The sequence below is a fragment of the Steroidobacter agaridevorans genome, from assembly GCF_009932555.1.
Taxonomy (GTDB): Bacteria; Pseudomonadota; Gammaproteobacteria; order Steroidobacterales; family Steroidobacteraceae; genus Steroidobacter; species Steroidobacter agaridevorans.
Genome location: NZ_BLJO01000005.1, coordinates 509,704 through 625,046 on the forward strand (window position 1 = coordinate 509,704; position 115,343 = coordinate 625,046).

Sequence of the window (115,343 nt, forward strand, 5' to 3'; positions counted from 1 at the left end):
CTCGCCTGCGACCGGAGCAGACTTTGAAATCAGTGTCAGCGCCTCGGCGCCATTGAGCTCAGCGGGCTTGGCAGGTTCGGGCTTCGCGGCGTCCTTCTTTGCCTCGGGCTTGGTGTCCGAGCGCTGCATGGCCTGCCACTCGCCAGTGGCCAGCAAGGTCAGCTCGCCGAACTCCGTCATGCTGCCAGTTGCGATCGGCGCCTCGGCTGCAGGCTGTGGCGAGACAGGCGGGCTGACTGCTTCGATGACGTGCCGCTGAGGTAATAAATCTGCAGGCAGCTCGAGCGACTGCGTCGGAGAACTATCCGGCTTGGCCGCCTCAGAGAGATCCTTGCCGGCCAGCGCGGCGTTGGCCAGATCCTGGGCCAACGTGCCGAGCGGCTGAGTGCTGCCGAGGTCGACCTTTTGCTTGCCGGTCGCCGATGTGACATCCGCGGTCGTCGGCCATTTCAATGCAGCGAGGCCTGCCATCGTGCCTTCGGGCAACGTTTCCAGCGGCTGCGTGGCCTCCGACTTCTGTGCCGCCGGCTCAACCGGCTTCGACGTCTCCACTGCCGCAACGGTCGCGGGCGGCCGCGTAATTGGAGAGGTCGCCGGCGGCCTGGTCACAGGCGACGCCGATTTGTTTGGAGTCGGAGCAATCGGTTGCAGCGCCGCCATGCGCGCCGCTTTCAGAGCAGCTTGTTTCGCCGCATCGGGCTGAGCAGCAGTCGAAGCCGACGACGCAGCGGCAGGCTTCTTCACGCTTGACGGGCCATTCGACGCGCGCGGCGGCGGAGGCGCTTCTGCCGCCAGCATTTCTGGCGAGAGCAACTCTTCCGAATCGTCGGCAACACCGCGCGCCCGCTCGGTCATCGGCGACTCGGAGCCGAGCGCCTTCACCTGCTGCGATTCGAACACCTCGAGCACATCGCCGAGCGACTTGCTCGCCGCGACTTTCGCTTCCACCTCGGCCTCGCGCTTGGCGCGCTCCTGCTCCTGTTCGAGCCGCCACTTGGGCAGCTCATCCGGCTCCCGCTCGGTAACCTTGGTTTCCAGCGAATCCGGATCGGAAAGATCGACCACCGTGATCGGCTTGCGCTTGGCCGCATTCATCTCGGCTTCGGTGGGCAACGCCGGCGGCACCGTGAGCGCCGCATCGATTTCCGGCGCCGGCAGATCCTTCGCGACCAGCGACTGCCGGCCGATCAAATCGTAATAGAGCTGCAGATACTTCTGCAGCGACCGCACGTAAACGTAATGCTCCAGCGCGTGCTTGCGCGCGCCTTGCGCCATGTGAGTTCGTTTCTCCGGCGCGAGCTGCATGACGCGAGTGATGCCTTTGATGAAGGCCGCCGGACTGCCCGGCTCGATCGCCACACCATGCTGGCCGATCAGCTCGCCCTGCGCGCCGATGCCTGTCGCCACCACCGGCACGCCGCACAACATCGCCATTGCGACATTCATCCGCGACTGGTCGTTCACCGAGCTGGAGCAAACGACATCGCAGGCGTTATACAAAGCGTTGATGTCGGAATACTCGCCCAGCAGATGCACGCGAGTCGACAGCGCACCGCCGCCGATCAGCGCCATCAGCGGCCCATTGCCCTTCTGCACGCCATGACCTGCGAGCACCAGAGCGACGTTTGGATTGGTCTTGATCAGCTCGCCGACCGCACGAATCAACGTCGTGTGGTCGTACTCGGCCTGGAACGGAGCGGCCATGCCGACGACGAACGTTTCGCCGGGCAAACTCAGCTCCTCACGCAGCTTGCGTCGAGCAGCGAAGTCCGGCTTGAAGCGCGTGGCATCCACACCCGGCGGAATGGTTTCATGACCGCCGTCGGGGAAGCCGGCGCGGCGATGCTGAGAGGCGCCCGACTCGGACGCGTACACGACGCGGTCGGCGCGCGTAGAAAACTTAGCAGCGTATTTCAGCTTCTGTCGATCGATGAAGCCCGGGTTCTTGGCGAGCGGCGCCGTATCCGACACGCTCCACACCAGGCGCGGCTTCCAATCGCAGCGCTTGCGGAGCAGCGTCGATATCACTTGCGCCGTGTGACCCCAGGCCTGGATCACATCGGGACGGAAGTGACGCGTCGACTGCACCAGCTCCTGGAAAGCTTTCGGCGAGAAACGTTTGCGCGACAGCGCCAGGTCGAACGTGGGCACGCCATTCTGACGCAGCACCGCCGAAGGCACGGCGCCCGGCGACAGGCATGCGACCTGCGCCTTCACCCGCTGACGCGGCAGGCGCGTCAGTAGCGGCATGAAAAGCGATGGCTGCACGGAGCTCGCGACGCCGCCGGCGCTCACGAGATGCAGTACGCGTATTTGTCGAAGATTGGCGTCAGACACGACCAAACCGTCGCTCGGATTCCCGTTACGGAGTGAATGAGCAAATCGTAACAGCAGTCCGATTCAACACGCGCGAGGCAGAGTGTGAAATTGTTAAACCCGCCACAGTTCGTGTGACAGCGCGCGGGTGACAAGAATTGGCAGATAGTAGCCAGTATTTGGCAGGGCGAGAGCCGCATCACAAACACGGCTCCGGATGAGCCGGTTACGGGCGTTTTTACTGCAGGCTTCTGACCGGAATCCCGCCAGCCGGGCTACGGCGGCACGGCCCACAAATAAATCGCCGCGTAGGCTCGCAGCGGCCGCCATGCTTCGGCCAGTTTGAGCAGTTCCGCCGGTGTTTCCACCTTCGCGGCCCGGATCAGACCGATATCCGATGCAGGAAAAGCATCCCGGTCTCTCCCCAAGCGGATTGCCAGATACGCGCGCGTCCACGGACCGAAGCCCGGCAATGTTTGTAATGCCGTGTCCACTTGCGCCCACGGCTGCGAGAAGTCCACTCGCCCATCGACGATGGCCTGCGCGAAGGACTGCAGCGCTGCGGCCCGCTTGCCGGGCATGCCCATGTTGGAAACATCCGCCGCGACCACACACTCCGGCGTCATCGAGCCACATCGTTCCACCAGCCGCCGCATCAGCGTGCCGGCGGCCGCGACCGTCACTTGCTGACCAAGGATGGTTCGTATGCAAAGCTCGAACGGCGACCACGCGCCCAACGGCCGCATGCCAGGCAGATTCGCCAGACGTTGTTTCAGCGGCTTGGAGCGATGCAGACGCTCATGAATCAGCTCATGGTCATGCTCGACATCGAACAACCTCGCCGCGGCCGCCAATGTTTCATCCGCATCGACCCGCCCGTTCGCAGACACGACCAGCCGCGACTGATTGGCGTCGTATTCGACAATGATGGTCCGCTTGCCCATGAGACGCTGATAGCGACCACCCTCGACGGACTCGAAACCGGGCGTGAGACGGTGCGAGTAATAGTCGAGCAACACCTGCCATGGGAACGGCGTGCGGACTTGAATGTCACCAATGTGCATCGGGCGACCGTAGCCGTCAGACCGGCCGGGCTCTATCCGTTTCCTGCGCCGGCTCTTGTTGACTGGTGACGCCGCCGATCAGCACCAGGCGCATCGCTTCTTCCACCGACAGCTCGGTCTCGCGCAGCTCATCCTTGTGCAGGTACAGGGTGTAGCCGCCGATCTGATAACTCATGGGGAAGTACACGGCGACCAGCTCCTCGCCGTTCGCGCCGAACAGCTTCGGGTTCAGCTGTTCCTCGGTAACGAAGCCGATCATCTGGGCGCTGCCGAAGCGCCAGAGCACGACACGCTTCAGGTCGCGCGCCTTGCCGCCGGCGGGCAGGAATCGGCTGAAATCCTTGAACGCGCCGAAGATGGTCTTGACGATGGGGATGCGCGCCAGGATCGATTCGCCGTAGCGGAACAGGCGCTGCACGATATAGGCGTCGACCAGCAGGCCGACGATCAGGATCAACAGGAAGGCGACCAGCAGCCCGAGCCCCGGCCAATAGCGATCTTCGGGCAACCAGGCTTGCAGCGGCCCGCCCAGCACCGACTCGGCGGTCTTCGCCAGCCAGAATACGACATAGACGGTGAGCGCCACCGGCAGCACCGCCGCCAGGCCTTTCAGGAACGTATTCCACAGTCGCCGCATCGTCGATCCGTCAGTCCACCGCCGCAGGAATGCGAAGTATGCGGCGTACCCGTACGGAAGAACATCGCGGAGCCCGAGTTTGCAGCGCCCTACCGGGCACACACTGCTAAAATTCGGCCGCCCGAAATCGCCTGGCCTGACCTCTCGTCGAATGCTCAAACCTTCAATCGCGCTGGTCGCGCTCGTCGCCGTTGCTTTTCACCCGCTCGCGCTGGCGCGCGACTCGCAACTGCCGCCTGCCGTTCTGCGCGTCATGAATCGCGTCGGCATCCCGGCCAAGAACGTCAGCATCTACGTGCGCGACGCCAACACCAACGCGGTGGTGCTCGAGGTGAACGACAACCAGCCCCGCAGCCCGGCCTCGGTCATCAAGGTGCTGACCACGTACGTTGCGCTGGACTCGCTCGGCCCTGGCTACACCTGGAAAACGCGCGCCTATACCACCGGCACCCTGGCGAATGGCGTGCTGAACGGCGACCTGTTCGTGGCCGGCGGCGGCGATCCGTACATGACTTCCGAGCATTGGTGGCGTTTCGTGCAAAGCCTGCGCGAAGCCGGGCTCGCCAAGATCACTGGCGACTTCGTCATCGACCACAGCTACTTCGCGCCGGCCGAAGGCAACCGTGCCGACTTCGATTCGCAACCGTTCCGCAGCTACAACGTGCTGCCGGATGCGCTGATGGTGAATTTCCAAACGTCGCGCTTCACGCTCATCGCCAGCGAGCAGCGCGGCCGGCCGCTGATCCTGGTCAATCCGCTGCCCTACAACCTCGATGTGCAGAATCGGGTCCGGCTGACCGGCGGCAAGTGCTTCACCTCCGGCATCACGTTCACGACGCCCGATCCCATCGACAATCCGAACACCGTGGTCGTCGGCGGAGTGTTGCCCGCATCGTGCGGCAGCTTCTCGATCGGCCGCGCGATCATGACTGCGCCCGACTATGCATACGGCACGTTCCGCACCTTGTGGAATCAATCCGGCGGCGCGATGGACGGCGGGATGCGGCTGGAAACATTGCCCGCCAATGCCAAGCCGCTGCATGAGCACGACTCGATGTCGCTCGCCGAAGTCATCCGGCTGGTGAACAAATATTCCAACAACGTCATGGCGCGTCATCTGATGCTGACGCTCGGCGCGGAGAAATACGGTCCGCCGGCGACGGTGGAAAGGGGCCGCGACGCGATCCGCCTGTGGCTGCAGAACCGTGGCATCGCGATGCCGGGGTTCGTGATCGACAACGGTTCAGGTTTGTCGCGCGCCGAGCGAGTGACTGCGCGCGGTCTCGGCGAAATGCTGGACATGGCATGGCACAGCCCGTTCATGCCTGAATTCGCAGCCTCGCTGCCGCTGTCCGCGACGGATGGAACCTTGCGCAATCGTTTCAATTCGCCGGGCATGCAGGGACGCATCCGTTTGAAGACCGGCCATCTCGACAATGTCAGCGCGCTCGCCGGTTTCGTGAACGCCGCTTCCGGAAAAACTTACGTCGTCGTGATCATCGTGAACTCGCCCGGCGCTCAAGGCGGCTCCGGCGAAGCCGTTCATGCAGAATTGATACGCTGGGTGTTTGGACAGTAGCGCGCACGCATCATGGAACCGCCGCTGCAAACAAACGTTTTGCACACGCTAGTTGCGAAAAAGGAGTGTGTGCATGAATCGCCTAATTATCGCGGCGACCCTGTTTGCATTGGGCTCGGGTGCGGCGTACGCGCAGTCGCCCGATAACGACGAAGGTTTGTATCTCGGCGGCGGCGTTGGCCAATTCAATATCGAGATCGACGGTCTCGACGGCGTCGATGAAGCCCTGAGCAGTCTGGATGACAACGACACCGCATGGCAGGCGTTCGTCGGCTGGCGCTTGAATCCGTATATTTCGCTGCAGGCGGCATATATCGATTTCGGCGGACCCGAAGACGAATTCGACACCAGCACAGGCGACCACGGCAGGTTCAGAGCAGAGCTGTCGGGCTTCGCTCCCGCCATCATCGGCACGTTGCCATTGGGACCCGTGGAGTTATCGGCCAAGCTGGGATACTACTTCTACGACCTGGAGCTCACCGGCGATATCGATGAGTTCGATTTCGACTCCGACGATAGCGGCGAAGACGTGATGTACGGCGTCGGCGTCGGCATGACGTTCTTCGAACGGCTGCATGCCAAGCTCGAGTACGAGAAGATCGATCTGGAAGACGTGGACGATGCGAATGCGTTCTGGCTGACGGGACAGTGGCGGTTTTAAGGGAAGGTCTAGAGCGACCGGAGCACCAGAACCATGGGAAGCCCGCCGGTGATGACTCACCGGCGGGTTTTTTATTTCCGTGTCAGCGCGCCATCGCGGCCAGGCGCACCGGCATGCGCTTCGCGCCCCAGTTCCCTGCCGCGCCATCGAACACGCCGGGCAGCCGCGTGCCACAGTGCAAACATTTGCCCGCTGCATCCAGCTGCCATTCGCCCAGTTCATACCAGTCGCGCTCGATCACACGTTTGCCGCAGCCGACGCAATAGGTGCTCGACCCGGCCGAATCATGCACGTTGCCGGTGTAGACATAGTGCAATCCATTCGCGCGCGCGATGTTTCTTGCACGGGTCAAGGTTGCGGGCGGTGTATGCGCCTTGTCCATCATCTTCCAATCGGGGTGGAACGCGGTGAAGTGCAACGGCACGTCGGGGCCCAGCTTGTCCATGATCCAGCGGGTCATCTGATCCAGCTCGGCGTCCGAATCGTTCTCGTCGGGAATCAGCAGCGTGGTGATTTCGAACCACACTGACGTTTCGCGCTTCAGATACTCGAGCGTTTCCAGCACGGCGCCCAGCTCGGCGCCACAGATTTTTTTGTAAAAGCGCTCGGTGAATCCTTTGAGATCGACGTTGGCCGCATCCATGTGCTTGTAGAACTCGACACGCGGCGCCGCATTGATGTAGCCAGCGGTGACCGCGACGCTCTTCACGCCGGCCTCTCGGCAAGCATCGGCCACATCCATCGCATACTCCATGAACACGACCGGATCGTTATAGGTGAACGCGACGCTGGCGCACTTCAACCGTTGCGCGGCGGCGGCCAGCATCTCGGGCGTGGCTCGATCGGCGAGCGTATCCATCTCGCGCGATTTGCTCATATCCCAGTTCTGACAGAACTTGCACGCCAGGTTGCAGCCGGCGGTGCCGAAAGAGAGCACCGACGTGCCGGGCAGGAAATGATTCAGCGGTTTCTTTTCGATGGGATCGACACAGAAGCCGCTGGAGCGGCCGTAAGTGAACAGCTTCACTTCGCCCGCCTCGACACCGCGGACGAAACACAGCCCGCGCTGCCCCTCGTGCATGCGGCATTCACGTGGACACACGTCGCACTGGACGCGGCCGTCATCTAAAGCATGCCAATGTGTAGTTGGCCATTGCGCAGTGGAGTAGTCTTTCATCGCTGTCGGGACCGGCGTATACGTCTGGTTCGTTCAGTCATCATGCGCCCTTCGGAACACCTGGGAAACGCGGTGAGCACGAGAATTCGACCTCCCGCCGTGGCCGGCCTGTTTTATCCAGGCGATGCGGCCGAGCTGCGCGATGCGGTATCGGAGTATTTATCACAGGCGCCGACCGTCGCCGGTCCGGTACCCAAAGCTCTGATCGTGCCGCATGCGGGCTATATCTATTCCGGCCCCATCGCCGGAGCCGCGTACTCACAGGTCGTACATCGGCGTAAGCAAATTCGTCGCATCGTGCTCATCGGCCCCAGCCATCGCGTCTACCTGCGCGGTATGGCCGTGCCGTCGGCCGAGGGCTTTCAATCGCCGCTAGGTATGGTGCCGGTGGATCGCGAACTCAAGGCGCGTGTGCTCGAACATGAACAGGTCGTCGAATCCGATGCGCCGCACGCGAACGAGCACAGCCTGGAAGTTCAGCTGCCGTTCCTGCAGGCGGTGTTCGACGATTTCACGCTGCTGCCCGTCGCGTTGGGCTCCGCCTCACCGCCGGCCGTGGCGGCCGTCCTCGCCGATGTTTGGGGCGACGAAGAAACATTGGTGCTGGTCAGCTCCGACCTCAGCCATTACTTGCCTTACGACGAAGCTCGCGCGGTGGATGACGAAACCATCACGGCGATCTTGCGCAACGATGCAACGCTCACGGGCGAGCAAGCCTGCGGTTGCATAGGGATCAACGGACTGACGTTTCTCGCCCGACAGCGTAGCGCGCGCATCGAGGAGATCGCCCGCTGCAATTCCGGCGACACCGCGGGCGATCGCAAACGAGTCGTGGGCTACGGAGCGTTCGCGCTACACGAGTCTGCTCGATGACACTGAGCCCCGCACAACGTTCCGAGCTGCTGTCGCTGGCACGAACGTCGATCGAGGCATCGCTGCCCACGGGCGAGCGGGCGCCCTATGATCAGCCGCCGCTGCATACGGATTTGCTTCGTCCCGGCGCGTCGTTTGTCACATTGCGCGTCGGTGAGGATCTGCGCGGCTGTTGCGGGACTATCGAAGCGACGCGTCCGTTGCACGTCGATGTCTGGAACAACGCATATGCCTCCGCGTTCGCCGATCCGCGATTCCCGGCGCTCACAGCGCAGGAATGGACCAGCACGGGCATCGAGATTTCGGTGCTGACCGAGCCCGAACGCTGTGAAGTGCGCAGCGAGGCGGAGCTGTTGGAAGTCCTGCGTCCTGGACTGGACGGCGTGATTCTTCAGGCAGGCGCGAGGCGCACCACGTTTCTGCCGGCGGTGTGGGAGCAGTTGCCCGATTCCCGGCAGTTCGTTCGTCATCTGAAACTGAAAGCCGGCTGGCCAGCGGATTACTGGCCGTCCGACATGCAGGTGTGGCTCTACACCACCGAAAGCTTCGGTTAGCGCCTATTCGAGTGCCCCATTCAATTGTTCATGCAGGGCATCGATAGCCGCGGACAGCATTTCGGGACGACGCTCGAGCTCATGCCGTAGCGCGTGCACGGTACGGATGACCATGAACAACTTCAACAGCCGCTGCGTACCGGCTTCGGTCGAGGGGAGGATGCCGGACTCGATCACGCCACGCCGATAGCCTTGCATGAAGGCGCGAGTCGTCAGGAGCTGCCATTGCGCGAGCTCAGGCTCCAACCGTTCGCGCAGCTCCGGCCGATGCGCGATCGCGTGATCCAAAGCAACGGTCCGGGCGTACTGGAACGACACCAGCACACTCGCCACGTCATGCAGCGGCGAGTCTTTCTGGCGCCGTTCTTCCAATGACAACATGGTGTCGCCTTCGAAGCCGGTGAGCAGGAAATCGTCCGCTGCGAGCATCACCTTGGCCAGATGCAAGTTGCCATGGATCCGAGTCCGCAGACCGTCGATGGGCGCGGCGGTCAGCTCGCGGATGTGAGCAAACAAGCGCTCGCGTGCGTGGACCAGTTGTTCCGCACGGGCGCGCGCGCCTTCGGAAAGCGTTGGCAACCGCCGATGGAGCGCATTGAGCGCAGCCTCGGTATCGAACTGCACGGCGCTGTACCAGCGCGACAGATCCTGCGAGCGGATCGGTTCCGGTGCGAACGTCACATCCTCCGAGCGCGCCAGAATCGCATGCATCTCACCGATGCGCCGGCCCAGCGTCTGCATCTGCGTCGTGAACAGGGCGTGCGGCGCTTCCGGCGCGCTCGAATCCTGCGACGAGATCAAACTGACGTGCCGCTCGAGATGGTTGAGCGTGTAATTCCACACATCGCCCTGGTTGCGCACATAAGAGAACAGCGATACCAGCAGCGTGGGCGTCTGATCCTCCCACACGATGTGACCGAGCATCGGCGCGACGGACTTGAAACCCGCATCGGTCAGCAGCCGCGACATCTCGAAATCGGGATTCGGTCCGGGCTCGGCGCTGCGATAGGCCTTCATGAACAGCGCTTCGTCGATGACGATGTTGGTATTGGTCGGCTCGGTGCCGACGTGGCGGACATTCTGCAGGTCCGGCTCGGGCAGCGTCGGCAACGGCCCGCGGGCTTCGAAGCGCAGCTCGCCGCCGGCGAACGGAATGGACTCGCCTTGCGCCATGTATTGGATCAGACCGAGACAGAAGATCGGATCGGCGAACGCGTCGATCATCACGCCGGCGCGCGCGTGTTGGCGAACTTTGGCCAGCGTCCACTCCGCGGTCTTGAGCACAGCGTCGACGCCATCCTCCCAACCGATCGTGAGCGGCATGATGTAGCGGCGCCGCCCGATCACGCCGTCGACATCGACAAAGCTGATCAAGTACACGCGCTGCTCGTATCGCCACAACGCGCGCGGCCCGAGATGGACCGATGCGATCTCACTGCGATGATGCGAGAACCAGCCGCGCGCAGCGATGAACTCCGGCAGCACTTCGCTTTCCAGCTGCTGCAGCGTGCGACGCATGAGTCCGCCACTGGCGGACTGGGTCACTTCCGCAAGGAACGTGGCCAATCCCTCCGTCAACACGAGCACAGGCAGTTCGGTCGCAGGCAGACGCTCGACATGCCAGCTCGGCGGCGGCGCCGAATCGCTCAGCTGTAGCCAGAAGAACCCGTGCGCCGGCAGCGTGAGGAAATAAGGCAGGTCGCCGATCGGCGGGAACGCATTCCGACCGAGCATCTCCACCGGCACGCGACCTTTGTATTTCGACAGGTCCAGCTCCACCGCCTGCGCCGTCTGCGACAGGTTCGCGACGCACAGAATCATTTCATGGCCGCAGCTGCGCACGTACGCGATGATCTTGCGATTCTGCGGCCGCACGAATTCCAGCGAGCCCCGGCCAAAACATTGGAACTGCCGCCGCACGGCCAGCATGCGCCGGGTCCAGTTCAACAGCGACGATGGATCGCGGCTCTGCGCTTCCACGTTCACTGCCTGGTAACCATAGATCGGATCCATGATCACCGGCAGATAGAGTCGCTGCGGGTCGGCGCGCGAAAAGCCGGCGTTGCGGTCGATGCTCCATTGCATGGGCGTGCGCACACCGTTGCGATCGCCGATGTAGATGTTGTCGCCCATGCCGATCTCGTCGCCGTAATAGATGATCGGCGAGCCCGGCATGGACAGCAGCAGGCTGTTCATGAGCTTGATGCGATCGACATCGTTGCCGAGCAGAGTGGCGAGACGGCGGCGAATGCCGACGTTCACACGCATGCGCGGCTCGTTCGCGTACATCTTGTACATGTAGTCGCGCTCGCGATCGGTGACCATCTCCAGGGTCAGCTCATCGTGATTGCGCAGGAAGATGGCCCACTGACAGTTGTCCGGGATGTCCGGCGTCTGGCGGATGATCTCGGCGATCGGATAGCGATCCTCGAGCGCCACCGCCATGAAGATGCGCGGCATGAGCGGGAAGTTGTATGCCACGTGGCATTCGTCGCCGTCGCCGAAGTATTCGCGCACATCCTCCGGCCATTGATTGGCCTCGGCCAGGAACATGCGGCCGGTGTAGCTCTCGTCCATCGCGGCCCGCATGCGCTTCAACACCGCGTGCGTCTCGGGCAGGTTCTCGTTGTTGGTGCCTTCGCGCACGCACAGGTAGGGAATCGCGTCGAGCCGCATGCCGTCGACGCCCATGTCCATCCAGAAGCGCATGACCCGGATCACCGCCTCGACCACTTCGGGATTGTTGTGGTTCAAGTCGGGCTGATGGGAGAAGAAGCGGTGCCAGTAGTACTGGCGCGCCACCGGGTCCCAGGCCCAGTTCGACGATTCGGTATCGGTGAAGATGATGCGGGTGCCGGCGAGCTTCTTGTCGTCGTCGCTCCATACGTAGAACTCGCGCTCGCGCGATCCCGGCGCCGCAAGCCGGGCCGCCTGAAACCACGGGTGCTGGTCGGACGTGTGATTGATGACCAGCTCGGTGATGACCTTCAGGTCGCGACGGTGCGCTTCCTGGATGAACTGGCGGAAGTCCTCGAGCGTGCCGTAATCGGGATGGACGTTGGTGTAGTCGGCGATGTCATAGCCGTCGTCGCGCAATGGCGACGGATAGAACGGCAACAGCCAGATGGTGTTGACGCCCAGCTCCTGGATGTAGTCGAGCTTCTGCGCCAGGCCGGCGAAATCGCCGATGCCGTCGCCATTGGCGTCCTGGAACGCCTTGACGTGCATCTGGTAGATGATCGCGTCCTTGTACCAAAGCGGGTCGTCGCTCATATCTTGCAGATTTCAGTTGATTCGACTCAAACGCACCGGGCGGGTTGTCGGGTTCCGTCTGACGTGCGGGTGAACAGGATCACAAAGCCGGCCAGCCAGCCTCAAGATCGCCCCGCTCCCGCCGATTCCAGCCATGGGCGAGCTTCGCCCGAATCAAGCTCGCCGCGAACTAAGAAAAGCACGTATGCCGAGTACATTGGACCGTCTTCTCGCGCCCGGCATCCGGCTGATGCAGGTGGCTCGCCTGCCCGTCAAGTTCGCCATCATCAGCGCCGCGTTCATGGTGCCGCTGTGCGTCGCGGTTTACGGCGTGGTCAGCTATTCCAAGAGCAACATCGAGTTCGCACAGCAGGAGCAGCTGGGCAGCGCTTTTCTGCCTTCCATGAACAAGTTCATGGCCTCGCTTTCCGCCCGTCGCGCCGGTGGCGGCAGCAGCGCCGGCGCCGACGCGCTCGAGCAGGCGCGCGCCTTGAACGTTTCGCAAGACAACGTCTTGGACATCGACCAGGACCTGCTGAGCCTGCAGGCCAGCTGGAAGGGCGAGAATGTCGAAGCCGTCGCCGAGCAGGCGCTCACCCTGTACGGATTGATCAGCGACAACTCCAAGCTGACGCTCGATCCGGACCTGGATTCGTATTACGCCATGGCCATCGTCATGGACTATGCGCCGAAGCTGGCGGAAACCGCCGCCCGCCTCGACGCCATGGCGCTCAAGATCAAAGCGGCGGGCGCCGTCTCCAGCGATGACGATGTGGCAATTCAGTTCATCGCCGCGCGCGCTTCGACTTATCGCGATTCGCTGGCGCTGGCTATCGAGCGTGCGACCGGCGCAAATCCGTCGCTGAAGTCGAAGCTCGACGGCCGCAAGCTCGAACAGGCGTACGCCGAGTTCAAGTCGCACGCCGACACGCTACGCAAAGGCGACCTGAGCGCGGCGCAGGCTGGCGTCGGCAATGCGCTCAGTGAAGAAACATTGGCAGTGTCGACTGCGACTGCCGCTGTCTTGGATGAGTTGCTCGCGATCCGCATCGACGGCTTCGAGCAGCGTCGCAACGTGCTGCTGGTGATTACCTTGATCGGCCTGTCGCTGGCCGTGTACCTGATCTCGAGTTTCTACTGGTCCAACCTGCGCGGCTTCGAAGCGCTGATGACCCGGATGCGCAAGCTCGCGCAGGGCGACCTGACGACGACCTATCCGGCGCGCGGCACTGACGAGATCGCGCAGCTGCTCAACGCCTTCAACGGCAGTCGCGAGCAATTGCAGACCCTGGTGCTGCGAATTCGCGAAGTCACCAGCGAGATCGACACCGCCGGCCAGCAGATCGCCAGCTCCAACGACGAGCTCGCGCAGCGCGAAGCTTCCCAATCGTCGGCTGTGCGCATCACTGCCGAGCGCGCCCAGCACGTTCAGGGCAACGTTCAGCGCAACCTCGACAACGCCTTGCACGGCGAGCGCGTGTCCAACGACGCACGCGGCGTCGCGTCTCGCGGCAATCAAGCGGTCGGCCAGGTGGTGCAGACCATGCAGGCCATCACCAGCTCGTCGAAAAAGATCGGCGACATCATCGGCGTGATCGATGACATCGCGTTCCAAACCAATCTGCTCGCACTGAACGCGGCGGTGGAAGCTGCTCGTGCCGGCGAGCAAGGTCGCGGCTTTGCCGTGGTGGCAAGTGAAGTTCGCAGCCTGGCGCAGCGTTCGGCCACGGCCGCGAACGAGATCAAGAAATTGATCGGCGCGTCGCTCGAAGACGTGCAGAAGGGCGCCGCGCTAGTCAATGGCGCCGGCGACACGATGAAAGAAATCCTCGCGTCGGTGGAGAGCGTGTCGCACATCATGCAGGAGATCGCGACCGCCAGCCGCACACAAAGCGATGACATCGCACAGTTGCATCGGTCCATCGATCGCATCGACGGCGACACTCAGCAGAACGCCGCCCGTGTCGAAGAAACCGCCGCTATTGCTCAGTCGCTGCGCAGCCAGGTGGAAACATTGCTGGATGCGGTGGGCATGTTCACGCTGAGCAAGGATGTCGCCCGCCAAAGCACCGCGGCCGCTCCGCACCCGGTCGTCGCTGCGAGCACGGAATCGGAAGAAGAATCGCTGCGCTCCGCGGCTTAAATCTGCACAGCGGAGCAAAGAGCGGCAAATCACCCGGCGCGAATTGACAGCATCGCACCCCTCGCCGCATATGGTCGTTCTCTGAACCAGGTTCATTGCGGGGGACCGACATGGCGGACGGCGACCAGCCGCGCGCGACCTTTCACACCATGGTAGAGGGCACGCAGGAAGATTGGTCCCGCATCAACCGGGCCATGAAGCCTTTCATCCAGGCCCTGCCCGATCGAGTGCTCGCCCATCTAAAATTGCTAGCTGGAGACTTCGGCGGCTTCGCCGTCGATCGCCTCGAACATTGCTTGCAGACCGCGACCCGCGCGCATCGTGACGGGCGCGATGAAGAGTATGTCGTGTGCGCGCTGTTACACGACATCGGCGACACGCTCGGCCCTCGCAATCACGCCGAAGTCGCGGCCGCCATCCTCAAGCCATTCGTCTCCGAGCAGAACTTCTGGATGGTAGAGAAGCACGCAATTTTTCAGGGCTATTACTTCTTCCATTACCTGGGGCTGGATCGGAACCTGAGGGATCAGTTCCGGCAGCATCCCTGGTACGACTACACCGAGGAATTCTGTCGCCTTTACGACGGCCCGGCGTTCGATCCCGCCTATTCGAGCCTGCCGCTGGAAGCCTTCGAACCCATGGTCCGGCGAGTCTTCGCCAACGTCCGCAACTCCATCTACGTGCCCGGGAAACCGGCCACCTGAGGATGCATCCAAGCATGCCTGCGGTTGCGAATACCTCAGGCAAATAAAGGGCGAGTCGCCAGCTTCCGCCCGCGAGGATTGCATGACCAACCGAGCCCTGCTGCAGATCCTGTTTGCGGCCATCCTGCTGTCTCTGCTCGCCTACACCGTGTGGGCCAGCAATCAACAGCCTGTCTGGCAATGGCAGGGCTGGCGCGGGCCGGACCGCCATTGGACCATCGCGACGCTCATCGACGCGTATTACGGCTTCCTCACTTTCTTCGTCTGGGTGTGCTTCAAGGAACGCGGGTGGTTGTCCCGCGTATTGTGGTTCGTGGCCATCATGGCCTTGGGCAACATGGCAATGGCGAGTTACGTGCTCTGGCAATTGCAGAAGCTGCCACCTGGCGCACCGGCCAGTGACATCCTGACTGCTCGCAGCGAGCCGACGAGATGAACGCGCTGCTGCTCGTGGCGCTCGGCGCGCTGCTGGTCTTCCTGATCATGACGGCGTTGTGGCTGCTGGGCATTCGCAACCGGAACTTCAGCTACGTCGACATCGGCTGGTCGGGCAATTTCGCGCTGCTCGCACTGCTGTACGCGGCGCTCGCACCGGGTTGGGACACGCGCAAATGGGTCATCGCCGCGATGTATGCGCTGTGGTCGATTCGGCTCGCGGGTCATCTGGCCAAACGCATCGTCGGGGAGCCCGAGGAGGGCCGTTACGTCGAGCTGCGGCAGCGCTGGGCGGCCAATCTCAACGCGAAGTTCTTCGGCTTTTTTCAGCTGCAGGCAGTACTGAACGTGATCCTCGCCCTGCCGCTGCTGATCGCCTGTCTGAATCCCGAGCCGAGCCTGCACGTGCTCGAAGCCGCCGGTGTCGCGATCTGGCTGGTGGGCCTGATCGGCGAAAGCATCGCGGACGGCCAGCTCGCCGCGTTCAAGCGCGATGCATCCAACCACGGTCGTGTCTGCGATGTAGGGCTGTGGCGCTACTCGCGTCACCCGAATTATTTCTTCGAGTGGACGATCTGGATCGGCTATGCCGTGTTCGCACTGGCCTCGCCGTGGGGCTGGCTGGCGCTGGCGATGCCGGCGTTGATGCTGCATTTCCTGATCAACGTGACCGGCGTCAGAGCGACCGAGGAGCAGGCGCTGCGCTCCAAGGGCGAGCGCTATCGTGAATATCAGCAGCGCACGTCGATGTTTGTTCCGCTACCTGCTTCGCGGAAGAAGCAGCAAAGGAATATCGATTAACGGTGGTTTGCTGGAACTGATGCGGCCACTGTAGACAACATTCATACGCATACCACTGAGCTATCAACAGCTACCGAGTTTCCCATGACAGCAACCGTTATCACTCCGCGTCCCGCCGATCCGGCGGTCTCACTGCCCTTCCGCCTCCTTGCGCGCAATCTGCTGCCCGATTCGATCGTGCGCCATGGCATTCGCAGGTTGCTCGCCGAGCGGCTGCGTGAAGAGAAGCGCACCAGTGAAGAGGCGCAGCAGCGTCATCTGATGCGTTTCATCGCGCAGCTCAAGGCCAGCCCGATCGCGATCAACACGCGCGAAGCCAACGAGCAGCACTACGAGCTGCCGTGCGAGTTCTTCGAGATGGTGATGGGCAAGCACATGAAATATTCGTCCTGCTACTTCCAGCCGGGCGTCTCTTCGCTGGACGAGGCCGAGGCGGAAATGCTGGCGCTCACGTGCCGTCGCGCGCGCATCGCCGATGGCGAGGAAATCCTCGAGCTGGGCTGCGGCTGGGGCTCGCTCACGTTATGGATGGCCGAACGCTATCCGAATGCTCGCATCACCGGCGTGTCGAACTCACGCACTCAGAAACAGTTCATCGAAGCTCGCGCTGCGAGCCGTGGCCTGAAGAACATCCAGATCGTCACCTGTGACATGAACGATCTAGCGCTGGATCACGAGCGCTTCGACCGCGTCGTGTCGGTCGAGATGTTCGAGCACATGCGCAATTACGAACAGCTGCTGGCGCGCATCGGCTCGTGGTTGAAGCCGGCGGGCACGTTGTTCGTACACATTTTCACTCATCGCGATTACGCCTATCCGTTCGACGTGCGCGACGAGAACGACTGGATGGCCCGCTATTTCTTTACCGGCGGCATCATGCCCAGCGATCACCTGCTGAGCTATTTCCAGCGCGACCTGCGGCTGTCGGACCATTGGCGCGTTGACGGAATCCATTACAGCCGCACGGCCGAGTGCTGGCTGCAGAACATGGATGCCAATCGCGCGCGCATCGAGCCGATCCTGTCGGCCACGTACGGCGCGGAAAACATGCGGCGTTGGTGGGTGTATTGGCGTGTGTTTTTCATGGCCTGCGCCGAACTGTGGGGCTATCGCGGCGGCAGCGAATGGTTCGTTTCGCATTACCTGTTTACCAAGTAGCCCCGACGTCGTAGCCTGTCCGCAGCGGGAGAACGATGTCGAGTCGACGAGTCGGTGGGGTGGGTCATGAGGATCAGGCAATCGGCGAGAACCGTGCTGCGAGCGGTGACGATGAGCGTCCTGCTCGGCCTCACGGGCTCGATTGCCGCGAATCCCGCGCCCTCACCGCCGCGTCCGGAATCGCAGCAGGAATTCTGGGCACGTTACGACAAGAGGGACTGGGCGGCCGCCCTCGACGAAGCACGCCGCCTGGTCGAACGGGCGCGCGCGAATTCACGCGAGCCAATGCAACTCGCCGATGCGTTGACGCTCCTGGGCAACGCCCAACTGAGCAGCGGCGATCGTGTCAATGCCGAAGCCTCGTATCGCGAGGCTCTGCAGATCACTGAATCGCAAGGTGCTGGCGCCGGGCTGGCCGCAGTGGATCCGCTGCGCGGCTTGGGCTACTCGCTGGCGTTGCTCGAACGCCATGACGAAGCGGTTCCCTATCTGGAACGCGCGGTGCTCATCATCCGGCGCTCCTCCGGCTTGTTCGATCCGAGCCAGCAGAGCTTGTTGCGTCAACTCGCGACCAGCCTGACGCGCACCGGCCGCGCCGTCGATGGCCAGAAGCAGATGCTTTATCTGCAGCGTGTCGGCGAACGCACTTACGGCGAGCGCGATCCACGCATGTCGCCGGTGTTGTGCGTGGTCGGCGACTGGTATGTCGACCTCGGCAATTTCCTGCTCGGCCGCGATCGATATCGCGACGCTCTGGAGATCGTCGAGCGCAAGCTCGGCAAGGACGATCCGGCGCTGGTCCTGCCCTTGCGCGCTCTGGCGCGCAGTTACATCCAGGAGGTTTATTTCCTCACGCAAGGTTTTCAGCCGCTGGAAAACCGCAACCAGATGGATACGTTGTCGCCGCTGGAATCCAAGGGCATCAATCCCAAGTACATCAGCAGCGATGGCGAGCGGGCCTTGCAGCGCGCGCTGGCCATTCTCGAGTCGCATCCCGACACACCGCCCGCCGTGTTGACGGACACGCTGATCCAGCTCGGCGACTGGTATCAGGTGAAGCATCAGCCCGAGAAGGCGCTGCCCTACTATCGGCGCGCCGCTGCACTGGTGGCGAACGATAAAGCGGCCGCGGCCGAAGTGGCGGTGGCGCCGTTGAGCTTCCCAGTGCGCGTTTACTATCCAATGCCGCCGCTGGCCATGCGCAATCGTCAGCTGGCGGCGCCGGAGATCGAGGAAAAATTCGTGTCGGTGGAATTCACCGTGACCGGCTCGGGCGATGTGCAGGATGCCAAGGTGATCGAACAGAACGGCACGCAACGCCAGGCTTCACAAGCGCTCGAAGCGATCCGTGCGGCCCGCTATCGGCCGAAGTTCGTCAATGGCGAGCCGGTCGAGACTCAGGGCGTCGTCAACCGCGAAGTGTTCAAGATCCGCAAGCAGGACGACGACGAAAGCAAATCTTAGGACATCACCGGCGCCAGCCCGACGGCCTCGGGCTTGGGTTCATCTTTCTCGGCGTCATCGTTCTTTTCAACTTCCGGCTCCTGCGGGGGCGCCGTCTCTTCCTTGGTTGGCGTCGCTGCCGGATCTTTCGCCGGTTCCGTTGCAGCGGGCGCCGTTGGAATAGCGGCGGGCACAACGACTTTCTTTTCCGATGCTGGCGGCGTTGTCGGCGCGGTCGTAACCGCCGGCGCCGCACCCGGCGCGGTCGGCGTGCCCGGCGGCGCGACTGGCGTATCGGCGGTCGCCGATTCCGGCAACAGTCCGCGCATCACGGCCTGCTCACGGAACTCGACGGCCAGCTTTGCTCCCGCATCTCGCATCGCCAGCGCGGTCGCTACCGACAACGGCGCTTCGCTCGACAAGCCCTGCGAAGGCGACGTGCCGTAACCGGTGAATCCCCACGAATCGGCGAGCTTGCCGTCGGGCAAATAAACGTTCACGCGATACTTGATGCTCACGGCATAGAACGGCGAGCCGGCGTCGCGGGGCGTGACGAATGCATATTCCTCGATGCTCGGCTCCAGAATCGCGGCGACACCGCCCGGCACCTGCGTGCCGGCATTGACGCTCTCCACCGGGATCACGCGTTCGAACATCGCATTCATCAATCGCGTGATGCCGTCGGCCTGCGCCTTGCCGAGCTCGACATGCCACTTGGTGCTCCAGCGCTCTTCCTTGTGCACGTAAGTCGAGAACTCGGTGGGCACGAACAACGCGACGCCGATCGGAATCTTCACCACCAGCGGCGGCGGAATGTTGGTGCTCGCGATCAGCTTCACCGGGCCGCAGCCCGCCAGCAGCACCATCGCGGCGCTCAGGCCGCACGCGGCCGCAGCCGTGAGTTGCCGCCGGCGTGCTTGCAGCCATGAGCTCGAGCGAGACAGCAGGCGATGATCTTTCACGATGACCTCAAGGCGCTGGGCCAGCAACTAAGGCCTGGGAGACCGACTCGCCAGTCGGGCCAGGGGTCGCGTTGTCGCCGATCCGAAATCGGGGACCGCCACGCTGCGGGTCATCCAGGCCGACGAACGAGCCGCCATTGCGTTGACAAAGGATGCGCATCAGCGTCGCGAAGCGGATGCTCGTGTACTGCGGCGCATCCGGCCGCACCGGGAAGCCGATGGCGTGAATGCGCACGCGGCGCTCGCCGGTCGCATCCTCACGGTTGATGATATCCACGCCCTTCACCACCGAGTCGATGGATGAGCCGGTGAACTCATCGCCAAATACGTACAGGCTGATCTTCTTGTCTTTGGAGTGATAGGTGCGGATCGCTTCGACGATGCCTTCGATGGGGCTGGAGTTGGAGAACACGTTCCAGGTGCGCAGCCGATCGATCACCGTGCGCCGTTGATTCGGCGTGTCAGGGATCCACTTGCCTCGGTAGCCGCTAAACATGTACGTGCCTTCGTCGCTCATCACCTGGAAGCCCTTCACCGTCGGATAGGTGTTCAGGGTCTCTTCCACCTTCTGCAACATCATCGGCCACACGTAATTGAACATGGAGCCCGAGGTATCGATGATGAAGATGATGTATTCGCTGTCTACCGGGATTCCTCCGATAGCATCGTCTTTCTTGCGGCGGAAACCGGCGCCGAGCAGGCGCTTCATTTCGTCGGTCAGCGTCTGCTGCGCCGAGGCCAGCCGGCCTTCCAGCTGATTGGCCACATCGGCTTCCTGCTTGGAGGCGTTGTACTGGCCCTTGATGTCGCTCAGGTCGCCCTGCAGACGCGCGATCCGGCGCTTCTCATCCGACAACTGCTCCTGCTTCGCTTTCAAATCGCGATTCAGGATATCGGCCTGGCCTTCGATCTCGATCAGCTCGTCCTGCAAGCTGAGCAGTTCTTCCTGCAGATCCTGCTCGGACTGCTCGATGCTGGGCGTGCGGATATTGCTCAACACCAGCAGCAACACCACCGAGCCCAGGCCGCAGGTGATGCAGTCCAGGAAGGAAATGCTGAAGATTTCCGTCTCGCGGCGCGGTCGTTTGCTCATGGCCAATCCTTCGACGGGCTCATGAAGGAGCCGCCGGTATCGCGCGCCGCCAGCCAGAACGCGGCGGGCGCCATTGGATCGCCTTCCATCGGCATCAAAATGACATTGAACGGCACGTCGCGCGGATACTTCGCGAAAGCGCGCTCGAACAATTTGAGTCGCGCGTCGCCGTCGATGGTCTTGCGGATCAACGGCGCGGCCGCGGCCTGCGTCGGCAGCCCATCCGTGACCATGATGACGTTATCCGGTTTCGGGTTGAGCGCGTTCATCGCGAGAAATGCATTCTCGATACTGGTGCCGTCGGCCGGCACGGTCTTGCGCAGTTTCTCCAGCGCCTCGGTCATCGAGTTCGGATCGTTGGCCTTGAGCCACTTGCCTTCCGAGCCTTGCACCAGCGCATAGGTCTTGGTGTTGAACGCGTAGATCTGGAACTGTCCTTCCAGCGGCATTTGCGCGGCGAGCCACTCCACCGTCGACACCGTTCGGCGCCACTTCTGCGACATCAGCTTCTTGGATTCGGGCATGTTGCGCATACGCAGGACGTTGACGACGGTCTCGTCCAGCATGCTCGCGGACACATCGACGAACAGCAGGATGCGGTCGCCCCCGACCTTCAACCCCGTCAAATACTGGCGATCGCCCTGCCCGACGAAGCCGCGCACACGCGTGCCGGTCGCGCTCGGATCTTTGCTGGCGCCTTCCAGACGGCGGTTGCCCTCTTCGAGCGATTTCAGATCGGCCTTGAGCCGCTCGATGGCCTCGCGACGCGACAATGTTTCTTTGCTCGAGTCGGCCAGCTCGACCTTGAGCCGCTCGGTCTCTTCGAGCACGCGGGTGCCCATGCCTTCGGTGCGCACCGACTCCTTGTCGGTCTCGATCATCGAGTTCCGCAGCACCACCAGCTTCTGGTAACCCTCCAGCACCTGCTCTTCGAGCTTGGAGACTTCGGCGCGCTGAGTCTGGTCCACGGTTTGCGCGCGCAGGCCGCCTTGCGCGTTGATCAACGTATAGACGAGCACGACCGACCCGAATGCACACGTGATGCAATCGAGGAACGACATGCTGAAGACTTCAGTCTTGCGGCGCGCCATCGTCGTCTACCAGTTGAATCAATTCCAGCGTGATGCCCGGCGAGCCGAGCCGCAGCCGGTCGCCGACCGTGAGCGCGGTTCGCCCGGACACTTTTTCGTCGTTGACGAACGAGCCGTAGGTACTGTGATCTTCGACCATGACGGCGCCATTACGCCGCACGACCGTGCAGTGAGCGCGCGAGATGCCCGGCAACGCGCTCGGCAATGTCAAAGCACGCGGACGGCCCTCGACTGCCCAACCAATCGTCAGCGGCTGTGCGGTGATGCTCCAGGCGCGACCTTGAAATAAAACGTGTGTCGGCCGCAGTTGCGGCGGCGTCGCTTCGACGTCCGACGCTTGCACCTCGTCGGTGTCGGCACGCGGCACAGGCAATTGATAAATCAGCGCGAGAGCATCCGGCCCGCGTCGAACGCTAGCCTCATGCTGAAGCGCGCCCCACGCAGCGGCCGCAGGCGGCAGCACTTGAATCGTGCAATCACGCAGCGTCCGCAGCCGATCGAGCAGACCCGGCAGCGCCGCGACCCGCTGCGACACTCGCAACTCGATGGGCATGCCGGCGACGCGTGCGTTCTGCACCAGACGTAACAATTCGAGATAGTGAGGCTCGGCGGCGGCGATGAGCTGCGCCCGTTCCATCTCCAGCTGCAACTCGCGGTCGCCGAATTGGAACGACAGCGTGATCGTTTCCGCTTGCTGCAACTCGCCCAGCCACGCCGGCAACTGATCGACCAGCCGCTGCTCGCTGGCCGCTTCATGCAGCGGATCGAAGCGGGTTTTGCGGACGAAGTTCTCGGCGATGAACTGGGCGAGCGTCTGGTGGATGCCCAGCAAGCCGTGGCGCAAGGCGATCTCGTAACGGCTGCGCTTCAGGCCGGGATATTCGCCGCCTGAGTATTCGAGCACGGTGAGCAGCGCCTGATGCAACTCGAGATCGAGATGCAGCACTCGCGCCGGCGCGGGCTCGAGGCTACATGCAGCGAGCGCGGCGTCGACCAGGCCCGCGACACGCACGCCGGTTTCGTTGATCACCCCGAGCAACAAACCCAATTGCTCGCGGCTGTAACCTGCAGGCACCGCGAGCAGCACACCCTCGTTGTCCTGTTTGAAGCGCCCGAGCAAACTTTCGGCTTGCGCGAAGGCGACGTCCGCAGTCGTGCCCGCGACGCGCGATGGACGCGTCAGCGGCTGCGTGCTCAGGCCACGCCAGAAGTTCGTATTCGCAAGCAACGGCTTTACTCGCAGCCGTTGCAGCGCATCCAGGCCAGTGACCGTCGTTTGATCTTCCAGCAGCGCGACGCCCGGTGCGTCGGCAATGACGTCCACGTTGTCGCCGTGTTTTCGCGCGACGACCAGTGCGGCGTCGATGAGCTCCAGTGCTAGCACTACCTCACCTGCATGTGCCGGATCAGATGCTGGTCGATCCAATGATCGGTGTCGTGCACGAACTGCTCCTGCGCCTGTTGCAGCTGGTGCAGGAAGAACATCAGGATCAGGGTCAGCAGCAGCGCGACGAACGTGGCGTTGAACGCGATACCCAGGCCCGAAGTCACGCCGCTGATATCGCCGGTGACCGCCTTATGGGCTTGCAACAGCGCGTCGCCGATGTGACGCACGGTGCCGATGAAGCCGATGGCCGGGATGGCCCAGGCGATGTAACGGATCATCGCCAGACCCGAGTCGAGTCGATCCGCTTCGGAGTCGCATACCGCCTTCGAGGTTTCGGCGGAGTCGCGGATGCTGCGCGTGGAGGCGAACCGATCGAGCGTGCGTTGTAACGCGCGGACCACCAGCGAGCCCTTCTCCTCCGCAGGCACGGCCTCGAGCTGCCGCGAATAATCCTTGGCGTCTTCGGGCAAGACCTTGATGCCCTCGGGCACGTGGATCAGCTCGCGCTCGAGCAGCTTGCGCTCGCGACGGATCAGGACGGCCTTGTAACCGAGGATGAGCAGCGCCCAGATGAAGTGGATGATCTCGATTTCCTGCTCGGGAGCGTTGATGGTCAGGTAGAACGAGCGCTCCGGCACGTAGTCTTTGTCGGCCTTCATGCGGGCCTGCTCGGTGGCCACGAGCTCGTCACCGTTGGGAATGATCCATGACACGTACAGCGCGTGCACGACCACGATGGTCGCGATCAGGGCGACCAGCGTCACGACGAATTCGCTCGGATACGTGACCGTGCGGGAGGAGCGGGGAGCCGGTGCGGCGGCGGTAACCATGTGGGATTCCTGTCGAATCAAATATCGATGGGGAACGACACGTCGAAATCGGCGCGGACCTGCTCAGACGGCACGAAGCGCTCGGGCGAGCTGCCCTTGCCGGGCTTGGATTTCGGGGCCGGCGGCGGCGCTTCGTCGTCTTCCTCCGTCTTAGTACCCTGCTGAACCTGAGTTTGTTCGTCGTCTTTCGGTGCCGCGGATTCGCCCGGAGGCGCAGTGGCCGCCGACGCCGCCGGCTTGGCAGGCGCGGGTTCGGCGGCGCCGGCCACCGTAGCGACCGTGCCAGTTGCGCAACATGCAGCCAAAAGGGTCAGCAGTCGTAACGGTTTCATATGTTGCCCCTCACCTACTCCGCGCCCGTCTACTCTGCATAACGGGCGACACGAAAGCCCACGTCGTTGGCCTGGCTTTCACCGAAACTCCGCGCCGACAGCCGCAGCTCCGTCACGCTCGCCTGTTTCCAGCTGGAACCGCGGATCACGTGCTGCTTGCCGTCGGCGGGACCGGTCGGATCGACCGCGACCGCGCCGCTGTCCGAACTGACAGTGTAGTAGTCATGTACCCATTCGGCGACGTTGCCGCCCACGTCGAACAGACCCAAGGGATTGGCTGGGAATTTGCTGGTCGGCGCGGCGGCGGCGTAGCCGTCGTCGTAATCTGGAATGACATCCTGAACGATCAATCGTGCCGTCACATCCGCGTAATTTCCCGAGCGTGGCGTCACTGGCAGCGCATTGCCCCAGGGATAGCGCCGGAACTTGCCGCCGCCTTCGAAACGCGCCATCCATTCCCACTCGGCGTCGGTAGGCAACCGATAGCCCGTCGTCAGCGGCTGCACGGCGACCATGCGGCCATCCTTGTTCTGGTACGCCGGCGGCAGCCCATCCTGTTGCGACAGCCAGTTGCAGTACAAAGCCGCGTCGTTCCAGGTCACGTTCACGGCCGGCTGATTGTCCAGATCGAGCGTGTGCTGGCCGATGATGCCGGAGCGATGGTCGGCTTTGAACTTGCGGAACTGGCCGTTGGTGACTTCACTCACTCCCATGTAGAACGGCCGCTTGAACTGCACGTCACGCTGCGCTTCGTTGGCGCGGCGGCCGGGCTCGCGGCGCGGGCTGCCCATGGTGAAAGAACCCACCGGCATCAGCTTCAACGACAGCTCCGCCTTGCTGCGGATGTTGGTCGGCGTCGCGGCCATCCTGGTCTGCTCGGGCGTGAGCAGCGTGGTCTCGATCTTCTGCGACACACCGGGCCGCGGCGTGATGCTGGTCTTGTAGGTGACGAAACCGGTCTTGCGGATCTCGATGTCGTGCGTGGTCGCGACCAGCCGCAATTTCTGATTGGCGGCGCCGGCGGCTTTGCCATCGACGAACACTTGCGCGTCCGCCGGCTGCACCGCCAGGGTCACTTCGCCGAACACGCCGGAGAGCGGCACGGATAGCGTGCGATCCTCGCCAGCCGTGAGTGAAACCTCACGCGTCGCGGCTTCGTAGCCCGGCATCGTCAACACGACGTTGTGTGCAATGTCGGGCCGCAATTCCAGCGAGACGGGCGTTTGTCCGCGATAGACGCCGCCGACCGAAACACTCGCCCCCGAAGGCTCGGAACGCAGCGCCAGCTTGCCATCGGGCAGGCCGAGACGGACCGGGCCGAGATTCATCGCTTCGTTCGCCTTCACCTGCACGTCGGTGGTCCAGGATTTGAAGCCGGCCATGCGCAGCTCGACCGGATGATTACCGGCGAGAATCTGCGTCGTCAGCGGCGTCACGCCACGCTCTTCGCCATCGACAACCAGCATCGCGCCGGCGGGCTCGGAGCTCACGGTGACTTCGGCCCACGCCGGCACCAGCTTCGGCGTGAATGTCTGACTCTTGCCTTCGCCGACGACGTCCAGCTCGCCGGAGAAAGGTTGATAGCGCGCGGCGGCGATGGCGATCGTGTGCTTGCCGGGCGCAATCGTGAATTCGCCCGGCGCATTGCCGAGCTCTTTGCCGTCGACGGTGACGCGCGCTTGCGCAGGCACGTCGACCTTCACCTTGCCGGGCAGCTTTTGCAGCTTGAGCGCGAATGTTTGATTCGGCTCCTTGGTGACCTTGGCTTGCAATTGCGCCGGCGAAAAGCCTTCCTGCGTCGCCTTGATCAAATAATCGCCCGGCCGCACCAGTACGCGACCGGCGAAACGCACCGCCGGCAGCGTGCCCTGGATGTCGACTTGCGCGTCGGCAGGATCGGTGCGCACGCTCACCGAGGTCGCGGTGAAAATAAACCAGAGCACGGCCGCCACGAGCGCCGCGGCCACGCCGGCGACGATTTTCTTGAGATCGAGCCTGACCTTCGGCCCGGCCTTGACCGGATCGCTCGGGCGGAACTGCAACGGATCGATGCGCTCGGCATCGCCTTCGCCGCCTTGCAGGCGGGCGGACGGCTCGATGATGGGCGGCGCCGTGATATTGCCGCTGCTGCCGTCGTCGACTTCGACGATGCGCTGATCGTCACGTTGCGCGAGCAGCCGCAAACGAGCCGCGCCGAAGTTGATCACATCGCCGCTGCGCAGCCACGTGGAGTTCTGCACCGGTACGCCGTTGTGGAGCACTTCGACGCCATCGGCGGGCTGCACGAACAGCTGATCTTCGTGCAATCCCAGATACGCTTCCGCGCCTTCGGGCCGGCCGGCCATGACGATGGCGCTGCCCTGCCCGCCTACCGCGATAGGAAAATCCGTGGCCGTGAATCGGCGCTCGCCCAAGGCCTCGCGAACGATGAGCTCGCTCAAATCTTATCCTCGCAGCGAATCACGACCGGCTCCGGCGCTGCTCCCGGCATCACGCTGATTTCTCGCCGCACGTCGCGATAGCCGGGTCGCGTGCCGACCACGGTATAGCTGCCTGGGACGAGATCCAGGGAGCGTTGTTCGAACGCTCCGAGGACGCCAACGCGATAGATGGTCACTTGAGTAACGTTGTCCGAACGCAGGGCGACCGGTACCGGCACGTCGGCACGCGCCAGCCATTCGCCCAGTGTCTTGATCTGCTTGCTCAGGATCGGGCCGGGATTGGCGATGCCCGCCGCCCGCGACAATGTTTCTTTCGCCACGACCCGCACCGACTGACTGAACAGACGCTCGGGTTGCGTGAGATACATTTCCAGCTGCTCGTTCAACGCGGCGCGCGGCGACGTGCGAGCGGCGCCGTCGTTCGCCGCGGCCACGGTCGAATCGAGCTCGAGCACGCTGCGATAGACCTTGAGCGCCTCGGCCCACTTCTCTTGCGACTCGAGCTGCTGGGCTTCCTGCAACTTCACGCCGATCACGCCGGTGCGCTGCTCTTGTTCGATCTGCCGCAACGCCTGCGGAATCTCCGGTGCGTCGGGACGAATGCGGCGCGCAGCTTCGAATGCTTCACGTGCTTGCGAGTAATTTGTGGCCGCGAGGGCGCTGTAACCTCTCGCCATCGCGCTTGCGAATGCATCGGCGGCCTGTCGCGAAGTGATGCGCGCAATGCCTTCACTCGCGCGCGTTGCTTCCGCATCGAGGGCCAGTGCTTTCTGGAAGTTTTCGAGAGCCGGTGTCGCGTTGCCTTCCTTCTCCTGACCTTCCGCCTTGGTGAGCAGGGCCAGAACCTGATCCAACGTACCCGCGCGCTTCAGACCACGCGAGGCGACCTGATTGTTCGGCTCGATCTTCAGCGCCAGCTCGAACGCAGCTTTGGCGTCTTCGGAACGACCCTCCTGCAACGCTGCGGCGCCAGCCTTCAATTGCTCGGCCAGTACCTGCGGGGCGCGCTTCTCGACGATATCGAGCAGCGGCGTAATCTCGTTGAGCTTCTGCTCGGCGGCGGTGTAGTCGCGGGCGGTTGCGTCTTGATCGGCCGCTGCCAGTAAGGAGTTCGCGCGCCCGAATTCTTCACCGCCCCACTGAGCGGCGGCACGCGCATTGAGCTTCTGCAGACGCTCGTCGATGGCGGTGCGCAGTTCTTCGGCTGCCTGCTTCGCTTTCGCCAGAGCCGCGAAATCGAGCTCCTTTTTCTCGGCCGCCTTCTCGTCGACTTTGGGAGCGACGGCCGCGGCGACCGGCGCCTTCTGAGCGGGCGGCTCGCGCTCCATCACTTTGGGTAACACGAAGAACACCACGCCGATGGCAACCAGCCCGAGCGCCACCAGCGACGCACCCAAGCCGCGTCGGAAACCTTGACGACGCAGATCGTCCTCATTGACGCGCGGGCCAGTCGTGCGCTGCCACTCGCTACGCAACGGCTCGCCCTGCCCTGGCGGCGGACGCAAACCGGGCGGCTCGATTTTCACCGAAGCAGGCTTGATGGGTGCAGGCTCGTTCATATCGCTCATCATCGCAGGCGGCGGCAGACTCGCAAGCGCCGCGCGCAATTCTCTTTCGACACTTCCCATGTCCGCAGGCCGGTCCTCCGCCCGTCGCGCGAGCAGTCTGCCGATCAGCTGCGCAAGGGCCGGCGGCACGTCGGCCGGCGGTGGCGCAGGCTCTCGCGTTACGTCTCTCGCCGCCGCCGCGTCCGGATAAAACGGCGGATAGCCTGACAATAACTCGTAGAGCAGCGCGCCAAAACCATACATATCGTCCGCGACACTCACCGGCGCACCGGCGAGCTGCTGCGGGCTGGCACTGAATGGCGAGCCCCGCGTGAGCGCGCCGAAATCCGCCAGCAACGGCGTGCCGTCCGCACTCAACAGCACATTCGCGGGCTTCACATCCCGATGGACGATGCCCGCCGCATGCGCTGTCGCCAGTGCCGACGCGATCGGAATCGTCGCTCTCAGGATCTCGCCACAACTGCGACCGCGCAGCTGAGTCAGATCGCCACCCGCGGCGTAGTCCATCGCGATCCAGGCGTACTGCGCCGACCGCTGCAGCCCTTCGACTCGCAGAATATTCGGATGGTCGAGCGCCGCGACGCGCGCGTACTCGTCGTGCAAAGCCGCGCAGGTTGCAATGTCCTGCGCCAACTCGGACGACAGAATCTTGACCGCGACCGGGTCGCGGCGTTCACGTTCTTGCGCGAGCCAGACTTCGCCGCTGCCCCCGGCACTCAACCGACGCACCAGGACGAGACTGCGAGACAGTTCCTGCCCGCGCTCCAGCATGACGAATGTGTGCTTGGATCGGGCGGTTGGCGAGTTATCCGCCGCCGGTCTCGGCCTTGGGAGCAGCCGCCTTCGAAGCAGTTTCCTCCGGTACTGGGGTCACGGGCACCGGCGCGCCGGTTTCGTTTTCGTAGAGCTCTTTGAGCAAGCGCCGCCATTCGGTGTACTGCTCTTCGGCCGTGCCTTTGAGCTGCAGCGTGCGGCCTTCCACTTCGACCACCATGGGTTGCACTTCGGCCTGGAACGATTCACCCAACTGCTTCAACGAGTCGGAGTGCAGTTTCACTTCCGCCCCCTTGTCGAAGCCGCTCTTCACGGCATATGCGCCGCCGAAGATCGCACCGGTGGCAGCGGCCTGCCCGGCATATGTATTCGCTTCCGCACCGACTACGAGGCCGCCGACGATCGCCGCTGCGCCGAGCAGCTTGCGCGTGATCGCCGAGCGCTTCGCTTCGTCCTTCGCTTCCAGCTCGGAGTAGCTGTAGCGGCGCCAGTTCGTGTACGGCTCGGACATGTTTTCCGAGAACAGCGAGTAGTGCTCGTTGATCGTGTCGAGCAGGGCGTAATCGCGCTCCCGGATCCGATCCATCCGCTGCAGCATCGGATCGTCTTCGGACGGCAGGCGCACGACCTGCTTCATGCCCTTCTTGTCCTCGGTCATGTAGTTGCTGAAGGCATACGGCGCGAGATCGGACGCGAAGCGCAGCTCGGATACACGACGCACGTTTTCCAGATCGGCGGCGGTCATCTGCTGGCGGAACACGAGCATGTCGTTGGCCAGCGTGTTGTACATGTTCTGGAAAGGATCGCGCGGCTTGCCGGTTTGATCCTTATACGAACGTGTGTCGGCGAGCTGGTTGTACTCGCGCTTGAACCATTGCCGGCCGGTCGCGTCGACCACGGTGATTTCGGCGCGCAGCACCTGCCCGGTCGACTCGATGATCTTGCCGGAGACATAAACGTCGAGCGCCTCGGCGTCTTGCGGCATCACGCGCACCTGGCCCCACTGGCCGGTGCCTTCGAGCGTGTTACGCAACTGCATGGGCAGGAAGCGCGCTTCGGCTTTGCGCACTTCGGGGAAGATGTGCTCTTCCTCCATCTTCTTTTCGTCCTTGGGCAGGTTCTCTTCGAACAGCCGCACACCGACGTCGAGCAGCTGCGCTTCGGGTATCTCGGTCGCGGCCTGTATGGCCTTCACCCGCTGCTGCGGGCGGGTCTCGTGAGTGACACATCCAGCCGCGCCCAGGGCGGCCACCGACAGGAAGATTAGAGCAAGCGTGCGCTTCATAACTTTCAACCTGAGCCGTTCTTGTCGCTGCCTGACCTGCCCCATTGACCTGATTCGTTCCGCCAGTTTTTCGTTTTTGCTTCAGCTCATCGAGGAAGGGGGCCCTCAGGTCCCCTTCTTATAATTCCGATACTCCTGCCAGAGTTTCTCGCGCAGCTCCGGATCGGTTTCGTTCATTGCGGCTTCGCGCAACTGACGGGCGACGATGTCGTCGTCGCTGCCATCCGGAATGCCCGCGGGCACCGTGTTCGGACCGCTGCCGCCGCTGGCGCCGCCGCCAACGCCGCCACCACCGCCCTGGCTGCCACCCTGACCCTGGCCTTGCCCTTGTCCCTGACCCTGGCCCTGGCCCTGGCCTTGTCCCTGACCTTGACCATTGCGACCCTGGCCACCGCCATTGCCGCCTTGACCTTCGCCGCCGCCGGCTCCTTCGCCGTCGCCACCGGCGCCTTGAGCGCCAGCGCCCTGACCGTCGCTGCCGTCACCGTTGCCTTGTCCACCGCCGCCGCCGCGGCCGTTGCCGCGCTGCCCGGCGATGTCGGCCTGCTCTCTGCGCATGCGGCCGTCGAAGATGCTGAACGATTCGTCGAACTTGCGATCGATCTGCGCGGTGCGTTCGCCGCCGGTCATCGGACCGCCGCCGCCACCGCCATCTCCGCCGCCGCCCTGTGAACCTTGAGCACCGCCGCCTTGACCTTGGGCGCCGCCACCGCCAGCGGCTCCGCCCCCGGCCGACGGATAACCGCCGCCGCCACCCGCAGAGCCGCCACCCATGGCGCCAGCGCCACCTGCGGCGCCTCCGCCGCCAGCAGAACCGCCGCCTTGCATTCCACCGCCACCCGCAGCGCCGCCGGCAGATCCACCGCCCTGCGCGCCGCCGCCACCTTGCATGCCGCCGCCGTTTGCTCCGGCGCCGCCAGCCGCACCGCCGCCGCCCTGCATGCCACCGGCATTTGCTCCGGCACCACCAGCTGCGCCGCCGCCTTGCATACCGCCACTGGCTCCGCCACCGCCGGCTGCACCGCCGCCAGCCGCGCCGCCTGCCGAGCCACCGCCACCGGCCGATCCGCCGGCCGCGCCACCGCCGCCGCTGGATCCTTTGAAGATGCTTTCGTTCTGGGAGCCGCCGCCGGATGTGCCGCCGCTCGAAGAATCTTGCGAGCCGGCTGAACCGCCGCCGCCTTGAGCGCCGCCGCCCTGGGCTCCGCCGCTGCTTCCACCGCCGCCAGTGCTCGGCAAGCCGCCGCTCTGGTCTCCACCGGCACCGCCGGTGCTAGGCGAAGGCACACCGACCGAGGGCAAACCAGCGCCCGGCAGTGAAGTACCGACAGTTACATTCGGACTGGAAGAACCGCCGCCGCTTTGGCCGCCGCTCGAACCCGAGGAGCCGCCCGCAGCGCCACCGGATTGACCGCCCGCTCCACCGGCTGAGCCATCGGATCCACCTTGCGATCCACCGCCCTGACTGCCACCGCCTTGCGATCCGCCAGAGCTGCCGCCTGACGAACCACCGGCGTTCGCGCCACCGCCACTCTGTCCGCCGGACTGGCCGCCGCCACCCATGGAGCCGCCCTGACTGCCCTGCGAAGAAGACGAAGAGGGCATGCCCGACGCGCCGCCACCGCCGCTCGCGCCACCGGACGAGGGCATTCCGCCACTCGAACGGCTGCCGCCGCTCGATCCGCCGCTGGGCATGCTGCTGGATGAACCGCCGGAAGATCCGCCGCCACCGCTAGAGCCGGACGATCCGCCGGAGGAGCCAGAGGAGCCGCCGCTCGGCATGCTGCTCGAAGGCATCGATGAGGAAGATTGCTGTTGTGGGCAACCGCCCATGAGGAAGGCGGAGACGGAGCCGACGAGCACACATTGCACGGCCAGCGTCAGCCGACGCTTGCTCGTCGCTGGCAGCTCTGGCGCGGTGGCCGGAATCCGAGTGGGTTGACTCTGCATGTCCTCTCCTTCCTTTCCCCAGGCGCACATGAGGACGCATGACGCCAAAAGGAACTGTGCGACCGATCAGCTGAACGCGCGCTGACCCGAGTCGGTCGAGGTCAGCCCACGTTCGATGGATGTGCCGCCTCCAAGTTCAATGCACGAAAAACGAGTTCGGGCCACGCGCCGCTCAATTCGGCGACACTGCCACCGTCTCCTCGTCTCCCGTACCCATCAAAAACGACTTCAGCTGCCCCGCGAGCCGATCGCAGGCGGTGCTCTGCACCGGCGCGATCAGCGGAATCGGAGCGATGGCGCCGATCATTACCGACGTGCCCTTCACATCGGTGGTGAGACTGCCGGCGCTGATGCCCTGGCGCAGATCCCAGACCGTCGCTTCATAATCCGAGGACTTCTCCCACCAGCCCAGGCCCAGACAGCCGGCGCCACCGGGACCGGCCGCGCAGGCGATGCTGCCGCCGCCGTCAGTCTTTTGCGTCACGCCGTCGACCCACACGATGTAACGCACGCCCATCTCAGCGACCCGTTCGGACACGCCGGGACGTGCGAGAAACGCGCTGAATCCCTGCGCGTTGGCGGGCGCAGTGCTGGGTTCGAGCCAGGGATACAACGCGTCGACGAAATAATGATCCGCGTAAATCTGGAAGGGGCCCTTGCTCAGGTTGCTGCGAGGTTCGAATTGCTTGCCCGCGCGTTGCCTCTCGGCAACGCTGGCGGAGACCGATTCGCCGACCAGCTCGCGCTCCAGACAATCGAGAAATTTGTCTTCCGTGCCCGTGCCTTCCAGATGCGGCTTGGCGAGCAGCACGATCGCCTCTTGCGAACTGATTTGCGTGGGCGCCTCACGCAGCTCCTCGATCTTCGCGGTCATGCAGCCGCTGGTCAGAAGCGTCGTGCCCAGCGCCGCGATGGCCATCGCGAGACGCGGCGAGACAGTGACACCAGAGTTCATTGATCTTCTCCAGGAAGTTCAGGTCGAGGATCAATCCGTCCTGAAGCGTTCGCCGACTTACGGCAATCCGATTCGCTTCCTGCGTCGGCTCGCCGGCCGCGTCGCGCCCGACCTTTACGATCGAGTATACGCCAGCCATTCATACGTCAATGCCGGGAAAACGCGCAAGCACCTCGGATGCTCAATCGCGAATTAAAGAGAGAATGTCAAATAGGCCTTTGGGCCAATCCTTGCGGCGCTGTGAATGTGACAGCCGCGCGAGAGCGCGACGGCGCTTCAAAGCAACGACATTTGCCGCGACTCGCCGCCACTTGCAGCGGAGCCCGCAACAAACAACGCGGTGTTGTGGACAAATCTCTCGCGATGTTTGAGGCCGTATCGCATGCACGCGGCCGCAAACCGCTGCGCCAATAAGTCGGCATATTGTCCCTCGCCGCGCTGACGATGGCCCCAGCGCGGATCGTTGTCACGGCCGCCGCGCATATCGTGCAATCTCGACCAGACATGCTTGGCCTTCAGCGGCTCGTGTTCATCGAGCCACTCGCGAAATAAATCCTTCAGCTCGTACGGCAGGCGCAGTAGTACATAGCCGGCCGAGCGCGCGCCGGCAGCCGCGGCCGCCTCGATAATTTTTTCCAGCTCAGCATCGGTGAGTACCGGAATCACGGGTGCAATCATCACTCCCACCGGAATTCCCGCCGAGCTCAAACTGCGAATGGCTCGCAGTCGCGCTGCCGGCGACGCCGTGCGCGGCTCGAGCGTGCGCTTGATGTCGTTATCGAGCGTGGTGACGCTGACCAGTGTGTAAACCAGGTTGTCCTTGGCGAGCGGCGCGAGCAGGTCGATATCGCGCTCGATCATGGCGCTCTTGGTGATGATGGAGAACGGATGCCGACGCTTCGCCAGCACTTCGATGATGCTGCGAGTGACGCGGTACTCACGCTCGATCGGCTGGTAGGGATCGGTATTGGCGCCGATCGTGATCGGCGAGCAACGATAGTTCTTCGCCGACAGCTCCTGTTCGAGCAGGCGCGCCGCGTCCGCCTTGTAGAACAGCCTGGTCTCGAAATCGAGGCCCGGCGACAGGTTCAGATAGCCGTGCGACGGCCGTGCGTAACAATAAATGCAACCGTGCTCACACCCGCGGTAGGGATTGATCGACTGATCGAAGGAAATATCAGGCGATTTATTGCGGCTGATGATGGAGCGCGCCGGTTCCGGCTGCACCGTGGTTTCCAGCGGCGGCAACGCTTCTTCGATCGTGCCCCAGCCATCGTCCACTGCTTCGGCGCGCGTGGGTTCAAAGCGCCCAGCAGGATTCGACACGGCGCCGCGTCCGTTGCGAACAGCAGGGCGAATCGGGCTGGGCATGGACAGGATAGTACTGGATATAAAACCAGCCTGGCAACTGGTTTGTGGCAGCTACTTCTTCTGCTGGGGGAATTCCTGCATCTTCCACAGCACGGGAAACAAGCGCGTCCACAGGCCGGTGACCACCAGCGTCGCGACGCCGCCGATCAGCACGGCGCGAACCGCGCCCCACCACTTCGCCATCACGCCGGATTCGAAATCGCCCAACTCGTTCGACGCGCCGATGAACACCGAGCTGACCGCACTCACTCGGCCGCGGATGTAATCGGGCGTATCCAACTGCACGAGCAGATGACGCACGTAGACGCTGACCATATCGGCCGCGCCGAGCACGACCAACGCCACCATCGACAAATAGAAGTTGGTGCTGAGGCCGAACACGAGGGTCGCGACACCGAACATCGCGACGCCGCCAAACATCCACGATCCGACGTGCCGCGAGATCGGACTCAACGCGAGCACCAAACCGCACGCCGCAGCGCCGATGCCCGGCGCGGTTCGCAGCAGCCCGAGGCCGGTCGGACCGACGTGAAGAATGTCACTCGCGAACATCGGCATCAGCGCCGTCGCGCCACCGAGCATCACTGCAAGCAGATCGAGCGAGATCGCGCCGAGCACCACTGGCCGCGAGCGCACGAACTTCAATCCTGAAAGCAGCGTCTCCAAACTCAACGGTTCGCGAGTCGTGTTCGCCGGTTCGCTCGCGCCGCGCACTTGAAACATCAACAGCGCTGCGGTCAGCGCCAGTGTCATGACCGTGGCATAGACCACCGACGGCCCGGCGAGGTAGAGCACGCCGCCGACTGCCGGACCGATGATGGTCGCGACCTGCTGAGACGATGAATTCAACGCGACGGCGCGACGGAACGCATCGGTCGGCACCAGATTCGGCAGCAGCGACTGCGAGGCCGGCATCGAGAACGCGCGCGAAGCGCCCAGCACCATCATGATCAGGAAGATCGGCCACGCCGACAGCAAGCCACGCAGCGTCATGATCAGCAACGCCAGCGCGCAGACCGAGCTGGTCAGATAACAGGTGGTCACGATGCGAGCGCGGTTGTAATTGTCCGCGGCGTGACCGGCCGGAAGAATCAACGTCACGAACGGAATGAACTGCGACAGCCCGATCAGGCCCAGGTCGAGCGGATCGCCGGTGATGTCGTACATCTGCCAGCCGACCGCGACCACCTGAATCTGCGCTCCGAGCGAGGCCAGAAAGCGCCCGCCGATGAAGCGCAATACATTGGGGTGGCGCAGCACGCTGTGTGTTTGCGCACTCAGACTGGTCATGCGATGCCGGGGAGGAGTCCTTTACAGACACGCCAGGATACTGGGGCGCGTCGCAAAGACCCAGACTGGAGCTATTAGATTTGTGCTAGTGGCCGCTACGCCGACTTGGTCGTCGGCTGCTCGGGCGGCGGCGCTGCCGCCGGGACGGGGCCGGGCTGCGTCATGCCGGAGACGTGGTGACCGCCGGCATGATGGGGCGCGTGGTGCCCGCCGTGCTTTTTATCGTCGGACTTGAGCTGAGCGGGGAATTTGACCTGCACGACCGTGCCGTCATCCGAGCGCGTCTCCAGCTCGCCGCGCAGCTGGCGTACGAACGCCTCGATGAGCGAGCGGCCCAGGCCGCTTTGATCCTGCGAGCTGGCCGCCATGTCGAAGCCGGTGCCGTCGTCGCGAATGGTGAGCAGCAAGCTCGCCGGCGACTCGCGCACGATCTGCACCTGGATATGACCGCCATCGCGCTCATTGAACGCGTGCTTGTACGCGTTGGTGATCGCCTCGGTCACCAGCAATCCCAGCGGCACAGCCACGTCGGGGCCGATGACCTCGCTCGGCGAGTCGACCGTCAGCTCGACGTTGCGACCGCGGGACAAGCCACCACGACGCAGCTCGGCGCACAAGTCCTCGAGGAACCACTTCAGGTCGATCTCCTGCAGGTTCTCGGATTCGTACAAACGTCGGTGCAGCGTTGCGAGCGCATTGATACGACTGCGCGCTTCGGCGAAGGCCACCTCGGCACGCGGATCGCGGATGCGGCGCGCATGCAGGTTGAGCAAGCTCATCACCAGCTGCAGGTTGTTCTTCACGCGATGATGGATCTCGCGCACCAGGATTTCTTTTTGCTGGAGCGAGTCGCGCAGCTCGTTCTCACGGGCCGACAACAGATCCGCCATGCGCGAGAACGTTTCTCCGAGACTGCGGATCTCCGCCGGCGCGGCACTCACCCGCTCCGGGCGCACGTTGTGCCGACCGGCTGCATAGGCCGAGGTGATGCGCTCGAGGTACGTGATCCAGCGCACGACCAGATGCTCGATGCCGAACCAGACCACGGCGATCGCCAGCGCCCACATCAACAACGGAGTGAACACGCCCCACGCCACTTGCAGCGCCAACGGACCGATCGCCGTCAGCACCGGCGTACCGAGAATGACGAAGATGCGACCGCCGAGCAGCGGACTGATCGCATACAGCCGCCACGTTCCATCGTGGCCGCGCGCGCGGAAGGTCTGAGTCTGACCGCCTTGCAGGTGCTCACGAAGATGCTCGTTCACGATGTCGCGCGATGGCAGCGGCGAGCGGGCCGGCGAGCGCTCCGATTCGCCCGTGATGATCTCGCCCTGACTGTCGAGCAGCGCGAATGCGGTGTCGTCGGTCTCGTTGCCGGAGTGATAGCGACGCGTCAGCCAGTCCAGACCGATGAACAGCGCCACCGCGCCTTGGATGACCCCGTCCTCATTGACGAGCGGCACGGCGGTGATGATGCCCCAGGTGCCCAGCCAGCGACTCACGAGCAGATCGCTGATGACGAAACCATCGCCGCTCATCACCGAGATGAACCACTGCCGGTCGGCGACGTTCACGCCGCTGCGGGTCGGACCGGAAGCGCAGGTGAAATCGCCCTTCGCATCGACGACCGATGCGCCGGAATATTGATCCAGTCCGCCGATGGCCCGCTGCAACGCGCGCCGGCACGCCAGGCCTTCGCCAGCGCGCACGTCGGGTTGTGCGGCCAGACTGGTGAGGATCTCGCGCGACGCCGAGATCATGTTGACCTGCTCGGTCGCCGACAGCTGCGCGGCCTGGGCGAGGTTCTGCTCCAGGATGCGCATGCTGCTGTTGTAGCTCGAGATCGCCTGCAAGACCGCGAGCGCGCCCGGCGCCAGCATCGCGATGCCGACGATGAGCACGAGTCGCGGGCGCAGGCCGGCATTCCGGCCAAACCAGGAACGCGGCGCGGCGACGATCTTGGCGCTCTTCAAGCGGCGACTCCCCGCAGCGAAACAACCTCAGTGCTCAGGACACGCCCGAGCGCCGTTCATTGCTGATATTAGGCTCGCTGAGAGAGTTCACCCCGGGCAACGTCCCGGTCACCTGAGTGGCGTCCTCGCCGAGCAGCTCGACCAGGCGGTCGCGAGCGCGTGCAATACGGCTCTTGATCGTGCCCACCGCGACCTGGCACACGTCCGCCGCTTCTTCATAGGACAGGCCGGTCGCACACACCAGCACCAGAGCTTCGCGCTGATCCACCGGCAGCTCTTGCAGCGCGCGGTTCAAATCGCGCAGGTGCAGCTTGGCATCGTGGTCCGGCGCAATGGCCATCTGCGATGCGCAGATGCCGTCCGGATCCTCGATCTCGAACTTGCGGTGGCGCAGCTCGGAGTAGTAGCAGTTGCGCAGGATCGTGAACAGCCAGGCCTTCAGATTGCTGCCCGTCTGGAATTGCTCACGGTTGGTCCACGCCTTCAGCACCGTGTCCTGCACCAGATCGTCGGCGCGCGCCGGGTCGCCGCACAAGGAACGTCCGAAAGCACGCAGGGCCGGCAGCAGTGCCGTCACCTGATCGAGAAATTTATCCTGGCCGGTCATGGGCGGCGCCCCTTGCGCGCCACTCAAGCGCCACGCTCCTTGTCTTCCAGCTGCTTCAGCAGCTGTTTGAACTCGTCGGGCACGGGCTCGTCCATGACGTCGGTGAACATGCGCTTCAAGCGCGTACCGAGCCAATCTGGGACTTGCTCCGTCGCCGCGCTCGCAGCCGGTGCTTCGACGGACTCGTCAGGCTTGGTTTGCTCACTCATGATCATGGCTGATTGGGGTAATGGCGCGTCGGGTCGCGCATGGTCCATACCTGGGGTCTAACGCTCAGTGGGGGAAGGAACGCCTAGCGCCGTGAAAAAGTTCCAGGGAGTAAGGAACCTTCCCCCCCGTTCGTACATAGTATTGCTGCATTCATCTAGAGCGCTCCATCGCGCCGCTAAAGAAACCGTATTCAGGAGTCTCCATGGCCTTAGCTCACGCCATCGCCGAACATCTGCCCTATCTGCGCCGGTACGCCCGCGCGCTGTGCGGCACGCAGAAAAGTGGCGATGCCTATGTCCGGGCATGTCTGGAAGCGATTGTTGCCGATACTTCGGTACTGGATGCCCGCCTGTCTCCAAGAGTTGGCCTGTATCGCTTGTTCCATAAACTCTGGAACAGCGCGCATATCGAAGTGCCGGCCGCGTCGGCAAAGCGCGACGTCGACGGCGTCGAGCGGCGCTTGAGCGAGCTCACGCCGGCGCGCCGTCAGGCATTGCTGCTCACCGCGATGGAAGGCTTCAACATCAGCGACGCCGCGCACATCCTCAGCGTCGACGAAGAGGAAGTGAAAGAAATGGTGAGCCAGGCGGTGCGCGAGATCTCCAACCAGCCCAGCACCAAGGTGCTCATCATCGAAGACGAGCCCATCATTTCGCTCGACCTCCAGAGCATCGTGCGCGAGATGGGCCATACCGTCGCCGCGATCGCGACCACCCGCGACGAAGCGGTCCGCGCCGCGCGCAAGACCGAGCCGGGCCTGGTGCTGGCGGACATCAAGCTCGCCGATGGCAGCTCCGGTATCGACGCCGTCCGGCAGATCCTGAGCGAAGTGGAAGTGCCGATCGTCTTCATCACCGCGTATCCGGAGCGTCTGCTGACAGGCGAGCGTCCCGAGCCTACATTCCTGGTCACCAAACCGTTCGTGCCGGAGACCGTGCGAGTCGCTGTCAGCCAGGCGTTGCTGTTCGCCTGAGCTCCTCTGCAAGTCCTAAAGAAACGGGGCCTTTCGGCCCCGTTTCTTTTTGCTTGTCCCCCTTGTCACATCAATGTCACACCGGAGGCCTGCCGCGCAACGCGCCACCCACCAGTGCCACCAAGGTCAGGACCAGGAAAATAAAGAACAGGATTTTCGCGATACCGGCCGCGGCGCCGGCAATGCTGGTGAAGCCCAGCACGGCGGCGATGATCGCAACTACAAAGAACGTCAGCGCCCAAGACAACATGTGAACCTCCATACCCCTCGTTGAACACTCCAGCTCGCGACCCTCCTTGTACCGCGCGCCGCTTCAATTTCGGAACGCGTGAGCTTATGCCCGGTTCCGGCGCAGCAATTCGGAACTTCCCGCATGCGTAAACGTTTTTCTGACGAATTTTTACCGCGGAGAAACATCATGAAAATGACGGGAAAACTGCTTTGGTCCGCGCTGCTCGCAGCGACGCTGAGTGTCGGCCTGGCCGCGTGCGAAAAGAAAGGGCCGGTGGAACAAGCCGGCGAAGAAGTCGACGAGGCCGTCGATACGCTCAAGAACGGCGGCGAGGAATCGACGGAAAACAAAGTGGACGATGCGATCGATGAAGCGCGCGAAGGCGCCGAAGATACCGCCGACGAGCTGAAAGAAAAGTAAGCGGACGTTTGTTCGATTGTTTGCAGAGGGGACGGACTTCAAATCCGTCCCCTCTTTCATTTGCTCTCGAGAAACTCTTCGATCAGCGCCGCGACTTCATCCGGCCGCTCGTGATGCATCATGTGGCCGGCATCGTTGACGGTCGCGAAGCTGAGCTGGCGATAGATCGAGCGCAGCCTGGGTTCGGCGATCTCATCGCCCAGGCGCTTCGCCAGATCGGATTGATCGCCGACCACGAATAACAACGGCGCCTCGATGGCGCTCCAGCAAGCCTCGGCCTGCTCGCGTGAATAGAGCACCGGATTGGTTCGCTTGTGTTTGGGATCGGCGCGCAATTCGACCTTGCCGTCGCCTCGCGTTTGTCCCCAGGAGCGCGCAATGAACTCCACTCGATCTTTCGGAGTACGAGGGTTGCGACGCGCGAGCACGCGAACCAGCTGCTCGTAATTGTCGTAAATCGCGAATTCGGTGCCGTGCTTCACCTCATCGAGCCATTCGGCATAGCGTGCCGGCGCCTGATCGGGCGTCGTGCGCGCCATGCCAAAGCCTTCGAGGCTGACAAGTCGGCGGATGCGCTGTGGCCGCACGCCGGCGTACAGCATCGCAATGTTGCCGCCCATGCTATGACCGACCAGATCGATCGGCGCATCGGGCGCCAGCCGATCCAGCAGCGCATCGAGATCGGCGAGGTAGTCTGGAAACCAGTAGCCATCGGCGGGCCATTGCGTGCGACCGAAGCCGCGCATGTCGATGGCGACACAGGTGCGATCGGCGGCAAAGCAATCGACCAGGAACTGATACGTCTCGCCCGTGTCGCCCCAGCCGTGCAGCAGTACCAGCGGATCCGGGTCACTGCCCGGCCAGCGATACACGTGGAAGGTCAGGCCGCGCGCGTGGAGTTTTTCAGTTTGGACGGGGCGCAGCGATCGATACATGAGGGGGCGATGGTCTGGAGGAGAATGGCGATACCGTACGCCTTGCGGGCACGGCATCGCTCACTTTGGTCAGCGCGCGATTACTTCTTTTGCGGCGTGCGGACCACGGTGGCACCGGCCTTCTTGCTGGCCTTCTTCTTGCCGACCTTCTTCTTCGGAGCAGCCTTCTTCGGGGCGGCCGTCTTTTTCTTGCCGGCCTTCTTGCTCGCCTTACGCTTCGTTGCCATGGTTACTCTCCGGGTTAGTCCCAATTCAGTCAGATTTCAGTTTTGAGTCACGTTATTCACGTGCCTGCGCATATTACACGGTAGCGCCTTCCTGATGCATGATGGCGGTCGATGGAAAACGGCAACAACATTCACGAACAAGTCACGACCATCGTCGCGCACGCGCGTGGCCTCAGCACGCAGGACCGTGGCGACTACGTGCGGCGCGCCTGCGGAGCCGATGAAACATTGCTGTCGCATGTCCTGCAGGCGCTTGGCGATGCACTCGGCGAGAAGGTGGCGCAGGAGCAAGGCTTCTGGGATGACGTCGCGGCCGGCGAAAGCGCGCGTACATCGCCACTGGAAACGCTCGAAGGTCAACTGCTCGGCCGCTATCGCATCGTGCGCAAACTCGGCTCCGGCGGCATGGGCGACGTGTATCTCGCCGAGCGCGCCGACGAGGAGTATCAGCAGCGCGTCGCGCTGAAGATCGTACGCGGCGGCCTGTTCTCGCCGCAGATTCAGAGCCGCCTGCGCATGGAGCGGCAGATCCTCGCGACGCTCCAGCACCCCAACATCGCGCGCCTGCTCGACGGCGGTCGCGCGCCCGATGGCACGCCGTATCTGGTCATGGAGTACATCGACGGCGAGCCCATCGACACTTATTGCGACCGTCGAAGGCTGTCCGTGGCAGAGCGCTTACAGCTGCTGCGGACCATTTGCGGCGCGGTCCACTACGCGCATCAGAACCTGATCGTGCATCGGGACCTGAAGCCCAACAACATCCTGATCACTCCCGATGGGGTGCCCAAGCTGCTGGATTTCGGCATCGCCAAGCTGCTCGACTCGCGACACTCGGCGCATACGCTGGCAGTCACGCACTTCGAGTACCGGGTGATGACGCCGGCGCACGCCAGCCCGGAGCAGGTGCGCGGCGATGTGATCACGACTGCCAGCGACATCTATGTGCTCGGCGTGCTGATGTACGAATTGTTGTGCGGCCGGCGGCCGTTCCACCTGGTCGGCACCAGCCTCACGGACATGGAGCGGATCATCTGCGAGCAGGAGGCCTTGCCGCCGAGCGCGATGGTCGCGCGCGTCATGGACGAGTCGCCGGAATTGATGGCGGACCTCGCCTCGCATCGCTCAACCACCGCTGCTCGCCTGCAAAAGCAGTTGCGCGGCGACCTCGACAACATCATCGGCATGTCGATGCGGAAGGACCCGGAGCGTCGCTATGCCTCCGCGGAGCAACTCGCCGCGGATGTCGAGCATCACCTGAACGGGCAGCCCGTTCTCGCAACCAGTGACACTTGGGTCTATCGAACTCGCAAGTTCATCAAGCGACACGCGCTGTCGGTGACGGCCGGCGTTGCGGTGGTCATCACGCTCGCTGCGTTCTCGGCAGTGACGTACATCCAGGCGCAGAAGATTGCGGAGGAACGCGACGTTGCGACGGCCGAGCGCACGCGCGCGGAGCAGATCTCGTCGTTCCTGGTCGAGCTGTTCGAGCTGTCCGATCCGTCGCGGAGTCGCGGCAATCAGGTGACGGCGCGCGAGATGCTGGATATCGGCGCGCGGCGCATTCGATTCGGTCTCAACGATCAGCCGGAAACGCGGGCCACGCTGTTGGGAACGATCGGGCGCGTTTACGGCAGCATGGGGCTGCACGAGAGCTCCGTTGAACTGCTGCAGGATGCGCTGGACTCGCGCATTCGGATTCACGGCGAGCGTCATCCTGAGGTTGCGCAGGCCCGTGCCGCACTTGGCCTAGCCTTATGTGAGCGCGGCCAGCTCGACGCCTGCTCGCAGCAACTCGATGCGGCGCTGGCCATGCAGAAGGAATTGCTAGGGGCCGATGCGGTGGCTGTCGCGCCGACATTGCTCGCCCACGGCCGCCTCGCGCAGCTGCGAGGCGATCTCGATGGCGCGGAACGGTACTTCAGCGACAGCCTCGAGATTTATCGTCAGCACGGTCAGGACCGGACTTCCGCCGCCGCGTCGGTGATGAACGAGCTGGCCGGGCTGTACACCTATCGCAATGACTTCGAGCGCGCGGCCACCTTGTTTCGCGCGGCGCTGGATATCGATCGGCAGTCGCTAGGCAACGATCACCCTCAGGTCGGCATTCACGTGCTGAACCTCGCCTTCACCTCGCAATCGCTCGGCAAGCTCGATGAGGCGGCGGGGCTATATACGGAAGCGCTGCAGATCCTTGGAAAGGTGTTGGGCGAGACGCATCCGCTGACATTGGATGCCAGCGCGAACTATGGCCGCTTCCTGCATCGTCGCGGCGATCTCGCGCAGGCGGAGCAAGTGCTCGTTCGCGTCGTCGATTTGGATCGCAAGGCGCGCGGCGATCAGCATCCTTACGTTGGGCACGATCTCGTGAGTCTCGGCTTGGTGCGTGTAGATGCCGGCAACGCCGCTCGCGCCGAGCAAGACTTCAGCGCCGCGCTCGCCATCTACGGCGCCTCTCTGCCCGCAGACCACCCCTTCGCCGCCTCTGCATTGTCTGGCCTCGGCCGCGCTCAGCTGGAACAAGGCCGCTTGAAAGAAGCGGAGCAAACCTTGCGCCAAGCCTCGCAGATCGCCACCAAGTCCCTCGCAGCCGACAGCCCGCAACTCGCGGCCATCAACAGCTCTCTCGGCCGCACCCTCCTCGCCCAAGATCGCCCATCCGCCGCCGCACCGTTACTGCGCGAAAGCTATCCGCTCCTCGCGAAGGCTCAGGGCGAAGATGCGGTGATTACGAAGCGGACGAAGGAAGCGCTGGCGAGTTTGGAATAACTCAGTCCCAGGTCACAAAAGATAGTTGGATTCGTCGGCAAACGTCGGGCGCGTGGGCCAAACCGGACACAACTCCTCGACGACGGCCATCAGATCGTCCAGCGCCTGGAACGGATCGGCAGGCGCGTCCGCCGACTGATTGACGCCACCTTCCGCGACGATCGGAGCGTCAGTCGATTTCTTGGAGGAGCTCATCGAGCAGTTCCGTACGGTCGAATAACTGAAAGTACTCGCGTACTTCCTTCATGTCCACGGTGTTCCGGTTGGCTCGCAACAATGCCCGGATGTCTTCCATGTCTCGCGTGCGGCGCGCGTCATTCACCCACCCCTGGAGTTTGAAACCAATCAGCCCTTCGGTGCTGATGACACGCAGGCCGCCAAAAGATGTCTTCACGTCTCTGGCGCCCGCCAGCAATCTACGGGCAATCGGGCGGCTCGCATATAGGAAATCCACGCGCTCGTCCTTGCGGGAATAGTTACCTGCATCGGCGCTCCGATGCAGGCAGTCATAACCGAGGCGCATCATGGCCACATGAACGTCGTCCGCCCTATCAGAGTCGACCAGCAGATCCACATCTTGCGTCGCTCTCACGACGTTATGCGACGCCAGTGCCAGGCCGCCGATCAGAGCGAACTGCGCGTCGATGCCTCGCAGCGCCGTGGTGACTTCGGCGATCTGTCTTCCTAGACGGGAGACTGGCGCCGCCATTGCTTCTCACCCACCCAAGAACATCTTGTACGCCGAATTCTCCGTCTCCTCCGCGTACACGTATTTCAGTTCGCGCACGTGCAGGTCGAACTCCGTGCTTTCGGAGGGCGGGATCTGGACGCCGACGAGGACGCGGCCGTAGTCGGAGCCGTGGTTGCGGTAGTGGAACAGGGTGATGTTCCAGCGGGTGCCGATGGCGTTGAGGAACTTCAGCAGGGCGCCGGGGCGCTCGGGGAATTCGAAGCGGAACAGGCGTTCGTTGTCGAGGCCGCGGGCGTGGCCGCCGATCATGTAGCGGACGTGCAGCTTGGCGACTTCGTTGTCGCTCATGTCGTGCACGGTGTAACCCGTGTCCTTCAGTGACTTGATGGTCGCTTCTTTCTCGCGACGGCCGTCGCTCAATCCGAGGCCGACGAACAACTGCGCGGAAGCCGTGTCGCTGTAGCGATAGTTGAATTCGGTGATGCTGCGACGGCCGAGCGTCTCGCAGAAGCGCAGGAAGCTGCCCTTCGCCTCCGGAATCTCCACCGAGATCAGCGCCTCGCGCTGGCCGCCGATGTCGGCGCGCTCCGCGACATGGCGCAGACGATCGAAGTTCACATTCGCGCCGCAGTTGATGGAAATGAACGTGCGATCGCGGCACTGCTCGCGCTGCACGTAACGTTTGATACCGGCCACCGACAGCGCACCCGACGGCTCGACGATGGTGCGGTTCTCTTCGAAGATATCCTGCATGGCCGCGCAGATCTCATCCGTGCTGACCAGGATGATCTCATCGACATACTCGCGCACCAGACGAAACGTTTCCTCGCCGACCCGGCGCACGGCAACGCCGTCAGCAAAGATCCCGACGCGATCCAGCGTGACGCGCTTGCCCGCCTGCATGGATTTGTACATCGCATCGGCGTCGTCGGGCTCGACGCCGATGATCTTGATCTTTGGAAACAAATACTTCACATAGGCCGCGACCCCGGCGATCAGACCGCCGCCGCCGACCGCGATGAAGATGGCGTCGATCTGCTCGCCCGCGCACTGGCGCAACAGCTCCATGCCTATGGTGCCCTGACCGGCGATCACATCCGGATCGTCGAACGGATGAATGAACGCCAGCTGGCGCTCGCCCATCACCTTCATTGCATGCTCGTACGCCTGATCGTAATCGTCGCCATGGAGCACGACCTCGGCGCCGTGATCCAATACCGCCTGTACTTTGATCTGCGGCGTGGTCTGAGGCATGACGATCGTTGCCGGAATGCCGCGACGCTTGGCGGCCAGCGCCACGCCCTGGGCATGATTACCGGCTGAGGCGCAAATCACACCGCGCTTGGCGGCCGTGTCCGACAGGTGTGCAATCTTGTTGTAGGCGCCGCGAATCTTGAACGAGAAGACCGGCTGCAGATCCTCCCGCTTGAAGAGAATGCTGTTGCCCAACCGGCGGCTGAGCCGCGGCGCGGCGTCTAGCGGAGTGGCGATGGCAACGTCATAGACGCGCGCTTTGAGAATACGTTCGAGGTAATCGTGGGACATACAGGCCAGGATACCGCATTCCTGCAATAATGCGCGCCGCTGCCGCCGGCTCACTCTGAACGTCCGCATGAACGATTCGACCAACCGTCTTACACGCCGCGACCTGATTGCTTCTTCCTTGGTGACATCCTTGGGCGCCGCCGCCCTGGGTGGATCCGCGCCCGCCGCTGCCCAGCCGATCGGCAGCATGCCGGCCACCACCAAGGAGCTGTGGCAATGGTTTCGCACTCAGCCGGTGCTGGACCTGCAACGGACCTATCTGGACGTCGCCACCGCCGGCCCGACGCTGCGCGCCGCGATGGCGACCGAATATCGCGTCCGCGATTCGCAAAGCCTGAACGTGGCTTCGTTCGCCGAGGGACAGTGGAGCGCCGAGAGCACGCGCATCGCCACCGCATTCGGCGGCTTCATCGGCTGCGATGCGGACGAAATCGTATTTACTCGCGGCACCGGCGAAGCGCTCGCGACGGTCGCGAACGGTCTCGACCTGAATGCCGGCGATGAAATCCTCACGACCAATCGTGAGCATCCGGCTGTGATCAGTCCGTGGCTGCTGCTGGCCAGGCGCCGCGGCATCGTCGTCAAACAGATCGATCTGCCGGCGCCGCTGAGTGGCCCCGAGCAAGCGCTCGGCTTGTTTGCCGGCGCCGTCACCGATCGCACCAAAGTGCTCATGTTCTCGCACGTCCAGTATGCGGACGGCACGTTGATGCCCGTTCAGGAGCTGTGTCAGTTCGCCCGCAGCCGCAATCTGATCAGCGTCGTCGACGGCGCGCAGGCGCTCGGCATGCTGGATTTCCAGCTGCGCGATCTGGGCTGCGATTTTTATGGAACGTCATTTCACAAATGGCTCGGCGGCAGCAACGGCACCGGCATGTTGTATGTGCGCCGGGACATGCTCGATCGCATCTGGCCCTCATTGCCGCGCGGCATCGATGCCTCGCCGCCGGTGATCACGCCGACGCAATCGAACGGTCACGTCGGCGCGCCGGCGGCACTGCATAAGTTAGGAAACATTGTCCCGCTGAGCTGGGCGCCGCTGCGTGGCGCCGAAGTGGCGCTGGGTTTTCATCAGCAAGTCCTGCGCAGCCGGATCGAGGCGCGCATTCGTGAGCTGACGATCTACGCACGGCTGCGCTTGCAACAGTTGCCGGGCGTCGAAGTGCTGACACCGAATCGCCCGGGCTTGTGGGGCGGCATCCTGTCGTTCCATGTGCCCGGCCGCCTGGCCTCCGATATCACGCTCGGATTGGTACGCGGTCATCGCGTGTTTGCACGCGACATGCAATGGCCCGGCAAGAGCGAAGGCGCGGTCCGAATTTCGCTGCACGCGTTCAACACCCACGATGAAGTGGACAAGCTGTTCGCGGGCCTGCAGCAAGTGCTGCGCTAGTCATGGTTGAGCTGAATTATCTGCTGATCATGGGCAGCTTGAGCGGGCTGGTCGCGGTGCTGGCCCACTCGGTGATCCAATCCCTTTACGAGCTGATCCGCTCGGGCGGCACGCAGATGAGCACGGTGAGTTTCACCGACGCGTTCCTGCACCTGATCTGCGGCACCGGCCTCGGGCTGCTGTTCTGGCTGAGCTGGGGATTGGCCGGCATGGTCGACGTGCCCTGGTGGATCCGGGGCTTGTCGTTCGCGATGCTCTGCTGGGTGCCGGTGTCGTTGCCCGCAGTGGTCGCTGCTTGGATCAGCGTTGCGCCGGAACGCGGGCTGTCGACCAAGACGATGGCGCTGATGGCGTCGCGCTGGGCAACGACCTGCCTGATCGCGGGCCTGGCCTGCGCCTGGAGTTGGGAGCGCGCTTTATAAAACAGCGACTCGGGCATCCTGCCACTCGCGCTGTGGCGCATAGGGAAAAGGCGCGACTTTTCCCCTGCGCTCGCCACCTGCGGTGGCGGGCACATCCCTGTGCCTGGGTGGCTTAGCGATCGAAGAACTCGCGGGCCACGGACGTGAACCGCTGCGGGGCTGCGCTCAGGAAGCCCTGGCCATAGTCGGGCAGATCGAGCATCGAGCCATTCGGCAGCGATGCGCGAGCGCGTCCCGAGTGCTCCCAGAACTCATCCTTCAAGCGCAGCACCAGCGCCGACTGTTTCACCAGCGGCAGGCGCTCCGACGCGGAATATTCGACCATCGCGACGAACGAGCGCGCACCGCTGTTGCCGGCCCGCAGCCGATCGCTCAGCTCATCGGTCAAAGCACCGATGGGCGCGCCCGGCCCGCGACGCTCGACGATCCGGCGCCATTCGTCGGACACGTCGCTGCCGTCTTCACGGGAGCCCGGCGACGGCACATTCTGCAGCAGTGATGCGCGATCCTGCGCGGAGTAGGACGGCACGCCCCACAGCATCACGCGACGGATCGTCTGCGGACGGGTAATAGCGAGCTCGGCCGCAACCAGTGCACCGAGCTGATAACCGGCGAGATCGACGCTGCGCAGACGCAGGCTCTCGATGAAATCGCCGATCGCGGCGGCCAGGTCGGCGACGCTCGCCTTGCTGCTGGCCGGGTCGGAATTGCCGTGCCCCGGCAGGTCGGGCGCATAGACGCTCCGATCGTGTCCCAGCTCGCGCAGGATGGGCGCGAACAAGCGGCCGGATCCGCCACTGTGATGCAGGCAGATAACCGGTGTACGCTCGTCGAAACCGCCGCCCGACGGGTAGGCCGTGGACAGATGAATCTGGCCATGACGGCTCTCGGCGTAGGAACGGCGCACGTGCACGACGGCGGGCTGGGGCAAAGGCAGGCGATTACGATACTTGGCTTGGATCACTCGAAGTCCCCTTTTCTGACGCTCCATGCGATCGACGCCTCCGTGCGAGTTGAGCGTGGCTCTAGCGAGCCGTGCGCGCGGGTCGCGCATTTAAGCGGGGCCGCGCACTTGCTGGACAGTCGAAAGTGTACGTAGCGATGACAGCGAAGAAATGGACCCACTTCTCAGCTTGCACAGCAGGGCCAGACGCTTGGATAGACTAATGTCAATTGCACGGACTGGATTCGAACAGCACGAGGCACACCGATGATCCGCATGCCGCCCATTCGCAGACACGAGCTCGGGCATTGTCATAAGCAAAAGCCGCACAGCAATCGCAGCGTCGTCGCACTCATCGCTGGCATCGTGCTCGCGGCCTCCGCGCACGCCGAGCCCTACACCGCGGCCGCGATGTGGCAGCTACAACGACTCGGCACTCCCGATATTTCTCCCGATGGCCGCCTGTCGGTCGTGCCGGTCACGCGCTTCGACGTCGACAAGAACAAGGGCGACACCGATCTGTGGTTGATACCGACCAAGCCGGGCAAAGCACGCCAGCTCACCAGCTCGGGCGGCTCGGCGTCATCGCCGGTATGGAGTCCCGACGGCGAGATGATCGCGTTCGTCGGCAAGCGCGGCGACGATAAGCAACAGCAGCTTTATGTCATCGCGGTCAATGGCGGCGAAGCCCGCCGTGTGACCAATGTTCCGACCGGCGTGATTGCGCCCAAGTGGTTTCCGGATTCGCGACGCATTGCCTTCCTGTCGCAGGTGTGGACCGATCTCGACAGCTGGGCCGACATGGACAAGCGCATGACCGAGCGCAATGAAGCGAAAATGACCGCACGGGTGTGGGAGAAAGCGCCGGTCAGCCACTGGGATCATTTTCTCGACGATCGCGACACGCACATTTATTCCATCAGCATCGACGGCGGCGAGCCGCAGGCCATCACTCGCAGCGCCGGCGTCTCGCTGGATCGCGCCGAGCCCGATGGGAATTCTTACGACATCTCGCCGGACGGCGCCGAGGTGGCGTTCGCGGTCAACAACGACCCCAGCGGCATCGATCCGAACTTCGATATTTTCACACTGCCGGTGGAAGGCGGCTCGCCGCAGAATCTCACCAATCTGACCAAGGACAATACCGGCGACGACACCGTGCCGCTGTACAGTCCGGACGGTCGGTCGCTCGCGTTCCGTCGCCAGGTGATCAAAGATTTCTACGCCGACCGCGCGCGACTCATGTTGTATGACCGTCGTGGCAGCAAGCTGCGCAATCTCACCGAAGAGTGGGACCGTTCCGCCGACGGCCTGGTGTGGTCGCCCGACAGCTCGGCGCTGTTCGGCGCAATCGATGACGCTGGCACGCGTCGCATTTATCGCTTCGATATCGGCGGCGGCGAACCGAAGGCCGTGACTCGCGAGCACAGCTTCGACTCGCTCGCCATCGCGGGCAGCGGGCCGGTGATCGTCGGCCTGCGCCAAAGCTTCACCGAACCGCCGACGCTCGTGAGCATCATCGCGCGCACCGGGGCGGCCACGAAGTTGTCGGACTTCAATGACCCCGTGCTGGCGCGGCTCACTCCGGGTAAGGTCGAAAGCGTCACCTATAAAGGCGCCAACAACGAAGACGTGCAGATGTGGGTGGTCTATCCGCCGAACTTCACGCCGGATCGCAAGTGGCCGCTCTATCTGCTCCTGCACGGCGGCCCGCACAACGGCGTCACCGATGCTTACCAATGGCGCTGGAATGCGCAGGTGTTCGCGAACTGGGGCTATGTCACGGCCTGGCACAATTTCCATGGCTCGAGCGGCTTCGGCCAGGCGTGGACCGATTCCATCACCAAGGAATCGATGGCCATGCCTTATGAGGACACCATCAAGGCGACCGAGTGGTTCCGTGCCCAGCCGTGGTTGGACACTGAACGAATGGCCGCTGGCGGTGGCAGTTACGGCGGGTATCTTGCGTCTTCATTGTTGGGCAAGCCGCATCCGTTCAAAACATTGGTGGCGCACGCAGCGGTGTACAACTCCTACACTCAATACAGCAGCGACTATGGCGCGGACAAGAAACGTTACGGCGAATTCTGGGACGACGTCGAGCGCTTCTCGCGCAACTCGCCGCACACCTTCGCGGCGAACTTCAACACGCCGACGCTGGTGATCCACGGCCAGCTCGACCGGCGCGTGCCGGTGAATCACGGCCTGGAGCTGTTCAATGTGCTGCAGAATCGTGGCGTGCCCAGCAAGCTGGTGTACTTCCCCGACGAGAACCACTGGATCCTGAAGCCGCAGAACTCGTTGTTCTGGTACGAGACCTCGCGGCAGTGGCTGGAAAAATATGTGCGACCGGGCCCGGGCGACGCCAGCGCGGTGTCGGCGGCTCCGAGCGAGTCGAGTCAAAACAAGGTGTCACAATGAGCATCTCGATCAATCGACGTGAAGCGCTGCTGATGGCTGGAGCGGCAACGCTGCTGGCGGGAGAAACATTCGCGGCGGAGCCGAAGGTGAAACCCATGAAAGTGCTGATCCTCGGCGGCACCGGTATCAGCGGTCCGCATCTGGTGCGCGAGCTGCGCGCCGCCGGTCACCAGCTCACGCTGCTGAATCGCGGCAAGCGCAATCCTGGCTTGTTCAAGGATGTGGAAACTTTGATCGGCGACCGCGCCGGGCCGCTCGATGTGCTCAAAGGCCGCGATTGGGATGTGGTCGTCGACAACTCCGGCTACTTCCCCAAGCAGGTGAAGCTCAGCGCCGAATTGTTGAAGGGCCATACTCAGCACTACATTTATGTGTCGAGCATTTCGGCCTACGCCGATCTGACGCCGCCGGGCATCGACGAAGATTACCAGCTGGCGGAGCTGAAGGATCCCGACGCCACCGAGATCAGCAACGACAACTACGGCGGACTCAAGGCCGCCTGCGAAAAAGTCGTCGAGCAAACATTCGGCGACAACCAGGCGGTGATCCGTCCTTCCTATATCGTCGGGCCGGGCGACTCGTCGGATCGTTTCACCTACTGGCCGGTGCGAGTGGCTCGCGGTGGCGAAGTGTTGGCGCCGGGCACGGCGGCCGACACGGTGCAATTCATCGACGTGCGTGACATGGCCGACTTCATGCGCGCCTGCGTCGAGCGCAAGATCAAAGGCCGTTACAACCTTTGCAATCCGCCGGGCGCCGTGACCATGGGCGAACTGCTCGACGCCAGCAAGCGTATTTCCAAATCGAACGCGTCGTTCACCTGGGCGAGCCAGTCGTTCATCGAGCAGCAGAAACTGGTCGAGAACGGCGAAATTCCGATCTGGGCGCCGCCGGTCGGCAAGGAAGCGGGTGCGACGCTGGTCAGCTCGGCGCGAGCCGTCGCGCAGGGCCTGCGATTCCGCGATCTGGATACAACCATCAAAGACACGCTCGCCTGGCACGAGCAGCGCCCGGCCGAGCAGAAGGCCAAATTGCGCGCTGGCCTCACTGCGGACCGCGAAGCCGAGCTGCTCAAGCAACTCAAGGCGCTGGCTTGAGCGCCCACGCGCTGATGTGACATATGACCGGCGGCCGTCATCAATGGCCGCCGATCATCCAAGTGAGGGCATCGGCCGAACAGAAGTGATGGACTCTCGTCGCCGCTGGAGTGACGATAGAGATCTGCTTCTGGAGACTGTCATGTCGTCACTTGTCATCCGCTCAGCAGCCCGTTTCCCCACCGCTCGCGTCGCTCTCAGCTGTGTCGCGCTCGCCGTGCTCAGCGCCTGTAGCCGCGGCGGTGAACAAGCCTCCACCTTGCCCAGCGAGCCGGCGGAATTGACCTGGGCACGCACCGCCTTGGAACGCAATCCTCGTTACGAAGTGCTGGCGAGTGACACACAGACCAAAGTGTTCACGGTCCGCGACCGCTCGACCGGTCAGGTTCAGACCATCAACCTGAACGATCTCGCCGCCGCACCGATTGCGCAGTTGAAATCGGCGTCCGTGGCATCCGCGACACCCTTGCCCGCTCCGGAAGCGACGACGGCCGCAATGCCGGCCGCTCCAGCAGCGGCGGCTGCGCCAGCAAGTCCGGCCGCGCCCGCTGAGCCGGCGCAAGTCGTCGACAACTCACCGGCCGCCGCAGCCGAGCGAGCTCAGGCCGCCGAATCGAACTACACGATCGATCGCACTGGCGGGACGCTGCGTGTCTCCGGTCCTGGCGTCAGCATCGTCAGCTCCGGCCGAGGCGACGCTTCGACTCGATCGAATGCGGCCGGCGTCCGGGCCAGCGAGCCCATCATCTGCGAAGGCAAGCGCATGCTGAAGCTCGATGACCGCAAGATGTACGTGGAAGGTGACGCGATCATCGCCCGCGGCGGCTGCGAGCTGTACATCACCAACAGCACCATCGTGGCTACCGGCACGGGTTTGATCGTCGAAGACGCCATCGTGCACGTCGCCAACAGTCATATCGAAGGACAGAACGGTTCGTTCAACGCCACCGATCGCGCCAAGATGTTCGTGCGCACCTCTACTTTCGAGGGCGTGCCGCGCCGGGCGGAGTTCGCGAGCGTGCTCGACCAGGGTGGCAATCAGTACCGATGATTGGCGATTGATGCCGCGGCGGCACTAAACTAGCGCCGCCGTGCAAGCTCAGACCAACACCGAACACCCAACACCTGACCGTTTTCTCACCGCCCGCCGCGTGGCGGGCTTGCTCCTGCTCGCCGCGCTGGTCTCGTGGCCCATTCTTCGCAGCTGCACGCCCGAAACACCGGAGCCGGTCATTCCTCCTCCGCCGGTGCGCGAGGAATTCCACGCCTCCAAGCCTCTGCGCCTGCAGTTGCAGAGCGAAGCAGAGAACGCCGACATCGCGTGGCTGCGCTACGAGCTCAACCATCTGCTGACTCGCGGCAAGATGCACATGTCCGCGGTCTCCATCGATCCCGCCGATCCCAAAGTATTCACGTTGCGCGTAACGCTAGGCGCAGACGGCAAGCAGGCGAAGCTCGCATTGATTGCGCCGGACGAGCACGTCGATCGAGAGAGCCCGCTGCCGTTGCCGGATGACACTCGTCTCGCAACCATCGGTGCGTTCGCGACGGCGCTGCCCCGTTTTCTCAACGCTGCGCATACGACCGGCGATTGGGTCTCACTCATCGGCACTGACGACGCCAAGGCGTACGACACGTTTCTCAATACTTCGCTCGAATGGTCGGGCTCGCAAAGCGCGGGCTTCACACAACCGCCCGCAGCTCCGAGTCGCGCGCGCTCGGTCGAGAGGCTCGAGTCGCTGATTCGCAGTCAGCCGAAGTTCGCGCGTGCGTGGGGCGCGCTCGCCGCTGGCTATCTGAGCCTGGGCGGCGAAGACGAAGAATCGCTGACGCAGCTGGCCGAGAGCAGCGCCGAACACGCTCTCACCCTCGATGAAGAAATCGCCGATGCGCACGCCGCGCTCGGTCTCGCCCATTTACGACGCAATGAATGGGTCGCCGCTCGCGAGCAATTCGAGCGTGCGCTGACGCTCGACGTGCAAACCGGCGCGGCGCTCGAAGGTCTTGCCTGTCTGCTCGTGGATGCCGGAAGGTACAAGGAAGCAGCGCCGTTCGCCGCTCAAGCCGTCGCTGTCCAGCCGCAGAGCATCGGCGCGAACGAATGTTTCTCGTACACGCTCACGACGACACCTGCTCCGCCGTCGATCCAATCGACACCGTCGCCGGTACGCGCGCTCGAAGCCATGCTCGCTGGCGACAATCCGTCCGCAAAAGAAATATTGCGCGGCGCGCTGAGCACTCAGGATTTCAATCGCTGGGGCGAGCCGCTGCTGCTCGCGGCGGACAATCGCCGCCACATTCCACAAGCTCTGCAGGCGGTGACGCTCGCAGCGAGCGAGCAGCAGATCGATCCGTCGACTGAAATTCTCTGTGGCACGGCGTTGAAACAACCCGACTTCGTCTTCAACCGCATGTCCCGGCTGCAGCGCCAGGGCGAACGATTGCCGCTGCGTGTGCTGTGGATGCCGCAAACAAAATTCTTGCGCCAGCATCCGCGCTTCGAACAAGTAGTGAGCGCTGCGGGCCTGCCGGCGTTCTGGCAAGAGCAAGGCGTTGCGGACGTTTGCGCTTCGGAACCGCAGCTCTACGGCTGCAAGGCGCATTCGGCAACTGTGACTAAACCGGGCGCCAGGCGCTGATTGTCGGACCATCCGACCGCGCTAACTCATTGATTACCCGTTGGTAACCAACCCGCGCTGCGGAATACTTTGCACTGCGGTAAAGCGCGCGAAAGTGCGCCATAATGCCGGCCCCGCGACGTCGACAAGCAGGGCGGAACGAATCCGTCAGCCGCGTCATTCCGCCTCGCGGATCGATCAATCATCAACAGGAGACGCACCGATGGGGGCAATCAACGCCGTGACCGACCTGTCCGTGGAAGACGGGATCGCGATTATCACAATCAACAACCCGCCCGTGAATGCGCTGGGACATGCGGTGCGCGAAGGCATCGTCCAGGCGATGCACAAGGCGAATGCCGACGCCGCGGTGCAAGCGGTGGTGTTGATTTGCGAAGGCCGCACTTTCCACGCCGGCGCGGACATCACCGAGTTCGGCAAGCCGCCGAAGTCGCCCTGGCTTCCGGAAGTCGTCACCGAAATCGAGAACATGAGCAAGCCGACGGTCGCCGCGATTCACGGCACTGCGCTCGGCGGCGGTCTCGAAGTTGCGCTGGGTTGTCACTATCGCGTCGCTGTTCCTTCCGCGAAGTGCGGTCTGCCTGAAGTTCACCTCGGCTTGTTGCCGGGCGCGGGCGGCACGCAGCGCCTGCCTCGTGTCGTCGGTCCCGAGCAGGCGCTGGCCATGGTGACATCGGGCGCGCACATCGATGCAAAGACCGCGAATGCCGCTGGCTTGATCGACGAGATCGTTCCGGAAGGCAGCTTGCGCGCCAGCGCGATCGCATTTGCCAAGAAAGTCGTCGCCGAGAAGCGTCCGCTCAAGAAAGTGCGCGACATGAACGACAAGGTCGAAGCCGCACGCGGCAAACCGGAAATCTTCGCCGACTTCCGCAAAGCCAACGCACGCAAGTTCCGCGGCTTTCTCGCTCCCGAATACAACATCCGCACCATCGAAGCCGCAGTGAACCTGCCGTTCGACGAAGGCATGAAGGTCGAGCGCACATTGTTCCAAGAGCTGATGGGCGGCATCCAATCGGCCGCGCAGCGCTATGTGTTCTTCGCCGAGCGTGAAGTGTGGAAGATTCCGGATGTGCCTGCCGACACACCGACGCTGCCGATCGCGAAGGTCGGCATCATCGGCGCCGGCACCATGGGCGGCGGCATCGCGATGAACTTCGCGAACGTCGGCATTCCGGTCACCATCGTGGAAACCAAACAGGAAGCGCTGGAGCGCGGCCTGGGCGTCATCCGCAAGAACTACGAGACCACCGCGAAGCGCGGCAAGCTCAAGCCCGAAGACGTCGAGAAGCGCATGGGCCTGCTGAGCGGCACACTCGAGCTGGAAAAGCTCGCCGACTGCGACCTGGTCATCGAAGCCGTGTTCGAGAACATGGACGTGAAGAAGGACGTGTTCGGCAAGCTCGACAAGATCGTCAAGCAAGGCGCCATCCTCGCCTCCAACACTTCGTATCTGAACGTCGACGAGATCGCCAGCGCGACCAAGCGCCCCGAGTGGGTCATCGGCCTGCACTTCTTCTCGCCGGCGAACGTGATGCGTCTGCTCGAAGTCGTGCGCGGCGAAAAGACTTCCAAACAAGTGGTCGCGACCGCCATGCAGCTGGCCAAGAAGATCGGCAAGATCGGCGTGCTGGTCGGCGTGTGTCATGGCTTCGTCGGCAATCGCATGCTCGCCGCCCGTCAGGCGCAGGCGCAGGCGATGCTGCTGGAAGGCGCGATGCCGTGGGACGTGGATAAACCGCTGTACGACTTCGGCATGCCCATGGGCCCGTTCGCGATGGGCGACCTGGCCGGCCTGGACATCGGCTGGAGCAAAGAAACATCGAAGAGCTCGACGGTGCGCGAGGTGCTGTGCGAAATGGACCGCCGCGGTCAGAAGACCGGCGCGGGCTTCTATGACTACGACGAGCAGCGCAATGCCAAACCGTCGCCGGTCACCGAGAAAGTCATCAAGGACTTCGCCGCCAAGGCCGGCGTCACGCCGCGCCAGATTTCCGAACAGGAAATCCTCGAGCGCTGCATTTATCCGATGATCAACGAAGGCGCGAAGATCCTGGAAGAGAAGATTGCGATCCGCCCCTCCGACATCGATATCGTGTGGATCAACGGCTACGGCTGGCCGGTGTATCGCGGCGGCCCGATGTTCTATGCCGACACCGTCGGCCTCGCCAATGTGGTCGCGAAGCTCAAGGAATACGGCCCGAAGCTGGGCGCCGACTTCAAAATCTCGCCGCTGCTGGAAAAGCTCGCGGCCGAGGGCAAGAAGTTTCAAGACCTGAAATAAACAACCGATAGGAATATCCCATGCGTGAAGCAGTCATTGTTTCCACCGCGCGCACGCCGATCGGCAAGGCCTATCGGGGCGCATTCAACAACACTCAAGGCCAGGAGCTCGCCGGCCACGCGATCGCCGAAGCGGTGAAGCGCGCCGGCATCGACGGCGCCCTGATCGAAGACGTGATTCTGGGCTGCGCCTTGCAGCAGGGCTCGACGGGCGGCAACGTCGCGCGTCAGGCGCTGCTGCGCGCCGGCTTGCCGGTCACCGTGTCCGGCATGAGCATGGATCGTCAGTGCTCGTCGGGCTTGATGGCGATTGCCACCGCGGCCAAACAGATCGTTCACGACGGCATGCAGATCGCCGTCGGCGGCGGCGTCGAATCGATCTCGCTGGTCCAGAACGACAAGGTCAACAAGTTCCGCGCCGCCGATCCGTGGCTGGTCAAGAACATTCCGCAGATCTATATGACGATGATCGAGACTGCGGAAATCGTCGCCGAGCGCTACGGCGTAAGCCGCGAAGCCCAGGATGAATATGCATTGCAGTCTCAGCAGCGCACGGCGACGGCTCAATCCGAGGGCCGTTTCGACGCCGAGATCGCACAGCTGCCCTCGACGATGATACTGACCGACAAGGAGACCGGCGCCACGTCCGAGAAGGCCGTGAACCTGAAGCTCGACGAAGGCAACCGCCCGCAGACCACGCTGGCCGATCTGCAGAAGCTGCAGCCGGTGTTCAAGAACGGTCAGCGCATCAAGGAAGGCAAGTTCATCACCGCCGGCAATGCTTCGCAGCTCTCCGACGGCGCAGCCGCCTGCGTGCTGATGGAAGCCAAGGAAGCGGAGCAGCGCGGCCTGAAGCCGCTCGGCGCCTATCGCGGCATGACGGTCGCGGCCTGCGATCCGGACGAGATGGGCATCGGCCCGGTGTTCGCCGTGCCGAAGCTGCTGAAGCAGCACGGCTTGAAGATGGACGACATCGGCATTTGGGAATTGAACGAGGCGTTCGCGAGCCAGGTGCTGTACATCCGTGACAAGCTCGGCATCCCCAACGACAAGCTCAACGTGTCCGGTGGCGCCATCTCCATCGGCCACCCGTACGGCATGTCCGGCGCTCGTATGACAGGCCACCTGCTGATCGAAGGCAAGCGTCGCGGCGCCAAGTACGGCATCGTGACCATGTGCGTCGGCGGCGGCATGGGCGCTGCCGGCCTGTTCGAAATTTTTTAGGTCGAAATCTTCTAAACTTCGGAACCAACGCTGGGACCGATCGGTCTCAACGGCAGGAAATCAGGGGCGGGACGCGTGCATCCCGCCCTTTTTTATTTTTTGAGATGCAGGGCGTGTGGAACCGGTGGACAAGCCCCGAAGGATGCTGCACAAAGAGAGGCGAATGCCCACAGCGACGTGAGCGCTCCTCGGAGATCACCGCGGATGTCTGCTTCGGACAAAGAGGTCACACCGTCGGCGCCACGCGGCCGACCCGCCAAGGCCAGTGGCGGCAATACCAAGTACGCGCGCAAACAACAGGCGATCATCGCTGCCGCCAGCGAGATCCTGAATCGCGACGGCGTCAAAGGCATGACCCTGGCGAATGTCGCCAGCCAGGTCGGCCTGATCACGACCAGCGTGACTTATTACTTTCGCAAGAAGGAAGATCTGGCGGTCGCCTGCTTTCTCGACGCCATCGCCCGTGTCGATGCCTTGGTCGAAACTGCCGCGCAGGAACCGGACCCGCCGGCCCGCGTGGAGCGTCTGCTGAAGCTGTGGCTGGAGCTGCGCTATCGCGTCGTGTCCGGCGAAGAGCCGCCCGTCGCCTTGTTCGGCGACATGCGCACGCTGCAGAAGCCTCAGCGCACCATCGTCGGCGATGCTTATCGCCGTTTTTTCGGCAGGCTGTGCGCGCTGTTCGAATCGCCTGAATTCGGCTGGATGACGCCGACGCTGCGCGCCGCCCGGGCGCACATCCTGAGCGAGCAGATCCTGTGGGGCGTGATCTGGCTGCGGCGTTACGACCCCGATGACTTCGGCCGCGTGCACACGCGCATGTGCGACATCCTGCTGCATGGGTTTGCAGGACCCGGTCGCACCTGGCGGAACGTATCGATCTCGCTGGAGGAGATGCTGCCCGAGGTTCATCAATCCGCTGCGCAGGAAACATTTCTGATCGCGGCGACGCGGCTGATCAACGAGCGCGGCTATCGCGGCGCCTCGGTCGAGAAAATCTCCGAGCGGCTCAATGTCACCAAGGGCTCGTTCTATTACCACCACGACGCCAAGGACGATCTGGTTGTGGCCTGTTTCAAGCGCAGCTTCGACACCATGCGGCGCATTCAGCGCACGGTGCTGACCCAGAGCGCCGATCACTGGGAGCAACTGTTGACGCTGGCCGCCGCGTTGTTCGCCTATCAAATCTCCGAGCGCGGCCCGCTGTTGCGCACGTCGGCGCTGGTCGCTCTGCCGCCTTCGATGCGGCAGGAGATGATCGAAGCCTATGGCCAGGTCTCCAACCGGTTCGGCGGCGTGATTGCCGATGGCATCACCGCCGGCTCGGTCCGCGCGGTCGATCCGATGATCGGAGCGCAGATGTTTTCGGCAACGCTGAATGCCTCGGCGGAATATCGCTGGTGGGTGCCGGGCGCGACCGGCGAACAGACTCACGAGCTGTATGCGAAGCCCATGCTGATGGGCCTGTTCGCAGAATGAGCAAAGACGCCCCATAAAAAAGGCGGGGTTCGTCAGAACCCCGCCTCCACCGGCGACCCCATCCGTGATCGCCGATTACTCCTTTTTCAAACGCTTCCGTTAAAACTTCTTGTTCAGCAGCACCTTGAAGTAGCGGCCGTACGGATTGGCGATGAACGGATCGTAGCCGAGGTCCAGACGCACGAACGGCGGATCCTTGTCGGCCAGGTTGATGACCGACGCGGTGAACGTCGTCTCAGCCGGCAACGACAGGCGATACACCAGGTCGTAAGTCAGGAACGAGCCGATCTCGATGCCGCGCGGCGAGGTGGTCGCCAGACCCGCACGCACATCGGTCACGCCGTCGATGTAACGAGCCGTCAAGCGCACGCCCTGCGAAGCCAGCCAGTTCGTCTGGTAGTCGACGAACGCCGCACCACGCAGTTCCGGCAGCGTGCCCGCGCCGATGCCCGACGCGCCGCGCGTCCCGACGAAATCGTCCGCCTTCTGGATCTGGACACCTTCGACGAAGAGAGCCTCACGCTCGTATTCGAGCGTGTAGGTCGCGTCCGCGCCGATCAGCAGGTCGCCACCGAGCACTTCATCGAACAGATACGAGATACCTGCATCGATACCCGACAGCTTCTGATCCGGGCCGTTGATCGTGTTGGTGCGCACGCGCGTCAGAGCACCGATGCTGCAAGTGTTGCCGCTGAACGTAAAGCGGGTCTGCAGCTGATCGAATGCCGGGTTGTCGCACTGGTTCGCCGCGGTCGGGCTGGTGCCGAAGAACGCCGCGACGATTTCCGAGCCGCTCTCGGTTTCGAGCGCGTCTTCGAAGTCATAGCTCCAGTAGTCGACCGTGGCGTTGAAACCGCCCGCCTTGAAGATGGCGCCCACGTTGAAGGTCAGCGCTTCTTCAGGCTTCAGGTTCTCGCTGCCGAACACGTCATACGTCTTGTAGCCGCCGGCGGCCGGCGTGAAGGTCAGCACCGTCGCCGGCGCATTCACCAGCTGCGACTGTGTCGGACCGCGGAACGTCGTACCCACCGAGCCGCGCAATGTCAGCCAATCGGTCGTCTGCCAACGCAACGAGAATTTCGGATTGGTGGTCGAGCCCACCAGGCCGCCGTAATCCTCATAGCGGACCGCGACCTGCGCCGACAAGCTTTCCAGCAGCGGGACGTTCAATTCGCCGAACACCGCCTTGATGTCGCGGTTCAGATCCGCCGGCGTCGTGGGGCCGAGGAATGTGAAGATGCCCGACTGGACCGCGCAGTTCATGTTGCCACTAGAGAGCGAGTTCACGCACGGGTTCTTGGTGATGTCCGCGAGATCGTTCGGATCGCGCTCGAGCGTTTCTTCTCGATACTGCACACCGGCTGCCCAGCTGATGTCGCCGGCCGAGAAGCCGAGCGGCATCTGACCATTCAACACCGCGTCGACGATGAACGAGGAAGTCTCGTCTTCGATGATGTTGTCCTGATACAGCCACGCGGCGAGCTCACGCGAGTTGACTGCGTTCGGATCGAACGTGACACCGTTCATCTGGCCGGTGACGACGTTGGACTGCACCGCGCTGGAGAACGGGTTCAGCCACAAGCAGCCGTTGGCGCCGGGAGTCGCAGTCGTACAGTTCGGACCGCCGAGACCGTTCAACGCAGCCTGCAGGCGCGTGACGACGATGTCCGGAGTGACGATCTCGCGCGTGTTGACCATGTAGGTCACACCCACGTCCCAGTTGAACGCGCTCACCTCGCCTTTCAAGCTGGCCGACAGACGCGCGCCGTCGAAGAAACGCTCGTCCTGCTTGCCTTCGCCGGTGAGCGGATTGCCGCCGACACCGTACGGACGCCATTGCAGACCGCTGACTGCGAGCACGCTGGCATTGTTGATCGCGGCTCGCTGCCCATCGGTCAGCAGCGGCAGGATGTTCACCAGGCCCGGATTGCGCTTGTCGATGGTGAAGGTCGGGCCGGTGCTGCCCGGACCCTGCGTCGGCGCATACGACGGCGAAGAATTCTCTTCGGGCACGTCATGCGCGGCATACATCGCTTCGACATGGAGCTCGGTGCTCTCGCCGAACAGCATGTTGAACTCGGTGTAGACGTTGTAGTGCTCTTCCTCTTCGACCAGGTTGTCGAACGCGGTGAACTGGAATTGGCACTGCGGGCCACCCCGACTGTCCGTCGTTGCCAGGTTGCCCAGGGCGGTACATCCCGGATCGCGGAAATTTGCGTTCGCGCCGGTTCCGCCCGGGATGATGAACACACCCGGGTTGCCGAAGCTCGAGTAACCGCCCTGCGGATTGTCCGCCAGCGATTGCAGCGCGAAGTCGCGATCCGTGGTGGACAGCTCGGAGCGGCGCCGATAACCGCCGGCCACCAGCACGTCCCAGCGCTCGCCCTTCATGCCCCATGACAAGTTGGCGTTGTAGTCGCCGTCGGAGCCATCGATGTAGCTGTACGCACCTTCGACCGACATGCCTTCGAAGCCGCGCTTGGTGATGAAGTTCACCACGCCGGCGACGGCGTCAGAACCGTAAGTCGCAGCCGCGCCGTCCTTCAGGACTTCGATGCGACCCAGGGCCGCGGCGGGCAACAGGTTGGTGTCGTAACCGATCGCGCCCGCCGGTGACGGCGCAAGGCGGCGACCGTTCATCAGCACCAGCGTGCGGACGGCGCCCAGGCCGCGCAGGTTGATGCTGCCAGCGCCGGAAGTGTTCGGGGCGGTGAACTGGTTCGACTCACCCACCACACCCTGGACCGCCGGAATCTGCTTGATCAGCTCGACCATGCTGGGCGAACCCTGCTTGGCCAGATCTTCGGCTCGCAGCACGTCGATGGGCAGCGCGGCATCTTCGGCGGCGCCCTCGATGTACGAACCGGTAACGACGATCACTTCGATCTCTTCGATGAACGTCGTTTGTTGCGGCTCCGCCGCAGAAGCCACACCCGTGCCCAGCGCGGTCGCCAGCAAAGCGGTGTGGATAGTCGAACGCAAATACGAACTCATGAATCCTCCTGACATAGTCCGGGCATACCGGTGCATCCGCCCGGCCCAAGCACCCCGGCAGACAAATTCGATACCTTTCGCCAATTCGTTTCGGTGTTTGTCCGATTCGCGCAGCAACCGCGCCGCGCTCGTCGGCATTTTTTACGGTGTTGGAAACTGCGGTATTCACGTAACCGCGTCAAGCGCTTTCCAATGTCAAATCACGTTTTGTTGCGTGTGTAATACAAAATTCACCTAAAACTGTGAAAGCCGTCAAATGAGCGAGCGGATTTGCGACCGATTTGCAGCCTAGCTACAACATAGGTGCGTGGAACTACAGTGACTTCAGGCGGAAAAGCCCCGGGTTCGTATTCAGGGAATGTCTATTTGCAAGATTGGGTACGAATGCTGCGCCCAAACAACAAGTTGCCTCGCAGTTTTCGCAATGCAGGCCGAAGGGCGTCTGTGAGGGTGGCCGGCAGGCAAATTAGAAGCTCGCCGGCCGGCCAAAAGAAAAAGGCGGTCGCGCCGGGTAGCGCAGACCGCCTTTTCGAAAAATCGAATTCTCGAGGAGCTAGAACATCTCGGACGCATCCGGGGGGCGGATTTGCGTCGGGGTGTTGCGGGAGGCGATGTACTGGCCGGTGATCATCTCGTTATAGGCCTGCCCCGGACCGACCATGGGATAGACGCCGGCATCGGGGTCGATCATGACCTCGAGGAACGCCGGCCCCTTGAACTCGATGAACTCCCGGACCACGCGCTCGATGTCTTGCTTGCGCTCCAGGCGCACCGCGTATGGGAAGCCGTCGGCCTGGGCTGCCTTGATGAAGTCCTTCTTATGCAGCGACTTGTCACTGGCGGACAGGCGGCCCTTGAAGAACAGCTTCTGCCACTGCTTGACCATGCCGTCGCCGCAGTTGTTCAGCACCACGATCTTCACCGGCAGGTCATAGGTCGTGACCGTCTCCAGCTCGCCAAGATTCATGCGGATGCTGGCGTCGCCGTCGATGTCGATCACCAGCTTGTCGGGATTGGCGGTGGCCGCACCGATCGCCGCCGGCAAGCCAAATCCCATCGTGCCCATGCTGCCCGACGTGAGCCACAGGCGCGGGTTGCGGAAATCGAAGTACTGCGCCGACCACATCTGATGCTGGCCGACGCCGGTGCTGATGATGGCCTCACCCCGGGTGAGACGGTTGATCTCTTCGATGACGTGATACGGTTGAATCAGCTCGCTGTCGCGGTCGTAGTTCATCGCGTGATCGCGACGCAATTGGGCGCAATGCTGCAGCCATTCCGACCAATCGCGCTTGAAGTTGGCGCGACGGCCATACGCCAGCAGCGCCCGCAACGCTTCCGGGAGCATGCCCACGTGATGCCAATGAACCGGCTTCACCTTGTTCACTTCGGAAGCATCGATATCGATCTGCGCGATGCGCTTCGCATTCGGCGCGAACTTCGGCGGATTGCCGGCGACGCGATCGTCGAAACGCGCACCGAGGGTGATCAGAAAGTCACAATCGTCGACTGCATAGTTCGCGAACGCCGCGCCGTGCATGCCGAGCATGCGCATCGACAGCGGGTGTGTCGTGTCGAACGCGCCCAGACCCATCAATGTGGTCACGACCGGAATGTTGAATTCGATGGCCAGCTCGCGCAGCGCCGCCGAGCCGCCCGACTGAATCACGCCGCCGCCGGCGTAGATCAGCGGCCGCTTGGCTTCGCCCAGCATGCTGAAGAAGTCGGCGCATTGCGCATCGGACAACGCGCTGCGAAGCAGACGGTTCATGCGATGCCGATAGCCCGGCACGGGCAGACGGCCGGCGCCCTGGAACGGGCCGCGCCAGTTCTGCACGTCTTTGGGAATGTCGATGACCACCGGACCCGGGCGGCCCGTGCGCGCGATTTCGAACGCGGTGCGCACCGTGGCTTCCAGCTTCGCGGCGTCAGTCACCAGGAAAATATGCTTGGCCACCGAGCCCATGATGCTGGCGACCGGCGCCTCCTGGAACGCATCGCTGCCGATCGCGGCGGTGGGCACCTGGCCGCAGATCACGACGATTGGAATCGAGTCCGCCATACAGTCGCGGACCGGCGTGACGGTGTTGGTCGCACCCGGACCCGAGGTCACGACGCACACGCCCACCTTGCCGGTGGCCCGCGCATAGCCCGCGGCCATGAAGCCGGCACCCTGTTCATTGGCCGGGACGACCAGCGGCATGGGCCGGGCGCCTTCTTTCACGCCATCGCGGTTGTGGACGAAGATCGCGTCGTATGTCGGCAGGATCGCGCCGCCGCTGTAGCCGAAGACCGTCTCCACGCCTTCGTCGGCGAGCACCTGGACGATGACCTCGGCGCCTGACATCTGCTTGCCCGCGAGCGGATGGCTGGCGGCGGAGAGCGCGGCAGGACTGTGTTTCACGACTGTTTCCGGAAAAAAATGCGCCCGGTCGGGCTGAGGCGACCAGGTTTATGCGACCGGGGGAGCCTACAGCAAGGCTGGTGCATGAGTCTATTTGGCACCATTTGATGGGCAGGATGCCCGAGCCCCGGGCACATGGACGTGCCTGCCACCTCAGCAGAACCCTAGGCTGACCGAAGTCAGTCCCGGTATGCTTCCCGGCCCTTTCGCTTCTGAACCGCTCCAGCGAAACCGATGACTACTATAGTGACACCCCAGTCCGGGGCCTGGACCGCCCCAGCCACTTCGAAAGGATCCGCGATGAGCCCCCGCAAGCGCCACATCGTCTCCATCCTGTTACAGAATGAAGTCGGCGCACTGACGCGCGTCGCCAGCCTGTTCTCCACGCGCGGCTACAACATCGAATCGTTGAACGTCGCGCCGACCGAAGATCCGACGGTATCGCGCCTGACGCTGGTCACCACCGGCAGCGAGGCGGTCGTTCAGCAAATCGTCAATCAGTCGCTCAAGCTCATCGATGTGGTCAACGTCGACGACGTGACGCGCGACCAGCACGTGGAACGCGAGTTGTTGTTACTCAAACTGCGCGTGTCGGGCTCGCAGCTTGCGGCAGTGAACTCCGCCGTGCAAAAGGCGGGCGGTAGAGTCTTGTCGGATGACCCAGAAAGCTATACCGTCGAACTGACCGATAGCGAAGCGCAGATCAACAGGTTCATTGCCGAAGCGGGGAATCTCGGCGAAGTACTCGAAGTCGTGCGCAGCGGTGCATTGGCCATGTTGCGGGGAGCGACCACGCTCCGCGCCTGACCGGCACCAAAGTTCTCTGCAAACATCACGGGGCAGGATGTTTTCGGGGGCGGGCTCATTCATTTGAGCGCGTTCTTGGAATTCACGCCTGCGGACGATGATGATTGGAGAGACGATGCACCGCCTGTATGACTATCTGCCCTCTGGCAACGGCTACAAAGTGCGCCTGGTGCTCAAGCAACTGGGGCTGCCGTACGAGCTGATCGAGCTCGACATCAAAGTGGGCGCGACCCGCACTCCCGAATTCCTGGCCAAGAACGCCAACGGCCGCATTCCGGTGCTGGAAATCCCCGAAAAAGGCTATCTGGCCGAAAGCCACGCGATCATTTCCTATCTGGCCGAAGGCTCGGCGCTGATCCCCGACGACGCGTATCAGCGCGCCCGCATGTGGCAATGGATGTGCTTCGAGCAGTACAACCTCGAACCGAACATCGGCACGGTGCGCTTCTGGCTGAAGATGCTCGGCAAGACGCGCGTCGAGCTTGGCGAAAAGCTCATCGAGAAGAAAAAGAGCGGTTATGCGGCGCTGGACGTGCTCGAAGACGGCTTGCGCGAGCGAAATTATCTGGTCGGCGATCAGTTCACGCTGGCCGACATTGCACTGTATGCGTACACGCATGTCGCGCACGAAGGCGGCTTCGATCTCGCGCCCTATCCAAACATTCGCAGCTGGTGCGACCGCGTGTCGTCGCAGCCGCGCTGGGCGCCCATTACCTCACCCTAAGGTAACAACACGGTCGAGCCCGTCGTGCGACGGGCTTCGAGATCGGCATGCGCGCGAGCCGCTTCTTTGAGCGGATAGGTTTGACCGATCTGCACTTTGATCACGCCGCGCGCCATCAGGTCGAATACCTCATTCGCTGCGCGCGCCAGCGCCTGACGCGTCGACGTGAAATGAAACATCGTGGGCCGCGTCAGATACAGCGAGCCACGCTTCGACAACTCCAGCGGCGAAATGGCCGGCGGTGCGCCGGACGCGTTGCCGTAGCTCACCATCAAACCGCGCGCGCGGATCGTATCGAGCGAGCGCATGAAGGTGTCTTTGCCGACCGAGTCATAAGCAACCGCAACGCCTCGCCCGCCGGTGATCGCCTTGGCTTGAGCCACCCAATCGTCGTCGCTGAGCAGCGCATGCTGTGCACCGAGCTCGCGCACCAGGTCTGCTTTGGCAGCGGAGCCGACGATCGCAATCACGGTCGCGCCGAGATGACGAGCCCACTGCACGAGAATCGATCCGACGCCACCCGCGGCAGCGTGGATCAACAGTGCATCGCCCTTCTTCACCCGATGGACCTGACGCAACAGCATCTGTGCGGTCAGGCCTTTCAACGTGGAGGCCGCCGCGGTCTGATCGTCGATGGCGTCCGGTAGGTTGACCAGATCATCGGCGGAGATGATGCGCGCTTCGGAGTAGCTGCCCGCCCCCTGCGCATAGGCGACGCGATCGCCGACTTTGAAATGCCTGACGCCGGGCCCGACGGCCTCGACGACGCCGGCCGCTTCCTTGCCCAAGCTCGAGGGCAGCGGCTTCTGATAGAGGCCGTTGCGCTCGTAAACATCGATGAAGTTCACGCCGACGGCGCCGTGCCTCAGCCTGACTTCGCCGCGTCCGGGCTCGCCGAGGTCGATGGATTCCCAACGCAGAACGTCGGGGCCGCCAGTTTCATGGAATCGGATGATGCCGGTCATGCCGGCATTCTAGGACCGTGGCCGCTTCAGACCAACGCATCAATACTGCCGTGACGGAATGGCACGATTCACAGGCGGCGAGGCTCGCCGCCTGTTGCCGCAAGTACGTTTTACAGCGCTTGATCGTCCGCTTCGCCGGTACGGATACGCAGCACGCGCTCCAGGTCGGTGATGAAAATCTTGCCGTCGCCGACCTTGCCGGTCTTGGCGGCATTGATGATGGCTTCGGTCACCTGATCGACCAGCGAATCCTTCACTGCCACTTCGATACGGGTCTTGGGCACGAAGTCCACCACGTACTCGGCGCCGCGATACAGCTCGGTGTGACCGCGCTGCCGGCCGAAGCCCTTGACCTCGGTCACTGTCATGCCGGACACGCCGATTTCCGACAACGCGGCACGAACGTCGTCGAGCTTGAACGGCTTGATGATTGCGCTGATGAGTTTCATTCCCCGTGGCTCCTGTCTCGCTTGCGCTAAGGTTTCTCTTTTCCGCCGGGTCGCGTGGCGTGGCCAGACAACCTTGCACTACCGCGGCGAAGCTTTGCAATGCACGTTCTATGCCGCGAACCCGCGACCGAACGCAACCGCTAGCCTGCAGCTTACCAGCCGCGTGCCGGTAAAAAACCGATCGTGACCGCACCAGTTTAGCGCGCGCCTCCCGCAGGGCGCGCGCGTTTGGTGCAACTGCGGCCTTTATAGGGCGGTTCGGGCGCCGGCCCGAAATCGAACCTTCATCCCAATTATGAAAACCAGCGCGTGATCCAGATCGCGTCCTCGCGCAAATGGGGAGCTGGCGCGTTGTGGGCGCAAAAACCCTGTGCGAAAAGGTGCGCCGTCATAGTCACAGCGGGTTCAGACAACGATGGGAGGCGGCACGCGCAGCGGCGCTATCAAGCGGTTCGGCGGACGCCTTCACTGGCTGGCTGCAGTCATTTGCAGCAGTGTGACGGGCTCCGCATTCGCATTGGACCGCGCCGACTCCCAGATTCTTTACTTCGAGCCCGTTCAGTTCGCCGCGCCCAGCAGCGCCGGGCAGCAGAAGTCTTCGCCAACGCGCGAGCTGCAGTTCGACGCGTATGGTCGACGCTTCGTCGTGACGCTCGAGCCCAACGACAAGCTGTCGTCGCTGCTCCAAAGCGAGTCCAGCTCTTCCGATCTCGCGCTGTATCGCGGTCGCGTCAACGGCGTCTCGGGATCGTGGGCGCGTCTGTCGGTCGCGGACGGAAAGATCCAAGGCATGCTTTGGGATGGTTCCGAGCTCTACGTCATCGAGCCGGTGGAAGAGCTGCAGGATTCGCTGCCTGCGACGACATCGGCGGATCCGAATACTACGGCCATCTTCCGGCTCAAAGATGTGGTGATGGCTCCCGGTGCGGCTGCGTGCGGCTCCGACTCCAACAGCGCTGCCAGCAACGGTTCCGACGCCTACAACTCCATGCTCGCCGAGTTGAAGGGCTCGCCCGCCATCATGCAGGCGGTCGGCGCATCCAAGCGCCTCGAGATCTCCGCGCTCGGCGACGGCCTGTTCATGAGCCGCTTCGGCAACGACACGTTGGCGCGAGAGGAAATCCTGCGCCGACTGAACAACGTCGACGGCATCTTCAGCTCGCAGCTCGGCATCGAGATCAGCGTACCTTCGATCGATATCGGCGATTCGCTGTCGGCCACTACGTCGGCCTCCTCGCTGCTCGACGAGCTGGGCGATCTGCGCAAGCGCACGCGGACCTTGAATTCGCGCGGCCTGACGCATTTGTTCACGGGCCGCAATCTGGATGGCACGACGGTCGGCATCGCGTTCGTCGGCTCGGTGTGCGATCGGCAGTACGGCGCCGGACTGACCGAGACCAGCAACACTCGCTGGGTGGAATCGTTGATCGCCGCTCACGAAATTGCTCATAGCCTGGGCGCGCCTCACGATGGCGATGCCAGCCAGGCCTGCGGCGGCGTGCCTGCCACCCAGTTCCTCATGGCCTCGGCCATCAACGGCAACGACAAATTTTCGGCGTGCAGCTTGAGCGTCATGCAATCGCGGATCGCGAGCGCGAGCTGCATCACTGCGCTCGCGAATGCAGATATCGCAGTGGACGCCGATCTCGGCTCCGTACAGCACTCGCTCGATAAGCCCTTCGAATGGAACCTGGCGATCCGCAACGCCGGCGGCTTGACGACTGCGAACGCGCGCGCCGAGATCACGCTGCCTTCGGATCTCACGATCGTGGAAGCATCGGTGCTGGGTGGCACGTGCATCAGTGGCGCGGGTCACATCACGTGCGAGCTCGGCCAGATTCCCGGCGGCAACGCAGCCATCGTCAATGTTTCTCTGCGCAGCCCCGTCGCGATGTCGCGCGCGATCACAGTCAACGTGAGCGCAGCCAACGACAGCAATCCGAACAACAATCACGGCACGGGCACGATCAGCACTCAGCCGGAAGTGGATGTCGCACAGACCGTGCAGGCTCCGTCCAGCGGCGGCGGGGGTGGCGGCGGCGCGGCCGGTCCGGGCTTGCTGGCCCTGCTGTTCGGCCTGCTCTGCTTGAAAAACTTCCAGCCGAACCCCACCCGCCCGACACGTCGTCCTTAACCTCACTCCAGGCGCTTGAAAGCGCGGTTGCAAGCGCCATTTACGTCGCCATACACGGACAATCCGTGCCCCATTCCATGGGCGGCATTAGTATCGGTCGCTTGCAAGGCCCGGCGCTGACCGGGCGTGAGGTGTAGTTTCGCCGTGCCTGAATACAAGGATTACTACAAGATCATGGGCGTCGCCCGCGACGTCGGCCAGGACGAGCTCAAGCGCGTCTATCGCCGGCTCGCGCGCAAATTCCATCCCGACGTGAGCAAGGAAAAGGATGCCGAGGCCCGCTTCAAGGAAGTGCAGGAAGCCTACGAGGTCCTGAAGGATCCGCAGAAGCGCGCCGCTTACGATCAGCTGGGCAGCAACTGGCGCCAGGGCCAGGAATTCCGTCCGCCGCCGGATTGGGGCCAGAACTTCGAGTTCTCGAATGCATTCGGCGACCAGGAAGGCGGCTTCAGCGATTTCTTCTCGTCGCTGTTCGGCGGTGCTGCTCGCGGCGGCGCTCGCGCGCGTGGCGCCGGCGGACGGGGCTTTGCAATGGCGGGCGACGATCAAGTCGCCGCGATCGAAATCGACCTGGAAGATTCCTTCAGCGGCGGCACGCAGACGATCGAGCTGAAGAGCGGACAAGGCGCGGCGCGCACGCTCAAGATCACGATCCCGCAAGGCATCGTCGAAGGCCAGCGTATCCGTCTCGCCGGTCAAGGCAGCCCCGGCCATGGCGGCGGCCCTTCCGGAGATCTGTATCTCGAAGTGCGCTTCCGCAAGCACAAGTTGTTTCAAGTGGAAGGCCGCGATGTGACTTTGACGCTGCCGGTTGCACCGTGGGAAGCGGCGCTCGGCGCCACTGTGCCGACGCCGACGTTGGCGGGGCCAGTCGACTTGCGCATTCCCGCGAACGCGAAAGCAGGACAACGCATGCGACTCAAGGGCCGCGGACTACCGGGCGCGACACCGGGAGATCAATACGTAGTATTGAAAATCGTATTGCCCCCTGCCGATACGGCGGAGGCACGCGAGCTATACGAACGTATGCAACGCGAGTTGCCGTTCGATCCGCGCGCAGAGTTGCAGTAATCGGATCAATGCACGCCGGTGGCGTCCGTGGCGTGCTGCGAATGATCGAGTAGATAGGCGACGCGACGCACGATGGACAAGTCCACGTGCGTCTTCTCGATGAAATCCACCGCCCCCTCGCGCATGGCTGCCACCGCGGCGCGCACATCCGCATCTTCTCCCAGCAAAATAACCGGCGTGGACGCGTGATTCGCGCGCAGACATTTCAGCAGGTCCAGGCCCGACATGCCGGGCAAGGCCATGTCGGTGATCAGACAGCTGCCACGTATGCCGAGCGGCGACGCGAGATAGCTTTCAGCGCTGTCGTAATCCTGAACATCCGCGTTCAGCTTACTCAACATAGAACAAAGCATTCGGCGGTCCGTTGCGTCGGCTTCGATTACTGCAACGATGGGGCGGGAGTACGACACAAAAATAAAAGTTCGGTCTGCGCTGAGAAGAAAGCGGCCACGGCCACCATACAAAGTAAGCCCGAGCCGCGGGGAGGATTGGGGGCGGTGGACTCGCCTGTGGGCCGTGGTCGCATGCCGTTATCTTGGCCGAGCGCCACCCGTGAAAAAGTCGCACTTGTACTTAAGGAAGACAGCGTTGCTGAACGCTGCTTCGTGCAGGGTTTTAAGGGTTTTTTCTAGGGTCGACAACGCGTGTCGCCGACCTGTCGCAAGCCACCGTCAGTTCAGCAAAATTATATCCACGACATGCGCGAATGCGCGCCTTCACACCTGGCCCACTTCCAGCACCATGCGCACCAGGTGCGCGAGCGAGGACGCCTGCATCTTCTCCATCACGCGCGCGCGGTGGATTTCCACGGTGCGTTGACTGAGCTTCAGGTCGCCGGCGATCACCTTGTTCGCCTTGCCGTGCACGACCAGATCGAGCACTTCGCGCTCACGGGGCGTCAGCGTTTCTAATCGGCGACGGATGTCGTTGCGCTCGCCGAGCGCGGCGCGGTTGCTGGTGTCTTTCTCCAGCGCCTGGTTGATGCGGTCGATCAGATCCTGATCGCGGAACGGCTTCTGGATGAAGTCGACCGCGCCGGCCTGCATGGCCTCGACAGCCATCGGCACATCGCCGTGTCCAGTGATGAAAATGATCGGCAATATCGAATGTTTTTCGTTCAGCTTCTGCTGCAGCTCCAGCCCCGACATTCCCGGCATGCGGATGTCGAGCACCAGACAACCAGGGCGGTCCTCGCTGTACGCCTCGAGGAATTCCGAGCCCGCGCCGTACGTCTCGACCGATTGCCCGACCGACCGAAGCAGCAGCTTCAGCGCGTCGCGCACCGCCGAGTCATCGTCGACGACGAAGATCGTGGGCCGCTGGTTGGTGACGCTCGCTCTCATCATTGCTGACTCCCTGCTGACGCCGGCACGGCCGGCAGTGTGAAAAAGAATCGCGCTCCGCCGCCGGGATTGGCGCTGCACCACAGCTTGCCGCCGTGAGCGCGAACGATGGACCGGCTGATCGACAGGCCGAGTCCGGTGCCACCGGGCTTGGTAGTGAAGAACGGATTGAACAGCTCGGCCATCGCCGCCGGATCGACGCCGGTGCCGCGATCGGCCACCATGAATTCGACGTCGCCTTCGCTGTCCACCGAGGTCCGCAACAGAATCTCACGGCGCACTTCCGGCACCGTCAACATCGCATCGATGCTGTTACGAACCAGGTTCAAGACCACCTGCTGAATCTGTACCGCGTCGGCCTGCACTTGCGGAGACAGCGGCGAAGGCTCGAGCACGAGCCGCACACCGTTGTGTCGCGCGTCGGTCTGCGCGAGTGTCACCACATCTTCGAGCAAGCGATTCGCTTCTATCAACTCTCGCCGCACTTCCCGGTTCTTCACGAAGGTGCGCAGCCGGCGGATGACCTCGCCGGCACGCAATGCCTGCGCGCCGATGTGATTGAGCGCCGCCTCCACTTCTTCCTGCGAGAAGTCGTTGGCGGCAATCAGCCGCTGACAGGCCTGCGCGTAGGTCGCAATTGCTGTCAGAGGCTGATTCACTTCGTGTGCGATACCGGCTGCCATCTCACCCATCGTGGATATACGCCCGAAGTGGGCGATTCGGTCCTGCATCTGGCGCGCTTCGTCTTCGGCGCGGCGCCGATCGGTAATGTCGTGCAACGTGCCTACTTGCCTCAACACCCGTCCGTCCGGACGCCGTGTTGTTTGAGCAATGTGGTGCACGTAGCGCAGCGACCCATCGGGATGGATGACGCGATACTCGATGTCCATGGAGCGCGCGCTGGTCTCCAGCTCGTCACGGGCCCCTTGCCAGCGCGCGCGATCGGCCGGATGAACCATCGGCTCCAGATATTCGTACACCCCGATGTAAGGCTCGCCATAGCGCCGGCCCAACACACGATATAAATGCGGCGACCAGTAGTCCTCGAACTTGCCGTCGGCATGCACGACGTAGTTGCCGAGGTTCGCGATCTCCTGCGCGATGGTGAGCTGCGCCTCGCTGCGACGGAGCGCTTCTTCGGCGTTCCGGCGCACGGTGATGTCGCGGATGAAACCGACGAAGCGCGGCGGGTCCGTGCCCTGCACGCGCCCCACTGCCAGCTCGGCGGAGAACTCGCTGCCATCCCGGCGCTTGGCGAGCAGTTCGCGACCGATGCCGATGATGCGAGGCTCGCCGGCCTCGATGTAATGACGCAGATAGTCGTCGTGCTGGGAGCGGTACGGCTCGGGCAGCAGGATGTTGACCTTCAGCCCGATGACCTCCTGCTCGTTGTAACCGAACATGCGCTCGCCGGCATGGTTCAACAGCTCGATGCGGCCTTCGTGATCGAACAGCACGACGGCATCGACGGCGGCGTCGAGCACTGCCTGGAATTCACGCTCCAGCCGGTGTGCGCGCTCTTCTTGGGGCTCGGCGACTCGCAGTAGCGTCATAGGATTCCGATCTAACCACGCATGGCAGCAGCCGTGGAAGTAGTGCTGCCCGCGATATACTCCCCGCCCGCATGCCTGCAACCGTCTTGCTCATCGATGCGAACGCCGAGGACGAGCAACTGTTCCGCGAGGAACTGGCTCTGATCCGCGATCAGCCGTTCGAACTGGAGGTGGTTCGCACCCTGGCCGAGGGGCTGGTCCGCCTGCGCCCGGGCCAAGCGCGAACCGATGTCATTCTGCTCGACCTGCATCTGCCCGACAGCCTGGGGCTGACCACATTCCTGCGCTTGCAGCCCAAGGCCGGCGACCGGCCCATCATCGTGCTGGTCGGCCAGGTCGACGAGGACCTGGGCATCGAGGCGGTGGAGCGCGGGGCGCTCGATTACCTGATCAAACAACAGGTGGTCAGCACGCTGCTGAACAAGGCGCTGCGCTACGCCACCGAGCGCACCCACACCCTGCTGGCCTTGAAGGCGTCCGAGACCCGCTACCGAGAGCTGTACGAAAACGTGGTCGCCGGCGTGTTCCAGACCACGCCGGACGGCAAATTCATGGCGGCGAACCCGGCGCTGGTGCGCCTGCTCGGCTATGCCAGCGAAGACGAGCTGCTGGAGCTGCACATCGAGCGCGACCTTTATATGTATCCCGAGGAGCGGGAGAACTGGCTGCGGAACATGGCCGCCGCCGGCGAGATCCGCAATGCCGAGCTGGTCTTGAAGCGCAAGGACGGCCGCAAGATCGTGGTGCTGGAGAATTCCCGCGCGGTGCGTGACGAACATGGCCAGGCCATCTACTACGAAGGCACGCTCACCGATATCACTGAAGCGCATGAGTTGTCGCGGCAGTTGTCGTATGAAGCCAGTCACGATGCGCTCTCGGGCCTGATCAACCGGCGCGAGTTCGAGCTGCGGCTGCAACGAGCGTTGGACTCGGTACAGTCGGGCTCGCAGCACGCGGTCTGCTACCTGGATCTGGATCAGTTCAAGATCATCAACGACACCTGCGGCCACATCGCCGGCGACGAGCTGCTCCGGCAACTCGCGCAGGTCTTGCAGGGCCGCGTCCGAAGCAATGACACACTGGCGCGCCTGGGCGGCGACGAATTCGGCCTGCTCCTGCACGACTGCGGCATCGACGACGCAATCATGGTCGCGAACGGCCTGCTCAAGGCGGTCGAGCATCACGCGTTTGTCTGGGGAAATAGCACGTTCTCGGTGGGCGCCAGTATTGGCCTCGTGCCGGTCACGCCGACCTTCCGACGGGTCACGCAGGTTCTGCAAGCGGCGGATGCGGCCTGCTACGCGGCCAAGGATCAGGGGCGCAATCGCATCCATGTCTACCAGGAAGACGACACGCTGGTCGCGCAACGTCACGGCGAAATGCAGTGGGTCGCGCGGGTCAAGCGAGCGCTCAACGACCACCGCTTCTTTCTCGAAGCGCAGCCCATCGTTCCCTTGCAAGGCGACCGGCAAGCCAAGCGCAACTACGAGCTGCTGGTTCGCATGCGAGACGAGTCGGGCCGCGTCGTGCCGCCCGGCGCGTTTCTGCCGGCGGTGGAACGGTACAACCTGTCATTGCGCCTGGATCGATGGGTGATCACGACCGCTCTGCAATGGATCGCCACGCATCGCTCGCAGATCGAGCGGGTGTCGCGGATCTTCATCAACCTGTCGGGCGATTCGGTGGGCGATCCGCAGTTGCAGGAGTTCATCCGCCATTCGATCGTCGAGCTGAGCGTGCCGCCGGAGCGGGTCGGCTTTGAAATCACCGAGACAGCAGCGATTGGTAATCTCACTCGGGCGAATCAACTGATCGCCGGGTTGAGAGAATTGGGCTGCGCGTTTGCGCTCGATGACTTCGGCAGCGGCGTTTCTTCGTTCGCTTATCTCAAGGCGCTGACGGTCGACTATCTGAAGATCGACGGCCTCTTCATCGGCAATATCGTCGCGGATCGGATCGATTATGAGATGGTCCGATCGATCACGGACATCGGGCATGTGATGGGGAAGAAGGTGGTCGCCGAGTCCGTCGAGAGCCTGGAAGCGATGGAGAAGTTGCGGCAGATCGGCGTGGACTTCGTGCAGGGCTTTGCAGTGGGGACGCCGGTGTCGATTGACTCGATCGGTTGTTGGTAGGTTGCTGCCGGAGGCGTTAGCGGTCTGCGTCGCCCGAGGTGACGTCCCTCCTTCCGGCACCGTGCTCCCCTACTGCCTTCGCTATCGCTCGGCCCGTTGGTCCCATCCCTGGGCGCACTGCTCCGACAAGGTCCCTCTTGTTCGAAGCTGCCGGAAGGAGGGACGTCACCTCGGACGCCGCCGAAACGTCATCTGCGCATTCGCGCGTGACTCTGTTCCGACCGTGCGACCGTCGGTTGTGAGTTTCAGGTGGATCGTTGTCGACGCGGCAGTTGCGGCCGCGCTCTGCGCGGCCGCCGGGTGACGGCGCCGCAGTTCGATGGTACGGCTCTCCGTCGCGAGTCACAGTTCGATCGGGCAGCTCTCCGCCGCGAGTCGTCGCCAAGACGACTCGTCTAGTTTCGAGCGCTAGCAAGAAACGTCAGCGCTCGTAGAGCGCGATAGCTCGACCGCAGGTCGCTCCCGGCGGCGCGGGCCACCGACGCCTCTTTTCTTAGATCTCACCCCAGCACAACGAGCAAATCCTTCGCGTCAACGGTCTCCCCATGCTTCGTGACGACCTCGGCGATCGTCGCATCACGATCCGACCGAACCGACGTTTCCATCTTCATCGCCTCGATCGTGAGCAACACATCGCCGCGCTTCACTTTGTCGCCCTGACGAACCGCCACAGTGGCGACCGTGCCGGGCATCGGCGCGCCGACCTGGTTGGCGTCGGTGGGCTCGGCTTTGCGGCGAGGCGGTTTCAGCGCGACCTGGCTGCGATCGGGCACCTTCACTGAGCGCGGCTGGCCGTTCAACTCGAAGAACACCGTGCGCGTGCCATCTTCATGGCTGTCGCTCACCGCGACGAAGCGAACGATGAGGGACTTGCCGCGGTCGATGTCGACCGTGACTTCATCGCCCGGCTCCATGCCGTAGAAGAACAGCGGCGTCGGCAACACGCTGACACGGCCATAGTCGAGCCGGTTCTTCATGTAGTCGAGGAACACCTTCGGGTACATCAAGTACGACGCGAATTCCTCATCCGTGATCTCGCGCCAGGTCTTGTTCTGGGCTTCATCGCGCGCCTTCTTCAGATCGATCGGCGCCAGCACCTCGCCGGGGCGACCGGTCATCGGCGCAACTCCCTTCAGCACCTTCTCTTGCAGAGCCGACGGGAAACCGCCATATGGCTGGCCGAGATCGCCGCGGAACAGCGAGACGACCGATTCGGGGAAGGCGATTTCAGTATCGGGATCGAGCACCTGCTCGGGCGTGAGATTGCTGGTGACCATCATGATCGCCATGTCGCCGACGACCTTGGAGGTCGGCGTGACCTTCACGATGTCACCGAACATCTCGTTCACCTTGGCGTAAGCGCGCGCCACTTCCGGCCAGCGCACGTCGTCGATGCCAAGGGAGCGCGCTTGCTCGCGCAGGTTGGTGAACTGTCCACCGGGCATGCCATGGACATACACCTCGGACGCACCCGAGCGCAGGTCGCTCTCGAACGCGCTGTAGCAGTGACGCACCTGTTCCCAGTAGCCGGACAGCACGCGCAGATTTTCTGGATTGAGTCCGGAGTCACGCGGGCTGTGACGCAGGGCTTCGACGATCGAACCCAGGTTGGGCTGCGAAGTGAGACCGCTCATGGCGTCCAACGCACCATCGACCGCATCGGCGCCCGCATCGACGGCCGCGAGCACGCTGGCGGCGGCGATGCCGCTCGTGTCGTGCGTATGGAAGTGCACCGGCAGGCCGACCTCTTCCTTCAACGCCTTGACCAGCGTGTAAGCAGCGTGCGGCTGGCACAAACCCGCCATGTCCTTGATGCCGAGAATGTGCGCACCCGCCGACTTCAACTCGTGCGCCATCGACAAGTAGTACTTCAAGTCGTACTTGGTCTGGCGCGGATCGGTCAGATTACCGGTGTAGCAAATCGCAGCCTCGCAGAGCGCACCCGACTCGCGAACGGCGTCGATCGCGACGCGCATGTTCTCGACCCAGTTCAGCGAATCGAACACTCGGAACAAGTCGATGCCCGACTGCGCCGCCTGCTTCACGAAATACTTCACGACGTTGTCGGGATAATTGGTATATCCGACCGCGTTCGCCGAACGCAGCAGCATCTGCAACAGCAGGTTCGGCATGGCGCTGCGGAATTCCTGCAATCGCTCCCACGGGCACTCGTTGAGGAAGCGCATTGCCACGTCGAACGTCGCGCCGCCCCAGCACTCGACCGAGAACAGATCGGGCAGCAGGCTCGCGTAGTACGGCGCGATGGCCTTCATGTCATAGGTGCGGAAGCGCGTGGCGAGCAGCGATTGATGCGCATCTCGCATCGTCGTGTCAGTGAGCAGCACGCGCTTCTGCTCGAGCATCCATTGCGCGAACTTGTCGGGGCCCAGTTCGTCGAGCTTCTGCTTGGTGCCGGACGCGGGTGCGGGCAACTCGACCTTGGGTAGCTTCGGCTGCACCAGTCGCTGCGGCTTCGGTCGCGACTTCACTTCGGGATTGCCGTTCACGACGACATCGCCGATGAAGTTCAGCAAGCGCGACGCGCGATCCTTCTTGCGCGGGAAACGGAACAGCTCGGGCGTCTGATCGATGAACTTGGTCGTGTACTCGGCGGACGCGAACTGCGGATGCAGGATCAACTGGTCGAGGAAGCGCAGATTCGTTACCACGCCACGCACGCGGAACTCCCACAACGCGCGATGCATGCGGGCGATCGTCTCGGCGGGAGTCGGCGACCACGCCGTCACTTTCACCAGCAGCGAATCGTAGGAGCGGGTAATGATCGCGCCCGAATACGCCGTGCCCGCATCGAGACGGATGCCGAAGCCCGCTGGGCTGCGATAAGCCGTGATGCGGCCGTAGTCGGGAATGAAGTTGTTTTCGGGGTCTTCAGTGGTCACGCGACACTGCATCGCGTAGCCATTGAGCCGAATGTCTTCCTGCTTCGGCACGCCACTGTCGGCGTCGCCGATCCTCGCCCCTTCGGCGATCCGGATCTGAGCGCGCACGATGTCGATGCCGGTGACGGCCTCAGTCACCGTGTGCTCGACCTGCACGCGCGGGTTCACTTCGATGAAATAGAACTTGCCGCTATCGGCGTCCTGTAGGAACTCCACGGTGCCCGCATTGAGATAGCGCACCGCGCGGCCGATCTTGAGCGCCTCTTCACACAGCGACTCACGCTGCTCGGCGTTGAAGAACGTGGCCGGCGCGCGCTCGATGACCTTTTGATTGCGGCGCTGAACGGTGCAATCGCGCTCGAACAGATGCACCAGGTTGCCGTGCGCGTCGCCCAGCAACTGGACTTCGATATGGCGCGCCCGACGAACCAGCTTCTCCAGATAGACCTCGTCGTTGCCGAAAGCCGCCTTGGCCTCGCGCCGGGCCGTGGCCACCATTTCGGGCAGCTCCTTCTCGGTCTCGACGATGCGCATGCCGCGACCGCCGCCGCCCCAGCTCGCCTTGAGCATGACGGGAAAGCCGACTTCGCGGGCCAGGCGCAATGTTTCTGCGTCATCGCGCGGCAACGGCGGAGTTGCAGGCATGACCGGCACGCCGGCCGAGACGGCGAGATTGCGCGCCATCACCTTGTTGCCCAGGCGACGCATGATCTCCGGCGTCGGGCCGATGAAAATCAAACCCGCGGCGGCACAGGCTTCGGCGAACTCGGGATTCTCAGACAAGAAACCGTAGCCGGGATGGATGGCGTCGACATGCGCGGCCTTCGCGATGCGCACGATGTCAGCAATATCCAGGTAGGCCTCGACCGGCGTTTTGCCCGCGCCGACCAGATAACTCTCGTCCGCCTTCATGCGATGCAATGAGAAGCGGTCTTCCTGCGAGTAGATCGCGACGGTGCGGATGCCGAGCTCGGCGGCCGCACGCATGACGCGAATGGCGATCTCGCCGCGGTTCGCGATCAGCAGGCTCTTTATTTTCTGAGGCATGACAACACTCGCCGCCCGCACCAGCTGCCGGGCCTTCTGTAGTAGTCATCGAGTAGTCGATGGAAGTGCGCTGCTTTTGGCAGCGCAAGATGCATCGATCATAGCCGCCGGAGGACCACTCGCAAGGCCGAGGCCAATAGGGTTTCGAGATCAAAGTATCGGCCGCGACGATGACACCGCTGGCATGCAAGGCCAATGCGTGGGAAGACGCTTTGACAGCGCTTTCTAGTGCGCGGCGCCGGCTTCGGCGGCGGCTTCTTTGCGAAACGAGCCGGTGGTCAGCTCGCCGTATTCCTTGTCCATGATGACGATGCAATTGCGGCCGCGCTCCTTGGCCGCGTACAGCGCCTCGTCCGCGAGCTGGATGAAGCCGTAGTGACTGCGATCGCTCATCGGCTGGACGCAAGCGATGCCGATGCTCACGGTCAAGCGTTTGCCCGATACGGGGGACGCAGCGTGGGCGATGGCGAGAGATTCGATGCCAGCCTGGATCTGAAGCGCCATATCTTCCGCATGCTGGCGGCTCGCGTCATAGAGGACCATGGCGAACTCTTCGCCACCATAGCGCGCGGCGATATCCAACGGCCGGCGCGCATGACTGCTCAACGACCAGGCGACGCGTCGCAGGCACTCGTCGCCCGCCTGGTGGCCGAAGCGATCGTTATAGGATTTGAAATGATCGATGTCGATCATGAGCAAGGTCAGCGGCCGGCCTTCGCGCGCCGCCTGCGCCCAGACCCGGTCGAGGTGCTCGTCGAACGTGCGGCGATTGGCGATGCCGGTCAAACCATCACGACGCGCCGTTTCGATCAGCAACTGCGATTCGAGGAAGTTGGTGCGATTGGCCCGCTCCAGCGAATAACAAACGATCGCTCCGATGGCGTTGGTGAACAGCAATACGCCTACATCGACCAGTCGCTGCGAGGCCGGCAGTCCGGCCAGCGTCGCGATGATGGGATAGGACACCAGCACCAGCAGCGAAGAGCCCAGCGCCGGCCGGAATGCCAGGCCCAGCATCAGATAGTTGTAGATCATGGCCAGCACCACCGAGGCGATCAGACTGATGCCCTGGCTGGCCGCGATCACCGCGAGCACCACCACACCGACGCCGAAGAGCGTGGCGCCATAGGGACATACGACGGGATACCAGCGCTGATACAGCCGGCTATGCACCAGGATCAGCGCGATCAGAAAGATCGGCCCGAGGACGGTGAGGCGGATCAGATCCAGCGGCCGGTGCACGGCGCCCGGCAGCACGAAATGAGTGAGCGCCGAAAAGCCGATGACGAAGCCGATGCCCAGCAGCAGATTGCGACTGATCTGGGCGCGATTCTTGGCGAGATGCGCGCGGCGGAAGCGCCGTTCCAGATCGGGATCGTCGAACTCGAGGCGTGGAAAGCCGCGCTGGAGCTGCAACGCGTAAGCAGACTGGGGCGGCGCGTCTGCACCGCCTGCGTAACTCGTTCTTGCCGCGGCTTCCGGGATTAGTTCGAATCCTGATGATGTTTGCGACGGTCGCGCGCGTCCTTGATCAAGCGTCGCCATACTTCGTAGGCATCCCAGCCCCCGGTCGATTCGATGGTTGGCTCGATCACCGTGTCCACGCCGATGTCCGGCACGGTCAAGGCGCCGAGCTGATCGGCATTAGCCGCGGATCCTCCGCTGATCTGGCTGACGATGGGTTTGATTAGTGTGCTCATAAAAAAAGTCAGTCGGCGGAGCGCTCTCACGCGGCTGCGGATGGAAAAAACGGACCCATGTTATTTCTCACCCGGTCGTAAAAGCGTGCGCAGTTCTCAGTTTGGGGACTCAGGGCGTCTTCGTTGAGACTTCCGTGCGCGAGACACTCGACAGACGTGGGGACGCGTTTGAAACCGCTCTATTATGTTCAAGCGACCAACGCGCTAGCCAGTAGGCCGAATGTAAACCTCGCTAATAACTTGTGCTAGTCGGGGCGAAAAATAAAACTCACCCGCTAAATCGCGGCGCTGCGATATCCGGATTCGCTCGAGCCCGTTGAAATTGATTCGCTGAAATTGATCCGCTGACGATCCGGCCCGAACTTGTCATCGATCGAAAGCGGCCAAGGCCCTTTCGATACGTCTCGCAAAAGGCGCGACTTTTGCGAGACTAGACTCTACCGCTCGAAATATTTGATCAGGAACTGGTCGAAAGTCATGTCGTCGGCGGCTTCGATCGACGCCTGTCGCTCCAGCGACTGTTCGGCTTCGGCACTGAATTCCGCCAGGCGCTGTTCGTTGGGCGGATACAGATCCACAAAGTACGCTTTGTGGACGCGAGACATCCGCAGCGCGAATTGCGCGAAGCTCTCGCCTGTCGTACGCAACTCTTGCAGACTGCGCGCCGACGGCGTGCGATCGACATCGTCGATCTTGGTCTGTTGCAAGTCCAACGCGGCGGTGTACGGCTTGCGCTCGTCGCCTTGATCCAGCAGCTCGCAGATGCCCCGCATCGAGTCGATGAGCTCCAGCGCCCAGGTCCGCAATTCTACGGGCCGTCCATTGCGATTTAATTTCAACCCCGGCTCGCGCCCGCGGCGCGCCACGATGGCGTGATTGGCATCGAGGTGCGCCTGCTCGCCGGCATCGATCGGCTCGCTTTGTTTCAGCACACATAGCGCCGCGAACGCTTCCAGGAAGCGCAACTTGTTTTGATTGACACCGACCGGGTCGAACGCGCTCACGTCGAGCGCTCGAAATTCCACATATTCGACACCGCCACGGCGCAACGCTTGCGACGGATGCTCGCCGGAGCGGGCCACGCGCTTGGGACGGATGTAACTGTAGTATTCGTTCTCGATCTGCAGCAGGTTGGCGTTGAGCTGCCGGTATTCGCCGTCCACCTTGACGCCAAGCTTCTGATATTCCGGATGCGGCGTGCTGACCGCGGCGGTCAGGTCGCGCACGTACTCATCGAGGCTGTTGACCGAGATCTGCACCCCGGCCTGGCTCTTGTTGCGATAGCCCAGGTCGCTCATGCGCAGCGACGTTGCATACGGGGCATAAAGCGTGCCCGGGGCGAATGTTTCCAGCTGATGATCGCGGCCGCGCACGAACGAGCTGCACAGCGCCGGCGAGTTGCCGAACAAATACAGGATCAGCCAGCCGTGGCGCCGGTAGTTTCTCAGCAAAGAGAAATATTGCTCCGAGATGAAATGCGCGTCGGCGCGCGGCTCCTGCAAGACTTCGGCCAGCACCGGCCAGAACTGTTGTGGAAAGGAGTAATTGAAGTGCACGCCGGAAATCGCTTGCATCATCCGGCCGTAACGATTGCCCAGGCCGAGCCGGTACACCTCTTTCATCTGGCCGATATTCGAGCGGCCGTAGCGTGCGATGGGAATTTCAGCGTCGCCCGTCAGCATGCAGGGCATGCTGGTTGCCCATAGCAGCTGCTCGCCCAGATGGCGGTAGACGAACTGATGCAGGTCGCATAAATATTGCAGCAGTTGCCAGGACTCGCGGAACGCGGGCGTCACCAGCTCGATCAAGGCTTCCGAATAATCGGTGGTGATGTGCTCGTGAGAGAGCGCCGAGCCCAGCGCGACCGGATGCGGGCTGTGCTCGATGCGGCCGTCGGCGGAGACGCGCAGCGATTCCTTTTCCACGCCCTTCAGGCCGTTCTGCAGGACACGCGGCTCGCGGGTATTGATCAGCGTCGCCAGGCGACGCTCGAAAGCGCGATCGATGCCGGAGCTGCTCATGACTCATCAGAAAGGTAAATGGCCGGCAAGTTTCACGACCCACGTGCGAGGCGTCAAGCGTTCCGCCGGAACAACAAAAGTGAATGACCAGTTGCGTTTCGTAAAGTCTGATACCGCAAAAGCGGCCACTATGCTCTGATTACCCCATCCCGACCGAGCGCAGGAGATCCGTGGAGCTGCCGATTGCCTTCGATCTGGAGTACGCATCCTCGTATCTGTCGATCGGAGTGGTCGCAGCCCTGGCACTGACGGCTATTGCCGCTTTGGCACGGACCCTGTTCCTGCATACCCGCCTGGCCCGGCGCACCCGGGAGCTGGAAATCGAGCTGGCGCAACGCCAGCGCGTCGAGACCGAGCTGCAGACAATCCGTGACGATTTGGAGAATCGGGTCCGCGAGCGCACCCAGGCACTGGAAGCGCGCAACGAGGAGCTCAGCCGCGTGCGGCTCGCGCTGGAAACCGCCAATCGACGCCTCCGGCGCCTGGTCGCCGCCGACCCGCTCACCGGCATCGCCAACCGGCGTCATTTCGACCGGGTGCTCGATCGCGAAGTGCGCCGTGCCCGCCGCGAACGGCAGCCGTTGTCGTTGATCTTCCTAGATGTTGACGAGTTCAAGCACTTCAACGACACCTATGGTCACGCCCATGGCGATGAGGTCTTGCGCCGGGTCGCGCGAACCCTGGACGAAAGCTTCCGTCGCGGCGGCGACCTGGTCGCCCGCTACGGCGGCGAAGAGTTCGCCGTGGTATTGCCAGGCATGGATGCTCACCGCGCCGGCCTGTACGCCGAGCGCTTGCGGCGCCGGATCTGGCGGATGGCAATTCCATGCAGTTCGGCTCAAACCGGCGAACGCATCACGATCAGTGGCGGCGTCGCCGCGATCGCGCCGGGCACGCCCGGCTTTCACGATACAACGCCGGATGCATTGCTAAAGGCGGCCGATCAAGCGCTCTACAAGGCCAAATGCCAGGGACGCAACCGCATCGCCATGGCCGCCAGCCAGGACGCCCGTGCACCAGTCCCGAGCACGCCCGACCGACCGGTCATCGATCTCGCCTCCTGAGCTTTCCTGTCTTGCGCCATTCCTTTGCCGTCGGCGTATAGTCGATTCGTCGCATTCATCCTCGATAACAACAGTTACAAGGAATGTGGGTCGCGAGCGATTAGCATTCCTTTTGCAGGGAGAATCGCATGACAGACAAGAAAACGGTCGGCGGCGTCACTTATCAGAACGCCGGTAAGGATTACTTCGAGAAGCGCGGACTGAAGCGCCACGCGCGAGTCTGGTCGCTGTGGGCGCTGGGAGTCGGCGCCGTCATCTCGGGCCACTTCTCCGGCTGGAACTTCGGCATCGGCGCCGGCGGCTGGGGCGGCCTGTTCATCGCGGCCATCATCATCGCCATCATGTATCTGGGGCTGATCTTCAGCCTGGCGGAAATGTCGCCGGCACTGCCCCATACCGGCGGCGCTTATTCGTTCGCTCGCAGCGCCATGGGTCCGTGGGGCGGCTTCATCACCGGCCTGGCCGAGAGCATCGAGTACATCATGACGCCGGCCGTGATCGTGTTCTTCATCGGCTCCTATCTCACCGGCATTTTCGAAACTCCCGCCGCGTATCAGCCATTGTGGTGGATCGGCTGCTATCTGCTGTTCGTGCTGCTCAATTACGCAGGTGTGGAGTTGTCCTTCAAGATCTCTGTCGTCGTCACGGTGATGGCGCTGGCGGTGCTGGTGGTGTTCTGGATCAGCGCGATTCCGCATGCGGATTTTTCACGCTGGGCGCTGAACATCGCCGCCGGCCCGGACGGCAAGCCCATCGAGCTGGCGCAAGGCGGCGGCAGCTTCCTGCCGTTCGGCTGGCACGGCGTGCTCGCGGCACTGCCGTTCGCTGTCTGGCTGTTCCTGGCGATCGAAGAATTGCCGCTCGCCGCCGAGGAGTCGGTGGATCCGAAGCGCGACATGCCGAAGGGTTTGATCTTCGGCATGTTCACGCTGATCGTTTCGGCGCTGATGATCATGTTGCTGAATGCCTCGATCGGCTCCGCCGACGAAGGCAAGCTGCATGGCTCGTATTCGCTGGCCACCTCGGCCGAGCCGCTGCTCGATGGCTTCCGCGTGATCTTCGCCGGCGACATCGCGAAGCTGCTGGCGCTGCTGGCCGTCATCGGACTGATCGCGAGTTTCCACACCATCATCTTCGCGTTCGGCCGCCAGATCTATTCGCTGTCGCGCGCCGGTTACTACCCAGCCGCCATGTCGTTGACGCATGGCTCGCGCAAGACTCCTCACATCGCGTTGTTCACCGGCGCCTCGATCGGGCTCGCGGTAATTCTTGCGGTGTGGTTCTCGCGCGGCGCGGAGAAAGGCGGCGCGATCATCGGCGCGACTTTGCTGAACATGGCGGTGTTCGGCGCGATGATCTCTTATGCCTTCCAGGGCATTTCGTTCATTCTGTTGCGCAAGAACATGCCGAACATCGAGCGACCCTATCGCAGCCCGCTGGGAATTCCCGGTGCGGCGGCGACCGTGGCGATCGCAATCGTCACGCTGTACTACCAGCTGCAGGATCCGGTGTACCGCGCCGGCGTGTACTCGGCGCTGGCGTGGTATGTCGCGGGCGTTCTGTACTTCGCGTTGGTCGGTCGTCACAAATTGGTGTTGTCGCCCGAGGAAGAGTTCGCACTCACCGGCGGGCAGCATGGCCATCCGGAGCGCGAGGGTTACGGCACTACCAAGGTTGACACCGCGTCATGATGGAACCTCGCCAGGTCAAGAGCGCTGCCGACGCCAAAGCCATCGTCGAGCAGCGCGGTCTGTCGCATGTAAAAGTCGGCGTCTTCGATATCGACGGCATCATGCGCGGCAAATACATGTCGCGCGCCAAGTTCATTTCGGCCCTGGAGAGCGGCTACGGCTTTTGCGATGTCGTGCTCGGCTGGGATTGTCAGGACCAGCTGTACGACAACGTGAAATTCACTGGCTGGCATACGGGCTATCCGGACGCACCCGTTCGCCTCCTGCCCGAAACATGCCGGCCGTTGCCGTTCGAAGATGACAATCTGTTGTTCTTGAGCGAGTTCACGGGCGCGGCGGAGCAGGTCTGTCCGCGCGGCGTGCTTCGGCGCGTGCTCGACAAGGCGGCCAAGCTCGGTTTTCAACCGTACGCCGGCTTCGAGTACGAAGTGTTTTTCTTCGACGAGACGCCCGAATCGGTGCGCGCCAAGCACTATCGCGATTTGAAACCGATGGCGCCGGGCTGGTTCGGCTATTCGGTCATTCGCAATTCGACCGCGTCGGAGTTCTATCGGCACCTGCTCGCGACCTGCGAAACCATGGACTTCGGCATCGAAGGGCTGCACGAGGAGACCGGGCCGGGCGTGATCGAAGCGGCGATCGCCTTCGACAGCGCGCTGGCGTCGGCCGACAAGGCGGCGCTGTTCAAAACCTTCGTCAAAGTGATCGCCCAACGCAACAACATGATGGCGACCTTCATGGCGAAATGGTCGCGCGACTGGCCGGGCCAGAGCGGTCACATTCATCTGTCGCTCAAGAACGGCGACGGCAAGCCGGTGTTTCACGATCCGGACCGGCCGCACCAGATGAGCGAGACCATGCGCCATTTCATCGGCGGTCAGCAGAAGCTGATGCCGGAACTGCTTGCCATGGTGGCGCCGACCGTCAACTCATATACACGGTTGATCCCGGGCTTCTGGGCGCCGACCGATTCGACCGTGGGCGTCGAGAACCGCACGTGTGCGCTGCGAGTCATTCCGGGCAGCGCGAAGTCACAGCGCGTGGAGTACCGGGTCGCGGCGGCGGATGCGAATCCGTATGTGATTCTTGCCGCGGCGCTGGGTTCGGGGCTGTATGGCATCGAGCATCGGATCGAGCCCGAGCCGCTGGTCGAAGGCAACGCTTACGATCACAAGTTTCCGGAGAGCCTGGCGTTGCCAAGGACGCTATGGGATGCCGCCCAGCGCTTGAAACAATCGCGCATGGCGCGCGAGTACTTCGGCGACGCCTTCGTCGATCACTTCGCCGCGACCCGCGAATGGGAAGAGCGCGAGTTCCGCAAGCACATTACGGATTGGGAGCTGGCGAGATACTTCGAGATCATTTGACGCGAAGGTCGCGGCGCCCGGCCGCAGGCCGGGTCGCCGCTTTGGACGGCCACATGCAACGAACGATTTCTCCTGTCGACGGCAGCGTTTACGTCCAGATCGAGCTGGCAACGCCGGCGGTAATCGATGCGGCTCTGAACAGCGCTCGCGCCGCACAGCGCGAATGGCGAAGCACATCGGTCGCCGACCGGGCAAAAATTCTTTCTCGCTTCTGCGACATCTTCGAAAGCCAGCGAGCCGACATCGCCAACGAGCTCACCTGGCAGATGGGCCGCCCCATCCGCTACTCTCCGAGCGAAGTAAACGGCACACTCGAGCGCGCGCGACACATGATCGCCATCGCGCCGCAAGCCCTCGCCGACATCGACGCCGGACCGAAGGAAAACTTCACTCGCTTCGTTCGCCGCGAACCGCTGGGTGTCGTGTTCACGATCGCTGCCTGGAATTATCCCTATCTGATCGCCGTCAACAGCATCGTCCCGGCGCTGATGGCCGGCAATGCGGTGATCTTGAAACATTCTGCGCAGACGCCGCTGTGCGCCGAACGTTTCGCGACTTGCCTGAAGCAGGCAGGCCTCCCCGAGGGCGTGTTTCAAGTCCTGCACCTGAACCATGCAGACACCGAGAAGGTTATTCGCGATCCGCGCATCGACTTCGTCGCATTCACGGGCTCAGTTGCCGGCGGGCATGCCGTGCAACGTGCGGCGTCGGAACGTTTCATCGGCGTGGGCCTGGAACTGGGCGGATGCGATCCCGTCTATGTTCGCCATGATGCCGACCTGGCGCACGCCATCGAGAACGTCGTCGACGGCGCGTACTTCAATAGCGGCCAATCCTGCTGTGGCTTGCAACGCATCTACGTTCACGAAAACGTCTACGGCAGATTCGTCGAAGGCTTCATCGACCTCACGAATAAGTACGTGCTCGGCAACCCGCTCGAGCAGGACACCACGCTCGGCCCGGTCATTCGAACCGCCGCTGCGGACACGATTCGTCAGCAGATCGCAGCGTCGATCAGCGCCGGCGCGCAGCCCGCGATCGACGCTGCGAAATTCGCTGACAGCAAACCGGGCACACCCTATCTCGCGCCGCAGGCGCTGCTGAACGTCGACCACTCCATGACGGTAATGCGCGAGGAAATTTTTGGGCCGGTCGCCGGTCTGATGAAAGTGAGCTCGGACGAGCAGGCGATTGCATTGATGAATGACACGACCTTCGGCCTGACGGCCGCGATCTGGACGGGGGACGAGGAAGCCGCGCTCGCCATCGGCGATCGCATCCAGACCGGCACCTGGTTCATGAATCGTTGCGATTATCTCGATCCGGCGCTCGCCTGGGTCGGCGTGAAAGATTCGGGGCGCGGCTGCACGCTGTCAGTCGTCGGTTACGAACATCTCACGCGGCCCAAGTCATTCCATTTGCGCACACGGACTTGACAACCCCATGCGAGAGTTCGTGATCACACCCGTCCGCTCGAAGGAAAACATCATGGCTTCGTTACGCGGCAACTGGAATTATCCCACCGCCGTCCGCTTCGGCCCCGGCCGCATTGCCGAGCTGCCGGACGCATGCAAAGCGTTGGGCATGAAACGTCCGTTGCTCGTCACCGATGCCGCGCTGGCAAAGCTGCCGATGATTGAAAGCGCCGTCGCTGCATGTCGATCGGCGGGCCTCGCCTGTGAAGTGTTCAGCGACGTGCAGGCGAATCCGGTGGAGTCGAATGTCACGAATGGCGTTAGTGCGTATCGTCGCGGTACGCATGATGGCGTGATCGCATTCGGCGGCGGCAGCGCACTCGACACCGGCAAGGCCGTAGCGTTGATGGTGGGACAGACGCGTCCGATCTGGGACTTCGAAGATCGCGAAGACAGGTACACGCGAGTGAATGTTTCAGGCATGGCGCCCACCGTCGCAGTGCCGACAACGTCGGGCACCGGCTCAGAAGTCGGGCGCGCTGCCGTGATCACCGATGTCCGCGATCACACCAAGAAGATCATTTTTCATCCCAGGATGTTGCCGTCCATCGTGATCGCCGATCCTGAACTGACATTGGGCTTGCCCGCGAAAGTCACCGCGGCGGTCGGCATGGATGCGCTATCTCACAATCTCGAAGCGTACTGCTCGCCTTCCTATCATCCGCTTGCCGAAGGCATCGCTCTGGAAGGCATGCGCCTGATTCACGATTGGCTGCCAACCGCGGTTCGCGACGGCAGCGACATCGAGGCGCGCTCGCACATGATGGCCGCTTCCTTGATGGGCGCCACCGCATTTCAGAAAGGACTGGGCGCAATGCATAGCCTGAGTCATCCCTGCTCGGCCAACCTGAACACACATCATGGCCTGACCAATGCAGTCGTCATGCCTTATGTATTGTCGTGGAACCGTCCGGCATTGGGCGAGAAGATGCAGCGCCTGGCGGCTTACCTGAACCTGCCCCAACAGTCGTTCAGCGGCGTGCTGGACTGGATCCTGGAGTTGCGAAATACCATCGGCGTCCCGGATACATTGGCGGAGTTGGGCGTTACCTCTGAGCATGCGGACGCGTTTGCCAAACAGGCGTTCGACGATCCTTCCACCGGCGGCAATCCGGTGCCGGTGACGGTCGCGGAATTTGCTCAGCTGTACCGGAACTGCATCGAAGGACGGCTCCAGGCGGCGACTTGATGGATTCAGCGAGGGTTCATTGGCAATTCATCGGCCGCGAGGCATAGTGAAGACCATGCGTAGCGCACTCCTCATCGGTTTGACAGTGGTTGCCGCGACAGTGGCTGGGCCGGCGCATGCCGACGGCATGCGTTGTGGCAGTCGGTTGGTCCGCGATGGCGATGCACGCGCCGAAGTACGGGCATTCTGCGGCGAGCCTGCCGACGTGCAGACGCGCACTATCCTGCGTCGTCCGACCTACACCGTCGGCGGCCGTATCTTTTATTCCGGCGACGGGCTGATCGAAATCCCGGTGGAAACCTGGACCTACAACTTCGGCCCGAACAAGCTGATGCGCCGGGTGCGCTTCATCGACGGCATCGTCGAGGAAGTCGAGACACTGGGCTACGGATATAACGATCCGCAGCGCGGCTCTTACGCCGGCCGCTGATCTCGCAAGCGCGCTTTGGTGACCAACCAATAGCGCACCACCAGCAGCACCGCGCTGATCGTCAGTCCGACGTTCAGCCCGACCCACACCAACACCGGTCCTTCGCCACGGTGTACACCGAAGTAATAGGCGAAGGTGAACCCAACCACCCAGTACGAAAAGATACACAAGGCCATCGGAATGGTCGTGTCCTTGAAGCCGCGCAGCGCACCCGCCGCGCCGACCTGCACGCCGTCGGAAAACTGAAACAACGCCGCCATCAACAACAAACTGGCGGCCAGTTCGCGCACCGGCAAATCGCGTGTGTACAGCGCAGCGATCTGATCGTTGAACAGCAGGATCACGATCGCTGACACGGTCATCACGATTGCGCACATCACCACGCCGATCACACCGGCATTACGTGCGCCGATGAGATCGCCGCGCCCCAGCGTGTGACCGACATGAATGGTCGTGGCGGAACTGATGGCCAGCGGCACCATGAACATGAACGCCGCATAGTTCAGCGCGATCTGATGTCCGGCCGCCGTCACGGCGCCCATGCCGCCCATCATCAACGCCGCCGCTACAAACAAACCGCCTTCGGCCAGGATGCTGCCGGCGATCGGCGCACCGATGCGAGTGAGCTCGCCGAGCACCGGCCAGTTCGGCGGATCGATGCGCGCGAAAAAGTTGAACGGGCGATACGCGCGATGCGTGCGGACGTGCAGAAACATCGCGAAGAACATCAGCCAGATCGAGATGGCCGTCGCGACTCCGCAACCCACCGCACCCAGCGCCGGCGCGCCGAACTTGCCGTAAATGAAAATCCAGTTGCCGATGACATTCACGGTCAGCCCGAGAAAGCCCGTGAACATGATGGGCTTGGTGCGTCCCAGCCCTTCGCTCATATAGCGCAGCGAAAAGAATGCGAGCAGGCCCGGCATGCCCCAGCTGATGGCGTGAATGTATCCAACCGCGACCGGCAGCACGTCCTCGGAGATGCCGATCGCGGGCAGGAACCAGTCCGCCTGACGCATGCCCGTGAACAACAGGATTGAAAGCGCCAGCACCAGCCACCATGACTGACGCGCATAGGACGTCACTTTGTACGTATCGTTGGCGCCATAGGCATGCGCAACCGACGGCGAAGTGGCCATCAGCAAGCCGAAGCCCATGAACATGAAAAGGTTGAACGTGGCGGCGCCGATCGCCAGGCCGCCGAGGTCGACCGCGCCCAACTGGCCCGCCATCACGGTATCGGCGAAGGCCATGCCGGTGATCGAGAGATTATTACCTAGCAGCGGGCCGCCGAGCGCAACAATAGCTCGGGCGTCCACGACCAGGCGGGCGCGGCTGTGGATACTCATGGGGTCGAATACTGCCGCCAGCTGTGGCGGTGAATGTGTGGCGTTACGGATCGCGGGCCGCACAGCGTACGGACTTCAGTCGTCCGCGCCAACAGCGATTCCCAACTATTCGCGGCTGACGACGGCTGGCATGCTTGCGCCCCCTTCGTTGCCCGCCATGGAGCCGTCATGCTCGTAGGTTCGTCAGTTCGACGCGTCGCCATCATCGGGGGCACGCGCATTCCGTTCGCGCGCTCGATGGGTGTTTACGCCGAGGCCAGCAATCAGGAAATGCTCACCGCCTCGCTGAAGGGGCTGGTGGATAAATTCAACCTGCGCGGCGAAGTGTTAGGCGATGTCGGCGCCGGCGCGGTGCTCAAGCACTCCAAGGATTTCAATCTGACGCGCGAGAGCGTGCTCGATAGCGGTCTCGCGCCGGAAACGCCCGCATTCGATTTGCAGCGTGCCTGCGGCACCAGTCTCGATACCGCCATCGTGCTGGGCTTGAAAATTGCGGCCGGTCAAATCGACTCCGCCATCGCCGCGGGCGTCGATACTGCCAGCGATGTTCCTATCGTCTATCCCACTGCGTATCGCAAATTGCTTCTGCGCAGTGCGCGCGGCCGATCGCTCGGCGAGCGTCTCTCGCCGTGGGCCGGTTTTCGTCCCGGCTTTCTCAAGCCGCAGTTGCCCGGCGTGAGCGAGCCGCGCACCGGCATGTCGATGGGGCAGCATTGCGAAAAGATGGCTCAGACCTGGCAGATCCCGCGCGCCGATCAGGATCAGCTGGCGCTCGAGAGTCATCGCAAGGCTGGCGCGGCGTGGGATGAAGGTTTCTACGAAGACCTGGTCATACCGTTCCGCGGCTTGAAGCAGGACAACAACATTCGTCGCGATAGCACGCTCGAGAAGCTCGCCAAGCTCAAACCTGCGTTCGCGGCGAACGGCACGTTGACGGCCGGCAATTCGACACCAATGACGGATGGCTCCGCGGCAGTACTGCTCGCAAGCGAAGAATGGGCGAAGGCGCGCGGACTGCCGGTGCTCGCCTATCTCACCTATGGCAAGTACGCGGCCGTCGATTTCGTGCAGAAGGAAGGATTGCTGATGGCGCCGGCCTATGCCGTGCCTCGCATGCTCGCCGACGCCAGGTTGACTCTGCAGGATTTCGACATCTACGAGATCCACGAAGCCTTCGAGGCGCAGGTGCTCTGCACGCTCAAGGCTTGGGAGTCGCCGGAGTTCTGCCGCGACCGTCTCGGGCTCAGCGCACCTCTCGGCAGCATCGACCGGAGCAAGATGAATCTCAAAGGCGGCAGCGTCGCCATCGGCCACCCCTTCGCCGCCACCGGCGCGCGCATCATCGCCACGCTAGCCAAGCAACTCGCCCAGCGCGGCGGCGGGCGCGGCTTGATCTCCGTATGCACGGCTGGCGGGATGGGAGTGACGGCGATCGTGGAGCGTTAGCCCACCTTCAAAATGGAGGCGGTCGACAGGGTCTTGATGGGAGAACCCTGCCGACCGCCGTCCGGACCGAAAACTGGAATAAGTTAAACCAGTCGTCAGTCCCCTGCGCGAAGGCCGCGATCCCGGGGAGGGGGCAGTAACGAATCGCGACGCTCCGAGCAATCGATAGCGGTAGGTGGGTCGGTGGGCGGACGCCAACCCGAAAACAAAAAAGATGAAGTGAAAGAAGTGGAGGGCGTCCCTGCCCGGTTGCATGCCCCGACCATGCGGGTCCTTGTGAAGGCATCCCTAATCACACGCACGCAGATCCTAATGGGTATAGCGACAAACCGAGGTAAATACCCTCACAGCCGCCGCAGACACCTTCGCAAGAATTACGGCCGATGGATTCGCACGCGCTTTACTTAACGTATGCGGCAATGCGTCGGCTTGTATTACAGGGCCATCCTCCTCCGCATCGCGCCGCAGCAGTCGATGGACCTTAGGTCGCTGACCCATAAAGAAAAAATGACCTGTGGCATAGCAGTTGCTTTATCTACGACGCGTGCCATAAACGCTCACAGGAAGTTATCAAGATGAACCGAATTTTTGCCTTCGTGCTGCTCGCCTTCGGGTTTGCCAGCACTTCCCATGCGATCCCCACCAGCTGGAGCGACTCCGCCGACTTCGGTGGCGGTGAGCACATCGGCTGGTTTCAGTCCCACACCTACACCCATGACCTGACGGAGCACGGCTTCCGTCCGATGGAAGACCTGATCACCAGCTTCAACCTGACTCTCTCCTTGGGCAACGACAGCGACGATGGCGAGTACGTCGCGGTCGTTCTGCGGGACCCCGAGTTCGACCGCTTTGAATTGAGCGGCGAGGCGTACGGCGGCTTCTCCATCCTCGGTCTGCTGAACGAGGTGGGCACCCTGACCGTGACCGTCCAGTCCCTCTGGGGCGACTTCTTCCTGTTCGGTTCCACCCTGACCGCGTATGGCGATCGCAATGTCGCCAACGTGCCGGAGCCGGGCGCTCTGGGCCTGCTGGGCATCGGCCTGATCGGCATCGCGCTGAGCCGGCGCCGTCGCAAGCAGGCTGCTTAAGCCGCGCGACTACACCAACTCCTGGTGGGAAGGCCCCGCTCCGGCGGGGCTTTTCTTTTTTATGGTCGGGATCGGGCATCCTGCCACGACCCTCCCGGCGAGGCCGCAAAAGGCGTGACTTTTGCCGCTCGCCCGCCGCCCGTGGCGGCGGGGTACATCCATGTACCCAATGGGGCCGATTGCTAGCGACTGTTAGTCGGCAAGCAATCGGGTCATTAGACTTGCGCCCCATGGTCGACTACCTCGGCGATTCTTCTTATCAACACGGCAGCGCCAATCGCATTGGCGTTCTGGTGGCGAACCTCGGCACGCCCGACGGTCCCGATCCGGCTTCGGTCCGGCGCTTCCTGGCTGACTTCCTGTGGGACCCGCGCGTCGTCGAAGCGCCGCGGGCGATCTGGTGGCTGGCGCTGCATGGCGTGATCCTGCGCATCCGCCCGTCGAAGAGCGCCCACGCGTATCGACAAATCTGGACTCCCGAAGGCTCACCCTTGCTCGTGCACAGCTCCGCGCTGGTCAAACGACTCGGGGAGGCATTGCAGCCGCGCTGGAATGCGGCCGTAGCGCTCGGCATGAGCTACGGCTCACCTTCCATTCCCCAGGCACTCGAAGAGCTGCGACGGCAAGGTGCACAGCGCATCGTCGTTCTGCCCCTGTATCCGCAGTACTCCGGGACGACGACGGCATCCGTGTTCGATCGGGTCACTCGTCAGTTGCAGCGTTGGCGCTGGGTGCCGGAGCTGCGCTTCATCGGCAGCTATCACGACGACGCCGGTTATGTCGGCGCGCTCGCAGCCAGCATCGAGCAACACTGGCGCACACACGAGAAGAACCATCTGCTGTTTTCCTTCCATGGCATTCCAAAGAGGTATGTCACCGCGGGCGACCCGTACTACTGCCAGAGCATGAAGACGGCGCGATTGGTCGCAGAGCGTCTCTCTCTGGGCGAGCAAGAGTGGAGCGTGAGTTTTCAATCGCAGGTGGGTCGCGAAGAATGGCTGCGACCGTACACCGACGAACGTTTGCTCGAGTACGCGCGCAGTGGACCGAAGCGCGTGACGTTGATGTGCCCGGGCTTCGCGACCGACTGTCTGGAAACGCTCGAAGAGATCGCACTTCGCAATCGGCAGTTGTTTCTCGAAGCGGGCGGCGAAGCGTACGACTACATTCCCGCGCTGAACTCCAGCGACGCGCACGTTGCCACTTTGACGAATCTGATCGAACGACACATCCAGGGCTGGGCCGAACCCTCGCATCAAACGCCCGCCGAAGCCGACGCCACGCTGCGACGGGCGTTACGTAGCGGCGCTCAGCATTGATGTTCGGCCGGTTCCTCGAAATCAGCGTGTATGCGCCCGAGATTCGCGACTCCCTGGCGTTCTATGAATCGCTGGGCTTCGTGCAGGCGCCGGTCGGCGAGACCTTCGACCATCCGTATGCGGTGGTGACCGATGGCCGCTTGTTTCTGGGATTGCACGGCCAGACCATGCCCTCCCCTGCGCTGACCTTCGTGATGCCACGACTCATGCACGGCATGGAGCGGCTGGAGCAGCTCGGCATCGAGCTCGAAGACCTGCAGCTGGGCAACGAAGTCTTCAATCGGCTCAGCTTCCGCGATCCTTCGGGACAATCCGTCAACGTGTTCGAGGCGCGCACGTTCTCGCCGCCGCAATTGGAAAGTCAGCCGACCACGACCTGCGGTTACTTTACCGAGTACGGGTTGCCGGCACGCGAGGCGGGCCCGATGCGTGTGTTCTGGGAAGCCTTGGGCTTCGTGGCGTGGGATGAGCAACCTGAGCCATTCGCCCGCACGGCGATCACCAGTGACCATCTGAATCTGGCGTTGTATCGTTCACGGGCGTTCCGCCAGCCGGTGCTGACCTTCGAAGATCCTGACATGCGTGAGCGCCTGGCGCGGCTGAAAGAGCGCGGCTGCCAACTTTCCGACGAAATGCCCGACAGTCTCGATGAGTCGAGCAATGCCATTCTGATCGCTCCGGAAGGGACGCGGCTGCTGCTGCTACAGTCCGAAGACTGACGACCCGAGGCGGACGGACCGCCCGTATACACAAGGAGAATTCGATGTTCCGGACTCTCGCCGCCGCCTGTCTGGCGCTGCTCGCCACCGCGGCCATCGCCGATGAAGGCATGTGGACTTTCGACAATATTCCGCAGGCCGCAATCCAGAAGAAATACAACACCACACTCGACAAGCCGTGGCTGGACAAGTTGCAGCGCTCCATCACGCGCTTCGAAAGCGGCTGCACGGGCTCGTTCGTATCGCCGGACGGCCTGGTGCTCACCAATCATCACTGCGCCATGCCATGCCTCGCCGAGATTTCCAGCGAGAGCGCGAACTATGTAGACGACGGCTTCAACGCCACGACGCGCAGCGCCGAGAAGAAATGCCCGACGCAAATCTTGTCCGTGCTGGTGGAGATGGAAAACGTCACGGCGAAGGTCGCTGCCGCCACTGCCGGCATGAAGGACGCCCAAGCGAACCAGGCGCGCAAGCAGGAGCTGAGCAAGCTCGAAGCCGCGTGCACCAAGAACTCCGAAAAGAGCCGCGGCGGACCGCTGGCCTGCGAGTCGGTGACGCTGTATCAGGGCGGCCAATATTATCTGTACAAGTATCGTCGCTATGACGACGTACGGCTGGCGTTCGCTCCTCATCATGCGATCGCGGCCTTCGGCGGCGACCCGGACAATTTCAACTTCCCGCGCTGGAGCCTGGATTTCAGCCTGTTCCGGGTCTATGACAAAGGCAAGCCGATCCATTCGCCGAATCATCTGAGCTGGCGGGTCGAAGGCCCGCAAGTCGGCGAAGCGACGTTTGTCACGGGCCATCCCGGCAGCACCAGCCGCCTGCTCACGGTGGAACAGCTGCGCTTCCAGCGCGACACCTCCGTTCCCTCCTATCTCATTCGCAACTCCGAATTGCGCGGCCGGGTGATTCAATGGGGCAAGACCGGCGATGAGCCGGCGCGCATCTCCAGTGACTATCTGCAAAGCATCGAGAACTCGCTGAAGGTTTATCGTGGCTTCCAGACCGCGCTGCTCGACGACAGTTTATTTGCGCGCAAGACCTCGCAGGAGCGCGAACTGCGCGAACGTGTGAAGTCGGATGAAAAGCTGTCGGCTGCGGTTGGCGATGCATGGAACGACGCGGCCAACGCGCAGGAGCGCTATCGCCAGATCTACGATCGTTATCTCTATCTGGAAGCCGGCGCCGGATTCAACAGCAAGCTCTTTTCGTATGCCCGGCAACTGGTGCGCAGCGCCGCCGAGCGCAGCAAGCCCAACGAGCAACGCCTGCGTGAGTACGCCGACTCCAATCTGCCGAAGATCCAATCGAGTCTGCTGGCGACCACACCGGTCTATCCCGACTTCGAGCAGGTCACGCTGTCGTTCTCGCTCGACAAGCTGCGCGAAGCACTGGGGCCGGACAATTCCATCGTTCGCAAACTGCTGAGCACCGAGTCGCCCCAGTCGCTCGCGGAGAAACTGATCACCGAGAGCAAGCTTGCCGATCCGGCGGTTCGCAAAGCGTTGTGGGAAGGCGGCACGGCGGCCATCCAAAGCTCGAACGATCCGATGATCGTGCTGGCTCGTGACATCGATGGCGAAGCGCGCGCCGTTCGCAAGATTTACGAAGACGAAGTGCAAGCGCCGGTGGCGTCCGCGCAAGAGCGCATCGCCAAAGCACGCTTCGCGGTGCTCGGCACGAACACGTATCCGGATGCGACCTTCACGCTGCGACTGAGCTATGGCGCGGTCGATGGCTGGGTGGAAAAAGGCGAGAAGGTGGAGCCGTACACCCGGCTGTCACGGTTGTTCGAGCGCACCACCGGCAAAGATCCGTTCCGACTGCCGCAGGTGTGGCTGGATGCGCGCGACCGGCTCGACATGAACACGCCATTCTGTTTCGTCACGACCAATGACATCGTCGGCGGCAATTCCGGCAGCCCGCTGGTGGACGCGCAGGGTCGTTTGGTCGGCCTCGCGTTCGACGGCAACATCCACTCCATCGCTGGCAGCTTCTGGTACAACGGCGAGGTGAACCGCACGGTCGCGGTTCATCCCGCGATCATGATCACTGCGCTCAAAGACGTGTACGGCGCGAAAGATCTCGCCGACGAACTGCTCGGCAAACACTGAGCTCGAGTCACGGCGGAGCCGCCCGGCTCCGCCGTTCTTCAGCGTTTCGCCGCCACCAGGTTGAAGCGCACGCGCAACCGGTCCTGCACTTCCAAAGCCCCCAGCGCCACGCTGAAGGGCTTCATGCCGAAGTCCGTCTGCAAGATATCGAACTCACCGCTGGCCGTCAGGCGGTCGCCGTTCACCACGATATTGGTTGGCACGACCACGTCGCGACTCGCGTCCTTGATGGTGATGCGCGCGGTGATCTTTGGAGCTTGCAAAGAGCCGGCGACGGTCGCGGACTTCACAGTGACATTCGGATAGCTCTCGGCGTCGAGTACTTCCTTGCGCAGCATGTTCTTGCGCGTTCCCTCCTTGTCGGCGGCGGGAATGTCCGTCGGGAAGTCCGCACCGGCGGCGCGCCTGGCGTCCGCGTCATCGACGATCAGGTCCGCCACCGGAAACGACAGCTCGAAACCCGAGGCCGGGAATGGGGTACGCATCCAGACACGGCCATGCACCGATTTGCTGGTCATCACATGGTTGTGGCCCAGCCGCGCGAAGGTGCCGCCGCGATACACGAAGATGTGCAGAACGGACGCCTGCGGATCGATCTGGTAAAGCGTCGCGCCAGCCTCGCCGGGCGTCGGTGCGGGCTGCGTTGGGGCTGGCTGGGGCGGTACTTCGGGCGCTGGCGCAGGCGGCCGCACCGGTCGCGGACAAGCGACAAGTCCGAGACACAGCAGCAGCATTGCACCGATGCGAGCTGGTTTGATTGCACGTGTGATGGGTGGCATCGGGCGATCCCGTATATGTCAGATTTGCAGCGACCTGTCCCCGAGTGACCCCAGGTGCGGGTTCCCGGACGAATAATCGCTTACACTGTCGTCTCTTAAGTACCTGCGGATCGAACGAGTGATGCAACTGAAGAACGACGAATCTCGCTACGGCGTCGTCGCACAGTTATTTCACTGGACCATCGTCGTCCTGATCATAGTGCAGTTCATCCTGGCCAACCGGGCCGACGACCTGCCGCTCGGCACGGCGAAAATCGCGGTCCTGGCCCAGCACAAATCCTTCGGCATCACCATTCTCGGCCTGGCGCTGCTGCGCCTGATCTGGCGCTGGTTCAATCCCGTGCCCGCCGAGCCGCTCGACATTCCGCAATGGCAGAGGATCGCGGCCCGCGTATCGCACATTGGCCTGTACGCGCTGTTGCTGGTCACGCCGGTCGTCGGCTGGCTGATGTCATCGGCCCGCAACTTCCCTGTCAGCTGGTTCGGACTGGTGACCTTGCCGGATTTCATCGAACCCAACCGCCCGGCTTATGAATTTCTTCACGAGACTCACGAACTGCTCGCGGGAACGCTGTTCTGGCTGGCGCTGCTGCACGTCGCGGCGGCGCTCAAGCATCACTTCATCGACAAGGACAACGTGCTTCGCCGCATGCTGCCCGTCAAACTGAAACAGGACCGATCATGATGTCGTCGAAATCTTCGCATCGTCTCGCCGGCCGGCTGGTCGTCGGCTGCCTCGCCAGCCTGGCTGCCGTCGTGGCGCTGGCCGCTGCCCAATGGAGCATGCAGCCCAAGGAAAGCAAACTGACTTTCGTCGGCGAGCAGGCCGGCGCGCAGTTCGAAGGCGGCTTCGACAAGTTCACCGCGGACATCGCCTTCGACCCCAAGGATCTCGCCGCGAGCCGTTTCGACGTGAAGATCGACACGGCGTCCGTGAACACACAGGACGGCGAGCGCGACGACGCCATCAAGAGCGCCGATCTGTTCGACGTCAAACGCTTTCCGACTGCGCGCTATGTCGCCGACAGGTTCACGGACAAAGGCAGCAACAAATATTCCGCCACCGGCAAGCTCACGCTGCGCAATGTGACCAAGGACGTGCCCATCGATTTCACGTTCGAGAACAAGGGCGGCGAGGCCTGGCTGAAGGGCACGGCGAAAATCAAACGTCTGGATTTCGGCGTCGGCCAGGGCGACTGGAAAGACACCTCGCAGGTCGGCAATGACGTCCAGGTGCGCTTCGCGTTGCGCCTGAAAGGCACTTCATGACCCAATCCGGATCCGCCACGCCGCGGCACGAGTAACTGCCAACAACGATGACCGCAGCGGCACCGCTTCGATTCATGGCCCCCGACGAATGCGTGGAGGCCACCCTCAACCGCGTCGGTAAGCACGTGGTGCTGGGCTTGCCCGTTGCGATCGGCAAGCCGAACACGCTGGTCAATGCCTTCGTGGCGCGCGCCGTTGCCGATCCCAACGTCAGACTGACCATAGTCACAGCTCTGTCACTGCGCGTGCCGCGCGGTCGCAGCGACCTGGAACGGCGTTTCATCGAGCCGTTCACCCGCCGTGTGTTCGGAAATTATCCGGAGCTGGAGTACCTGCGCCTCATCGAGCGGCAGCAGCTGCCGGCGAACATCGAAGTGCTGGAGTTCTACATGGAACCCGGCGCCTGGCTGCGCAACGAACACCTGCAGCAGCACTATCTGAGCAGCAACTACACGCACGTCGCGCGCGACGCGTTGCGCCGTGGTCTCAATGTGATCGCTCAGCTCGTCGCCGCTCCACCCGCCGACGAAGCACCGGGCTTGTTGAGCCTGGGGTCCAATGCGGACATGACCGCCGACTTGCTGCCGCTGATTGCGGCGAGGCGCGCCGCCGGCAGTAGCAAACCGTTTGCGTTGATCGGCCAGGTGCATCGCGATCTGCCGTTCATGTATGGCGACGCGCTGGTCACCGCCGATACGTTCGATTTCCTGGTGCAGGATCCAGGCACGACGTTGTTCAGTCCGCCGAACATGCCGATCCCGCCGACCGAGCATGCGATTGCGTTGAACGTCAGCACGCTGATTCGCGATGGCGGCACGCTGCAGCTCGGCATCGGCGAACTGGGCGACGGCATTTGCTACGCCTTGCAGCTGCGCCAGAAGCAGCCGGCGCTCTATCGAGAAGTGCTGGAGTCGACCGGCATGCTCGCCCGACATCGCCGACTCATCGAATCCGAAGGCGGCACAGCACCGTTCGAGCGCGGTCTGTACGGCTGCACTGAGATGCTCGCCGACGGCTTCCTCGATCTCTATCGCAGCGGCATCCTGAAACGCCGCGTTTATCCGAGCGCGAAACTGCAACGACTCATCGACGACGGACACATCGATGAGCGCGTCAGCCTGCACACGCTCGATGCACTGGTCGAAGCCGGCATGAGCCGCATGTCGTTCGCCGACTTCCAGGAGTTTCGCGAAGTCGGCTTGTTCCGCGACGACGTTGAATACGATCGCGGCGTGCTCATCACGCCGGATGGCCAGCAATTGCGGGCGACGTTCTCAGATCCTGAACAGCGCGCGCAGATCGCGCAGTACTGTCTGGGCGAAACGTTGCGCAACGGCGTGCTCGCCGACGCAGGCTTCTTCTTCGGGCCAAAAGGTTTCTACACCGGGCTGCGCGAGCTGCCGGCCGTTCAGCGCAAGATGTTCGCCATGCGCGGCATCAGCTTCGTCAACGAGCTTTATGGGCATGAGTGGGAATTGAAATGCGCACAGCGCCGCTATGCGCGCTTCGTGAACACGACGATGATGGTCACCGGTTTGGGCGCCGCCGTATCCGATGGATTGAGCGACGGTCGCGTCGTCAGCGGCGTCGGCGGTCAATATAACTTCGTCGCGATGGCGCACGCGCTGCCGGAAGCACGGTCCATTCTTTGTCTGCGCTCGACGCGCACTGCCGATGGCGTTACTTCATCCAACATCGTTTGGAGCTACGGCCATTGCACCGTGCCTCGCCATCTGCGCGACATCGTCGTCACCGAATACGGCATCGCCGATCTGCGTGGCCGCACCGACCGAGAAATTGTCGAAGCACTCGTCGGCATCATGGACGCCCGCTTTCACGGAGCATTCGTTGCGGACGCGCAGCGCGCCGGCAAATTGCCGAAAGATTGGCGCATTCCAGACGCAGCCCGCGCCAATACACCACAACAACTGGCCAAGAAATTTGCACCGTGGCGTGAGCAGGGTCTGTTTGCCGAATTGCCGTTCGGCACGGACTTCACCGCCGACGAGCTCGTGCTGTCGAAAGCCCTGCGCTCCTTGCAAGCCTCGACACAATCCTGGCCGGGCCGGATGCGTACCTTGCTCGATGCACTGTTAAATGGCGCACCGACGCCCGCCATTCAGCCGCATCTCGCACGGATGGGCCTGGCGCAAGCCGACTCCCTGTCGCAGGCCCTGCAGCGCCGGCTGCTGGCGACCGCTCTGCGCAAAGTTTTGCAAACGGGCTGATCCGCCCCTATCTTTGCTTCCCCTCTGCAGGCCCAGGGATGAGCCCCTGCAACCCGCGGAGCGTCTGCTCCATCCAAATGACTGGGTGCGTGCGGGCATTCAGCTTTACTTATTCGCACAGGAAGTCATTACATGAACAAGTATGCCGCCCAGCTGTTGGCGTGGGTGTTACTCAGCAGCGCCGGCACGTCGGCATGGGCACAGACCGAAAATTGCAAGTTCAGCTCCGATCGCACCGCCAACTTCAACGGCCCGGTCAAGAAAGTGGTGGTATCCGCCGCCGCGGGCGATCTCAAGATTCGCGGTGACGCCAGCGGCGGCGTCACCGCGACCGGCAGGGCCTGCGCTTCGTCCGAAAGCTTGCTCGGCAAAATCGCCCTGGAAAGCCGCCGGGAGAACGACATCGTCTATTTGACAGTCGTGATGGCCGAAGGCATGGGCGACATGTTCAGCTTCAATCGCTACGCCTCGCTGGACCTGGATATCAGCGTGCCGCGCGAGGCCGAGCTGGAAGTCAGCGACTCCAGCGGCGACCTGGAGTTGAGCGATGTCGGTGCGGCGAAAGTCGACGACAGCTCGGGCGATCAGCTGCTCAAGAACATCAACGGCAACCTCATCGTCAACGACAGCTCGGGCGAGATCCGCGTGGTCAGCGTCGTCGGCAATCTCGAAGTCGAGGACAGCTCCGGCAACATCGACATCGAAGACGTGCGTGGCGACGTGACCATCAAGACCGACAGCTCGGGCGATATCGCCATCGCCAAAGTCGCCGGCAACGCCGAAGTCGTGAACGACAGCTCCGGCGATATCACCATCCGCGACGTGAAAAAGAACGTCACGATCGACAATGACAGCTCGGGCGACATCAACGTGAGCGATGTCGGCGGCAACTTCGCGGTGCGTGCCGACAGCAGCGGCAACATCCTGCACGAGCGTGTCGGCGGCAGCGTGCGGATTCCGGCGAGGACCTGAGCCGGTAGTTTGAACTAGGCCAGTTCGGCGAGCAGGCGCTGAGTCATTCCCAGCGCCTGCCGCAAATAGCCGCCGCCGAACAGATTGAAATGATTCAGCACGTGATACAGGTTGTAGAGGGTGACTCGCGTCGCCGCCCCGGCATCCAGCGGCCAGGCGCTCCGATACGCCGAATAAAACGAAGTCCCGAAGCCGCCGAACAAGCGCGTCATCGCCAGATCGGCCTCGCGATCGCCGAAATACACGGCCGGATCGAATAACACCGGTTGACCGGTTGGGTCGCTACCCCAGTTGCCGCCCCACAGATCGCCATGAAGCAACGATGGCGCGGGCCGGTAGTCGACGAAGAAGCGGCCGAGTCGCTCGCAAAGGCGTTCGCCGCAGTCGATGAGATCCGCGCCGGCGCCATTGCTCTTGGCCAACTTCAGCTGCGGCCGCAAGCGCTGTTCACGCAGGAACTCGACCCAGTCCGCAGCGTCTTGATTGGATTGCGGCGTCGAGCCGATCGTATTGTCACGATGCCAGCCGAACTTCTCACGCGTCACACGATGCTGGGCGGCGAGCAACTCACCCAATCTTTTCTCGCTGCTGGACGCGGCCCCGCGCAGATCGATCCATTCGAGGACGAGAAAAGCGATCCCATCCCGCTCGCCGACTGTAAGCACGTCGGGAACACGCACAGCGCGCGCCTTCGCCAATTCGGCCAGCCCGTCTGCTTCGGCCTGAAACATTGTCAGGCTCGACGCGTCGCCATGCTTGACGAACAACGAACCGAGCGCGCTTTCGAAGCGCGCACAGGAGTTGATCGAGCCGCCGCCGACGCTTCGCTCCGACCCCGCCGCGACCTCAGTCCCTAACGCGCGACTCAGTGCGGCAGCGAGCGACATGGCGGCTTACAACAGCTCGCGAGACTGATCTTGCAAGCTGCGAATGGTGGTGCGGATGTCGGAGACTTCGCCGCCGTTCGCCAGGATCGCCCTGGAAACATTCGGCAGCACGCGTCCGCGCGCCGAAGGCATGCGCTTCAACACGTCTTGAATGGTTGCGCCCTGCGCGCCGACACCAGGGGCAAGAATGAAGGACTGCGGCAAAGCCTCCACCGTGGCGGCGGCATCGTCGCAGGTCGCGCCGACGACCGCGCCAATGTACTGAAGCCCCTCGCCCTGCTTCCGATTGCGCAGCGTGATCTCGCGGCACAAGTTTTGAGCAACGGTTTCGCCCTTGGCCATGCGAGCTGTTTGCAACTCGCGCCCTTCGGGATTGGAAGAGCGCACGACGACGAACACTCCGCCTTCGGCGCGCACTGCGATGTCGAGAAACGGATCGAGCGCGGCGAGGCCGAGGTACACATGCGTCGTCACAGCATCGACCCGCAAAGTCGTCGTCGTCGAAAAATAACCCTCGGCGTAAGCCGCGCCGGTGGTGTCGATGTCACCTCGCTTGCCATCGAGCAGCACCAGCACTTCGCGACGGCGCGCCAGCGTCGTCAGCTCTTCGACTGCCTTCAGGCCCGCGCTGCCGAAGCGCTCGAAGAACGCCGACTGCGGCTTGAGCAGGGAGATGCGATAGTCCGCCGCCTCCAGCACGCGCTTGCCGAACTCGAACGCGCCGTCCGGCGTGTCGGGCAGGTTGCAGGATTTGAGCAGCGCCGCCGACGGATCGATGCCGACACACAACGGGCTGTGCTCGACGATTTTCTGGTGCAAGCGGGCGGCGAACGTGGGCATGGGCGGCTACCTTTATCAGCGACACCCCATTGTACTTTCAGTGCTCCCGCCGTGCTCGACGGTAATGGGCTGACGCGGGCTCAGGCGCCGGGCGCCTGGAAGCCGCGCTCGCGGAACGTGATAACCAGCGTGTCGCGCACTCCACCCGGGCCGTCGTTTTGAATCGGTGTGGTTTCGTGAATCACTTTCGCGTCGTCCAGCAGCAGCGCCGTCCACGGGGCGCTCATGGTGAAGCGCACGCCCGAAATGCCTTCGGCCTCGAACACGCGTGTCTCACCGCCGCGCACATGGAAGCGATTCACCAAGATCACAGCGACATAATCGACGCCGTCGCGATGCGCACCTTCCGGCGTCGGACGGCCGATGCCTTCGGCAGTGTCGATGCGAAACTGATGGGCTTCGATATACCAACGCTGCACAGGCCGCGCTCGAGCGAACAACTCGGCCAGCCCGCCGATGAGCTGATTCCACACCGGCGCCTGCAACACCTCGGCGTTCATAGGATCGAACCAGCGCTCCATGCCACCGTGGAGCGCGTTGTATTCGGTGGGCTGCCAGTGCGCGCGATGAGGAACGAGCTGCAGCGACTGTGCCGGCTCATAAATAAAACAACTGTGCCGCCGCGAACGATAGCGCCCGCCATCGCGCAAGTAAGCGTCGCGAGGCAATCGATTCCAGCTGGGCGCGAGTGTGCCTAGATCCTCGAGCTTGACGCGGCATTCCGCAGCCAGCTCGTCCGGCTGCAACAACACACAGCCCACTTCGTGCAGCGTCGCCGCTGCATCACCGTTCGCTCTGCTCAGTTTCAAGGCGCACTCCCGCCGACCGCCCAATGAACCGCACGAGCCGCCGGCCCGCTGATTTTAGCGCTACTGGCGCAAGAAACGAGACAGATTCCGACCTACCAATACAGTAACCTTGCGCGCCTGCCGCACAGGAAGTCCGTTAATGATTCGTCATCAAATCGCTGCACTCATCGCTCTCTGCTCGATAGCGCAGGTTATCGCCGCTGCACCCAGCGGCAATTCGCTACGCACCGTCGCCGAACAATCCGGCAACAAGCGCACCGGCCGTTACGAGGAAGTCGAACGCTTGTGCCCGGCCTTCCAACAACAGTGGCCGCAACAGGTGCGCTGTTTTGAGTTCGGCCGCACGCCCGAAGGCCGGCCCATGCTGGCGCTGGCCGCTTCCGCCGATGGCACGCTCGATCCGGCCGCCGCGCGTCGCGCCGGGCGCCCGATCGTGCTCATGCAGGGCGGTATCCATGCCGGTGAGATCGATGGCAAAGACGCAGGCTTCCTCGCCCTGCGCGAGATGCTCGAAGGCTCGCTCGCCAAGGATGCGCTGAAGACTGCGACGCTAGTGTTCGTGCCGGTGCTCAACGTCGACGGCCACGAGCGTTTCGGTCGGTGGAATCGGCCCAACCAGGTCGGCCCGGAAGAAATGGGCTGGCGCGTCACGTCGCAGAACCTCAACTTGAATCGCGACTACGTCAAAGCCGATGCGCCCGAGATGCAAGCGATGCTGCGTCTGTTGGGCGAGTGGGATCCGATTCTGTATGTCGACCTGCACGTCACCGACGGCGCGAAGTTCGAGCACGACATCTCTTACAGCGTCTCGCCGACGCTGGCTGGACGCGAACCGATTCGCCAGGCCGGCGTAGCGTTGCGCGACGAGTTGATGAAGCGCGCGGCCGCCAAGGGCTCGCTGCCGGTCGACTTCTATCCTTCGTTCATCAAGGACGACGATCCGTCCACGGGCTTTGCAGTCTCGGTCGGCCCGAAGCGCTTCTCACAGGAGTACTGGGCCAGCCGCAACCGTCTCGGCGTGCTGGTGGAAACTCATTCGTGGAAGGACTACCCGACGCGCGTGCGCATCACTCATCACACCATTATTTCCTTGATGGAAATGGCGGCGCGCGATGGCAAGCAGTGGCTGGCAGCGGCACAGGCGGCCGACCGGGAAGCCGCGAGCCGGGGCGGCGCGACCGTGGCGCTCACCTACAAAAACACACCGCACGTCAAAACAATCGACTTTCGCGGTTATGAGTACGAGCGCGTGCCTTCTGCCGTGTCCGGCGCTCTGTTGACTCGCTACAACGATAAGCGTCCGCAGCTCTGGCGCATTCCGTTGCGGGATGAAGTGACGCCAGACATCACCGTGACCGCACCGCGCGGTGGATATCTGGTTCCAGCAAGTCATGCACGCGTGGTCGCTGACAAGCTGACTCTGCACGGCATCGAGTTCCGCACGCTCGCTCAAGGGCAGACCGGCGCTGAAGTCGAAGTGTTCCGAGCCAGCAAGGCGCAGCCGGCCAGCTCGACCTTCGAAGGTCGCAGCCTGTTCTCGGCCGAGGGCGATTGGAGCAAGGAGAAGCAGGACATCGCGGCTGGCGCGCTGTTCGTGCCTATCGCTCAACCCAAGTCCGAGCTGGCGATGGTGTTGCTGGAACCCCGCGATCCGGATTCGCTGGTGAGCTGGGGTTACTTCGCGGCCGCGTTCGAGCGCAAGGAATATATGGAGGCGTACGTGGCCGAAGAAGTGGCCGAGCAGATGCTGAAGCAGGATCCGGCGCTGCGCCGTGAATTCGAGCGCCGCCTGGAAGATCCGAAGTTCGCCGCCGACCCGAACGCCCGGCTCGACTTCTTCTATAAGCGACACTCGTCGTGGGACGAGCGTTACAACTTGTATCCGGTGTTCCGCGTGGCTGACGCCCCACGCTGAGCCGAGATTTCATCGGGCGGCCGCTTCACGGGCCGCCCGATACTCGAGTCGGTCAGCGTTTCTCGAGTTCTTCGGCCTTCTTCTCATCCGCCTTGGCTTCGGCGTCCTTGTTCATCTCGCGATAGATGTCCGAGCGGCGGTAATAGCCATCCGGCTCGTTGGGCTCCAGCTCGATCGCCTTGGTGGCATCGGCCAGCGCCGACTCTGGCTTGTCCAAAGACACGTAGACGCGCGAGCGGGTCAAGTAGCCGTAGGCATCGTTCGGCTCCAGCTCGATGTACTTGTTGCAGTCTTCCAGCGCGGCGTCGAACTTGCCGGAAGAGTCACGGGCACGCGCGCGCAGCGCGTACAGCTCGGATCGATTGGGCGCAGCGTCGATCGCCTTCCGCAGCAGGTTCTCCGCATCGCGCGGCTGACCTTTCTGCATGGCCTTGTTCGCCTGGCTCATCAAATCGTCGACTGCCTTGGTGTCCTGAGCCTGCGCCGCCAGTGGCGCGGCGAGCAACCAAGCCGCCGCGAGCAAGCCGGCCGCAATCCGTTTCATTCCTCTGTGAGTACTAAACGCAACCATGACGACCCCCTGACTTTTGCCGCCGATTACTGTTGTTGCTGACTCCGTACGGCGACATTATGCGCTCACAACATGCGCCGCTGGTACTACCTCACAAGCAGCGCAAGTTTCATCAGCCGCACTTTTCCAGGCGGCGCCGCTGGTCGAGCTGACGCTGTCGCATCTTCAAGCGCTCGCCTTGCTTGGCACTGTAGCCAGTACGCATCTTGGTACGCACGTCACGCAAGGATTGCTCGAGCTTGGCGCAGGTGAGTCGATGTTCAGCAGGATCGGGCAGCCGCGCCTGCCTGGGCGATTTAGCTTTCATTGGCTTGGTCGCCGCCTTTGTCGACAACTGTTTATCTGCCGGTGCGGGCGTGTACACAGTCACGCGACTGTCGTCGATTTCGTGAAGATCGGCGTCCGCGGCGCAGGGACGATCTGAATAAACAGTCCCAGCCCCGCCAGCGCAGCGGTAAATGGGGGTTTGCGCCTCGACGGAATGCGTCAACAGCAAGGATCCGAGGACCAGCGTGGCGACTCGCATGGCAGCTCCTGATGCAGGGGCTGCCACGATGCGGCCGGAAAGCCGGCTCGAACGAGTGAATTGGAGGGATTTTTCCGCAGAAATCGCGCGCCCAGCGCACGCGAAATGCGCTAGCTGAGCGCGGTGATGCGCTCCGCCTGATTGCGCAACAGCCGGCCGAAACCCACGGTGTCGTAGAGCTTGTTGAGCTCGCCCAGATCCGGCGGCCGCCGACGCAGCTGCGCCAGCTCGACATCGAGCGGCATATCGCAGGCTATTTCGGTGAGTTGCCGGGCGAGAAAGGCGGACTCGCGATAGTCGCGCAGCTGGCCGCAGACGAACCCGGCGTTGCGCAGCTTGATCTTCAACACCCGATCCAGGTCGTTATACAAATGATTCAGCGACTCGAAGTGATAAAACAAGGTGGACGCAGTCTTGCGACCGACGCCGGGCACGCCGGGGATGTTGTCGACGGCGTCACCCATCAGCGCGAGAAAGCACGCCATGCGCTCGGGGCGCACGCCGAAACGATCCGCGATGCGCTCGTAAGGGAAGCGTTTGTCGCTGATGTAATCCCAATACTCGTCGCCGGGCCGGACCAGCTGCGAAAGATCCTTGTCGCGCGTGACGATCACGACTTTGTGACCTTCGGCGCGGGCGCGCGTGGCGAGCGTGCCGATGATGTCGTCGGCCTCGTAATCGCCGCTGACGAACGAGGCAATGCCCAGGCCGGCGCAGACCCGCTGGCACAGCAGGAACTGACGTTTCAAATCTACCGGCGCAGGCTCGCGATTGGCCTTGTAGGCGGGATACAGGCGCTTGCGAAACGACGTGACCAGCCCGGCGTCGAAAGCCACCGCGATGTGCTCGGGGCGCACGCGCTCGATGAGCTCGCCGAGAAACCGACTGAAGCCATGCAACGCATTGACGGCGTTGCCGTCCGGGTCGACCAGGTCGAGCGGGACGGAATGCCAGGCACGGAACACGAACACCGATGCATCGATCAGATACACCGGACGCTGAACCAGGAAATCGGAATTCAACACTGCAATTTTAGACGGGCGTGCAACGGACTCGAGCGCGGGAAATGCGCCAGCAGATATTCCATCTGGTCCGCCAGCACCCGGCGGCCTTTCAAATAAATGTACTCGGCGTAGGTCGGCTTGAACGGCACGGCGATCAACTGCAGGCCGGCCTGTTCGGGAGTCTTCGACGCCTTCAGGTTGTTACAACGACGGCAAGCCGTCACTACATTGGTCCACAAATCCAGCCCACCCTGGCTGAGCGGCCGGATATGGTCCCGCGACAGCAGGCTGGACGGAAAACGCTGCCCGCAATACATGCACAAATGCGCGTCGCGCTTGAACAACGTCTGATTGTTCAGGGGCGGCGTGTAGTCGTGCCGCAGATTGCCGGGATTGTGGGTATGGCCGATCGTGGCAATGATGGAATTCACTTCCACCACGGTCTGCAATCCCGAGCGGGCGTTGGTGCCACCGAGCAGCCGGTACAGCCGCGTCCCACAGGTGTATGCCACCTGTTCCGTGTGGTACAGCCGTACCGCATCCCGGTAGTCAATCCACTCCAGGGGCATTCCCGAGACGTCGGTCCTCAGGATCTCTTGGGTCAAGTTGTACAGTTGCGGTTGCACGACTTAAGACACAGCAAGGGGCGTACATCCTAAGATACGCGACCCTTGTGTAAAGATTCAACGGCCCAGGTCTTTCAGGGGGTTATTGGGCCGAAACCATGCCCCGCTTGTCGATCGGCTCGCTTTGCTTCAAATACTCGATGAGCGCCTTGCGATGCCGGGCGTCCGGCACCCCCGGGAAAGCCATCGATGTCCCGGGCACGACAGCGGCCGGCTGCTGCAGAAATCGATCCAGCCGGGCCTCATCCCAAGTCCCCTGCTGCGCCTTCATCGCAGCCGAATATTCATCGTAGCCCTGGGCATCGCCAACGCGGCGGCCGAGCACGCCGAACAGGTCGGGGCCGAGCCGATGGGTCATGCCGTCGGCGATGCTGTGGCAGCCCAGGCACTGGGTCGCGAACAAGCTGGTGCCGTTCTGTTGGGTCGCGGGCTCGAGCAGGGTCAGCGTCCAGTCATCGCTCCAGATCAGGATGCGCCCGTCCGGCATCTGCAGGATGTCGCGCACACGCTTGTCGAAAGCGATCGGCTCCTGCACGACCACTCGGTCCTCGACCAGCACGAGTCGGTAGAGCGATCGACTGGCGAGCGAACCGACCAGCAGGTTGTCCTGCCAGACTGGAAACAACTTGCTGTCGACGGTTGCGACGGCAGAGGCGCCGATGCTCGGCACCCACGCCATGGTCGGTTGTCGATAGCCCAAATGCCGACCTTGATGCGGGTTGCGCGCCCACACGTTCGAGCCGTACTCGGTGCCGTAAGTCACATTGGGCCAGCCGTAGTTCGCCTGGTCTTGTAACAAGTTGAGCTCATCGCCGCCCTGCTCGCCGTGCTCCGTCATCCATACCTTGCCGTCGCGGGCGCGCGTGAGGCCTTGGGGATTGCGATGGCCCATCGTGAAGATGCGGTGCTCGCGCGTCGCCAGATCGATCAGGATGGTCTTGCCGAAGTCGACCGCCGGATCCTGTGCGAATATTTTGTTCGACTCGATACCGGCGAAGCCCGAATCGCCGACCGTGAGCAACAGCTTGTTGCCCTCCAGCAGCAGCATTTCGCCGCCGATCTCCTCGCCGCGGAACGGATTCTTACCTCGCTTGCGATCGGGCCCTTCGAGCGGCACGCAAGGCGTCGTCTCGAAGAGCGTCGACCATTTCGCGTCGGCAACGCTGCGCTCGAAACTCGCCAGTGGCGCGGTCAGCTCCGAGACCCTGGCGACGAAACATTCGTCCTTGGCGTTCCAATAATGATGAGAGGCGAACAACTGCACCTGGTCGCCTTCGACCCGGGCAACCACATCGGCGACTCGGAAGCGCCAGGTCTGCACCCGCGGCGGACCCGCCTCGCGCCAGTCTTTCGACCGTTTCGGTTGACGCGCCGATCCGCCGAACGCCTTGGCGAACTCCTCGCGATTCGCCGGCACCTGCGTCGGCAGCTCGGTCACTTTGAAGTCTGCGCCGGGAGCGTCGATTAGATATAAATGTCCATCGCCAGTGCCGAGCAGCGCGCGATCGCCAATCATGGTCAACCCGCCGCCGCGAGTGGCAGGCTCCGGAATCCATCCTTCGCGAATGGTCGCGCGCAGCGGATAAAACGCGGTCGAGAAATAGACCTCACGCGTGGTGCGCTCGACTTGGGCGGACATATTGAGATGCCCGAAGGAATACGCGGCCGTCATGCCGGCAATGACAACAACGACAGCCAGCGGCAGGCGTCGCAATCCCAGCGGGCTGATCGCCAACGGCACGATCAGGGCGATGGCCACGACCAACGGAATCAGCATGAAGCGCGGCAGCGAAATCGACACCGTCACGGCCGCGATGAGAAACAGACTCAACACCGCGAACGAGCGAATGAGCGCCTTGCCTGCGGTTGACCAGCTGGCGAGCCGGTCCATGAACAGCGATAGCAGGCAGGCGGCGCCAAACGCACCGAGCGCCACCGCGAGCGCAAGCTTTTGCGTCCGTGGCAGCGTTTGCCACAGCTCGGCGTACTTCAATACGGGCAGCAAGAGCAAAACGAGCGCGCCGCAGGCGTACCACACCAAGCGCTGCCACAGAGGCGGTTGCGCGTCGCTCAAATCGAACCCCGTCCTCGCTCGTTATCGAATAGCTGAGGGACTAACGCGAGCAGTGGGTCTTTGGATCCCGGCGACGGAAAAATATTACGCGGGCAGCGCACACGCAGTGCGCGCTGCCCTGACGAGCCTCAGCGCATCTTCCAGTCCAGCATCAGGCCGATGGTGCGTGGACGGATGATGAAGTCCTGCACGCCCAGGCCGAAGTCGCCGTAACCGAACGTCACGCCGCGTTTGTCGGTCACGTTGTTCACGAACGCCGTCAAGCCGACGTTGGCGATCTGCGCACTGACGCGCAGGTCGGTCTGACCGTAACCGTTGATGCGCAGTTCCGGCGTTTGCAGCGATTGCGGTGCATCCGAGAGATAGCGATGCGCCAGCGTGATCGTCGGCTCCCAGGAGTACGGCAAGCGTGCCACCGCCATCGCAGAGACCTGCCATTCGGACGAGCCAGGCAGCTGCTGGCCATCGCGCAGGATCTCGTTGCCGGCGCTGATCACCGTCTGGGTGAGCTGCGCATCCAGGTGCGTGACATTCAGCGACAGGTCGAACGCATCGGTCACGCGCCACAGGCCGCTGAACTCCTGACCGACGTTGCGGGCCTTACCGGCGTTGGTCCCGTACGTAAAATCGTCGGGGCGATACAGACGCACCTGCAGATCGCTCCAGTCGATCAGGAACACGGTGAAATCGGTCTGCAAACGACGGTCGAACGCACTGCTGCGGATGCCGA

Annotated in this window: 94 protein-coding genes (2 of these 94 only partly in view); 44 read left to right on the forward strand and 50 right to left on the reverse strand. The window is 63.0% G+C overall.

Going from position 1 to position 115,343, the window contains the following annotated elements; translation table 11 throughout:
* The 3 genes from GYH35_RS20405 to GYH35_RS20415 all read right to left on the reverse strand — a co-directional run.
* Positions 1-2,337: the 5' portion of a glycosyltransferase gene (locus tag GYH35_RS20405; RefSeq protein ID WP_161829341.1), read on the reverse strand. The gene continues 69 nt to the left of window position 1, outside the view; 2,337 of the gene's 2,406 nt are visible here — the first part of the coding sequence; it begins with the start codon at positions 2,335-2,337; the stop codon falls past the left edge of the window.
* A gap of 254 nt (positions 2,338-2,591) precedes the next feature.
* Positions 2,592-3,380, reverse strand: a complete 789-nt coding sequence (locus GYH35_RS20410; RefSeq protein WP_161829342.1) for a DNA-3-methyladenine glycosylase family protein — start codon at positions 3,378-3,380, stop codon at positions 2,592-2,594.
* A 16-nt stretch (positions 3,381-3,396) separates the two neighbouring features.
* Positions 3,397-4,017 carry a DUF502 domain-containing protein gene (locus tag GYH35_RS20415; RefSeq protein WP_161812698.1) on the reverse strand — a complete coding sequence of 207 codons (621 nt, stop codon included), beginning with the start codon at positions 4,015-4,017 and terminating at the stop codon, positions 3,397-3,399.
* Positions 4,018-4,168: 151 nt separating this feature from the next.
* Between GYH35_RS20415 and dacB the strand changes: the two genes are divergently transcribed.
* Together dacB and GYH35_RS20425 are read left to right on the forward strand one after the other, a co-directional pair.
* Positions 4,169-5,596 carry a D-alanyl-D-alanine carboxypeptidase/D-alanyl-D-alanine endopeptidase gene (dacB, locus tag GYH35_RS20420; protein ID WP_161812697.1) on the forward strand — a complete coding sequence of 476 codons (1,428 nt, stop codon included), beginning with the start codon at positions 4,169-4,171 and terminating at the stop codon, positions 5,594-5,596.
* Positions 5,597-5,669: 73 nt separating this feature from the next.
* Positions 5,670-6,257, forward strand: coding sequence for an outer membrane beta-barrel protein (locus GYH35_RS20425; RefSeq protein ID WP_161812696.1), 588 nt, complete (start codon positions 5,670-5,672; stop codon positions 6,255-6,257).
* A gap of 82 nt (positions 6,258-6,339) precedes the next feature.
* Here the strand turns inward: GYH35_RS20425 and amrS are convergent, their stop codons facing one another.
* A complete protein-coding gene (gene amrS / locus GYH35_RS20430) occupies positions 6,340-7,434 on the reverse strand; it encodes an AmmeMemoRadiSam system radical SAM enzyme (protein WP_161829343.1) in 1,095 nt (364 codons plus the stop codon).
* Positions 7,435-7,506: 72 nt separating this feature from the next.
* On the opposite strand from amrS, the gene amrB reads away from it, so the two are divergent.
* Complete coding sequence (gene amrB, locus GYH35_RS20435) at positions 7,507-8,307, forward strand: AmmeMemoRadiSam system protein B (protein ID WP_235936820.1); 801 nt, start codon at positions 7,507-7,509, stop codon at positions 8,305-8,307.
* Entirely contained in the window at positions 8,304-8,861 is a 558-nt protein-coding gene (gene amrA / locus GYH35_RS20440) for an AmmeMemoRadiSam system protein A (RefSeq protein WP_161829345.1), read from the forward strand. Before amrB ends, amrA begins: the two co-directional genes overlap by 4 nt.
* Before the next feature lie 3 nt (positions 8,862-8,864).
* On the opposite strand, the gene treS is transcribed toward amrA, so the two are convergent.
* Positions 8,865-12,134: a maltose alpha-D-glucosyltransferase gene (treS, locus tag GYH35_RS20445; RefSeq protein ID WP_161829346.1), complete on the reverse strand. Its 3,270-nt coding sequence runs from the start codon at positions 12,132-12,134 to the stop codon at positions 8,865-8,867.
* Between the two features lie 184 nt (positions 12,135-12,318).
* Here treS and GYH35_RS20450 point away from each other — a divergent pair, with 184 nt between their 5' ends.
* The 6 genes from GYH35_RS20450 to GYH35_RS20475 all read left to right on the forward strand — a co-directional run bounded on the left by GYH35_RS20450 (position 12,319) and on the right by GYH35_RS20475 (position 18,818).
* Positions 12,319-14,256: a methyl-accepting chemotaxis protein gene (locus tag GYH35_RS20450; RefSeq protein ID WP_161829347.1), complete on the forward strand. Its 1,938-nt coding sequence runs from the start codon at positions 12,319-12,321 to the stop codon at positions 14,254-14,256.
* Positions 14,257-14,366: 110 nt separating this feature from the next.
* The gene (locus GYH35_RS20455; RefSeq protein WP_161829348.1) at positions 14,367-14,960 is read left to right on the forward strand and encodes an HD domain-containing protein; all 594 of its coding nucleotides are present in this window, start codon (positions 14,367-14,369) and stop codon (positions 14,958-14,960) included.
* An 82-nt stretch (positions 14,961-15,042) separates the two neighbouring features.
* A complete protein-coding gene (locus GYH35_RS20460) occupies positions 15,043-15,396 on the forward strand; it encodes a DUF1475 family protein (protein WP_161812689.1) in 354 nt (117 codons plus the stop codon).
* A complete protein-coding gene (locus GYH35_RS20465; RefSeq protein WP_161829349.1) occupies positions 15,393-16,196 on the forward strand; it encodes a DUF1295 domain-containing protein in 804 nt (267 codons plus the stop codon). Before GYH35_RS20460 ends, GYH35_RS20465 begins: the two co-directional genes overlap by 4 nt.
* Before the next feature lie 84 nt (positions 16,197-16,280).
* Entirely contained in the window at positions 16,281-17,354 is a 1,074-nt protein-coding gene (locus GYH35_RS20470) for an SAM-dependent methyltransferase (RefSeq protein ID WP_161829350.1), read from the forward strand.
* A 66-nt stretch (positions 17,355-17,420) separates the two neighbouring features.
* Positions 17,421-18,818 carry a TonB family protein gene (locus GYH35_RS20475; protein WP_161829351.1) on the forward strand — a complete coding sequence of 466 codons (1,398 nt, stop codon included), beginning with the start codon at positions 17,421-17,423 and terminating at the stop codon, positions 18,816-18,818.
* Here the strand turns inward: GYH35_RS20475 and GYH35_RS20480 are convergent.
* The 10 genes from GYH35_RS20480 to GYH35_RS35160 form a co-directional block, all read right to left on the reverse strand.
* Positions 18,815-19,759: a hypothetical protein gene (locus tag GYH35_RS20480; RefSeq protein WP_161829352.1), complete on the reverse strand. Its 945-nt coding sequence runs from the start codon at positions 19,757-19,759 to the stop codon at positions 18,815-18,817. The two genes, GYH35_RS20475 and GYH35_RS20480, sit on opposite strands and share 4 nt — an antisense overlap.
* Positions 19,760-19,766: 7 nt before the next feature.
* Entirely contained in the window at positions 19,767-20,852 is a 1,086-nt protein-coding gene (locus GYH35_RS20485; protein ID WP_202624447.1) for a hypothetical protein, read from the reverse strand.
* A complete protein-coding gene (locus GYH35_RS20490) occupies positions 20,849-21,943 on the reverse strand; it encodes a vWA domain-containing protein (protein ID WP_161812684.1) in 1,095 nt (364 codons plus the stop codon). The genes GYH35_RS20485 and GYH35_RS20490 overlap by 4 nt, the downstream gene beginning before the upstream one ends.
* Entirely contained in the window at positions 21,924-23,327 is a 1,404-nt protein-coding gene (locus tag GYH35_RS20495; protein WP_161812683.1) for an FHA domain-containing protein, read from the reverse strand. Before GYH35_RS20495 ends, GYH35_RS20490 begins: the two co-directional genes overlap by 20 nt.
* Complete coding sequence (locus tag GYH35_RS20500; protein ID WP_161812682.1) at positions 23,327-24,160, reverse strand: MotA/TolQ/ExbB proton channel family protein; 834 nt, start codon at positions 24,158-24,160, stop codon at positions 23,327-23,329. The genes GYH35_RS20495 and GYH35_RS20500 overlap by 1 nt, the downstream gene beginning before the upstream one ends.
* Positions 24,161-24,177: 17 nt before the next feature.
* Positions 24,178-24,492: a hypothetical protein gene (locus GYH35_RS20505; RefSeq protein ID WP_161829353.1), complete on the reverse strand. Its 315-nt coding sequence runs from the start codon at positions 24,490-24,492 to the stop codon at positions 24,178-24,180.
* A gap of 29 nt (positions 24,493-24,521) precedes the next feature.
* Positions 24,522-26,933: a PEGA domain-containing protein gene (locus GYH35_RS20510; protein WP_161812681.1), complete on the reverse strand. Its 2,412-nt coding sequence runs from the start codon at positions 26,931-26,933 to the stop codon at positions 24,522-24,524.
* Positions 26,930-29,272 (reverse strand): serine/threonine-protein kinase, encoded by a 2,343-nt coding sequence (locus GYH35_RS20515; RefSeq protein WP_161829354.1) that lies wholly within the window; start codon positions 29,270-29,272, stop codon positions 26,930-26,932. Before GYH35_RS20515 ends, GYH35_RS20510 begins: the two co-directional genes overlap by 4 nt.
* Before the next feature lie 34 nt (positions 29,273-29,306).
* On the reverse strand, positions 29,307-30,560 hold the full coding sequence (locus tag GYH35_RS20520) for a hypothetical protein (protein WP_161829355.1): 1,254 nt from the start codon (positions 30,558-30,560) through the stop codon (positions 29,307-29,309).
* A gap of 105 nt (positions 30,561-30,665) precedes the next feature.
* Positions 30,666-32,165, reverse strand: a complete 1,500-nt coding sequence (locus tag GYH35_RS35160) for a hypothetical protein (protein ID WP_202624464.1) — start codon at positions 32,163-32,165, stop codon at positions 30,666-30,668.
* Here GYH35_RS35160 and GYH35_RS34640 point away from each other — a divergent pair.
* Positions 32,164-32,502 carry a hypothetical protein gene (locus GYH35_RS34640; protein ID WP_202624448.1) on the forward strand — a complete coding sequence of 113 codons (339 nt, stop codon included), beginning with the start codon at positions 32,164-32,166 and terminating at the stop codon, positions 32,500-32,502. The two genes, GYH35_RS35160 and GYH35_RS34640, sit on opposite strands and share 2 nt — an antisense overlap.
* Before the next feature lie 180 nt (positions 32,503-32,682).
* Here the strand turns inward: GYH35_RS34640 and GYH35_RS20535 are convergent, their stop codons facing one another.
* The 6 genes from GYH35_RS20535 to GYH35_RS20560 all read right to left on the reverse strand — a co-directional run bounded on the left by GYH35_RS20535 (position 32,683) and on the right by GYH35_RS20560 (position 38,918).
* Positions 32,683-33,465: a hypothetical protein gene (locus GYH35_RS20535; RefSeq protein ID WP_161812676.1), complete on the reverse strand. Its 783-nt coding sequence runs from the start codon at positions 33,463-33,465 to the stop codon at positions 32,683-32,685.
* A 276-nt stretch (positions 33,466-33,741) separates the two neighbouring features.
* Entirely contained in the window at positions 33,742-34,836 is a 1,095-nt protein-coding gene (locus tag GYH35_RS20540) for a PA0069 family radical SAM protein (RefSeq protein ID WP_161812675.1), read from the reverse strand.
* Between the two features lie 51 nt (positions 34,837-34,887).
* On the reverse strand, positions 34,888-36,126 hold the full coding sequence (locus GYH35_RS20545) for an MFS transporter (protein WP_161829357.1): 1,239 nt from the start codon (positions 36,124-36,126) through the stop codon (positions 34,888-34,890).
* A 95-nt stretch (positions 36,127-36,221) separates the two neighbouring features.
* The gene (locus GYH35_RS20550) at positions 36,222-38,102 is read right to left on the reverse strand and encodes a sensor histidine kinase (RefSeq protein WP_161829358.1); all 1,881 of its coding nucleotides are present in this window, start codon (positions 38,100-38,102) and stop codon (positions 36,222-36,224) included.
* Positions 38,103-38,136: 34 nt separating this feature from the next.
* Entirely contained in the window at positions 38,137-38,709 is a 573-nt protein-coding gene (locus tag GYH35_RS20555) for a sigma-70 family RNA polymerase sigma factor (protein ID WP_161812672.1), read from the reverse strand.
* 23 nt (positions 38,710-38,732) lie between these two features.
* Positions 38,733-38,918 carry a NepR family anti-sigma factor gene (locus tag GYH35_RS20560; protein WP_202624449.1) on the reverse strand — a complete coding sequence of 62 codons (186 nt, stop codon included), beginning with the start codon at positions 38,916-38,918 and terminating at the stop codon, positions 38,733-38,735.
* A gap of 203 nt (positions 38,919-39,121) precedes the next feature.
* Here GYH35_RS20560 and GYH35_RS20565 point away from each other — a divergent pair, with 203 nt between their 5' ends.
* Positions 39,122-39,892, forward strand: a complete 771-nt coding sequence (locus GYH35_RS20565; protein WP_161829360.1) for a response regulator — start codon at positions 39,122-39,124, stop codon at positions 39,890-39,892.
* Positions 39,893-39,968: 76 nt separating this feature from the next.
* On the opposite strand, the gene GYH35_RS20570 is transcribed toward GYH35_RS20565, so the two are convergent.
* Entirely contained in the window at positions 39,969-40,142 is a 174-nt protein-coding gene (locus GYH35_RS20570) for a DUF1328 domain-containing protein (protein WP_129641894.1), read from the reverse strand.
* A gap of 168 nt (positions 40,143-40,310) precedes the next feature.
* On the opposite strand from GYH35_RS20570, the gene GYH35_RS20575 reads away from it, so the two are divergent.
* Entirely contained in the window at positions 40,311-40,544 is a 234-nt protein-coding gene (locus GYH35_RS20575) for a hypothetical protein (RefSeq protein WP_161812670.1), read from the forward strand.
* Between the two features lie 56 nt (positions 40,545-40,600).
* Here GYH35_RS20575 and GYH35_RS20580 read toward each other — a convergent pair whose 3' ends face one another.
* Together GYH35_RS20580 and GYH35_RS20585 are read right to left on the reverse strand one after the other, a co-directional pair.
* A complete protein-coding gene (locus GYH35_RS20580) occupies positions 40,601-41,479 on the reverse strand; it encodes an alpha/beta fold hydrolase (RefSeq protein ID WP_161829361.1) in 879 nt (292 codons plus the stop codon).
* A gap of 80 nt (positions 41,480-41,559) precedes the next feature.
* Positions 41,560-41,706, reverse strand: coding sequence for a hypothetical protein (locus GYH35_RS20585; protein ID WP_161812668.1), 147 nt, complete (start codon positions 41,704-41,706; stop codon positions 41,560-41,562).
* 111 nt (positions 41,707-41,817) lie between these two features.
* Between GYH35_RS20585 and GYH35_RS20590 the strand changes: the two genes are divergently transcribed.
* Positions 41,818-44,475: a serine/threonine-protein kinase gene (locus GYH35_RS20590; RefSeq protein WP_161812667.1), complete on the forward strand. Its 2,658-nt coding sequence runs from the start codon at positions 41,818-41,820 to the stop codon at positions 44,473-44,475.
* Between the two features lie 12 nt (positions 44,476-44,487).
* On the opposite strand, the gene GYH35_RS20595 is transcribed toward GYH35_RS20590, so the two are convergent.
* Genes GYH35_RS20595 through ilvA form a run of 3 tightly spaced genes read right to left on the reverse strand, consistent with a single transcriptional unit; the run spans position 44,488 to position 46,711 of the window.
* A complete protein-coding gene (locus GYH35_RS20595) occupies positions 44,488-44,670 on the reverse strand; it encodes a hypothetical protein (RefSeq protein ID WP_161812666.1) in 183 nt (60 codons plus the stop codon).
* On the reverse strand, positions 44,645-45,184 hold the full coding sequence (locus GYH35_RS20600; protein WP_161812665.1) for a nucleotidyltransferase family protein: 540 nt from the start codon (positions 45,182-45,184) through the stop codon (positions 44,645-44,647). Before GYH35_RS20600 ends, GYH35_RS20595 begins: the two co-directional genes overlap by 26 nt.
* A 6-nt stretch (positions 45,185-45,190) precedes the next feature.
* The gene (gene ilvA, locus GYH35_RS20605; RefSeq protein ID WP_161829421.1) at positions 45,191-46,711 is read right to left on the reverse strand and encodes a threonine ammonia-lyase, biosynthetic; all 1,521 of its coding nucleotides are present in this window, start codon (positions 46,709-46,711) and stop codon (positions 45,191-45,193) included.
* A gap of 67 nt (positions 46,712-46,778) precedes the next feature.
* On the opposite strand from ilvA, the gene GYH35_RS20610 reads away from it, so the two are divergent.
* Positions 46,779-48,104 (forward strand): aminotransferase class V-fold PLP-dependent enzyme, encoded by a 1,326-nt coding sequence (locus GYH35_RS20610; protein ID WP_161829362.1) that lies wholly within the window; start codon positions 46,779-46,781, stop codon positions 48,102-48,104.
* A 2-nt stretch (positions 48,105-48,106) separates the two neighbouring features.
* On the forward strand, positions 48,107-48,526 hold the full coding sequence (locus GYH35_RS20615) for a hypothetical protein (protein ID WP_161829363.1): 420 nt from the start codon (positions 48,107-48,109) through the stop codon (positions 48,524-48,526).
* Positions 48,527-48,638: 112 nt separating this feature from the next.
* On the opposite strand, the gene GYH35_RS20620 is transcribed toward GYH35_RS20615, so the two are convergent.
* Positions 48,639-49,490 (reverse strand): alpha/beta fold hydrolase, encoded by an 852-nt coding sequence (locus tag GYH35_RS20620; protein ID WP_161829364.1) that lies wholly within the window; start codon positions 49,488-49,490, stop codon positions 48,639-48,641.
* Between the two features lie 255 nt (positions 49,491-49,745).
* Between GYH35_RS20620 and GYH35_RS20625 the strand changes: the two genes are divergently transcribed.
* The 7 genes from GYH35_RS20625 to GYH35_RS20655 all read left to right on the forward strand — a co-directional run bounded on the left by GYH35_RS20625 (position 49,746) and on the right by GYH35_RS20655 (position 60,609).
* Positions 49,746-51,890 carry an alpha/beta hydrolase family protein gene (locus GYH35_RS20625; protein ID WP_161829365.1) on the forward strand — a complete coding sequence of 715 codons (2,145 nt, stop codon included), beginning with the start codon at positions 49,746-49,748 and terminating at the stop codon, positions 51,888-51,890.
* On the forward strand, positions 51,887-52,987 hold the full coding sequence (locus GYH35_RS20630) for an NAD-dependent epimerase/dehydratase family protein (protein WP_161829366.1): 1,101 nt from the start codon (positions 51,887-51,889) through the stop codon (positions 52,985-52,987). The genes GYH35_RS20625 and GYH35_RS20630 overlap by 4 nt, the downstream gene beginning before the upstream one ends.
* A gap of 142 nt (positions 52,988-53,129) precedes the next feature.
* A complete protein-coding gene (locus GYH35_RS20635) occupies positions 53,130-54,038 on the forward strand; it encodes a hypothetical protein (protein WP_161829367.1) in 909 nt (302 codons plus the stop codon).
* A gap of 40 nt (positions 54,039-54,078) precedes the next feature.
* Positions 54,079-55,626: a tetratricopeptide repeat protein gene (locus tag GYH35_RS20640; protein ID WP_161812658.1), complete on the forward strand. Its 1,548-nt coding sequence runs from the start codon at positions 54,079-54,081 to the stop codon at positions 55,624-55,626.
* A gap of 202 nt (positions 55,627-55,828) precedes the next feature.
* The gene (locus GYH35_RS20645) at positions 55,829-57,910 is read left to right on the forward strand and encodes a 3-hydroxyacyl-CoA dehydrogenase NAD-binding domain-containing protein (RefSeq protein ID WP_161829368.1); all 2,082 of its coding nucleotides are present in this window, start codon (positions 55,829-55,831) and stop codon (positions 57,908-57,910) included.
* Positions 57,911-57,930: 20 nt separating this feature from the next.
* Entirely contained in the window at positions 57,931-59,133 is a 1,203-nt protein-coding gene (locus GYH35_RS20650; protein ID WP_161829369.1) for an acetyl-CoA C-acyltransferase, read from the forward strand.
* A gap of 204 nt (positions 59,134-59,337) precedes the next feature.
* The gene (locus GYH35_RS20655) at positions 59,338-60,609 is read left to right on the forward strand and encodes a TetR/AcrR family transcriptional regulator (protein ID WP_161829370.1); all 1,272 of its coding nucleotides are present in this window, start codon (positions 59,338-59,340) and stop codon (positions 60,607-60,609) included.
* Between the two features lie 99 nt (positions 60,610-60,708).
* Here GYH35_RS20655 and GYH35_RS20660 read toward each other — a convergent pair whose 3' ends face one another.
* Positions 60,709-63,603 (reverse strand): TonB-dependent receptor, encoded by a 2,895-nt coding sequence (locus tag GYH35_RS20660; RefSeq protein ID WP_161812654.1) that lies wholly within the window; start codon positions 63,601-63,603, stop codon positions 60,709-60,711.
* 553 nt (positions 63,604-64,156) lie between these two features.
* The gene (gene ilvB, locus GYH35_RS20665; RefSeq protein ID WP_161813493.1) at positions 64,157-65,950 is read right to left on the reverse strand and encodes a biosynthetic-type acetolactate synthase large subunit; all 1,794 of its coding nucleotides are present in this window, start codon (positions 65,948-65,950) and stop codon (positions 64,157-64,159) included.
* Between the two features lie 357 nt (positions 65,951-66,307).
* On the opposite strand from ilvB, the gene ilvN reads away from it, so the two are divergent.
* Positions 66,308-66,814, forward strand: a complete 507-nt coding sequence (gene ilvN, locus GYH35_RS20670; protein WP_161812653.1) for an acetolactate synthase small subunit — start codon at positions 66,308-66,310, stop codon at positions 66,812-66,814.
* A 115-nt stretch (positions 66,815-66,929) separates the two neighbouring features.
* A complete protein-coding gene (locus tag GYH35_RS20675) occupies positions 66,930-67,538 on the forward strand; it encodes a glutathione S-transferase family protein (protein WP_161812652.1) in 609 nt (202 codons plus the stop codon).
* Here the strand turns inward: GYH35_RS20675 and GYH35_RS20680 are convergent.
* Both GYH35_RS20680 and GYH35_RS20685 read right to left on the reverse strand, forming a co-directional pair.
* Positions 67,535-68,503, reverse strand: coding sequence for a quinone oxidoreductase family protein (locus tag GYH35_RS20680; protein WP_161829371.1), 969 nt, complete (start codon positions 68,501-68,503; stop codon positions 67,535-67,537). The genes GYH35_RS20675 and GYH35_RS20680 overlap by 4 nt on opposite strands.
* 110 nt (positions 68,504-68,613) lie before the next feature.
* On the reverse strand, positions 68,614-68,952 hold the full coding sequence (locus GYH35_RS20685; RefSeq protein WP_116807733.1) for a P-II family nitrogen regulator: 339 nt from the start codon (positions 68,950-68,952) through the stop codon (positions 68,614-68,616).
* Between the two features lie 496 nt (positions 68,953-69,448).
* On the opposite strand from GYH35_RS20685, the gene GYH35_RS20690 reads away from it, so the two are divergent.
* On the forward strand, positions 69,449-71,086 hold the full coding sequence (locus tag GYH35_RS20690) for a M12 family metallo-peptidase (RefSeq protein ID WP_161829372.1): 1,638 nt from the start codon (positions 69,449-69,451) through the stop codon (positions 71,084-71,086).
* A gap of 144 nt (positions 71,087-71,230) precedes the next feature.
* Positions 71,231-72,157, forward strand: coding sequence for a DnaJ C-terminal domain-containing protein (locus GYH35_RS20695; protein ID WP_202624450.1), 927 nt, complete (start codon positions 71,231-71,233; stop codon positions 72,155-72,157).
* 5 nt (positions 72,158-72,162) lie between these two features.
* Here GYH35_RS20695 and GYH35_RS20700 read toward each other — a convergent pair whose 3' ends face one another.
* From GYH35_RS20700 to GYH35_RS20710, 3 genes are all read right to left on the reverse strand, one after another.
* Entirely contained in the window at positions 72,163-72,567 is a 405-nt protein-coding gene (locus GYH35_RS20700; RefSeq protein ID WP_268894952.1) for a response regulator, read from the reverse strand.
* Positions 72,568-72,873: 306 nt separating this feature from the next.
* Entirely contained in the window at positions 72,874-73,503 is a 630-nt protein-coding gene (fixJ, locus tag GYH35_RS20705) for a response regulator FixJ (protein WP_232831029.1), read from the reverse strand.
* Positions 73,500-75,053, reverse strand: coding sequence for a PAS domain-containing sensor histidine kinase (locus GYH35_RS20710; RefSeq protein ID WP_161812648.1), 1,554 nt, complete (start codon positions 75,051-75,053; stop codon positions 73,500-73,502). The genes fixJ and GYH35_RS20710 overlap by 4 nt, the downstream gene beginning before the upstream one ends.
* A 71-nt stretch (positions 75,054-75,124) precedes the next feature.
* Between GYH35_RS20710 and GYH35_RS20715 the strand changes: the two genes are divergently transcribed.
* Entirely contained in the window at positions 75,125-77,188 is a 2,064-nt protein-coding gene (locus tag GYH35_RS20715; protein WP_161812647.1) for an EAL domain-containing protein, read from the forward strand.
* Positions 77,189-77,688: 500 nt separating this feature from the next.
* On the opposite strand, the gene pyc is transcribed toward GYH35_RS20715, so the two are convergent.
* The 4 genes from pyc to gshA form a co-directional block, all read right to left on the reverse strand.
* Positions 77,689-81,135, reverse strand: a complete 3,447-nt coding sequence (gene pyc, locus GYH35_RS20720) for a pyruvate carboxylase (RefSeq protein ID WP_161812646.1) — start codon at positions 81,133-81,135, stop codon at positions 77,689-77,691.
* Between the two features lie 225 nt (positions 81,136-81,360).
* Positions 81,361-82,551: a GGDEF domain-containing protein gene (locus GYH35_RS20725; RefSeq protein ID WP_161812645.1), complete on the reverse strand. Its 1,191-nt coding sequence runs from the start codon at positions 82,549-82,551 to the stop codon at positions 81,361-81,363.
* 68 nt (positions 82,552-82,619) lie between these two features.
* Complete coding sequence (locus tag GYH35_RS20730) at positions 82,620-82,835, reverse strand: hypothetical protein (protein WP_161812644.1); 216 nt, start codon at positions 82,833-82,835, stop codon at positions 82,620-82,622.
* 437 nt (positions 82,836-83,272) lie between these two features.
* A complete protein-coding gene (gene gshA, locus GYH35_RS20735; protein WP_202624451.1) occupies positions 83,273-84,856 on the reverse strand; it encodes a glutamate--cysteine ligase in 1,584 nt (527 codons plus the stop codon).
* 170 nt (positions 84,857-85,026) lie between these two features.
* Here gshA and GYH35_RS20740 point away from each other — a divergent pair, with 170 nt between their 5' ends.
* The 6 genes from GYH35_RS20740 to GYH35_RS20765 all read left to right on the forward strand — a co-directional run bounded on the left by GYH35_RS20740 (position 85,027) and on the right by GYH35_RS20765 (position 92,072).
* Positions 85,027-85,920, forward strand: coding sequence for a diguanylate cyclase (locus GYH35_RS20740; protein ID WP_161812643.1), 894 nt, complete (start codon positions 85,027-85,029; stop codon positions 85,918-85,920).
* Between the two features lie 128 nt (positions 85,921-86,048).
* Positions 86,049-87,611: an amino acid permease gene (locus GYH35_RS20745; protein WP_161829373.1), complete on the forward strand. Its 1,563-nt coding sequence runs from the start codon at positions 86,049-86,051 to the stop codon at positions 87,609-87,611.
* Positions 87,608-88,978 (forward strand): glutamine synthetase family protein, encoded by a 1,371-nt coding sequence (locus GYH35_RS20750; RefSeq protein ID WP_202624452.1) that lies wholly within the window; start codon positions 87,608-87,610, stop codon positions 88,976-88,978. Before GYH35_RS20745 ends, GYH35_RS20750 begins: the two co-directional genes overlap by 4 nt.
* A 53-nt stretch (positions 88,979-89,031) precedes the next feature.
* Entirely contained in the window at positions 89,032-90,414 is a 1,383-nt protein-coding gene (locus GYH35_RS20755) for an aldehyde dehydrogenase family protein (protein WP_161829374.1), read from the forward strand.
* 52 nt (positions 90,415-90,466) lie between these two features.
* Entirely contained in the window at positions 90,467-91,642 is a 1,176-nt protein-coding gene (locus tag GYH35_RS20760; RefSeq protein ID WP_161829375.1) for an iron-containing alcohol dehydrogenase, read from the forward strand.
* Between the two features lie 55 nt (positions 91,643-91,697).
* Positions 91,698-92,072, forward strand: coding sequence for a DUF2845 domain-containing protein (locus GYH35_RS20765; protein WP_161812640.1), 375 nt, complete (start codon positions 91,698-91,700; stop codon positions 92,070-92,072).
* Here the strand turns inward: GYH35_RS20765 and GYH35_RS20770 are convergent.
* Positions 92,057-93,421, reverse strand: a complete 1,365-nt coding sequence (locus GYH35_RS20770; protein ID WP_161829376.1) for an MATE family efflux transporter — start codon at positions 93,419-93,421, stop codon at positions 92,057-92,059. The genes GYH35_RS20765 and GYH35_RS20770 overlap by 16 nt on opposite strands.
* A 168-nt stretch (positions 93,422-93,589) precedes the next feature.
* Between GYH35_RS20770 and GYH35_RS20775 the strand changes: the two genes are divergently transcribed.
* From GYH35_RS20775 to GYH35_RS20795, 5 genes are all read left to right on the forward strand, one after another.
* Complete coding sequence (locus tag GYH35_RS20775) at positions 93,590-94,867, forward strand: acetyl-CoA C-acetyltransferase (protein ID WP_161812638.1); 1,278 nt, start codon at positions 93,590-93,592, stop codon at positions 94,865-94,867.
* Positions 94,868-95,442: 575 nt separating this feature from the next.
* Positions 95,443-95,955: a PEP-CTERM sorting domain-containing protein gene (locus GYH35_RS20780; RefSeq protein ID WP_161829377.1), complete on the forward strand. Its 513-nt coding sequence runs from the start codon at positions 95,443-95,445 to the stop codon at positions 95,953-95,955.
* Between the two features lie 230 nt (positions 95,956-96,185).
* A complete protein-coding gene (hemH, locus tag GYH35_RS20785; protein WP_161829378.1) occupies positions 96,186-97,274 on the forward strand; it encodes a ferrochelatase in 1,089 nt (362 codons plus the stop codon).
* A complete protein-coding gene (locus tag GYH35_RS20790) occupies positions 97,274-97,993 on the forward strand; it encodes a VOC family protein (protein WP_161829379.1) in 720 nt (239 codons plus the stop codon). The genes hemH and GYH35_RS20790 overlap by 1 nt, the downstream gene beginning before the upstream one ends.
* A 44-nt stretch (positions 97,994-98,037) precedes the next feature.
* A complete protein-coding gene (locus tag GYH35_RS20795) occupies positions 98,038-100,113 on the forward strand; it encodes a S46 family peptidase (RefSeq protein ID WP_161829380.1) in 2,076 nt (691 codons plus the stop codon).
* Positions 100,114-100,151: 38 nt separating this feature from the next.
* On the opposite strand, the gene GYH35_RS20800 is transcribed toward GYH35_RS20795, so the two are convergent.
* A complete protein-coding gene (locus GYH35_RS20800) occupies positions 100,152-100,892 on the reverse strand; it encodes a YceI family protein (protein ID WP_161829381.1) in 741 nt (246 codons plus the stop codon).
* A 121-nt stretch (positions 100,893-101,013) separates the two neighbouring features.
* Between GYH35_RS20800 and GYH35_RS20805 the strand changes: the two genes are divergently transcribed.
* From GYH35_RS20805 to GYH35_RS20820, 4 genes are all read left to right on the forward strand, one after another.
* Positions 101,014-101,577 (forward strand): cytochrome b, encoded by a 564-nt coding sequence (locus GYH35_RS20805; protein ID WP_161829382.1) that lies wholly within the window; start codon positions 101,014-101,016, stop codon positions 101,575-101,577.
* Positions 101,574-102,161: a YceI family protein gene (locus tag GYH35_RS20810; protein ID WP_161829383.1), complete on the forward strand. Its 588-nt coding sequence runs from the start codon at positions 101,574-101,576 to the stop codon at positions 102,159-102,161. The genes GYH35_RS20805 and GYH35_RS20810 overlap by 4 nt, the downstream gene beginning before the upstream one ends.
* 74 nt (positions 102,162-102,235) lie before the next feature.
* On the forward strand, positions 102,236-104,389 hold the full coding sequence (locus tag GYH35_RS20815; protein WP_161829384.1) for an acetyl-CoA hydrolase/transferase C-terminal domain-containing protein: 2,154 nt from the start codon (positions 102,236-102,238) through the stop codon (positions 104,387-104,389).
* Between the two features lie 132 nt (positions 104,390-104,521).
* Positions 104,522-105,361: a DUF4097 family beta strand repeat-containing protein gene (locus GYH35_RS20820; protein ID WP_161829385.1), complete on the forward strand. Its 840-nt coding sequence runs from the start codon at positions 104,522-104,524 to the stop codon at positions 105,359-105,361.
* 14 nt (positions 105,362-105,375) lie between these two features.
* Here the strand turns inward: GYH35_RS20820 and GYH35_RS20825 are convergent, their stop codons facing one another.
* The 3 genes from GYH35_RS20825 to GYH35_RS20835 all read right to left on the reverse strand — a co-directional run bounded on the left by GYH35_RS20825 (position 105,376) and on the right by GYH35_RS20835 (position 107,897).
* Positions 105,376-106,248 carry a fructosamine kinase family protein gene (locus GYH35_RS20825; protein WP_161829386.1) on the reverse strand — a complete coding sequence of 291 codons (873 nt, stop codon included), beginning with the start codon at positions 106,246-106,248 and terminating at the stop codon, positions 105,376-105,378.
* Between the two features lie 6 nt (positions 106,249-106,254).
* A complete protein-coding gene (gene pyrF, locus GYH35_RS20830) occupies positions 106,255-107,088 on the reverse strand; it encodes an orotidine-5'-phosphate decarboxylase (protein ID WP_161829387.1) in 834 nt (277 codons plus the stop codon).
* Between the two features lie 80 nt (positions 107,089-107,168).
* Positions 107,169-107,897, reverse strand: a complete 729-nt coding sequence (locus GYH35_RS20835; RefSeq protein WP_161812626.1) for a 2OG-Fe dioxygenase family protein — start codon at positions 107,895-107,897, stop codon at positions 107,169-107,171.
* Between the two features lie 139 nt (positions 107,898-108,036).
* Between GYH35_RS20835 and GYH35_RS20840 the strand changes: the two genes are divergently transcribed.
* On the forward strand, positions 108,037-109,812 hold the full coding sequence (locus GYH35_RS20840; RefSeq protein ID WP_161829388.1) for a M14 family metallopeptidase: 1,776 nt from the start codon (positions 108,037-108,039) through the stop codon (positions 109,810-109,812).
* Between the two features lie 52 nt (positions 109,813-109,864).
* Here GYH35_RS20840 and GYH35_RS20845 read toward each other — a convergent pair whose 3' ends face one another.
* The 6 genes from GYH35_RS20845 to GYH35_RS20870 all read right to left on the reverse strand — a co-directional run.
* Positions 109,865-110,356 (reverse strand): tetratricopeptide repeat protein, encoded by a 492-nt coding sequence (locus tag GYH35_RS20845; protein WP_161812624.1) that lies wholly within the window; start codon positions 110,354-110,356, stop codon positions 109,865-109,867.
* A 139-nt stretch (positions 110,357-110,495) separates the two neighbouring features.
* Positions 110,496-110,873 (reverse strand): hypothetical protein, encoded by a 378-nt coding sequence (locus GYH35_RS20850; protein ID WP_161829389.1) that lies wholly within the window; start codon positions 110,871-110,873, stop codon positions 110,496-110,498.
* Positions 110,874-111,019: 146 nt separating this feature from the next.
* Entirely contained in the window at positions 111,020-111,934 is a 915-nt protein-coding gene (locus GYH35_RS20855; RefSeq protein WP_202624453.1) for a 5'-3' exonuclease, read from the reverse strand.
* Positions 111,928-112,482 carry an HNH endonuclease gene (locus GYH35_RS20860; RefSeq protein WP_161813487.1) on the reverse strand — a complete coding sequence of 185 codons (555 nt, stop codon included), beginning with the start codon at positions 112,480-112,482 and terminating at the stop codon, positions 111,928-111,930. Before GYH35_RS20860 ends, GYH35_RS20855 begins: the two co-directional genes overlap by 7 nt.
* A 139-nt stretch (positions 112,483-112,621) precedes the next feature.
* Entirely contained in the window at positions 112,622-114,613 is a 1,992-nt protein-coding gene (locus tag GYH35_RS20865) for a PQQ-dependent sugar dehydrogenase (protein WP_161829391.1), read from the reverse strand.
* A 128-nt stretch (positions 114,614-114,741) separates the two neighbouring features.
* Positions 114,742-115,343: the 3' portion of a TonB-dependent receptor domain-containing protein gene (locus GYH35_RS20870; protein ID WP_161829392.1), read on the reverse strand. 1,999 nt of this gene lie beyond the right edge of the window; the window shows 602 of its 2,601 coding nt (coding positions 2,000-2,601); its start codon lies off the right edge, out of view; it ends in the stop codon at positions 114,742-114,744.

Bases quoted from the DNA above. Each gene is read 5' to 3' on its own strand.
- GYH35_RS20410 (WP_161829342.1), bottom strand. From the start codon at position 3,380: ATGCACATTGGTGACATTCAAGTCCGCACGCCGTTCCCATGGCAGGTG.
- GYH35_RS20415 (WP_161812698.1), bottom strand. From the start codon at position 4,017: ATGCGGCGACTGTGGAATACGTTCCTGAAAGGCCTGGCGGCGGTGCTG.
- dacB (WP_161812697.1), top strand. From the start codon at position 4,169: ATGCTCAAACCTTCAATCGCGCTGGTCGCGCTCGTCGCCGTTGCTTTT.
- GYH35_RS20425 (WP_161812696.1), top strand. From the start codon at position 5,670: ATGAATCGCCTAATTATCGCGGCGACCCTGTTTGCATTGGGCTCGGGT.
- amrS (WP_161829343.1), bottom strand. From the start codon at position 7,434: ATGAAAGACTACTCCACTGCGCAATGGCCAACTACACATTGGCATGCT.
- amrA (WP_161829345.1), top strand. From the start codon at position 8,304: ATGACACTGAGCCCCGCACAACGTTCCGAGCTGCTGTCGCTGGCACGA.
- treS (WP_161829346.1), bottom strand. From the start codon at position 12,134: ATGAGCGACGACCCGCTTTGGTACAAGGACGCGATCATCTACCAGATG.
- GYH35_RS20450 (WP_161829347.1), top strand. From the start codon at position 12,319: ATGCCGAGTACATTGGACCGTCTTCTCGCGCCCGGCATCCGGCTGATG.
- GYH35_RS20455 (WP_161829348.1), top strand. From the start codon at position 14,367: ATGGCGGACGGCGACCAGCCGCGCGCGACCTTTCACACCATGGTAGAG.
- GYH35_RS20460 (WP_161812689.1), top strand. From the start codon at position 15,043: ATGACCAACCGAGCCCTGCTGCAGATCCTGTTTGCGGCCATCCTGCTG.
- GYH35_RS20465 (WP_161829349.1), top strand. From the start codon at position 15,393: ATGAACGCGCTGCTGCTCGTGGCGCTCGGCGCGCTGCTGGTCTTCCTG.
- GYH35_RS20470 (WP_161829350.1), top strand. From the start codon at position 16,281: ATGACAGCAACCGTTATCACTCCGCGTCCCGCCGATCCGGCGGTCTCA.
- GYH35_RS20475 (WP_161829351.1), top strand. From the start codon at position 17,421: ATGAGGATCAGGCAATCGGCGAGAACCGTGCTGCGAGCGGTGACGATG.
- GYH35_RS20485 (WP_202624447.1), bottom strand. From the start codon at position 20,852: ATGAGCAAACGACCGCGCCGCGAGACGGAAATCTTCAGCATTTCCTTC.
- GYH35_RS20490 (WP_161812684.1), bottom strand. From the start codon at position 21,943: ATGGCGCGCCGCAAGACTGAAGTCTTCAGCATGTCGTTCCTCGATTGC.
- GYH35_RS20500 (WP_161812682.1), bottom strand. From the start codon at position 24,160: ATGGTTACCGCCGCCGCACCGGCTCCCCGCTCCTCCCGCACGGTCACG.
- GYH35_RS20505 (WP_161829353.1), bottom strand. From the start codon at position 24,492: ATGAAACCGTTACGACTGCTGACCCTTTTGGCTGCATGTTGCGCAACT.
- GYH35_RS20515 (WP_161829354.1), bottom strand. From the start codon at position 29,272: ATGCTGGAGCGCGGGCAGGAACTGTCTCGCAGTCTCGTCCTGGTGCGT.
- GYH35_RS20520 (WP_161829355.1), bottom strand. From the start codon at position 30,560: ATGAAGCGCACGCTTGCTCTAATCTTCCTGTCGGTGGCCGCCCTGGGC.
- GYH35_RS34640 (WP_202624448.1), top strand. From the start codon at position 32,164: ATGCCCGACGCGCCGCCACCGCCGCTCGCGCCACCGGACGAGGGCATT.
- GYH35_RS35160 (WP_202624464.1), bottom strand. From the start codon at position 32,165: ATGCCCTCTTCGTCTTCTTCGCAGGGCAGTCAGGGCGGCTCCATGGGT.
- GYH35_RS20535 (WP_161812676.1), bottom strand. From the start codon at position 33,465: ATGAACTCTGGTGTCACTGTCTCGCCGCGTCTCGCGATGGCCATCGCG.
- GYH35_RS20540 (WP_161812675.1), bottom strand. From the start codon at position 34,836: ATGCCCAGCCCGATTCGCCCTGCTGTTCGCAACGGACGCGGCGCCGTG.
- GYH35_RS20545 (WP_161829357.1), bottom strand. From the start codon at position 36,126: ATGACCAGTCTGAGTGCGCAAACACACAGCGTGCTGCGCCACCCCAAT.
- GYH35_RS20555 (WP_161812672.1), bottom strand. From the start codon at position 38,709: ATGACCGGCCAGGATAAATTTCTCGATCAGGTGACGGCACTGCTGCCG.
- GYH35_RS20560 (WP_202624449.1), bottom strand. From the start codon at position 38,918: ATGAGTGAGCAAACCAAGCCTGACGAGTCCGTCGAAGCACCGGCTGCG.
- GYH35_RS20565 (WP_161829360.1), top strand. From the start codon at position 39,122: ATGGCCTTAGCTCACGCCATCGCCGAACATCTGCCCTATCTGCGCCGG.
- GYH35_RS20570 (WP_129641894.1), bottom strand. From the start codon at position 40,142: ATGTTGTCTTGGGCGCTGACGTTCTTTGTAGTTGCGATCATCGCCGCC.
- GYH35_RS20575 (WP_161812670.1), top strand. From the start codon at position 40,311: ATGAAAATGACGGGAAAACTGCTTTGGTCCGCGCTGCTCGCAGCGACG.
- GYH35_RS20580 (WP_161829361.1), bottom strand. From the start codon at position 41,479: ATGTATCGATCGCTGCGCCCCGTCCAAACTGAAAAACTCCACGCGCGC.
- GYH35_RS20585 (WP_161812668.1), bottom strand. From the start codon at position 41,706: ATGGCAACGAAGCGTAAGGCGAGCAAGAAGGCCGGCAAGAAAAAGACG.
- GYH35_RS20590 (WP_161812667.1), top strand. From the start codon at position 41,818: ATGGAAAACGGCAACAACATTCACGAACAAGTCACGACCATCGTCGCG.
- GYH35_RS20595 (WP_161812666.1), bottom strand. From the start codon at position 44,670: ATGAGCTCCTCCAAGAAATCGACTGACGCTCCGATCGTCGCGGAAGGT.
- GYH35_RS20600 (WP_161812665.1), bottom strand. From the start codon at position 45,184: ATGGCGGCGCCAGTCTCCCGTCTAGGAAGACAGATCGCCGAAGTCACC.
- ilvA (WP_161829421.1), bottom strand. From the start codon at position 46,711: ATGTCCCACGATTACCTCGAACGTATTCTCAAAGCGCGCGTCTATGAC.
- GYH35_RS20610 (WP_161829362.1), top strand. From the start codon at position 46,779: ATGAACGATTCGACCAACCGTCTTACACGCCGCGACCTGATTGCTTCT.
- GYH35_RS20615 (WP_161829363.1), top strand. From the start codon at position 48,107: ATGGTTGAGCTGAATTATCTGCTGATCATGGGCAGCTTGAGCGGGCTG.
- GYH35_RS20625 (WP_161829365.1), top strand. From the start codon at position 49,746: ATGCCGCCCATTCGCAGACACGAGCTCGGGCATTGTCATAAGCAAAAG.
- GYH35_RS20630 (WP_161829366.1), top strand. From the start codon at position 51,887: ATGAGCATCTCGATCAATCGACGTGAAGCGCTGCTGATGGCTGGAGCG.
- GYH35_RS20635 (WP_161829367.1), top strand. From the start codon at position 53,130: ATGTCGTCACTTGTCATCCGCTCAGCAGCCCGTTTCCCCACCGCTCGC.
- GYH35_RS20645 (WP_161829368.1), top strand. From the start codon at position 55,829: ATGGGGGCAATCAACGCCGTGACCGACCTGTCCGTGGAAGACGGGATC.
- GYH35_RS20650 (WP_161829369.1), top strand. From the start codon at position 57,931: ATGCGTGAAGCAGTCATTGTTTCCACCGCGCGCACGCCGATCGGCAAG.
- GYH35_RS20655 (WP_161829370.1), top strand. From the start codon at position 59,338: ATGTCTGCTTCGGACAAAGAGGTCACACCGTCGGCGCCACGCGGCCGA.
- GYH35_RS20660 (WP_161812654.1), bottom strand. From the start codon at position 63,603: ATGAGTTCGTATTTGCGTTCGACTATCCACACCGCTTTGCTGGCGACC.
- ilvB (WP_161813493.1), bottom strand. From the start codon at position 65,950: ATGTCAGGCGCCGAGGTCATCGTCCAGGTGCTCGCCGACGAAGGCGTG.
- ilvN (WP_161812653.1), top strand. From the start codon at position 66,308: ATGAGCCCCCGCAAGCGCCACATCGTCTCCATCCTGTTACAGAATGAA.
- GYH35_RS20675 (WP_161812652.1), top strand. From the start codon at position 66,930: ATGCACCGCCTGTATGACTATCTGCCCTCTGGCAACGGCTACAAAGTG.
- GYH35_RS20680 (WP_161829371.1), bottom strand. From the start codon at position 68,503: ATGACCGGCATCATCCGATTCCATGAAACTGGCGGCCCCGACGTTCTG.
- GYH35_RS20685 (WP_116807733.1), bottom strand. From the start codon at position 68,952: ATGAAACTCATCAGCGCAATCATCAAGCCGTTCAAGCTCGACGACGTT.
- fixJ (WP_232831029.1), bottom strand. From the start codon at position 73,503: ATGATGAGAGCGAGCGTCACCAACCAGCGGCCCACGATCTTCGTCGTC.
- GYH35_RS20710 (WP_161812648.1), bottom strand. From the start codon at position 75,053: ATGACGCTACTGCGAGTCGCCGAGCCCCAAGAAGAGCGCGCACACCGG.
- GYH35_RS20715 (WP_161812647.1), top strand. From the start codon at position 75,125: ATGCCTGCAACCGTCTTGCTCATCGATGCGAACGCCGAGGACGAGCAA.
- pyc (WP_161812646.1), bottom strand. From the start codon at position 81,135: ATGCCTCAGAAAATAAAGAGCCTGCTGATCGCGAACCGCGGCGAGATC.
- GYH35_RS20730 (WP_161812644.1), bottom strand. From the start codon at position 82,835: ATGAGCACACTAATCAAACCCATCGTCAGCCAGATCAGCGGAGGATCC.
- gshA (WP_202624451.1), bottom strand. From the start codon at position 84,856: ATGAGCAGCTCCGGCATCGATCGCGCTTTCGAGCGTCGCCTGGCGACG.
- GYH35_RS20745 (WP_161829373.1), top strand. From the start codon at position 86,049: ATGACAGACAAGAAAACGGTCGGCGGCGTCACTTATCAGAACGCCGGT.
- GYH35_RS20750 (WP_202624452.1), top strand. From the start codon at position 87,608: ATGATGGAACCTCGCCAGGTCAAGAGCGCTGCCGACGCCAAAGCCATC.
- GYH35_RS20755 (WP_161829374.1), top strand. From the start codon at position 89,032: ATGCAACGAACGATTTCTCCTGTCGACGGCAGCGTTTACGTCCAGATC.
- GYH35_RS20760 (WP_161829375.1), top strand. From the start codon at position 90,467: ATGGCTTCGTTACGCGGCAACTGGAATTATCCCACCGCCGTCCGCTTC.
- GYH35_RS20765 (WP_161812640.1), top strand. From the start codon at position 91,698: ATGCGTAGCGCACTCCTCATCGGTTTGACAGTGGTTGCCGCGACAGTG.
- GYH35_RS20770 (WP_161829376.1), bottom strand. From the start codon at position 93,421: ATGAGTATCCACAGCCGCGCCCGCCTGGTCGTGGACGCCCGAGCTATT.
- GYH35_RS20775 (WP_161812638.1), top strand. From the start codon at position 93,590: ATGCTCGTAGGTTCGTCAGTTCGACGCGTCGCCATCATCGGGGGCACG.
- GYH35_RS20780 (WP_161829377.1), top strand. From the start codon at position 95,443: ATGAACCGAATTTTTGCCTTCGTGCTGCTCGCCTTCGGGTTTGCCAGC.
- hemH (WP_161829378.1), top strand. From the start codon at position 96,186: ATGGTCGACTACCTCGGCGATTCTTCTTATCAACACGGCAGCGCCAAT.
- GYH35_RS20790 (WP_161829379.1), top strand. From the start codon at position 97,274: ATGTTCGGCCGGTTCCTCGAAATCAGCGTGTATGCGCCCGAGATTCGC.
- GYH35_RS20795 (WP_161829380.1), top strand. From the start codon at position 98,038: ATGTTCCGGACTCTCGCCGCCGCCTGTCTGGCGCTGCTCGCCACCGCG.
- GYH35_RS20800 (WP_161829381.1), bottom strand. From the start codon at position 100,892: ATGCCACCCATCACACGTGCAATCAAACCAGCTCGCATCGGTGCAATG.
- GYH35_RS20805 (WP_161829382.1), top strand. From the start codon at position 101,014: ATGCAACTGAAGAACGACGAATCTCGCTACGGCGTCGTCGCACAGTTA.
- GYH35_RS20810 (WP_161829383.1), top strand. From the start codon at position 101,574: ATGATGTCGTCGAAATCTTCGCATCGTCTCGCCGGCCGGCTGGTCGTC.
- GYH35_RS20815 (WP_161829384.1), top strand. From the start codon at position 102,236: ATGGCCCCCGACGAATGCGTGGAGGCCACCCTCAACCGCGTCGGTAAG.
- GYH35_RS20820 (WP_161829385.1), top strand. From the start codon at position 104,522: ATGAACAAGTATGCCGCCCAGCTGTTGGCGTGGGTGTTACTCAGCAGC.
- GYH35_RS20825 (WP_161829386.1), bottom strand. From the start codon at position 106,248: ATGTCGCTCGCTGCCGCACTGAGTCGCGCGTTAGGGACTGAGGTCGCG.
- pyrF (WP_161829387.1), bottom strand. From the start codon at position 107,088: ATGCCCACGTTCGCCGCCCGCTTGCACCAGAAAATCGTCGAGCACAGC.
- GYH35_RS20840 (WP_161829388.1), top strand. From the start codon at position 108,037: ATGATTCGTCATCAAATCGCTGCACTCATCGCTCTCTGCTCGATAGCG.
- GYH35_RS20845 (WP_161812624.1), bottom strand. From the start codon at position 110,356: ATGAAACGGATTGCGGCCGGCTTGCTCGCGGCGGCTTGGTTGCTCGCC.
- GYH35_RS20860 (WP_161813487.1), bottom strand. From the start codon at position 112,482: ATGCCCCTGGAGTGGATTGACTACCGGGATGCGGTACGGCTGTACCAC.